Here is a 112624-nt window from a genome sequence, read left to right on the forward strand (position 1 = left end):
AAGCCATCCGCTGCCTCAAACGCTACGTCGCCCGCGAGCTCTACCCACTGCTGCACCAACCCCTCGACAATCCATAGGGGCATCCCCGGTATCCGGCCGTCCGGCCCACTTGCGAGACGAAACCTGGACTCCGTCTCGGCGACGCCATGACCGGCAGGACAGGCCCTACGCTGCATCTCGTGGACCTGACGACCGAAGAAGCCCTGGCCGTACGGATGCGCAGCCTGCTGCTGACCCCGGAGAAGCGGTGCGGCAGCGTCGCCGAGATCGTCGAGTGGTTCGGCGCGATGCAGGCCCAGGACATGGCCAGCGGCCTGTGGTCGCTGGGCGTACGCCTGCCGGGCTCGGCCCTCGGTGACGTCGAGGCGGCCCTCGAGCGCCGGGAGGCGATCCGCACCTGGCCGATGCGCGGCACGGTGCACCTGGTCCCGCCCGCCGACGCGCACTGGATGCTCGAGCTCATGGGTGTGCGCGCCCTCGCCGGCGCCGCGAAGCGCCGCGAGACCATCGGCCTGTCCGAGCAGACGGCGGACCGCGGGGTCGAGGTCCTCGCCGAGGCCCTCGCCGGCGGCAAGCGCCTGACCCGCGCCGAGTGCCTGGCCGCGCTCGCTGCCGGGGGAGTCGAGCTCAGCGGCCAGATGGGCTACCACCTCCTCTGGTACGCGAGCCAGCGCGGCGTCACGTGCATCGCCCCGCACCTGGGCAAGGAGCAGACGTTCGTGCTGCTCGACGAGTGGGTGCCGGAGCCGCGCCGCCCGTCGCGCGAGGAGGCGCTCGGCCTCATCGCGCTGCGCTACTTCCGCAGCCACGGCCCGGCCACCGCGCAGGATCTCGCCCGCTGGACCGGCCTCACCCTCACCGACACCAGGGCCGGCATCGCGGTGGCCGGCGAGGCGCTGACCACCGTGCGCGTCGACGGCACCGACATGCTGGTGGACCCGGCGGCCCTCGACCCGGCCCCGGCCATCCGCGACGACTGGGCCGCGTTGCCCGGTTTCGACGAGTACATGCTGGGCTACAAGGACCGCACGCTGATGGTCGACAAGGAGCACCTCGACGCGATCGTCCCCGGCGGCAACGGCGTCTTCCAGGCCACTCTGGTCGAACGAGGTCGCACCGTCGCGACGTGGAAGCGGACCCTCGGTAAGAAGGCGGTCAATGTGGACGTGTCTCCGCTGACGCCCCTGACCCGGGCCGCTCGATCCCGCGCGGAGGCGGCACTCGAGCCCTTCGCCTGGTTCGTGGGTCTTCCGCTGCGGGTGCGCTGGCCCTCAACGGCATGACCTGACCGATGCCGCCTTCAGCAGCCCTTGAAGCGCTTGTCGGCGGACCACCCGGTGTTCGCCCAGGCTTGGGGATCCGGGGGAGTGAAACCGGGGAACCGCTTGGCCAGCGCGTCCAGGAGCCACTTCGTGAAGCGAGCGGCCCCCTGCGGGCATGTGTGGACGCCATCGGAGCTGCGGTCGGCCTTGCCGTTGCGGTGCTGCTGGTAGCTGTCGCCCCATACCTCGCCGGCGTCGAGGAGGTGAGCCTTCCCTGAGGAGCCCTCTGCGACGGTCCGGGCGGCGGCGGGCGCACGGTCGAGGTCGCTCTTGTGGGGCTTGTAGAAGTCGTCGGGTTTGATGGGCGGCATGGTGACGAAGACCAGTTCCGCCCCGGCGCGGGTGACCGTGCTCAGCAACCTGCGGTAGGCGCTCTCCTGCTCATCCCGCGAGCCCCAGTCATAGGTGGTGATCTGGTAGACGACCAGCGACGGCTTGGCAGCGGTGATCTCCTTGGGCAGCGTCTTCCACTGCTCGTCGGAGAACGGTCCGACGACGTTACCGCCGCCGTCGGCGGCGAGGGACTGGAAAGGAACGTCGGCGGCTGCGAACGCGGCGCCGAGGGGTGGCGCTTCCCCCGCGGCCACCGAGTCGCCGAGGAGCAGCACCTTGGACATCCCCGGGCTTGCCGCTGCGGCGGCCGGCCGCGAGCCGGCGGGCGCGTCCGTGGACTGGCCGGAGCAGGCGGTGGTCAGCAGGAGCAGGCCGCAAAGGCCGAGGGCGAGACTCGATGTCTTGGTCATGGCGACAACGGTTGCGCCCCTGTGTCCCGGTATCTGCGCCGTTGTGTCGCAGCCGTGTCGCAGGATCACCCCGATCTTCGGGCGTGCCGGTCGGCGTTCTGCACACTGGTTCGGTGGTGAAGATCCTGCTCGTCGAAGACGATCCACTGGTCCGGCGTGGGCTCCAACTCGCGCTGTGCCGACACGGCCACGATGTGTGCACCGCCGAGACGGGGGAGGAGGGCCTACGGCATGTGCAGGCCTCCATGCCGGACCTGGTGGTGCTCGATCTGATGCTGCCGGACCTCGACGGTCTGCAGGTGTGCTCCCGCATCCGGTCGATCTGCGAGGTACCGGTGATCATGCTCACCGCCCGTGGCGACGACCTCGACGTCGTCAGCGGTCTGGCGGCCGGCGCCGACGACTACGTCATCAAGCCCGCGCAGCCCAGCGTGCTTGATGCCCGGATCCGCGCGGTACTGCGCCGCAGCACCAGCGCCCCTGACGGCGTGCGGGTACACGGTCATCTGCAGATCGACACCACGGCCCTGACGGTGTCGCGGCAGGGCGAGCCGGTGCCGCTGACCCCGACCGAGCTGCGGCTGCTGCTGACCCTGTCCCGTGCTCCCGGACGGGTGTTCAGCCGCCAGCAGTTGCTGGAAGAGGTGTGGGAGCACGATTACCTCGGGGATTCCCGGCTGGTCGACAACTGTGTGCAGCGCCTCCGGGCGAAAATCGAGACCAGTCCGGCGAACCCTGAGTACGTGCAGACGGTGCGCGGATTCGGCTATCGGTTCGGCCCGGTATGACCAGGGCGCTGGTGCCCCGTGGACTCCGCGCCCGGCTGCTCGTGGCGTTCGTGCTGGTGACCGTGCTCGGGGCAGCCGCAGCGGCCTGGTCGAGCGCCGAATCGGCGGGCCGCGCGCTGGTCACCACGACCCAGCGGCAGCTCACCGACACCGTCGCCGGCCAGATCAGTGCGATCACTCCCCAGCTGAGCTATCCACCCGACCAGCGAACACTCGATCGGCTGCGTACCGCCGTCGGCGCGGGCACCGAGGTCACCTACGGCACTCTCCGGTCCGGGGACGGCGCCGAGACCGGCCTGGTCACCGGCGCGCTGCGTGCTGCCGTACGGACCGGCCACCGGATCGTCGCGCAGCGGATCATCGCCCACGGCAGACCATGGCTGCTCATCGGCACACCCGTCATGATCACCGGGCCGGACGGCGGCCGCGTCGCATCCGGCATCGAGGTTTACGCCGTGCGCGATCTCACCGGTGTCGAGCAGCAGGTCGACGGGCTCACCCGGTCTGCGGTCCGCACGGCGGCGCTGGCCCTGCCGCTGGCGGTGCTGCTGGCGCTGTTGGCAGCGGGCAGTGTGCTGCGCCCCGTACGCACGCTCCGCGACACCGCACGCCGGCTGGCCGCCGGTGATCTCGACGCGAGATCGGCGCCCCGGGGAGCCGACGAACTGGCCGACCTGACCCGCACGATCAACCGGATGGCCGAGTCGATGCAGCGGATGCAGGCCGATGCGAAGAGGTTCGCCGGCGACGCCTCGCACGAGCTGCGCACCCCGTTGAGCACGCTGACGGCGGTGATGGAGGTGCTGGCGGCGGCGACCGGCGGCATGGACGCGGACGCGCGCGAGTCCGCGCAGCTGGCGATCACCGAGACCCATCGGCTGGTCCGGCTCGCGGAGGATCTGATGGAGGTGTCCCGGTTCGACGCCGGTACCGCCCAACTCCGGCTGGAGGACGCGGACCTGCGCTCCGCCGTGGGGGACTGCCTGCGGGCGCGGGGCTGGCTGGAGCGGGTCGAGCTGGTGGCACCGTACGAGATCCGGGTGCGGCTGGACCGGCGCAGGCTGGACGTCATCGTGGCCAATCTCGCCGGCAACGCCCTGCGGCACGGCGAACCTCCGGTACGCGTGGGCGTCTCAGCCGATCGGAAGCAGGTGTGGATCGAGGTGACCGACAGCGGGCCGGGCCTGCCCGAGCACCTGCTGCCCCGGGTCTTCGACCGCTTCTTCAAGTCGGACTCGGCCCGGACCCGCACCCCGGGCAGCGGACTCGGGCTGGCGATCGCGAGGGAGAACGCCCGCCTCCACGGCGGCGACCTCACCGCGGACAACGTCGTCGGCGGCGGAGCTCGCTTCGTGCTCCGGCTGCCGCGGAACCTGGAGGACGAATGAGACGAATCTGGTCGGCGGCGTTGCCGGCGTTGCTGGTGTTGCCGGCAGCGGGCTGCGGCGTCGAGCCGTCCGGCGTCACCGACATGCGTGACGCTCCCACGGGACTGGCGTCCGGGCCGACGTTGTACCTGGTCGACGACGACGGACGGCTTCGAGCCGAGCGGCGCACGGCCGACAGCCTGGGCACGATCCCCGAGGCGGTGTCATTGCTGTTGTCGCTGTCGAAGAAGCCCGGCGACCAGATCGCGATCCCGGACGACGGGCCCACCACCGTCTTCGTGAACGCCGCGCCCGACCTGATCCAGCTGAGGGTTCCCTTGGCCACCTACGAGGTGACCGCGCTCGGCATCGATCAGATCGTCTGCACGGCGCTGGGCGTGTGGGTGCAGAGCGGCGGCTCGAGGACCACTCAGGTCCAGCTGGAGTTCACCGTGGCCGACCCGGAGACGGAGTCGGACAAGCGCCGGACCTGCCCGCTGATCGGATGATCAGCCCAGCTGGGTGACGTCGATGGTGACCGGAGCCGGTTCGGGCGCGACCAGCCACAGCACCGCGATCGCGATGGTGACCGCCGTGAACGCCAGCAAGCCGCTGCGTCCCCGGGCCCAGGCGGCACGAAACCGGATCGGGTCCTCCACCAGGTATTTCGACAACGCGGCCAGACCGATCGACGCCGCCCACACGGTCAGGGTCCAGGCCACCCCGTGGAGTCCGGTCCGTTCCTGGGACAGCAGCACGATGACCGGCCAGTGCCACAGGTACAGGCTGTAGGAGATCACCCCCAGCCACCGCAGCGGCCGTGCGGCGAGCGCTCCGGCGATCCACGTGTGCGGCGCCTGCGTACACAGCCCCACCAGCAGCGCGGAGGCCGCGGAATGCAGGAAAAGGCCACCGGTGAACAGCCACGCCGACCGCTCTCCGTCGACGAGTATCCACGCCATGCCGAGCCCGGCCACCAATGACGCCAGCATGGCACCCGCGCACCGGCCGACCGCACGGTGCAACGCGTCGCGCACCGGCCGGGTGGCGACCAGAGCACCCAGCAACAGCGAGAACGCCCGGGTGTCGGTGCCGGTGTAGACCCGCGTCGGGTCCGCGGCGTCGACGAGCGCGATCATCACCATCAGGGAGACCGCCGAGGCCCCGAGCGCCCCCACGGCGACCCGGCGCTCGACCCGCTGCCCCCGCCAGGCGAGGACCGCCACCACCACCGGCCACACGAGGTAGAACTGCTCCTCGACGGCGATGCTCCACAAGTGCCCGAACACCCGGCCCGGACCGAACCGGTCCCAGTAGCCGGCCGACTCGGCGAGCAGATGCCAGTTGACGAGGTTGGCCTGAACCCACGGACCGTCGGACAGCGTCGTTCGTACGATGTCCGGCGGCCCCACCGCCAGAACCAGCAGCGACACGCCGACCACCATGACGGCGAGGGCCGGAAGCAGCCGCCGGATGCGCCTGCCCCAGAAGCCCGCCAGCGAGACGGAGCCTGTCGCTGCGACCTCCCGGAGCAGAAGATCGGTGATCAGGTAGCCGGACAGGGCGAGGAACAGGTCGACCCCGAGGAACCCGCCGGCCATCAGACCGGTATGGAACGACAGGACCCCGGCGATCGCTACCCCGCGCAACCCGTCCAGGGCCGCCACGTGGTGCCTCGGCCCTAAACCGTGTTCGACAGCGTTCATGCCGCTGACTCTGGCGAGCCCACGTCCGGATCCCGTCCCGGTGATGTCGCAGATCGGTCCCATGCCGCGCCCGCCTCGGCTTTTGTTAACAACCCTTGATAATTAAGTTCACGAACGTCAAGATGTGGTGAACCAGTCCTGGTCATCGATGTGTCAGGAGCCGCCATGAGAAAACGACGTACCGTGTTCGCGCTGGTCGCCGGCGCCGCGATGACCCTGACGACGGCGGTGGTGCTCGCTCCCGCCGGCATGGCCGCCGTCTCCGGCGGCCCGGTGCCGGCCGCGGCCGTCGCCTGCACCGCGCCGACCTGGGCCGAGGGCAACACCTACACCGCGGGCACGCAGGTGACCTACAACGGTCACCTCTACTCGGCGCTGGTCACCCACACCGCCTACCCGGGAGCCAACTGGAACCCCGCCGCGACGCCGTCGCTCTGGCGTGACCTGGGCGCGTGCACCGGCGGTCCGACCACGCCGCCGACCACCCCGCCCACGACGCCGCCGACCACCCCGCCGACCACGCCGCCCACCACGCCTCCGACGACGCCGCCCACGGGCACCACCTGTGCCGTGAAGTCGAAGCCGGCCGGCAAGGTCCTCGTCGGCTACTGGGAGAACTGGGACGGCGCGGCCAACGGCGTACACCCGGGCCTGGGCTGGGTCCCGATCACCGACAGCCGCCTCAAGCAGCACGGCTACAACGTCATCAACGCCGCGTTCCCGGTGATCCGCTCCGACGGCACGGTGCTGTGGGAGGACGGCATGGACGCGGGCGTCAAGGTGTCCACCCCCGCCGAGATGTGCCAGGCCAAGGCGGACGGTGCCACCCTGCTCATGTCCATCGGCGGCGCGGCGGCCGGCATCGACCTGAGCTCCAGCGCCGTGGCCGACCGGTTCGTGGCGACGATCGTGCCGATCCTCAAGCGGTACAACTTCGACGGCATCGACATCGACATCGAGACCGGCCTCACCGGCAGCGGCACCGTCAGCACCCTGTCGACGTCCCAGTCCAACCTCATCCGCATCATCGACGGCGTGCTCGCCCAGATGCCGTCCAACTTCGGCCTGACGATGGCCCCGGAGACCGCGTACGTCACCGGCGGCAGCGTCACGTACGGCTCGATCTGGGGCTCCTACCTGCCCATCATCAAGAAGTACGTCGACAACGGCCGCCTCTGGTGGCTGAACATGCAGTACTACAACGGCAGCATGTACGGCTGCTCCGGCGACTCCTACTCGGCGGGCACGGTCCAGGGCTTCGTCACCCAGACGCAGTGCCTCAACAACGGCCTCACGATCCAGGGCACGACGATCCGCGTGCCGTACGACAAGCAGGTGCCGGGCCTTCCCGCCCAGCCGGGAGCGGGCGGCGGCTACATGAGCCCGTCGCTGGTCTCCCAGGCCTGGAGCGGCCTCAACGGCAACCTGAAGGGCTTGATGACCTGGTCGGCCAACTGGGACGGCTCCCGGGGCTGGACCTTCGGCGACAACGTAAAGGCACTGGAAGGTCGCTGACACCCTGCTCCACCACGGCCCGCCGCACCTCGTGCGGCGGGCCGTGCTGTGATTCTCGCCCCGCTTCCGCTCGGTCCTTGACGGTGAAATAATTGCTTAGTCAACGATGTTGTGCGGGGCGGTCCGGGACCGATGGTCCCGACAGAGAAGCTCAGGAGCGGGTCATGCAGTTCGGGATCTTCACCGTCGGCGACGTCACGCCCGACCCCACGACCGGGCGGGTGCCGACCGAGCACGAGCGGATCACGGCGATGGTGACGATCGCCAAGAAGGCGGAGGAGGTGGGCCTCGACGTCTTCGCGACCGGCGAGCACCACAACGAGCCCTTCGTGCCGTCCTCGCCCACGACCATGCTCGGATTCATCGCCGCGCAGACCGAGAAGCTGCTGCTCAGCACGTCCACCACGCTGATCACGACCAACGACCCGGTCAAGATCGCCGAGGACTACGCGATGCTGCAGCATCTCTCCGGCGGGCGGGTGGACCTGATGATGGGGCGGGGCAACACCGGTCCCGTCTATCCGTGGTTCGGCAAGGACATCCGGGCCGGCATCCCGCTCGCGGTCGAGAACTACGCCCTGCTGCACCGGCTGTGGCGCGAGCACGTGGTCGACTGGAAGGGCAAGTACCGCACGCCGCTGCAGTCCTTCACCTCGACCCCGCGCCCGCTCGACGGCATCCCGCCGTTCGTCTGGCACGGATCGATCCGGAGCCCCGAGATCGCCGAGCAGGCAGCCTTCTACGGCGACGGATTCTTCGCCAACCACATCTTCTGGCCGGCCTCGCACACCCAGCGGATGGTCGGGCTGTACCGCGAGCGCTTCGCCCACTACGGCCACGGCGACCCCGACCAGGCCATCGTCGGCCTCGGCGGGCAGGTCTTCCTGCGCCGCAACAGCCAGGACGCGGTGCGGGAGTTCCGGCCGTACTTCGACAACGCCCCGGTCTACGGCCACGGCCCGTCGCTGGAGGACTTCAGCCGGGAGACGCCGCTCACGGTCGGCAGTCCCCAGCAGGTCATCGACCGTACGCTGGGCTTCCGCGACTACGTCGGCGACTACCAGCGGCAGCTCTTCCTAGTCGACCACGCCGGCCTGCCGCTGAAGACGGTGCTGGAGCAGCTGGACCTGCTCGGCGAGGAGGTCGTGCCGGTGCTGCGCAAGGAGTTCGCCGCGCTCAAGCCGGCGCACGTGCCCGAGGCCCCGACGCACGCGTCGCTGCTGGCCGCCCGTTCCGCCGCCGCCGAGGAGGCCCTCGCATGAAGCACCGCTCGCTCGTGGTCGTGACTGCCGGCCTGAGCCAACCGTCGTCCACCCGCCTGCTCGCGGACCGGCTGTCCGCGGCGGCGGAGGACCGGGCCGCGGGGCTCGGCGTCGCGCTGACCGTACGGGTCGTCGAGCTGCGCGACGTGGCGCACGACCTGATGAACCACATGCTCACCGGCTTCCCGCCCGCGGCGTTGCGTGAGGTGCTGGACGCCGTGGCGGCGGCGGACGGCCTGATCGCCGTGACACCCGTCTTCAACGCGTCGTACAGCGGGCTGTTCAAGTCGTTCTTCGATGTGGTCGACAAGGACGCGCTGGCCGGCAAGCCGGTGGTGGTCGCCGCCACGGGTGGCACGGCTCGGCACTCGCTGGTGCTGGAGCACGCGTTGCGGCCGCTGTTCGCGTACCTTCGGGCGGCCGTCATGCCGACGGCGGTCTTCGCGGCGTCGGAGGACTGGGGCGGCGACGAGGCGGAGGGCCAGTTGGGCGGCCGCATCGACCGGGCCGGGCGCGAGCTCGCCCGGGAGCTGGAGGCGCGCGAGCCCGCCGAGGTCGCGGACCCGTTCGCGCTGACCGCCTCGTTCGAGGAGCTCCTCGCCGGGTAGAAAGAACGAAACCGACAGGGGGCGTCATGGCGGAGATCGTGCTCATCCGGCACGGGCAGACCGAGTGGAGTGCGGCCGGCAAGCACACCTCGTACACGGATCTGGAGCTGACCGGGGCGGGCGAGCAGCAGGCCCGCGAGGCCGGGAAGCGCCTGCAGGGCCGGACCTTCGCGGCGGTGATCTCCAGTCCCCGGCGGCGGGCCCTGCGCACCGCGGAGCTCGCCGGGCTGAGCGTCACCGAGATCACCGAGGACCTCGCCGAATGGAACTACGGCGAGTACGAGGGCATCACGTCGGCGGTCATACGGGAGAGCCGGCCCTCCTGGTGGCTGTGGACGGACGGCTGCCCGGGCGGCGAGTCGCCGGAGCAGGTGGGGGAACGCCTCGACCGGGTGCTGGACCGGGCCCGCGCCCACCTCGACCAGGGTGATGTGGCCCTCATCGCCCACGGGCACAGCCTGCGGGTGGCCGGGGCCCGCTGGATCGGGCTGCCGACCAGCGGCGGCGGCCTGCTGAGGCTGGACACCGCGACGCTGTCGACGCTGGGCTTCGAGCACGGCCGGCCGGTCATCGACACCTGGAATGCCGCCGCCATAGAAGTGTGACGATCGGTACATGTGACGCGCACGTAACAGGTCGTCCTTTTTCGGCGACTAGCGTCCGGCGGCATGAATCTGCGGACCACCGCGATCGCGGCCCTGCTCGCCGTCGTCACGGGCATGGCCATCGGCTCTCCGGCGAATGCGGAACCGGCCCGTCCCGCGACGCCGGTTCCTGCCGCCGAGCCGGGGCAGCCGGCGCCGGGGTGGTCGGACGCCCGCCGCGGCGGCGAGCGGCTGCTGACCTGGCGCGCATCCGCCAAGCTGCCGATGGGCGACGCGACGGTCGAGTTCTACGCCGGTGACCGGCTCCTGGGCCGGCCGCGAGGCGCCGCCGACCTGCGGACGTTCACCCTCGAGGTGGGGGACACGCGAGCGGTCGACCTGTCCACACTGCAGGTGCGAGCAGGGGGCCGGCGACTCGACGGTGCCCCGGCCGCGCCACGCCCGGCCTTGAAGGTCACGCGTAAGGCCGCACCGGCGGCGCCGGTGTCCGAGGATCCCGGCGTCCCCGGCCCCTATCCGACCGTCACGGGCGAGTACACCCTCGAACCCGTGACCCTGCCCGGGTTTCCGCAGCCGGTGGAGATGCAGGGCGTCGTCGCCGGCCCCAAGGGCGCACCGGGCGAACGGCCTCTGGTGCTGCTTCTGCACGGCAGGCACTTCACCTGCTTCGCGGGCGCCGACGCCGGGAAGATCAGCGGGGAGTGGCCGTGCCCGGCCGGATCCGAGCCGGTGCCGAGTCACCGCGGCTTCCCCGAGCTGCAAAGGTTGCTCGCCTCCCAGGGCTACGTCACCGTCAGCATCTCCGCCAACGGGGTCAACGCCCAGGACGGCCTGGCCGACGACGGTGGCGCCCAGGCCCGCTCGTCCCTGATCCGGCTGCATCTGGCCCGCTGGGCGCAGTGGGCGGGTGCCCAGCGCTCCTCGGCCCCCGAGATCGTCCGCTCGGTCCCGCCGGCCGACCTGTCGCAGGTGCTGCTGGCCGGTCACTCCCGCGGCGCCGACGGCGTCAACCGGGCGGCGCTCGACAGCCTCAGCCCACCGCCGGCGGACCGGGACGGGTACCACGGCGCCGTGCGCTGGACCGTACGCGGGACGGTGCTCCTGGCGCCGACCCTGCGCGGCCACAACCCGGTGCCGGACCTGCCCTCGGTGACCGTGCTGCCCGGCTGTGACGGCGATGTGGCGGACCTGCAGGGTCAGATGGCGGTGGACGCCACCCGGGGCGTCAGCAGGGGCCGAGCGCTGCACTCGGCGCTGTACGTCGTCGGAGCGAACCACAACTTCTTCAACACCGAGTGGACGCCCGGCCAGGCCGAGGCCCCGGCCTTCGACGACGCCAGCTCGATGGATTCGGCCTGCCGGACCGGCTCGGCGCCCGGCCGGCTGACCGCCGCCACCCAGCAGCGGGTGGCCGCCACCTACCTGTCCGCGGCCGCTCGCTTGTTCATCACCGGGGACGACGCCGTGCGAGGCCTGCTCGACGGGTCGGGGCTGCGCGCCCCGTCGGCCGACCCGGCGCGGGTGCTGCACCACGCCCTGGGCGGGAACCGGACGCCGGTCCTGCTGCCGACCGCGACCACCCCGGTGAGCGGCGCCCGGCTGTGCGCCGAGGTCACCCCGGACCCGGCCGCCGTCTGCCTGCCGCCCGGCCGCTACAACCCGCCGTCGCCGCACTTCGTGCAGTTCGCCGGCGGCACCGATCCGGACCGCTACGCCGTCGCCCTGACCTGGTCGCGCGCCGGCGAGCCGGTCACGATGCGCCCGCCGGCCCCGGTCTCGGTCCGGGACGCCACGGACCTGGCGCTGCGGCTCATCGTCGCGCCGAACCTGGTGGGCGCCCGGATGGACGTCGCGGTCACCGACGCCGCCGGCCACCGGGCGAGCCTCGGCGAGGTCACCGCCGACGGCCTGCCCAGCTCCGGGCTCACCACCGCGCACTGGGCCCAGGAGGTCCGCGTACCGCTGAGCGCCGCGGCGCGCGCCGGCGTGGACCTGGACGCGATCGCCGAGCTGGAGCTGGTGCCGCGCAGCGCGTCCGGGCAAGCCTGGCTGATCGACGCGTGGGGCTGGCGGGCGGGGACGCCGCTGCCCGGGCCTGTCGCGCTGCCCCGGGTCGACGTCGGCCACGTCACCGTGGACGAGGGCGACGGCGGCGCGCGGACCGTGCGCATCCCGGTCACCGTGACCGGCGGCGGCGCGGGCGAGGTGACCGCGTTCCTCAGCGACTCCGGCACGTCCGCGACGACGGCCACCCGGATCGCCGTGGCCGCGGGCAGCACCACCGTCGACGTGCCGATCACGGTCGACGGCAATGCACGGTACGGGTACGACCACGGCTACGGCCTGCGCGTCCGGGCCCTGCGCGGAGTCGTCGTCGGCGCCTACGACGGCGGCCTGCTGGTCCGCGACGACGACCCGGTCCCCGCCGTCACGGCGTCGCCACCGGTCCGGGCTTCTGAGGGCGAGCCCCTGCGGTGGCGTCTCGCACTGTCGTCGCCGGCCGACTGTCCGATCAGCATCGGCTACTCCGCCGAGGCACCCGCCGGCGGCAGCGAGGTGTCCACCGCCGACGTGGAGCCCGGCTGGCTGTTCGACCTGACCGGGCAGCAACCGGCGCCGGCGCGGCCGCTGTCCGACACCGGCCTGCGCGCGTCACTGGTGGTGCCGGCCGGAGCCGACGGGGTGGACCTGGTGGTGCCCACGGTCGCGGACGACGCCGCCGAGCCCGAGCGGACCGTACGCTTCACGACGACCTACTCGGGGCTCGACGCGGCCGTCTACCTGCCCGGCCCGGAGGTGAGCGGCACCCTCACCGACCGGCCGTGACCCAGCGCTGGTTGGCGGTGCCGGCGCAGTCCCACAGCTGCAGGGCCGCGCCGTTGGCCCGGTTGGCGTCCGTGACGTCGACGCACCGGCCGGACGAGGCGTTCACGAGGGTGCCGGTGGGAGACAGGCCGAACCGCTGCACCGGGTTGCCGTTGCAGGTGACGAGCTGGATCGGCGTGCCGTTGCCGAGCGCACCGCCGGCGGGGTCCATGCACTTGCCCAGGGCGCGCAGCGTGCCGTCGGCGGTGAACGTCCACTTCTGAGGGCTCTGTCCGGTACAGGTCCAGAGCTGCAGCCGGGTGCCGTCGGCGGTGTTGCCGGCCGGGAGGTCGACGCAGCGCCGGCTGAGCGCCGACCGCAAGGAGACGGTGCCCGCCGGTGCGGACGCCGACGCCGGCGCGGATGCCGGGGCCGTCGCGGACGCCGATGCCGATGCCGAGGCCGAGGGCGCCGGCGCGGTGGTCGGTGCCGCCGTCGTCGCCGAAGGGGACGGGGTTGCCTCGCCGGTGTACTCGTACGCCCGCACGTAGTCGATCAACAGCTGCCGCGGGAAGGTCGTACTCGCGTCCGGGTCGCCGGGCCAGGAACCGCCGACCGCGAGGTTGAGCAGCAGCGAGAACGGGTGGTCGAAGACCCACGTGTTGGCGCCGATGGAGGCCGGCGTGGCGCGGTGGTACTCGACGCCGTCGACCTGCCAGACGATGAGGTTCGGAGTCCAGTCCACCGAGAACACGTGGAAGGCGTCGGAGACCGGCGCGCTCAGCACCTTGGACGACTGGATGCCGCCGGCCCCGGAGTAGCCCGGGCCGTGGATCGTGCCGTAGACCGTGTTCGGGGCCGGCGCGCCGACGTGCTCGAGGATGTCGATCTCTCCCGAGCCGGGCCAGCCCGCCGTGTCCAGGTTGTCGCCGAGCATCCAGAACGCCGGCCAGATGCCCTGCCCGCCGGGCACCTTGATGCGCGCCTCGAACCGGCCGTACGCCTGGGTGAACTTTCCGGCGGTGATCAGCCGGGCCGACGTGTACTGGCAGGTGCCGTACCAGCACTGGTACCCGCCGGGGTTCTCCTTGCGGGCGGTGATGACCATGTTGCCGGTGCCGTCATGGGCGGCGTTGCTGGTGCTGGTCGTGTACCACTGCCGCTCCTTGTTGGCCGCGCCCGGCTCGCCCGTCTCCATCGTCCACTTCGTCGCGTCGGCGGGGGTGCCGGCCGGCGCGTTGAACTCGTCCTGCCAGGTGAGCCGGGTGGTGGCCGCGCCGGCCGAGTCGTGGCGGGACGCGGCGTACAGGCTGCCGCCGAGGGCCGCCGCGACGGCGAGTGTCGCCACGAGGATCCGGGAGCTGCGCATGGGGATGCCTTTCCGGGGGGACGGAAAACTGGAAGCGCTTCCAGACATGACGGCCGATCTTGCGGGACTGCCCGGATCCCGTCAAGCCGGCGCCTTAACAGAACCTGTGGTGGTCCTGAAGTCCGACGGATCGCCTCAGGCGGACGCGCGCCCGGTGAGCTCCGGGTCGGTGCAGGACCTCAGGGGATCATCCAGCCCAGCACCGGAGTGCCCTGCAGAGTCACCAGGACGCACATGACCAGCAGCAACGCCAGGCTCCAGCCCACCACCCGGCGGAAGATGTCGCCCTCGCGGCCCGCCATGCCGACCGCGGACGCCGCGATCGCCAGGTTCTGCGGGCTGATCATCTTGCCGAGGACGCCGCCCGAGGAGTTCGCCGCCGCCAGCAGGAGGGGGTCGAGGCCGGCCCGCTCGGCGGTCTGCACCTGCAGCGCCCCGAACAGGGCGTTGGCCGAGGTGTCGGAGCCCGTCACCGCCACGCCGATCCAGCCCAGGATCGACGACAGCACCACGAAGAAGCCGCCGGCGGCGGCGAGGAACTCACCCAGGGTGTTGGTCTGGCCGGACTGGTTCAACACGTACGCGAGAGCCAGCACCGCCATCACCGTCACGATCGCGTGGCGCAGCTCGACGTATGTGGCGACGTAGGCGCGCAGGGCCCGCCCCGGCCGGATCCGCAGCACCAGTGCCGTCAGGATGCCCGCCAGGATCATCAGCGTCCCGGCCGCGGGCAGCCAGCCCAGGGTGAAGGTCGTCGACGCCAGCGGCTTGCCGTTCGCGGCGAACACGTGCAGGCCCGGCCATCCGAAGGCGACGGTCCACGGCTCCTTCGCCAGCGCCGCCTTGACCGGGCCGAGGTTCGCGACCGAGAAGATGACGATGATGATCAGGTACGGGGCGTACGCGCGTACCACCTCGGCCGTGGTGTCGCGCCGCTCGGCGGTGACGACGGAGGAGCCGCCGGAGGGGGCGGTTTCCCGGTCCGGTGCAGCGGAGGTGGTGTGCAGGTCCGGGGACTCCACCGGGCGCCAGAACCGCAGGAGCACCATCACCGCGGCCGCGGCGAGCAGTGCGGCGATGATGTCCGTGAGGGGGACCGAGACGTAGTTCGAGGCCAGGAACTGGCCCACCGCGAAGACCGCCCCCGCGACGAGCGCCGCCGGCCAGGTCTGCCGCACCCCGCGACGGCCGTCGATCACCGCGACGAGCACGAGCGGCACGACCACCGCCAGCAGGGGCGTCTGCCGGCCCACCATGGCGCCGAGGGTCTCGGTGGTCAGCCGCGGGTCGTCGCTGGCACCGGACGTCACCGTTCCCAGCGTGACGATCGGCGTGGCGAGCGCGCCGAACGCGACCGGCGCGGTGTTGGCGATCAGCGCCACCGAGGCCGCGCGCAAGGGCGGGAAGCCGAGCGCCATCAGCATCACCACGGTGACCGCGACCGGGGTGCCGAAGCCGGCCAGCGCCTCCAGCAGCGCCCCGAAGCAGAACGCCACGATGATCGCCTGGATGCGCATGTCCGGGCTGACCCGTTCCATCGAGCGGCGCAGCACGTCGAAGTGTCCGCTCACGACGGTGAGGTTGTAGACCCAGATGGCGTTGATGACGATCCAGAGGATGGGGAAGAACCCGAACGCCGCGCCCTCGGTCGCCGAGAGCAGGGCCTGACCGACGGGCATCGAGTAGATCGCGACCGCCACCACGAGCGCCACGGCGAGGGAGATCAGACCAGCGAGCCACGCCCGCATCCGGACCGCGCCGAGCAGGACGAAGAGGGTCAGCAGGGGCATCACCGCGAACAGCGCCGACAGTGCCACCGAGTCGCCGACCGGGTCCGTCACGATCGTGAACCGATCCGCCATGGCCGCCATCCAGGATCGTCGATTGTGTGACCCAAGTTACGGCGAAACGGTGACCTCCGCCAGCGCTGCGTGAAGGTCCCCGCCCCGGGCGAATGCGCGGCGCTGCCGGGCGGCGCCCGTACCCTCGGCGCGGACGCGGTCCAGCTGCTCGGCCACGATCCCGGTGTCGCCGAGGCGGTGCAGGGCCGGGGTCACCAGCTCGACCAGGTCGCCGACGAGCTCCCAGGCCGGCCACGCCACCCCCGTCCGCGCGTCCAGCAGGGTGCCGTCGAGGCCGGTGTGCGCGGCGTTCCAGTGCGCGGCCTCGAGAAGGTGGTCGGGGATGCGCGGCTCCGGCCCGTCCGCCTCCACGACGGTCACCACCAGGGCGCGGATCAGGCCGGCCAGCAGCACGGCGTCGTCGGCGGTGGGGCACACGTCGGCCACCCGGATCTCCACCGTCGGGTAGGTGGCCGACGGGCGGGCGTACCAGAGGATCATGCTCTCGTCGAGCATCGCGCCCGAGGAGACCAGGGCCGTCACGGTGCGGTCCCAGTCCTCCGCGGAGGCGAAGTGCGGGGTGGGCCCGAGGGCGGGCCAGCGCTTCAGCTGGATCGAGCGCCAGCTCGCGTGGCCGGTGTCGGCGCCCGCGTAGAACGGCGAGTTGACCGTGAGGGCCTGCAGCACCGGCAGCCACGGGCGCAGGCGGTTGCTCACCCGGACGGCGGTCTCCCGGTCCGGCACGCCGACGTGGACGTGGCACCCGCAGACCGCGGCGTCATACGCGATGGGCCCGTAGTGCCGGGCGATGGCGTGGAAGCGCGGGTTCTCGGTCGGGTCGCGGACCGGCTCGGCGACCGGGGTCGCGCCGATCGCGGCCAGCCGGGCGCCCGCCTCCTCCGCAGCCTCGGCCGCCGCCCGGCGCAGGCCGGTCAGCTGCCCGGCGAGCTCCGGCAGGCCGGTGCAGACGGGGCTGACCATCTCCAGCATGCTGTGCCGGAACTCCAGCCGGCTCTGGGCGCGTACCTCGTCCGGCAGCGCGGCGAGGACCTTCTCCACCACGGGCGCGTTGTGGCCCGTGCCGGGGTCGAGGAGCAGGAACTCCTCCTCGACCCCGAGGGTGAGCGCCGCGGTCATCCGCGGGTGGCGGTGAGGACCACGACGGCGATGCGCTCGGCGTGCGCGTACGCCTCGCCGTCGAGCTCCTCGCCGTACACGTCGGGGTCGACCTCACGATAGGTCCACGTCAGGTCGGTGTCCGCGAGGCGCTTCTCGGCGGCGGCGCGCAGCGGGTCGTGGCCGTCGACGATGCCCGTACCGCTGAACAGCACCAGCGAACCGCCCGGTGCGAGCCGCTCGGCCGCCGCGTCGAGGATGGCCAGGGACAGGCCGTGCCCCTCGGGGCCGCCGCCGTCGCGGTACGCCCGCCCGGCCGGGTCGATCATGAAGGGCGGGTTGGAGACGATCAGGTCGAAGTCGCCGTCCACGCCGGAGAGCAGGTCACTGTGGCAGGGTCGCACGCCGGTGGTGCCGGCCAGCGCGGTGTTGACCTCGGTGAAGCGCAGCGCGGCGTCGTTGATGTCCACCGCGAGCACCTCGGCGCCCGGGGCGCGCTTCGCCACGGTGATGGCGCCGGCGCCCGTGCCGCAGCCGATGTCGACCGCGCGGCGCACCGGCCGGTCGCGGCCCTCGACGTGCGCGGCCGCGGCGTCGGCCATCCGGTACGTGTCCGGGCCGAAGAACACGGAGTCCGCGGCCGTCGTCGGGAAGGCGGAGTGCACGAAGAGCTCGCCGTCGTACGTGGAGAACCGCACCCGGCTGCGCCAGTGGTCACCGCCGCGGTCCAGCATCCCGGCCTCGTCCAGAAGCTCGACGATGCGCGCAGGCAGCGTGCCCGGCTCGAACGGCCGGCTCCAGCCGAGGACGTCGCGCAGGCTGCGGGCCAGCGCGTTCTCCGGCCGGGCGTTGACCCGTGCGTGCGTGGCGGGGGTGACCGTGGTGAACGAGTACCCCAGGTCCTTGAGTGCCGTGCCCAGCTCGCGGAGCGCGGTCACGGCGGTCGTCCTCGTGATCATGCGCGGGTGGGTGCCCACGTGGGGGCGGGATAATCCCTCAGTCCAGCGGAAGGGAGGCGCGGATGTCGCCGAGGCCGCGGGCGATCAGGAGCTCGCCGTCGCGGGCATCGGTGGCCACCATGACGCGCGCCGACTCGCCGGGCGCCACCGTGACCGCGGCCCAGCCGGTCAGGCGAACCGGCTCGTCCCGGTCGGCGGGCTGGTGGTAGACCTGGACCACCTCGCGGCTCTCCCGGTCGCCGACGTTTGTCACCGTCACGCCCACGCCGGGGGAGTCGCCGCCGATCACGCGCGCGTCTGCGTACTCCCACCGGCCGTAGCCGAGGCCGTGACCCAGCCAGTAGGCCGGCTCGGGTTTCCGGCCGTCGAGGTGCGCGCGGGCGGCCGGGAACGGCCTCGGCGGGTGCCTGCCGTCGTCCGCCGGGAATGTCGTCGTCAGGCGCCCGGCCGGTTCGACGGTGCCGAGGAGCGCGGCAGCGACGTCGTGCCCGGCCCCGGGCCCCGGCGGGCCGGTCCAGAGGACCGCGTCGACCCGGTCGCGCCACGGCATGAACACCGGCGTGGCCGCGCGGACCACGACCACCGTGTGCCGCGCCGCCCCGGCCACCGCGTCGACGAGGGCGTTCTGAGTTCCGGGCAGGTGCAGCGCCCGCTCGTCGGCCGCCTCCTCCTCGGGCCCGACGAGGATGACCGTCACGTCCGCCAGGGCAGCGGCGCGCACGGCGTCGTCGATGGCCTCGACGGTCTCGCGGGACGCCTCGTGGCGGGCCGGCCCGAGGCCGTCGGCCAGGGTGAGCCGCTCGCCGAGGTGCGCCTGGACCGGGTCGCCTCCCATCGCGAAGGTCTCGACGGAGTGCCGGCCGATCAGCGCCACCGTGGCTGACGGGTCCAGGGGTAGCACGCCCCCCTCGTTGCGCAGCACCGTCATGTCGCAGGCCCAGGCGGCGGCGGGGGCCACGACCTGGTCGGAAGCTGTCGTCATCGGGCCTCCCGCCTCACTGACACGTGTAACTTGATCGTGTCAGTACCGTAGTCAGCGGCGAGCGCCCACGGCAAGACCGCCGGAAGAGGTCAGCGGCATGAACGACGCCACACCGCGCCGTGTCACCAGCGCCGACGTGGCCCGGGTCGCGGGCGTGTCCCGCGCGACGGTGAGCTACGTCCTCAACAACACCCCGCATCAGACCATCTCGGCGGGCACCCGCGCCCGCGTCCTGGACGCCGCGGCGGGGCTCGGCTACGCGCCCTCCGCCGCCGCTCGGACCCTGCGTACCGGCCGGTCCGACGTCGTGCTGTGCCTGCTGCCGGACTGGCCCATCGGCAGCGAGGTCGGCGCCCTGCTCGGGCACCTCTCCGCCGAGCTGGCCCGGGCCGGGCTGACGTTCCTGGCCCATCCCGGCACCCGGCCCGGGCACCCGGTCGGGCCGCTGTGGCGCGCCATCAGCCCCGCCGCGGTCCTGGCCTTCAGCGGCTTCCCGGCAGCCGAGCGGGACGCCATGCGCGCGGCCGGGGTTGCGCCCGTGGTCGCGCCGCTCAGCCGGCCGGGGCCGGGCACCGCGGGTCCCCAGCAGCGGGTCGGGGCCCTGCAGGTGGCCCATCTGGCGGCGGCGGGACACACCCGGGTCGGGTATGCGTACCCGGACGACGACCGTGTCCGCGTCTTCGCCGACCCGCGCCTGGAAGGGGTCCGCGTGCGGTGCGCCGAACTGGGCCTGGGGCTGCCGGAGGTCCGCACTGTGCCCCTGGAGCCGGAGCCGGCGGCCACGGCCGTCCGGGGATGGCGCGCCTCCGGCGTGACCGCGGTGTGCGCGTACAACGACGAGGTCGCACTGGCGGTGCTGGCCGGGCTGCGGCGGCTGAGCCCGGGGGCGCCGGGGCGGCTCGCGGTCATCGGAGTCGACGACATCCCGGTGGCCCGCCTGGCCGAGCCCGCCCTGACCACGGTGACCACCGACCAGGCGGCGCTGGCGGCCCACCTGGCGACGGCGGTCCTCGCCGCGGTCCACGGCGAGCCGGATCCGGAGCTGGACCTGGCCGCGGCGATCCACGTCGTGCCCCGCGACTCCGCCTGAGCGCCGGTCACTCCCGCCACGGCCAGCGCCCGGGGTCGCCGAGCCCGCCGGCCGCCGCGAACGCCCCCGCCACCTGGTCCCGGTCCGCGCCGGCCGCCAGCGTCGCCAGCAGCAGCATCCGGGCCTTCCACGGATCCAGCAGACCGGCCGGGACGAGCCCGCGGCCCAGCAGGTCGCGCTCGGAGCCGGGATAGGCGTACGTGGCGGACAGCACCGGCCCGGCGAGCGTGCGCGACGCCAGCACGATCGGGATGCGGGCGATCGCCTCGGCGAGCGGCTCGACCCACCATCGGGGCAGGTGGCCGGCCCCGAACGCGGCGACGACCAGCCCGTCCGCGTCGCCCGGGACCGCGGGTGCGTCCTCGCCGAACGTCGCGACGATCACCGGTACGCGCGGCACCCGCTTTCCGCGGGGCACCACGAACCGCCGGGACGGCGGCGAGACGAAGTGCGCGGTCCCCTCCACCAGGTAGCCGACCGGCCCGCCCGCCGCCGACTCGAAGGCCGCCACCCGGCCCGAGTGCGCCTTGCGGACGCGTGCCGCCGCGTGGACCTCGTCGGCGAAGGCCACGAGGACACCACGCCCGCGGGCGGCCGGACTGGCGGCGACGGTGAGCGCCGCCAGCAGGTTCGCCGGCCCGTCGGCGCCGGCCAGCGCCGGGTTGCGCATCGCGCCCGTGACGACCACCGGCTGCGGGCCGTCGTGCAGCAGGTCCAGCAGGTACGCGCATTCCTCCAAGGTGTCCGTGCCCTGCGTGACGACTATTCCGTCCGCGCCGGCCGCCAGCCGGTCGGCGATCGTGCGGGACAGCGCGACCACGTCCTCGAGGCGCAGCGACGAGCTGGGCTCGTTCTGGACGTCAACCAGGGCGAGGTCCAGCCCGAGCGCCGCCAGGCCCGGGACGGCGGCGGTGAGGTCCTCAGTGGTCAGCGCCGGCTCGACGCCTCCACCCGGAACCGGGGTCATCGCGATCGTGCCGCCCATCCCGCACACCATGATCCGCGTCATGACCGCGACTTTACGTGCGCGGGCGAGGGGAGATTGCCAACAGACGCACAGGTACGGCACAAGCCGGGCTCAGCCTCGGGGCGAAGAGTAGGCGACGAGGAGATCGACCGATGGGGGAGTCCGACATGCTTGTGCAGCTGAACCGCAGCGACCAGAACCGGGCGTTCGCCCCGAACTCGACCGCCGTGCCGGTGCCCGGGCTCGACCGGCAGCGCGCGGACCCGGTCGTCGTGGTGCTCGGCCATCCGGGACGTGTCGCCGCGCTGAGGTCGCATCTGCCCTCCGGCTGGTCGGTGCGGTTCGCCTCCGGGCCCAGTGACGTCCGCGCCGACGAGATCGTGCTGATCAGCGGCGCCCGGGTGGACGACGTCCGGGCCGTGCGGGCGGCGGTCGCGTCGCGGACCCGGGTGGTGGCCCTGGTCGACGAGGACACCCGGGCCGATCTCGTCGCGGGCGTGCTGACCGCGGGAGCGGACGTCTGCGTCCGTGGTGGCCAGCCGGCGATCCTCGCCAGTCACCTGGTCGCGTGCCGTCGGCGGCAGCTGGCCGACCGGTGGATGAACCTGGAGTCCGCGCTGCCGGCACCGTGACTGCTTAATGATTGACACATGCGCAGGCATTGATGCATTCCTGAGAACTTCCTTAGGCTGAGGCCCTCGATGGCTCTCACCGGGGGGAGACGGCCGTGGACTCCGGCGCGCGGCCCGCGGCGACCGCCCTGTTCGGCAGGGGGCCGCTGCTCGCCGCTGCCGAGGCGCGGCTCGCCGCCGGTGGTGGTGTGGCACTGCACGGGCCTGAGGGGATCGGCAAGACGGCGGTGCTCGACGCCCTGGCCGCCACGGCTGCCGCGCGGGGAGAGCTCGTCGTGCGCTTGCGGCCCGCGGCGGCAGAGCGCCTCCTCCCGTACGCGGGGATCGCCGACCTTGTGGCGCAGATGCCGCCGGACGCCCTCGCCGCCCTGCCTCCGGCGCACCGCGCGGCCCTGTCGGTGCTGCGCCGGGGTGCGGCACCGCGGGCGGGTGCACCTGCCCTGGCCCGCCGCCTGGTGCTGCCCGGCCTGCTGGCGCACTGCGTCCGGTCCCGGCCCGTGCTACTGGTCCTCGACGACGCGCAGTGGCTCGACGCGGAGTCCGCCGAGCTGATCAGCTTCGCCATGCGCCGCCGTCCCGGCCCGCGGGTACGGGTCGTGGCCGCGCAGCGCTTCCCCGGCGAGGGGAGCCGGCACCGGGCGACCCGGCTCTGTCCCGCCCCGGTGGCGGAGCTTGCGGTCCCGCCGCTCGCGGCCGGTGACCTGACCGCCCTGCTCGAGGCCCGCGGGCTGTCCTGCCGCGCGGCCGCCCGCCTGCACGAGGCCAGCGGCGGGAACCCGTTCCTCGCCCTCGCCCTCGGCGCCGTCGAGCCCGGTCCGGTGTGGCGGCCCGCCCCGCTGCCCGAACCGGTACGCGCCCTGCTGCGCCGCCGTCTCGCCGCCCTGCCACCCGCCGTCACCGCCACCCTGCTGGTCACGGCGCTGGCCACCGAGCCGACCGTGACGGTGCTGGTCCGGGCGGGGCACGAGGATGCCGATCGGGACCTGCGCGCCGCCGCCGAGGCCGGCCTCGTGGAGCTCGACGGCGAGGCCGTCCGGTTCACGCCGCCTGCGCTGGCCGCGGTGCTCGCCGAGGACGCCGGGGCGGCGCGGCGGGCCGGGGTGCACGACGCGCTCGCCAACGCGGCGCTGGACGAGACGGTGGCGGTCCGGCACCGGGCGCTGCGCAGCGGCCGTCCCGACGCCGACGTGGCCCGCGACCTGGTCGACGCCGCGGCTCAGGCGCACCGGCGCGGCGCCGGGCGGACCGCCGCCGAGCTGTACCTGCTCGCCGCCGACCGCTGCCCGCGCAGCCTGGCGGCGCGGCGCTTCGACTGGCTGGTCACCGCGGCCGGCACCGCCGCGACGGCCGGGGTGCCCGCGGTCGCCGGGCGCGCCGCCGAGGCCGTCCTGGCCGCCGCCGACGCCCCGCCGGCGCACCGGGTGCGGGCCCGGCTCGTGCTGCTGGACCTGGCCGGTCAGGGGCTGGCCGGGATGGGGGAGATGTTCGCCGGCGCGCTCAACGACGCCGGTGCCGACCCGGCCCTGCTCGCGCCGGTCCGGCTGCGGCAGACGTGGGCGGCGATGATCGGCGGGGACGCGGACGCCGCCGCGGCCTGCGCCGCCGAGTCGGCCGGGGCCGCGCGGACGGCCGGGGACCGGACCACCGAGGCGATGGCCCTGAGCGCGCTCGCCCAGGTGCAGCGGTTGCGCGGTGAGCCGCAGTGGGCCGGTACGTTGCGCCGGGCGCTCGCCCTGCCCGCGCCGCAGGTGCCCGGCTGGCTGCACCTGAGCCCGCGCTACCTGGCGGCGCGGTTCGCGATGATGGACGACCGGCTGGACGAGGCGCGCGCCGAGCTGCTGGTCCTGCTCGCCGTCGCCGAGCACGACCGCACCGGCGAGGCGCTGGTCGAGGTGCTGCGCAGCCTCTCCGAGGTGGCAACCCGTGCCGGCCGGTGCCGCGATGCCCTGCGCTACGCCCACCGCGCCGTGACCGCCGCCCGCGACGCCGGCCTGAGTCCCGGCCCGACCTGGTACACGGCGGCCGTGGCGGAGCTGGCCGGGGGCAGCCTCGACGCCGCCCGCGGGTACGCCGACCGCGGCGTCCGCGCCTCCGAGCAGGAGGGCGACAGCCTCTACCTGCGCCGCAGCCTGCACGCCCTCGGCCAGGCCCAGCTGCGCGCCGGCGAAACCCGCGCCGGGGTGGCGACCCTGCGCAGGCTGCGCGACCTCGAGGGCGGTGCGGCGGACCCGATGATCGTGCGCTGGCAGGGCGACCTGGCCGGCGGCCTGGCGGCGCTCGGCGAGCACGACGAGGCCGCCGCGGTGCTCGCGGAGGCGCGCTGCGGCGCCGAGCGGCTGGGCGTCACCCCGGGTCTCGACGGCTACCTCGACCGAGCCAGCGCGATCGTGCTGTCCGAGCAGGGGCGGGCCGACGCGGCGGTGGTGCTGTCCGCCACGTCCGCGCAGCACTTCGCCGAGCTGCACCAGCCGCTCGAACAGGCGCAGGCGCTTCTGGTGCAGGGCGGGGCGGAGCGGCGACGGCGCCGGTACGCGGCCGCCCGCGTCGCCCTCGGTGCGGCTCTGGCCCTGTTCGTCGCGGCGGACGCGAAGCCGTGGACCGAGCAGGCCGAGCGGGCGCTGGCGCGTACCGAAGGACCGGCCGCGCCCCCGTCCGACCTGGGCCTGACCTCCACCGAGGCGCGCATCGCCGCGCTCGTGCGCGACGGCGCCAGCAACCGGGAGATCGCCGGCCGGTTGTTCCTCAGCGTCAAGACCGTCGAGGCCACGCTGACGCGGGTCTACCGCAAGCTCGGGGTGCGGTCCCGCACCCAGCTCTCCCAGAAGCTGCCGACAAGGGTTTTCCCTGATTCGGTGACCGCCGTCGATGCATAGCGTCACTGCTCAACAGCCTGGTGCCCCCGACCCCCGGGACACCGTGCCCAGGCCTCGCCCTGACCGGGTCGAGAGAAGGAGTACGAGCGTGCGACGGAGAAAACTCATTCCGGCCGCGGCGGCCCTCGCCGCCGGGGCCGCGCTGACCCTGGCCGCGACGCCGGCCTCGGCGCAACCTCAGGCCCCCAGCCCCGCACCCGCCCCCGCCGCGCTGGCCGCCTCCGCGGCCGACCGGCTCGTCGGCAGCGCCGGCACCGCGTCGCTGCTGCGCCGCGCCGACGGCGACACGCTCAAGCGCACCGGCGTCGTGCAGGGCACGCGCGGGCTGCAGTACGTGACCTACGCCCGGATCTTCAAGGGCCTGCCCGTGGTCGGCGGCGACGTCGTGGTGACCACGGACGCGGGCGGCACGGTGAAGGACACCGCGGTCGCGCAGACCGCCCCGATCGCCGTCGGCACCACCGCCGGCGTCACCCCGGCGCAGGCCGCGGCCACCGCGCGTACCCGGCTGGCCAAGGTGGACTCCGCCGCCACGCCCGAGCTGAAGGTGCTCGCCTGGGGCACGCCGAAGCTGGCGTACGAGGCCGTGGTCGAGGGGCGTACGGCGCAGGGCCGGCCGAGCAACCTGCACGTGTTCGTCGACGCGCAGACCGGCAAGGTGATCGACCAGGTCGACTACGTCCGCGAGGGCACCGGCAACGGCTACTACTACGGCAACGTCACGATCAACACGTCCGGTTCCGGGTCGTCGTACTCGATGACCGACTCGACGCGTCCCGGGCTCAAGTGCGGCGGGCAGAACGGCTCGGCGTACACGGGCACCGACGACGTCTGGGGCAACGGCTCGGGGACGAACCTGGAGACCGCCTGCGTCGACGCGCTGTGGGGCGCCCAGCGCGAGATCGACATGCTGGGTGCCTGGTTCAACCGCAACGGCATCCAGGGCAACGGGAACAACCCGCCGATCCGGGTCGGCCTGAACGACGTGAACGCGTACTGGAACGGCTCGTACGTGAACTTCGGCCACAACCAGGCCAACACCCGCCAGGCCACGCCGATCGACGTGGTGGGGCACGAGCTCGGCCACGCCGTCTTCCAGTACACCCCGGGTGGCGCCGGTAGCGGCAACGAGAACGGCGGCATCAACGAGTCCACCGGCGACATCTTCGGTGCGCTGACCGAGGCGTACGCCAACAGCCCGCTCGACCCGCCGGACTACAGCGTCGGCGAGGAGGTGGACCTGGTCGGTGACGGCCCGATCCGCTACATGTACAACCCGTCGCTGGCCGGCGACCCGAACTGCTGGTCCACGTCCATCCCGTCGACCGAGGTGCACGCCGCGGCGGGTCCGCTGAACCACTGGTTCTACCTGGTCGCCGAGGGCTCGGCGCCGAGCAACGGCCAGCCCGCCAGCCCGACCTGCAACTCGTCGTCCGTGTCCGGCATCTCCATCCGCAAGGCCGGCGAGATCTACTACAACGCGCTCCAGGCCAAGACCTCGACCTGGCGGTACGCCAACATCCGTACGGCGACCCTGAACGCGGCGAAGAACCTGTACCCGACCAGCTGCACCGAGTTCAACACGGTGAAGGCGGCGTGGAACGCGATCAGCGTCCCGGCGCAGACCGGTGAGGCCACCTGCACGGGCAACCCGGGCAACGACTTCTCGATCTCCGCCTCGCCGGCCTCGGGCAGCGTCGCCGCGGGCTCGTCGGCCACCACCACGATCGCCACCGCCACCACGTCCGGTTCGGCGCAGACGGTCGCCCTCAGCGCCTCGGGCCTGCCCAGCGGCGCGACCGCGACCTTCAGCCCGGCGTCGGTGACCTCCGGGTCGTCGTCCACGTTGACGATCTCGACCAGCGCGTCGACGCCCTCGGGCACCTACACGGTGACCGTGACGGGCACCGGCTCGGCCACGCACACCGCCACCTACACGCTGACCGTGACCGGCGGCCCCGGCGGCAGCTGCACCGGCACCAACGGCACCGACGTGTCCATCCCCGACGCCGGCTCGGCGGTGACCAGCACGATCACCATCAGCGGCTGCGGTCGCAGCGCCTCGGCGACGTCCACGGTGGCCGTGAACATCGTCCACACGTACCGCGGTGACCTGGTCGTCGACCTCGTCGCACCGGACGGCTCGTCCTACCGGCTGAAGAACAGCAGCGCCACGGACAGCGCGGACAACGTCAACACCACCTACACCGTCAACCTCTCGAGCGAGGCGGGCGACGGTGCCTGGAAGCTGCAGGTCCGCGACGTGTACAGCGCGGACACCGGCTACATCAACACCTGGACGCTGACGCTCTGATTTTTTGCTCCGCTGTGGTGTAAAACACCGAGGGCGTCTGACCAGGCATTTGTCGACGGAGAGTGACCCGGGCTACAGCATTACGGTGGCCCGGGTCACTTCTTGATCGAATGTTTTACCTGGTGGATTTGTTGCAGTAGTCCGGAGCCAGCAACCTGGTAGGGGAGAGCGATCACGCTCTCGCCATCACTTTCCGTAAGGAGACGGACGATGCCCCTGAAGAACCGGGTCAAGGACGCCCGCGTCAACCTGACGAACCGCCGCATCCAGCGGCGCGCCCGCCGCCGGCTGAGCGCGGAGCTCGCGGCCTTCCAGACCCCGGCCGAGCGCGCCGAGCTCGACCTCATCCTCGGCCGGCACGACGAGGCCGAGACCGAGCAGATCCGCGAGATCCTCAACCAGCAGGACTACGAGCGGCAGCGCACGCGCATCGTCGTGGGCGGTTATCGCGCCTGACGGGTCCACCCTCAAACCGAACGGCCCCGGCAACGTCGCCGGGGCCGTTCTGTGTCCACGTGGTCAGTTCTCGGCGCGGTCCTCCAGTGGTGCGTGGGCGCGCAGGCTGCCGGCGTGAGCCTTGGCGGTCGGGTCGCGGCGGGTCTTCGCCAGGCTCGCCACGGTGGTGATCACCAGGATGACCAGGATGACGCCGAGCGAGACCGGCGTGCTGATCTGCGGCGCGTCGTGCCAGACGTCCTCGTGCAGCCAGTGCAGCACGAGCTTGGCGCCGATGAAGGCGAGGATCAGCGACAGCCCGGTGGACAGGTAGACGAGCCGGTCGAGCAGCCCCTTGACCAGGAAGAACAGCGCTCGCAGGCCCAGCAGGGCGAAGGCGTTGGCGACGAAGACGATGTACGCCTCCTCGGTGACGCCGAAGACCGCCGGGATGGAGTCGAGCGCGAAGAGCAGGTCGGTGCTGCCGATGGCGATCAGCGTGATGAACAGCGGGGTGGCCATTCGGCGGCCGCCGATGCGGGTGAAGAGCTTGCCGCCGGCGTACTCGTCGGTGACCGGGAACAGTCGCTTGCTGGCCTTGACCAGGGCGTTGTCGTCGACGCTGGGGTCCTCGTCGCGGTGCCGGAAGAGCTGCACCGCGGTGTAGATCAGCAGCAGGCCGAAGATCAGGAACATGAAGGAGAAGAGCGACAGCAGCGTCGCGCCGAGCGCGATGAAGATGACGCGCAGCACCAGCGCGATGATGATGCCGAAGGTCAGCACCTCCTGCTGGTACTTCTCCGGCACCGCGAAGGTGCTCATGATGATCACGAAGACGAAGAGGTTGTCGACGGACAGGCTCTTCTCGACGATGTATCCGGCGAAGTACTCGGTGCCGTAGTCCCAGCCGGCGACCTGGGCGAACACGACACCGAAGGCGAGCGCGACGGCTATGTAGAAGACCGACCAGGCGGTGGCTTCACGGAACCCGACGGCGTGCGGGCGCAGCACGCCGAGGGTCAGGTCGAGGGCGAGCAGGGCGACGATGACCGCGATGGTCAGCGTCCAGCCGAGCGCGGTGACCTCCAGCATCAGGGAGAAACCTCCGAGTGTCGTGGTGGGATGTCTCCAGAATCCCTGGTCACGCTGGGAGGATCCTGAAAACGCCCTGCTAGGCGACCTGGAAGGAGCGCTTCGCCAGCCCCATCCAGAAGCCGTCGATCGGCTGCTCGGGGCTCTGCTCCGGATCGCCGGACGCGCCCAGGGTCAGGAACATCGGGGCGAAGTGCTCGATCGTGGGGTGCGCGTACGGCATGCCGGGTGCCCGGGTGCGGAAGTCGGCCAGCTCGTCGACGGCGCCGCGGGCGAGCGTCTCGGCGGCCCAGGCGTCGAACTCGCGCGACCAGCCCGGGGCGGCCGCGTCGGTGCGGAAGTCGCGCAGGAACGGCAGTCCGTGGGTGGTGAAGCCGGAGCCGATGATCAGTACGCCTTCGTCGCGCAGCGGGGCCAGGCGCCGCCCCAGGTCCAGCAGCCGGTCGGGCTCGAGGGTCGGCAGCGACATCTGCAGCACCGGGATGTCGGCGTCCGGGTACATGACGGTCAGCGGGACGTACGCGCCGTGGTCGAGGCCGCGCCGGGTCCGGGCGACGTGCTCGGTGTCGGGCATGAGCTTCTCGATGCGGTCGGCGAGCCCGGGCGCGCCGGGTGCCCGGTACTGCACCTCGTAGTAGTGCCGGGCGAAGCCGCCGAAGTCGTAGACCAGCGGCACGGTCTCGGTGGCGCCGAGCATGAGCGGCGCCGACTCCCAGTGCGCCGAGGCGACCAGGATCGCCGTGGGCCGGGGCAGCCCGGCGGCGAGGTCCTTGAGCTGCGCCACCCAGGCCGGGTCGTCGACCAGGGGCGGGGCGCCGTGGCTGAGGAACAGCGCGGGCATGGTGCTCATGATGACCTCCGTTGACGCTTCAACTACCTGCCTCCACGGTACGGCCATTTTGTTGAGACGTCAACTAAATGTCAGCCGGCCCTCCCAGCCGCCGAGGATGGGTCCGGGGTCGGCGTCCAGCACGTCGGCGAGCAGCATGGCGTAGACGTCGCGGAAGTCGGTGGTGTGGCGCAGGTCGCCGTCGTCGAGGTCGGTGAGGCTCGGCGGTTCGGCGTACAGGCCGCCCGGGATGCCGTCGCCGAGCAGCAGGACCGAGGAGGCGGTGCCGTGGTCCGTGCCCTCCGAGGCGTTGGCCCGTACCCGGCGGCCGAACTCCGAGTAGACCGCGACCACCACGCCGTGGCCGGCCATCCGCTCGGCGAACGCGGCGAGCGGCTTGTCCAGGCTCGCCAGAATCGACTCCTGGGCGCTCTTCTCGTCGGCGTGGAAGTCGAAGCCGCCCAGGGACACCGAGTAGACCCGGGTCGCGGAGCCCGCCTCGATGCAGCGGGTGACCAGGGCGAGCTGCTGGTCCAGCGGCGGGGCCTGCCCGCCGGTCGCGGTCGCCGGCTCGTCGGCGTCGCCCTCGTCGTCCTCGACCGTCCCGGCCATCAGGTCCCGCACCTTGACCAGGTCGGCGAAGCAGGCGGCGGCCCGGGCCCGGCCGGTGGACTCGCCCGGCGCCGGGGTGCCGAAACCGGCCAGGACCGTGCCGTCCACGCCCTGCGGCAGCGTCAGCGCACCACCCGGCACGGTGGCTCCCGCGCTCGTGGCGCCCGCCAGCAGCGGCGGCAGGACCGGCTCGAACGAGACGGCGAGGCGGGGGTCGCCGCCGGCGGTGTCGAGCCAGCGCCCCAGCCAGCCGGTGTTCTCCGGACGGTCCGGGTTCGCCGTCTGCCAGATGTCCATCGAGCGGAAGTGGCTGCGATCCGGACGCGGATAGCCCACGCCCCGGACGATCGCCAGGCGGTCCTCGCCCCACAGCCGGTGCAGCCCGGCGAGGCCGGGATTGAGCCCGAACCCGTCCTCGAGGTCCAGGACCTGGTCGTGGCCGTACGCCATCGACGGACGGTTGGCGGCGTAGGCCGGGTCGGCGTACGGGATGACGGTGTTGAGCCCGTCGTTGCCGCCGTAGAGCGTGACCAGGACGAGGATCCGCCCGGTGGGCCCGTCACCGCGGAAGCCCAGGATGTCGCCGAGGCCGTAGGCGGTGCCGCCGGCCACGAGCGCGCCCGCCGCGACGACACCGCTGGCGGTCAGGAACCGGCGCCTGGTGATCGTGTCCATTCGCATCTCCTCAGTGGACGGTGTATTCGGGGCTGGCCAGCCCGAGGGCGAGCAGGCGGCGCGGCTCGCCGGTGGCGGCGCTCAGCACGGCCCGGGTCCGGTCGCTCCAGGCGTCCACGACCAGCAGGCGGGCGAGCGCCTCGGTCCGGTCGCCGCGTGCCGCCGCCGCCAACGTCTCGACGGCTTCCGGGGCGAGGACCGTCAGGGCCTGGCCGTACCGGAGCCGGGCCTGGGCCGACGAGGTGGTCAGCCAGGGCGTGCCGACGGGCCAGCCGCCCACGCTCGGTGGCCGGAACGGGACCTGTCCCAGCGCGCGCAGGCCACCCAGGATCGGCCCGCGCTTGTTCTGTGGCAGGGCCCCGAGGTCCACGCCCAGCTGCCGGACCGCACCGGTCATCCACTCCACCGGCTGCTTGACCAGCGCGCCGTTGGCCGCGGTGAACGCTTCCGCGGTGACCAGCGACCGCAGCATCCCTGTTGTGGTGCGTTCCGCGCTCAGCCGTGCGGTGGTGGCCGCGTCCGGGGTGGCCGGCGAGCCGTAGCGGTTCCACAGCCGCCGGGCCAGGAAGGGCAGGTGGGCGGGGTGCTGCACGAGCAGGTCGGCGTACGAGTCGATGTCGAACGCCCCGCTGCGTCCCAGCAGGGTGACCGGGGCGGGATCGTGGCGTGCGGCGACGAAGGTGGCGGTGGCGGTCGTCCGGTCGGCCCGCCAGCCGGTGAGGACCCGGGCCCCCGCCTTGACGTCGTCCTCGGTGTAGGCGCCCACCCCGAGGGTGAACAGCTCCATCACCTCGCGGGCGAGGTTCTCGTTCGGCGCCTTGCGGGTGTTGCGCTGCCCGTCGAGCCAGATGATCAGTGCGGGGTCGCGCAGCATGGCGCGGACGAGCGGCCCGGTGCCGCCTCCGCCGTACCGTCGCAGGGTCTGCTGCTGGCCGAGCATCAGCGCCGCCGAGCGCACCTTGCGGACCGATGTGGCCCAGTGCCCGTGCCAGAAGAAGGTGAGCTTCTCCGCCGCGCCCGGTTCCGAGGCCATCCGGGTGAGCCACCACCACGCCGCGTCGGTGGCCTGCCGGCGGGCCTCCTGGCGGCCCTCCTTGCCGGGCCGGAACGGGCCGGCCTCCGGCACGGTCGCCGGCCGCCCGATCGGTGCGAGCACCCGCTCGAGGGTCGCGCCGGCGCCCGCCGCCACGGCCGCGTCGACCTCCGCCGCGGTCGGGCCGAACGTCAGGCGGCGGAGCAGATGGGAAACCTCGCTGCGGTCCGTCATGCCGGGAACGCTAGACACGCCGTGTAAGCGATCAGTAAAGGTGCTATTCGATCCCCGTCAAGCTTGTCCCGCATGACGTCCTGGTTAATTCCGTCCACTGTGTTGTCCGCGTCGTGGCAGCTCACGGCGGGTGCCGTCAATGCATTCCGAATTTGCCCACTCTGGACATTGCGCCCGGATGGCGCGCGCTGGCAAGCTACGCGGTGTTGCGCGTACGCCGCTCACCGTAGTGGTCCGCGGATACTGCGCCCTGCTCCGACCCGTACCCCTCGACTGCCGGCGACCGCGACCGGCGGTCATGCCGTCATGCCCAAAGGATTGATTCCGTGTCGTCATCGCAGCTCCCGCTCGCCGATGACCTGTACCTCGCCGCGCACGACTCGCCCCGCGGCCGCTGCGTGCTGACCCCCGCCACGCTCGGCCTCGGGCTCGCCGCGGCCCTGCTCGCCGAGCTCGTCCTGTGGCGCCGCCTCGATCTGCGCGACGACCACGTCGTCGTGATCGACGACGAGCCGACCCCGGACCCGGCCACCGCCGCCGTCCTCGGTCAGCTGCTGCGCGAACCGCACCACCGGCGGATCCGCGACTGGATCTCGTTCCTCGCCACCGGCGTCGCCACCGACCTGGTCGAGCGCCGTCTCGCCCGGGCCGGCCTGGTGCACCGCAAGGAGAAGCGTGGCCTGCTCGGCGTCAAGGTGCGCTTCGTACCCGTCGACTCGTCCACGGCCGGCTGGCCGGGCACCCGGATCCGCATCTCCGCGACCCGGGGCGAGCTGCTGGACACCTCCGACCTGGTGCTGACCGGGCTGGTGCTCGCCACCGGCCTCGACCAGCACGTCCTCGTCACGCTCGAGGCCGCCGAGCGCGACCACCTGTTCGACCAGCTGCGCCGGCGGCTGCCGGCCATGCTCCAGCACCTCGTCGGCCACGCAGAGGCCGCCGTGGGCGACGCCGTGATGGCCCGCCGGGCCTGACCACCCCTCCCTCCCCGCTTGGAGACGCCCGTGTCCACAACCACCACCCCCGCCAGAACCAGCCAGCTCTCGACCGCCCTCGCCCGGGACCGCCTCGGCGTGGCCGCGGTCGTCTTCTTCGTCATGTCGGCCGCCGCCCCGCTCACCGTCGTCGCCGGCGTCGTCCCGACGGGCCTCGCCGTCACCGGCCTCACCGCCATCTCGATCGCCTTCCTGGCGGTCGCCGTCGTGCTCGCCGTCTTCGCCGTCGGCTACGTCGCCATGGCCCGGCACATCGCCAACGCCGGCGCGTTCTACGCGTACATCGCGCAGGGGCTCGGCCGGCCCCTCGGCGTCGGCGCGGCGTGGGTGGCGCTGCTGGCCTACAACAGCTTCCAGCTGGCCTCGTACGGAGGATTCGGCGCGATCGCCTCCCCGCTGTTCGCCGACTGGTTCGGCATCGACGTGCAGTGGTGGGTCATCGCCCTCGTCGCCTGGGCGCTGGTGGCGGTCCTGGGCGTCCGCGACGTCGCGGTCAACGGCAAGGTCCTCGCCACCCTGCTGGTCGCCGAGATCGTGCTCGTGGTCGTCTTCAGCTTCGCCGACCTGGCCGCACCCACCTTCGAGGCCTCGTCCGCGCCGCTCAACCCGGGCAGCCTGGCCGGGGCGGGCGCCGGAGCCCTGCTGGTCATGGCGATCACCGGTTTCGTCGGCTTCGAGCAGTCCGTGGTCTTCAGCGAGGAGTCGCGCGACCCGCGGCGGACCGTGCCCCGGGCCACCTACATCGCGGTCGCGCTGATCGCCGTCCTCTACGGGTTCTCCACCTGGGCGATGATCTCGGCGTCCGGCGGACAGGCGGTCGAGCGGGCCGGCGCCGAGGGGCCCGAACTGTTCTTCAACCTCGCCTCCGACCGGCTCGGGAGCACCGCGATCCACCTCGGGCACGCCCTGTTCCTGACGTCGCTGATCGCGGCCATGATCTCGTTCCACAACATCATCGCCCGCTACACGTTCTCCCTCGGGCGCGAGGGGGTGCTGCCGCGGGCGTTCGGGCGTACGGTGCCGGGCACGGGCGCACCCAAGAACGGCCCGCTCGCGCAGTCGGCGCTCGGCCTGGTCGCGATCCTCGGGTACGCGATCATGGGCTGGGACCCGCTGGTGCAGCTCTTCTTCTGGGGCGGCACGACGGGTGGCATCGGCGTCCTGCTGCTCATCACGGTCACGTCGGTGGCGGTCATCGGCTACTTCGCCCGGCACCCGCAGGGCGAGGACAGGTGGCACCGCTTCGGCGCCCCGGCGATCGGTACGGTGCTCCTGCTCGTGATGACGTACCTGGCCCTGACGAACATCGCGACCCTCTTCGGCGTCGAACCGGGCTCCGACCCGACGTGGGTGGTGCCGCTCGCGTACGCGCTGCTCGCCGTGGCCGGAGTGGCGTGGGCGCTGATCCTGCGCAGCATCCGGCCCGCGATCTACCAGGGCATCGGCCTCGGCGCCCGCAGCGCCGCCACCTTCTCGTTCGCGGAGGCCACCAAGTGACGCCGATCCGGTCCGCCACCGCCGCCGAGATCCCGGCCGTGGGCCGGCTGATCGCGTACTCGTTCGACCACCTCCCGCAGAACCACTCGCTCGTTCCGGACGAGGGCGAACGCCTGACGGTGATGAGCGACTTCTTCGCCTTCCTGTCCGAGGACGGCAAGGCCGACGTCATCGAGGGGCCGCACGGCGACCTGGTGGCCGCCGCGGTGTGGTTCGACCGGACGCGCGAACTGCCGGAGATCCCCGCGTACGAGGAGAGGATGGCCGCCCTCGCGGGCCGCTGGCTGCCGCACTTCCAGGCGCTCGACGAACTGTTCGAGAAGCACCACCCGCAGGAGCCGCACTGGCACCTGGCGTTCCTGGCGGTGCATCCGCAGCATCAGCGCGCCGGGCTCGGCAGCGCGCTGATGCAGCACACGCACGACCGGATCGACGTGCCGGCCTATCTCGAGGCGACGAACGAGGACAACATCCGCCTGTATGAGCGGCACGGCTACACGCGGATGTCACCGTTCGACATCCGGCTCCCCGACGACACGCCGTTCTTCCGGATGTGGCGTCCCTGACGGCTAGGACGGCGCCGTGCCGCAGAGGCGGCGGAGCATCGACTCCAGGGCCACCTTGTCGTCGTCATCGACCGGCACGGTCGTGACGAGCGGCTCGGCGCCGTCCAGCGCGACCCGCACCGGGAACTCGAACGGCTTCTTGACGTCGGCGAAGGCGTGCGCGTCGCAACGCTGCGGGTCGGCCAGGAAGGGAACTTCGGCGTGCGGCGTCACGGTGACGTCGGCGAGCGGTACGCCCTTCGCCATCGTGAACCGGTACAGGACGTTGCCCTCGAGCTCGGTCACCTGGATCGAGCCGGACGCCGCAGCGGTGCGGTCCACGACGAGGCTGCCGTGGATCCCGTCGCGGCCGAGCTGCCCCCAGGGGCCGAACCGCAGACTGACGCTCTGCCGGACGCGTTCCGTGGCGCAGTCGATGGCGAGCAGCTTGGCCAGCAGCGGGTTGGGGTAGGGCAGCGCCACGGTGATGCGCTGTGAGCGTGCGGAGCCCTCCGGGTGGGCGACGACGACCACCCGGGACGGCGCCGTGTCCTGCCGGCAGCCGCCGGTGCCGAACGGTACGGGGATGTCGACGCGAAGCCCACCGGCGGGCAGCAGCGTGTTGGTGTCGACGCCGGCCTCGCCCTCGAACGCGGGCAGGTCAGGTTCGACGCGGGACACCCAGACCGGCACCGGGCCGTCGTTGTGCAACGCGATGGCGAGCTCGCGCTTCACCTCGTTGTTGCGCCATTGCTCGGCGGTGGCGTGCAGGCGTACCGGTGGATCCTCGGGGCTCTCCGCGCCGCCACAGGCCTGGATCGTCCCGGCGAGCCCGGCGACGGCCAGGATCAGCGCCCATCTCCACCGTCGCATGCCAGGTCCTTACATCGATGTTCTTGACTGCCCTGGGTGCGTCACCCAGACTCGTGCCATGCGTAAGCCTATGGCCGCAGCGATGCTACTGGCTGTTCTGGCAGGTCCGCTCGCCTCGCCGGGCGCGGCGGACGCCGGGCGGCGGTACGAGTGCGACACCCCGTCGGTCTCCCGCCTCCAGCAATGGCTGGCGAGCGGCGAGGGCGCCACCGTCCCGGCGACCGGCAGCCTGCTCGTGCCCGTCGGCCGCCACCAGTACGCCGCCGAGGTGACATTCCTCGGCGCCGAATGGCACGTGGCCGTCGTCTGGCTCGCGAACGAGTTCGAGGCGCAGGTCGACCTCTCCCGGTCGCGCGGCTTCTGGCTCACCTACAGCGCGACCGAGGACCTGTACGTGCAGCTGCGCCCGGCGTCGCACTGGAGCGGCGGGGCGCAGTGGCTCACGCCGGTGCCCTCGACGCACGGCCGCATGGTCACCCGGTTCTTCAGCCTCCGGCCGGGCGCGTGGACGTCGCTGCCGGAGCTGGGCGCTCCGGCGCACCCCTTCGACGTCGCCGTCCAGGAGGCCCGCGGCCTGGTCTTCGTCGGCAAGACGGCGAACGAGCTCGACTTCCGCGGGCTGCGCATCCACGGCTACGTCCCGCCCTGCCTGTGACGAAGTGCGACGATGGGCTGATGCGGGACACCAGTGGGCCGAGGCGGGGTGTCGCCCTGCACGGGCTCGCCGCGGCCGTCTTCACCTTGTTGGCGCTCTCCGGCGTGGGGGAGCTGACCGGGCAGGCGCGCGGGCTGGCCGTGCCGTCGGTGATCACGGGTGCGGCCGGAGCGCTCGGTGCTCTCGCGCTGACCTGGCTCCTCCTGCGACAGCAGGCCGGCGTACGCGCGCAGCGGGCGGTCCGGTTGTCGATGGCTGTGGCCGCCGTCGCCGCGATGGGTGCCGGCGTGGTGTTCGCCCCGGACGGCCTGGACCGGGGCTTCGTCATCAGCGTCAGTGCGGTCCTGGCGGGGGCGCTGGCGTTGTTCGCCCTCCTCTGCGGGTCCCCTCAGCCCGCCGACAGGTTGAGCTCGAAGCTGTAGCGGCTCGCCCGGTAGACGTGCGAGCCGTACTCCAGTGCGCGGCCGCTGACGTCCCAGGCCGTACGCGTCATCGTCAGCAGCGACGCGCCCCGTTTCTCCTGGAGGATCCGGGCCTCGCCGGCCGCCGCGGAGCGGGCGCCGATGATCTGGGTCGCTATGCGGGGCTGGTAGCCCGCCCGGCGCAGCAGCTCGTAGAGGCCGTGGGCGGCGAGGTCGGCGGCCTCGAGGCGGATCAGGTCGAGCGGGATGGCGTTGTGCATGAGCGCGAGCGGCTCGCCGCCCGCGTACCGCAGGCGCTCGATCCAGGTGACCTCGGTGCCGGGCGGTAGCTCCAGCGCCTCGGCGACCTCCGCGGGGGCCGGGATGACCTTGAGGGCGAGAACCTCGGTCCGGGGCTTGCGGTCGGAGCTCACCAGGTCGTCGTAGAGGCTGGACAGCTCGACCGGGCGCCGGACCTTGGGGTGCACCACCTGGGTGCCCACACCGCGCTTGCGGACGAGCATGCCGCGCTCGACCAGATACTGGATCGCGCGGCGGGTCGTGGGGCGGGAGACGCCGAGGCGCTCGGCGAGGTCGACCTCGTTCTCGATGCGGGCGCCGACGCCGATCTCGCCGGCCTCGATGAGCTCCTGCAGGCGGCTCGCGACCTGGAAGTACAGGGGCACGGGGCTGGTCCGGTCCACCTCGACGGGGCGGACCGGGCTGCGTGGGGCGGAGAGATCGTTCGGCACGGGACCCCCGGAGTTTTTCAGTTTGTCAGGACAAAGTATTGACGTGGAAGCACTCACGTTATTACATCGAAACCAGTCGTGCTAGCCCGAGCGGCACGAAGATCCCCCGGCCAAGCACCCCGCCGCCACCCAGTTCAACGCGCCGTATCCCGCACGGCATCGCCGGCGCCACCATGCGCCCGCACGTCCGGCCGCACGCTCCGACTGCTCTTCGCAAGGGGGACGCATGCCCGCAGACGAGGTACTGACGATGGGACGTATCGGCGTCGACCTGTACCCACAACAGATCGGCGTCTCGCTGCGCGAGGTCCGTACGTTCGAGAAGTTCCTCGGTGGCAGCCCGACCAACGTCGCCGTCGCCGCGGCCCGATATGGACGCCGCAGCGCCGTCATCACGCGGACCGGGGAGGACCCGTTCGGGGAGTGGATCCACGACGCGCTGCGCGGGTTCGGAGTGGACGATCGCTACGTCAGCGTGGTCCCGGGCCCGCCCACACCCGTCACCTTCTGTGAGATCTTCCCGCCCGACGACTTCCCGCTCTACTTCTACCGCTACCCCAAGGCGCCGGACCTCGAGATCGCCGAGTCCGAGCTGGACCTCGACGCGGTGCGTACCGCGGAGATCTTCTGGGTGACCGGCACGGGCCTGTGCCAGGAGCCGTCGCGGACGGCGACGCTGACCGCGCTGCGCGAGCGCGGCAGGGCCGGCATCACGGTGCTCGACCTCGACTACCGGGCGATGTTCTGGGAGTCGCGCGAGGAGGCGCGGCGCTGGATCCAGGAAGCCCTTCCGTACGCGACAGTGGCGGTCGGCAACCTCGACGAGTGCTTCACCGCCGTGGGGGTGCGTGAACCGCGCAAGGCCGCCGCGGCGTTGCACGACATGGGTGTCGAGCTGGCCGTGGTCAAGCAGGGGCCGGAAGGGGTGCTGGCCTCGCGCGCGGGCGAGGAGGTGCAGGCCCCGCCGATACCCGTCGACGTGGTCAACGGGCTGGGCGCCGGGGACGCGTTCGGCGGCGCGCTCTGCCACGGGCTGCTCGCGGGCTGGGAGCTGGCCGAGATCATGCGCTTCTGCAACGCCGCGGGCGCGATCGTCGCGTCCCGGCTGGCCTGCGCCGACGCCATGCCGACCGAGGACGAGGTCCGCGAGCTGCTCGCCCTCCGGAGCCGGCCGTGACCGATCTGCACGACATCGTCGCGGCCCGCGTCGACCGCCCGTACGCGATCGCCTCGGCCGCCAAGCGCCGCCGCAAGCCGCCGTCCTGGCGCGGGGAGCACGGCCGCCTGATGGTCATCGCCGCCGACCACCCCGCCCGTGGCGCGCTGCGCGCCGGCGACGACCCGCTGGCCATGGGCAACCGTGCCGACCTGCTGCGGCGCATCTGCACCGCACTGGAACGCCCCGGCGTCAACGGCGTGCTCGGCACCCCGGACATCCTCGAGGACCTGCTGCTGCTCGGCGCGCTCGACGACAAGGTGGTCATCGGGTCGATGAACCGCGGTGGGCTCGCCGGGACCAGCTTCGAGATCGACGACCGGTTCACCGCGTACGACGCCGCGAGCATCGGGGCGGCCGGCTTCGACGGTGGCAAGATGCTGCTGCGCATCGACCCCGCCGACGCCGGCACGGTGAGCACCTTGGAGGGCTGCGCCCGGGCCGTGGGGGAGCTGGCCGGGCGCAAGCTGATGGCGATGGTCGAGCCGTTCATCTCGCACCGCGTCGACGGGCGGGTCCGCAACGAGCTCAGCGCCGAGGCGATGATCCGGGCGATGACGGTGGCCGCCGGGCTCGGCACCACGTCGGCGTACACGTGGCTCAAGGTCCCGGTCGTCGACGAGATGGAGCGGGTGATGGCGGCGACCACGCTGCCCGCCCTCATCCTCGGCGGCGAGGTGGCGTCCGACGCGGATGCCGCGTACCAGCAGTGGGGCAAGGCCCTCGCCCTGCCGACCGTGCAGGGCCTGGTGATCGGGCGCAGCCTGCTCTACCCGCCCGGCGGGGACGTGGCGGGCGCGGTCGACCGGGCGGTGAGCCTGCTGTGAACCGTCTGCTGCGCCGCGGCCAGACCGCGGTCACACCGTTCGAGCTCGTCGTCACGCCGCAGAACGCGGGCTGGGGCTACAGCGGCCTGCGCGTGCTCGACATGAGCATCGGCCAGCGGGTCAGCTTCGCCACCGGCGACCACGAGATGATCGTCCTGCCGCTCTCCGGCGGCTGCGACGTCACCTGCGACGACGAGCGGATCACGCTGACCGGGCGGCGGTCGGTGTTCTCCCGGGTCACCGACTTCGCGTACGTGCCGGCCGGGTCCTCCGTCACCATCCGCGCGGGTAACGGGGGCCGGTTCGCCCTGCCGTCCGCGCGGACGACCCGGCGGCTGCCGTTCCGCTACGGCCCGGCCGAGTCCGTGCCGGTGGAGCTGCGCGGCGCCGGGCAGGCCAGCCGCCAGGTGAACAACTTCTGCACCCCGGAGTCGTTCGAGGCGGACCGGATCATCGCCGTCGAGGTGCTGACCCCGGGCGGCAACTGGTCGTCGTACCCGCCGCACAAGCACGACGAGGCGGGCGCGGAGGAGACCGCCCTCGAGGAGATCTACTACTTCGAGGTCGCCGGTTCGCCGACGGGTGCGCCGGGGGCCGGCTATCAGCGGGTGTACGGCCACCCGGGGCACGACATCGACGTGTGTGCCGAGGTGCGCAGCGGCGACGTCGTGCTGATCCCGTACGGCTGGCACGGCCCTTCCATGGCCGCCCCCGGCTACGACCTCTACTACCTCAACGTCATGGCCGGGGCGGGGGAGCGCAAGTGGCTCTTCTCCGACGACCCGGCGCACGCCTGGGTCCGCGGCTCGTGGAGCCACCAGCAGATGGATCCCCGGCTCCCGCTGACCTCCACCACGGAGAGGAGACGACCGTGAGGCTCACCGTCGCCCAGGCCGTCGTGCGGTTCCTGGCCAGCCAGTGGACCGAGCGCGACGGCGTCGAGCAGCGCGCGATCGCGGGCACGTTCGGCATCTTCGGGCACGGCAACGTCGCCGGGGTCGGGCAGGCGCTGCTGCAGGCCCAGCGTACGGGTGAGGCCGACATGCCGTACCACCTCGCCCGCAACGAGCAGGCCATGGTGCACGCCGCGGCCGGCTACGCGAAGATGAAGAACCGCCTCTCCGCGATGGCCTGCACCGCCTCCATCGGCCCCGGCTCGACCAACATGCTCACCGGCGCCGCGCTGGCCACGGTGAACCGCCTCCCGGTCCTGCTGCTGCCCAGCGACGTCTTCGCCACCCGGGCGGCCGCGCCGGTGCTGCAGGAGCTGGAGGACCCGCGGTCCTACGACGTATCGGTCAACGACGCGTTCCGTCCGCTGTCGCGCTTCTTCGACCGGGTGTGGCGGCCCGAGCAGCTGCCGGGTGCCCTGCTGGCCGCCATGCGGGTGCTGTTCGACCCGGCCGAGACCGGCGCGGTCACCCTGTGCCTGCCGCAGGACGTGCAGGCCGAGGCCCACGACTTCCCGGACGCCCTGTTCGCCAGGCGCGTCTGGCACGTCGCCCGCCCGGTGCCGGAGCCCGCCGCTCTGGCCCGGGCGGCCGAGGTGATCCGCAGCGCCGAGCGTCCATTGATCATCGCGGGCGGCGGCGTGGTGTACGCGGAGGCCTCGGCCGAGCTGGACGCGCTCGCGCGGGCCACCGGCATCCCGGTCGCCGACACCCACGCCGGGAAGGGGGCGCTGAGCTGGGACCACCCGAACTCCGTCGGCGGCGTCGGGTCGACCGGCACCCCGGTCGCCAACCGGCTCGCCCGCGAGGCCGACGTGGTGATCGGCGTGGGCACCCGCTACAGCGACTTCACCACCGCCTCCCGGACGGCGTTCGCCAACCCGGACGTGCGGTTCGTGAACCTCAACGTCGCCGCCTTCGACGCCCACAAGGAGTCCGCCACCGCCGTCGTGGCCGACGCCCGGGAAGGGCTGGGCGCCCTGGCCGCGGTGCTGCGGGGCAAGCGCTTCGAGCTCGGGTACGCCGAGGACGTGGCGGCGTGGCAGGCGCGGGTGGACGAGGCGTACCACCTCGGGCACGGGCCGCTGCCCGCCCAGAGCGAGGTCATCGGCGCGGTCAACGACGCCTGCGGTGAGCGCGACGTGGTCGTGCAGGCCGCCGGGAGCATGCCCGGGGACCTGCAGCTGCTCTGGCGGGCCCGCGACCCGAAGCAGTACCACGTCGAGTACGGCTACTCGTGCATGGGCTTCGAGATCGCCGGCGCCCTCGGCATCAAGATGGCCGACCCGAGCCGCGAGGTGTACGCGCTGGTCGGCGACGGCTCGTACCTGATGATGGCGCAGGAGATCGTCACCGCCGTCGCCGACGGCATCAAGCTGGTCATCGTCCTCGTGCAGAACCACGGCTTCGCCTCGATCGGCGCGCTGTCGGAGTCGCTCGGCTCGCAGCGCTTCGGGACGAGCTACCGCTACCGGGGCGCGGACGACGACTACGACGGCGGCCATCTGCCCGTCGACCTCGCGGCCAACGCCGAGAGCCTGGGCGCGGCGGTCATCCGCTGCCGCACGGTGGCCGACCTGACCGAAGCACTCAAGCAGGCCCGCGACGCCGACCGGCTCACCGTGGTGCACATCGAGACCGACCCGCTCTCGCCGGTCCCGTCGTCCGAGTCGTGGTGGGACGTGCCCGTCTCCGAGGTGTCCACCCTCGACAGCACCCGCGCCGCCCGCGCCGACTACGAGGCCGCCAAGCGCGGCCAGCGCCTGTACCTCTAGAAGGGACCACCGAGTTGTCAACCATCGAACACTGGATCGGCGGCCGCCTCACGACGGGCACCGCCACCCGCCGTGGCGCGGTGTTCAACCCCGCGACCGGCCGGCAGCAGCACGAGGTGGTGCTGGCCGAGCCCGCCGACGTCGATGCGGCGGTGGCGGCGGCGACCAGCGCGTTCGCCTCCTGGAGCCAGGCGTCGCTCAGCGCCCGTACCAAAATCATGTTCAACTTCCGGGAGCTGGTGAACGCGCACGTCAAGGAGCTCGCCGAGATCGTCTCGGACGAGCACGGCAAGGTGCTCAGCGACGCGGCCGGCGAGGTGCAGCGCGGCCTCGAGGTCGTCGAGTTCGCGTGCGGCATCCCGCAGCTGCTCAAAGGCGAGTACTCGGACCAGGCCTCCACCGGCGTGGACGTGTTCAGCTTCCGCGAGCCGCTCGGCGTCTGCGCCGGCATCACCCCGTTCAACTTCCCGGTGATGGTGCCGATGTGGATGTACCCGGTGGCCATCGCCTGCGGCAACACCTTCGTGCTCAAGCCCAGCGAGCGGGACCCGTCCGCATCGAACTTCATCGCCGACCTGTGGCGCCGGGCCGGGCTGCCCGAAGGCGTCTTCAACGTCGTGCACGGTGACAAGGTGGCCGTCGACGCGCTGCTCGAGCACCCGGACGTCGCCGCGGTGTCCTTTGTGGGCTCCACGCCGATCGCCCGCTACATCCACCAGAAGGCGTCGGCGACCGGCAAGCGGGTGCAGGCCCTCGGTGGCGCCAAGAACCACGCCATCATCCTGCCCGACGCCGACCTCGAGTACGCCGCCAACCACCTCGCCGCGGCCGCGTTCGGCTCGGCCGGCGAGCGCTGCATGGCCATCTCGGCCGCGGTGGCGGTCGGCGGTGCCGGCGACGCGCTGCGCGACATCATGGCCCGCAAGGCCGGCGAGGTCGTGGTCGGCCCGGGTCGGGACCCGAAGAGCGACATGGGCCCGGTCGTCACGGCGGCGGCCAAGGAACGCATCGAGACTCTGATCGGTACGGGCGAACAGCAGGGCGCGGACCTGCTCGTCGACGGCCGCGGGCTGAAGGTCCCGGGCTACGAGGACGGCTTCTTCGTCGGCCCGACCGTCATCGACCGCGTCGAGACCGGCATGGACGTCTACACCGAGGAGATCTTCGGCCCGGTGCTGTCCGTGGTGCGCTCGGACAGCATCGACGCCGCGATCGACCTGATCAACGCCAACCCCTACGGCAACGGTACGGCCATCTTCACGGCGAGCGGCGAGGCGGCCCGGCGGTTCCAGCGCGGGGTGAACGTCGGGATGATCGGCATCAACGTGCCCATCCCCGTACCGATGGCCTACTACTCCTTCGGCGGCTGGAAGGACTCGCTCTTCGGCGACAAGCACATCCACGGCCCCGAGGGCGTCTCGTTCTACACCCGCGGCAAGGTCGTCACCTCCCGGTGGCCGCACGTCGAGGCCGCGCACGGCGCCTCCATGCACTTCCCCACGGCGAGCTGAGGAGACCCGATGGCATCCGCGATCCGGCAGCTGCGGCTCGGCAGCTGCCCCGACTCCTGGGGCGTCTGGTTCGCCGACGACCCGAAGCAGACCCCGTGGGACCGGTTCCTCGACGAGCTCTCCGGGGCCGGGTACCGGTGGCTCGAGCTGGGGCCGTACGGATATCTGCCGACCGACCCGGCGCAGCTGCGTGACGAGCTCGCCAAGCGGGACCTGACCTGTGCCGGCGGCACCGTGGCCGGCGTCGGCGGCCCGCACAAGGACTTCGAGGCCGTGGTGGCGGAGACGCGCAAGGTCGCCGGGCTGACCCGGGCGCTCGGCGCGGAGAACCTCATCTTCGTGCCGGTGCCCGGCTACCGCGACGACGTCACCGGCGCCTACCACGAGCCCGCCGAGCTGAGCCCGGAGCGCTGGCAGGAGCTGGTCGCCAACAGCAACACCCTCGGCCGGATCCTCGCCGAGGAGTACGGGCTCAGGATGCGGTTCCACCCGCACGCCGACTACCACGTCGAGACGCAGGCGCAGACCGAGCGCTTCCTGGCCGACACCGACCCGCGGTACGTCTCGCTCTGCCTCGACACCGGCCACCTCGCCTACCGCGGTGCCGACGTCCCGGCGATCATCCGCAAGTTCCCGGACCGGATCGGCTACGTGCACATCAAGCAGATGGACCCTGCCGTCGCCGCCCGGGCCGTGGCCGACGACCTGCCGTTCGGCCAGGCCGTCGCGCAGGGGGCCAGCGTCGAGCCGCCGGCCGGGGAACCGGACGTCCCATCGGTCGTCGAGGCGCTCCAGGAGCTGGACGCCGACCTCTTCGTCGTCGTCGAGCAGGACATGTACCCGGTCGACTTCGACGTACCGCTGCCCATCGCCACGCGGACGCGGACCTACCTGAATTCCGTTCTCACGATCCCGCAAGGAGAAGCCTCATGACGACGACTCGATCCCGCGGCGCACGGCTCGTCGCACTCGCCGCGGCAGTGGCCCTGAGCGCCACCGCGTGCAGCGGCGGCGGCCGGGAGCAGACCGACGACACCACGAGCGGCGGTGGCAACGCGGCGGGCAGCTCCGGCTACACGATCGCGTTCATCACGCACGAGACGCCGGGCGACACCTTCTGGGACAAGATCAAGGCGGGGGCCCAGCAGGCCGCCAAGGACGAGGGGGTCACCCTCAAGTACTCCAACGACCCGGACGCCTCGAAGCAGGCCGTGCTGATCCAGAACGCGGTCGACTCGAAGGTCAGCGGCATCGCCACCACCCTCGTCACGCCCAACGCCCTGGCCGGTGCGGTGAAGTCCGCCACCGACGCGAAGATCCCGGTGGTCGGCTTCAACTCCGGCATCGACCAGTACAAGCAGCTGGGCGCGCTGATGTACTTCGGCTCGGACGAGAACCTCGCCGGGCAGACGGCCGGGCAGCGCATCGCCCAGGCCGGCGGGAAGCACCCGCTCTGCGTGATCCAGCAGGCCGGTTCCGTCGCGCTCGAGGCGCGCTGCGCCGGCGTGAAGAGCGCCGTGCCCGGCACCGAGAACATCCAGGTCAACGGCGCCGACGACGCCGCGGTCACCTCCACCCTGCAGGCCAAGCTGTCGCAGGACAAGTCGATCGACTACATCGTGACGCTCGGCGCGCCGCAGGCCATCGACTCGATCAAGGCGATCGACGCCTCGGGCAGCAAGGCGAAGCTGGCCACCTTCGACCTCAACCAGGAGGCGGCCCAGGACATCCAGGACGGCAAGATCGAGTTCTCCATCGACCAGCAGCCGTACGTCCAGGGCTACATGGCCGTCACGTCGCTCTACCTCTACCTGAAGAACGGCAACGACATCGGTGGCGGCAAGGCCGTGCTCACCGGCCCGTCCTTCGTGGACAAGAACAACATCGCCACGATCCTGCCCTATACCAAGAACAACACACGGTGAGGAGCAGTCATGAGCCACAGCGTGCAGGCCGCGCCCGCCCGCAAGGCGCCGTCTGAACCCTCCAACCGGGTCACCCTCGGCCTGTCCAACCGTCTCCTGGCGCGTCCCGAGGTGGGCGCCCTGGTCGCGGCGATCATCATCTTCATCTTCTTCCTCGCCGTGGCACCGGCCTTCCGGTCCGCCGAGTCGTTCTTCACCGTGCTCTACCAGTCGTCCACCATCGGCATCGTCGCCGTCGGCGTCGGCATGCTGATGATCGGCGGCGAGTTCGACCTGTCCGCGGGCGTCATCACCACGACCGCCGGCCTGGTCAACTCCATGTTCTGCTGGTACTTCGGAATCAACCTGTGGATCGGCGCGATCCTGTCGCTCGCGTTCTGCCTCGGCATCGGCTTCGTCAACGGCTACCTGGTGATGAAGACCGGCATCCCGAGCTTCCTCATCACCCTGGGCACCTTCTTCGTTCTGCAGGGCGCCAACCTCGGCGTGACCAAGCTCGTCACCGGTTCGGTCTCCAGCTCGGACATCAGCCAGATCGACGGCTTCGACTCGCTCGGCAAGATCTTCGCCTCCAGCTTCAAGATCGGTTCGGTGACCGTGTGGATCACCGTGGTGTGGTGGATCCTCTTCGTGGCCCTGGCCGCCTGGATCCTGCAGCGGACCCGGACCGGGAACTGGATCTTCGCCGTCGGCGGCGCCCCCGACAGCGCGCGCGCCGTCGGTGTGCCGGTGGTCAAGACGAAGATCGGCCTGTTCATGACCGTGTCGTTCCTCGGCTGGTTCGTCGGCATGCACACCCTCTACCGCTTCAACACGCTGCAGGCCGGCAACGGCGTCGGCAACGAGTTCCTCTACATCATCGCCGCGGTCGTCGGCGGCACCCTGCTCACCGGCGGCTTCGGCAACGCGATCGGCGTCGCCATCGGCGCCTTCATCTTCGGCATGACGAGCCTCGGCATCGTCTACGCCGGCTGGGACCCCAACTGGTTCCGGGCCTTCCTCGGCGTCATGCTCCTGCTCGCCGTGCTGGTCAACCTCTACATCAAGCGGATGTCGACCGCCCGGAAGGTGGGCTGAACCATGACCGACACCCTCGCGACCCACGCCGACAGCCGGCTGCAGAAGGGCGAGCCGCTCATCGAGATGGCCGGCGTCGGCAAGTCCTACGGCGCCATCCGCGCCCTGCGCGACATCGGCCTGCGCGTCAACGCCGGCGAGGTCACCTGCGTGCTCGGCGACAACGGCGCCGGCAAGTCCACCCTGATCAAGATCATGTCCGGGCTGCACCCGCACAACGAGGGCACGCTCAAGGTCGACGGCAAGGAGCTGACCTTCTCGTCCCCCCGCGAGGCCCTGGACCACGGCATCGCGACCGTGTACCAGGACCTGGCGGTGGTGCCGCTCATGGAGGTCTGGCGCAACTTCTTCCTCGGCTCCGAGCTCACCGCGAGCCGGGTCCCGCTGTCCGGCCTGAAGATCAAGGACATGAAGCGGATCGCCGACGAGGAACTGCGCAAGATGGGCATCGTCGTCAAGAACATCAACCAGCCCATCGGCACCCTCTCCGGCGGCCAGCGGCAGTGCGTCGCCATCGCCCGCGCCGTCTACTTCGGCGCCCGCGTCCTCATCCTCGACGAGCCGACCGCCGCGCTGGGCGTCAAGCAGTCCGGCGTGGTCCTCAAGTACGTCGCCGCCGCCCGCGACGCCGGGCTGGGCGTCGTCTTCATCACCCACAACCCGCACCACGCGTACCTGGTCGGCGACCACTTCGTCATCCTCAAGCTCGGCGGCACCGTGCTCGACAAGACCCGCAAGGAGGTCTCGCTCGACGAGCTGACCGCGCAGATGGCCGGCGGCGACGAGCTGGCCGAGCTCTCCCACGAACTGGGGCGATGATGCTGAAGGTAGGAGTCGTCGGCACAGGCATGATCGGGCAGGACCACATCCGGAGGATGACCACGGTGCTGGCCGGCGTGGAGGTCACCGCCGTCACGGACGTGGACGTGGACACCGCCAAGAGGGTGGCCGAGGGGCTGCCCGGCGCTGTGGTGCACGGCAGCGGCGAGGACCTCATCGCCGACCCGGGCGTCGAAGCGGTCGTCGTCTGCTCGTGGGGACCCACCCACGAGCAGTACGTCCTCGCCTCGATCGCCGCCGGCAAGCAGGTCTTCTGCGAGAAGCCGCTGGCCACCACCGAGGAGGCCTGCCGGCGCATCGTCGAGGCCGAAGCCGCCGCCGGCAGGCGGCTGGTCCAGGTCGGCTACATGCGACGGTACGACGAGGCGTACCGCGCGCTGAAGGCGGTGGTCGACAGCGGCCGGATCGGGACGCCGCTGATGATGCACTGCGCCCACCGCAACGCGTCGGTGCCCCCGCACTACGCGGCGGACATGGCGATCACCGACACCGCCGTCCACGAGATCGACATGGTGCGCTGGATGTTCGGCGAGGAGATCGCGGCGGCCCGGGTGCTCGTACCCCGCAAGAGCCGCAACGGCGGCGACCTGCAGGACCCGCTGCTGTTGATCCTGGAGACGGCGGGCGGCGCGATCGTCGACGTGGAGCTCTCGGTGAACATCCGCTACGGCTACGACATCCGCGGCGAGGTGGTGGGCGAGGACGGCACCGCGGCCCTCGGCGAGCTGAGCCCGGTCGCCGTCCGAGCCGCCCAGCAGCTCACCACGCCGGTACCCGCGGACTGGCGGGAACGGTTCATCCGGGCCTACGACATCGAGATCCAGGAGTGGATCGACTCCATCGCCGGCGGCGGCAGCCCGGTCGGACCCAGCGCCTGGGACGGCTACGCGGCCGCGGTGGTGTCCGACGCGGGCGTGGCGGCCCTGCGCGACGGCACCCGGGTCGAGGTGGCGCTCATGGACCGCCCCGCCCTCTACGAGGTGACCCGATGAAGATCGCGCTGGACCCGTACATGCTCCGCAAGGTCCCGCTGCTGGAGCTGCCCCGCCGCGTCGCCGAGCTGGGCTACCACCACATCGAGCTGTCACCCCGGGACGACTTCCTGCCGTTCTTCCTCCACCCACGGGTCGACGACGCGACCGTGGCGGCGTTCAAGCGCTCGCTGGCCGAGGCGGAGGTCGAGGTCGCGTCGGTGCTGCCGCTCTACAAGTGGTCCGGCCCCGACGAGGACGAACGCCAGGCGGCCGTCCGCTACTGGAAACGCGCCATCCAGGTCACGGTCGACCTCGGCGTCACCGTGATGAACTCCGAGTTCAACGGCCGGCCCGAGGCGGCGCCCGCCAGCGAGGCCCAGTTCTGGCGCTCCCTCGAGGAGCTCCTGCCCATCTTCGAACGGGAAGGGGTGCGGCTCGTCCTCGAACCCCACCCGGACGACTTCGTCGAGGACGGCATCGAGGGCGTCAACCTGGTCCGCGGCATCAACTCGGACCTGGTGTCGTTCCTCTACTGCGCCCCGCACACCTTCCACCAGGGCGGCGACCTGGCGGCCGTGATGCGCCACGCGGGGCCGCTGCTGACCCAGGTGCACATCGCGGACTCCTTCGACCACCGCGGGTCGTCGGGCCTGCGCTACATCGTCAACCCACCGGGGTCGGCGGCGCGGGTGCACCAGCACCTCGACATCGGGCAGGGGGAGGTCGACTGGGACCTGTTCTTCCGTACGTTGCACGAGGTCTCGTTCGACGGGATCGCCACGGTGTGCGTCTTCGCGTGGGAGGAGCGGGCGGAGGACAGCTGCCGTCACAACCTGACGCAGGTCCAGCAGTACGTGGAGAAGTACTTCCGCTGAGGAGTGCTTCCGCTGAGGAGCCGGGAGCCCGGGCGTCAACGATGCCGCCCGGCTCTCTCCCGCGCCCGGCGCCGGACTCCTCCGGCCGACCGTGGCTCCACCGATCATCTGATTGATGACCATGAGTGTGATGACAGGCTGGGAGTGAAGCCTAACCTCGCAGGTCATCGGGAGTTCCCATGAACGTCCGTACTCACTCCCGCCGGTCGTGGGTCGCCGGCACAGGCACGGCCCTGCTCCTCGCCGCTCTGCTCAGCGTCACCTCGGCCCCGGCCGCCTATGCCGACGGCGTCGTCGTACCGGGCAACAACAGCTGCGCCGACCTCGTCAGCGGCGCTCGCGAGTTCAAGATCGAAGATCCCGCCTCCGGCAATTACACCGACGGCACGCTGACCGTCGCGTTGACCGTGCACCCCCTCGCTGCCGACGTACCGGACCACCCCGGCAACCAGACGGGTAACGAGGTGTTCGACTTCGCCGCCACCGGCGCCGTCGTGGTCGCCGTAGCGGTCAAGGGCGGACCCAACACCAACTTCTACGACTACCGCCCCGCAGGCACGGCCGCCGACGACCTCCTGCACGCGCCCCTCAACCCCGCCAACAACAAGTTCCCGGACCTCAGCCACATCTCCTTCTGCTACGTCCCCAAGGCCAAGCCGAAGATCAGCACCACGGTGTCCAACCCTGAGATCACCATCGGCGGGTCCGTCACCGACACGGCGCAGCTCACCGCCGGCAACACCCCGACCGGCACCATCACCTTCCGGGTGTACGGCCCCGACGACGCCACCTGCTCGGGCACCCCGGCGGCCGGCTACTCCGTCGCCGTCAACGGCAACGGGGCGTACCCGTCGCCGGCGTTCACGCCCGGCGCGGTGGGCACGTACCGCTGGATCGCGACGTACAGCGGGGACTGGCGCAACGAAGCGGTGTCCGGCGCCTGCAACGACCCCGGTGAACAGGCCGTGGTCAAGAAGGCGAAACCCCGGCTCACCACCGTTCCGGACGTGCTCCCCAACGACACCGCCACCATCGCGGGCCTCGTCGGCCCGGCCGGCGGCACCGTCACGTTCGCGCTGTACGGCAACGCGACCTGCACCGGATCGCCGATCTATGTGCAGCCGGCCCAGCCCGTGAACGCCAACGGCTCGTACCACACGACCAACACCACGGTTCGCGTCAGCAGCGACACGACCATCGGATGGATCGTGCAGTACAGCGGCGACGCCAGGAACGAGGCGGCGGCGAGTGCCTGCTCCGACGAGCAGGTGAAACTGGACTTCACCCCGATCGCCACGCCCTGAAAGAGTTCACCGCCCGGCGGGGTGGGCAACTTCAGGCTGCCGCTCCCGCCGGACGGTTCCCACGGTCAGCCGAGCAACTCCGGCCGGTGCCACTGCTCGCCCCGCACATGGTGTGCCAGGAAAGCGAGCACCGTCGCGTACCAGATTCTGGCGTTTCCGGGTTTGAGGATCCAATGATTCTCGTCGGGGAAGTACAGGAACTTGTGACGGCTCGACCCGTCCTCCTCCTTCGACCGTGACAGCAGGTCCCACCAGAGCCGCAGCGCCTCACCGATCGGCACCCGATAGTCCTTGTCGCCGTGGATCACGAGCATCGGCGTGCTGACGGCATCGGCGGCCCGATGCGGCGAATACGACTCGAGCCGCTCCCGCGTCATCTCCCGCGCCCAGAAGAAGGGCGCGTCGGTGGTGGCCATCATCTGGTCCAGCGCCCACAACGACGCATGCGTGACGATCGCAGCGAACCGATCGGTGCGCCCGGCGATCCAGTTGGCCATGTACCCGCCGAACGAACCACCCATCGCAGCGGTCCGCTCGCCGTCGACATCGGAACGTGTGATGGCGGCGTCCGTGATCGCCATCAGGTCGGTGTAGGGGGCGTCACCCCACGCTCCCCAGCCGCGGCGGAGGAAGTCGTGACCGTAGCCGGTGGAGAGGGCGGGGTCGGGGAGCAGCACCGCGTACCCGTGGGCGACGGCGATCCAGGGGTTCCAGCGCCAGGACCAGGCGTTCCAGGAGGCCACCGGGCCTCCGTGGATCCACAGCAGCAGGGGCGCGGGTGCGTCGGCGTCGGCGCTGTGCGGCAACGCGAGCCAGGCGCGAAGGGCGGTGCCGTCGGCGGCGGTCGCGGTCACTTCCTCGAGCCTGCCTGGTACGCGGATCGCCTCGGCTGGACCGCGCAGGGGCTCGAGAGTGCCCTCGGCGTTCTCGTCGGCACTCTTGTTGGCGTTCCCGTCGGCGAGAAGCGGTGTCGCGGTGGCGTGGCCGATGGGGTGGAGGCGCACCCGGACCGGCGCCGGGGGACTGTCGACGGTGCTGCGTAGCGCGTAAGCCCACTGCCCGTCCGGCGAGACCCGCACGTCGGTGTAGGCGCCGTCGTCCGCGGTCAGCCTGGTGACATCGCCGGTGCCCGCGTCCACCCGCCACAGCGGCGCCCGGCCGTTGTCGTCGGCCGTCACGATCAGCGCGGCACCGTCCGGGGTCCATCTGGCCCGGTAAGGCAGCCGATCCCACTCGGCGGTCAACGCCTGCACGGGCCCACCGGCGAGCGGCACCAAGGCCAGCCAGGCATCACCCGGGTCCTCCGGCGTCGAGCGCCGGCGGACGACGACCGCCACCCGGCTGCCGTCCGGGGAGATCTCCGGTGACCCGTAGTCGTGCTCGACGTCGTCGGCAAGCACGCGCCGCTCGCCGGAAGCCACATCGATCGCCACGATCGTGTCGCGCTGCGACCCGGCGCGTTCCGCCACGGTCCAGGTGGCCACGACCGTCCGTCCGTCGGCGGCGATGTCCCAGGCGCCGTCATGACTCAGCGCCCGTCCGGCATGCCCGGTCAGGTCCCGCAGCTCCAGCTCGCCGTCCCCGAGGGCGACGGCGTCGGTGAGCTCGGCGGCCAGCAGCCGGGGCCGGTCCGGCCCGAGGTCGTGGTCCCAGAACCGAACCGGATACTCCTCGTGGAGGATCGCCGAGACCCCGGCCTCCTTCCGCTGCTTACGGACATCCCCGTCGGACTCCGCGTCGCCGGCCGACGGCATCATCGCGGAACCGGCCACCACCGTGCCGGACGCGCTGACGAGCACGCCGTGCACGCCCCCCGCCGGCTTCGCAATGACCCGGGCGTCGCCGCCTCCGGCCGGTAGCAGCCACAGCGCAGGCCGCGCGTCGGCGTCGTCCGAGGCGCCCGGCCCTTGCCGGGACGACGTGAACAGCACATCGCCGGAGGGCGTGAAAGCAGCTGCCGCCTCGCCCTTGTCACTGCGGGTGAGGCGCCGAGCCGGCCGCTTCCCGTCCGGGTCGACCTCCCACAAGGCGGTGCTGTATCGGCTGTTCTCCCGGTCCGGCGTGGACACCCCGACGACGAGCCGGCGGCCGTCCGGCGATAACCACAGTCCGCCCAGCCGGGGCAGACGGACGTAGCCGTCGAGGTCGAGGAAGGGGTCGGTGGGTCGCTCGTCCGAGCCGGCATCGACGATCACCAAGCCTTTCTATCACCGCCGCGTGCCCCGATGTGCCCCGCGAGCTCACACGGTGGATCTTGCCGACGACACCTCGCCGTACGAGCCGGCCGGATGGGGAAGACTTGCGGGCATGGCTGACCTTGGCGACCCGAAGGCCGCACTGCACCACTACCTGCAGGCAACCCGGGATGACCTCATCTGGAAGCTCGACGGTCTGAGCGAACGCGAGGCGCGACTGCCCCGTACGCCGACCGGCAACAATCTGCTGGGAGCACTCAAGCACTGCCTCAACATCGAAGCCGGCTACTTCGGAACCACCTTCGGACGTGAGTTCCCGTCGTCCGAGGAACTGGTGCCGCAGGAGGCGTACGAGGAGGACCCGCAGGCCGACTGGTACGCGCGAGAGGACGAGACCAAGGACGGGCTGATCGACCTGTACCGCCGCGTCGCGACCTTCGCAGACCAGACGATCGAACAGCTGCCCCTCGACGCGCCGGGACGAGTGCCATGGTGGCGACCCGGCGCGCAGGACGTGACACTGCAGAGGATCATCATCCACGTGACGTGCGACGTGGCCCGTCACGCCGGCCACGCCGACATCATGCGCGAACAGCACGACAACGCGATCGGGTTGCGACGGGAGAACACCAACGTCCCCGACGATGTCGACTGGCCGGCGTACGTCGCCAAGCTGACCAAGCTCGCCGACCGGTTCGAATGACCTCCTGGTTCCGTGGTCGGCGGGTAGCTGGCGTCGCCCGTGGCCGGGTGTTCCGCCCTGGCCACGAGGCCGTGGTGGCTGGCCGCGCCCGGTGACGGCGGTAAGCGGTTTGTCGCGTGGTCGCGGTGGTTTCGGTAGCGCGGTGACTCGCGCTGGCTGGCCCGCCCGAGGACCCGCGCTGACCGGGGACGGCTGGTTCGCCCGCTGACCCGCGCTGACCCGCTGGCCGGCCCGCCCGAGGACCCGCGGTGACCCGGGCTGGTTGGCCGAGTGACCGCGTTGGGCAGCCTCATCGCGCGTCCCCGATGGGCCGGGCCCGCCCGCGAACCGGAGCGGTGTGCGGGGTCCGGCTCAGTTGTCACCTCCCAGGCCGGCCGTGCGCGCCGCGGTGAGGAGGTTCTCGGCCGCCAGGCGCAAGCCTTCGATCTGGTCGAATGCCTGGTCCTCGTGCTCGATGTTCACCGCGATCTCCGGGTCGACAGCGTGCAGGGCCCGTAGGAACGGCACCCAGAACTCCTCCACGCCGTGTCCGCGGCCGACCGCCACGAACTCCCAGGACGGGTTGGCCGGCCATTGGTTGAGGGTGTTGCGGCCGCCGAGGTTGACGGGGTTGCGGTCTGCGGGCGTACGGGTGAAGCGGTCGTCGAGGACCCCGTAGACCCGCGCGTTGGCGGGGTTGATGCGGGTGTCCTTGGCGGCCGCGTGGAAGACGAGGTCGCCGAGGTGTTCCACGCAGGCGACCGGGTCCATGCCTTGCCAGAAGAGGTGGCTGGGGTCCATCTCGGCGCCGACGTGGGTGGCGTTGGTCTGTTCGACGAGGCGTTGGAGGGTCGGGGGGTTGAAGACGAGGTTGTGCGGATGCATCTCGATGCAGATCTTGACGTCGGCGGCGGCCGCGCGGGCGTTGATGTCGCGCCAGAACGGGATGGCGACGTCGTTCCACTGGTAGTCGAGGATGTCGAGGTACTGACTGTCCCAGGGGTTGACCACCCAGTTGGCCGTCGTGTCTCCGGGGCTGCCGTGGGGCAGTCCGGACATCGTCACGACTCGCTTCACGCCGAGGGCGGCGGCCACGTCGATGGCGCGGTGGAGGTCGTTGGCGTGCCTTGGGCCCACCTGCGGATCCGGGTTGAGGGGGTTGCCGTTGACGTTGAGGCCGGTCAGGGCGATGCCGGCCTGAGCGAACCGGCCGAGGTAGTCCTCACGGGCGCCGGCGCTGGCGAGCAGGTCGTCGATGGGCAGGTGCGGCGCGGGGACGAACCCGCCGGCGTTGATCTCCGCGCTGGTGAGGCCCAGTTCGCCGAGGATCTTGAGGGTTTCGTCGAGGGGACGGTCGTGCAGGCAGGCGGTGTATGCGCCGAGCTTCATGAGTGGGCCTCCCGGGGCGATCCGGAGCGGGACGGGGCCGGTGAACGGCCGGTCACAGGTGGACGGGCTTGTCGGTGGCGGCGACCACGGCGTCGAGCACGCGCAGGTTGTGCAGGCCGTGGGCCATGTCGGGGCACGGTGGCAGCTTGTTCTCGCCGATGATCTGGCCCAGGAACGCGCGGGCCTGGTAGACGAAGAAGTCGTTCTGCCCGTGCCCGACGGTCGGGAAGTCCATGGGCAGGCCGCGGGCGACGTACGGGTGCCAGGGGCCGATGAACACCTGCCGGGCCCCGTTGACGGCCTCGCCGGGCGTGCCGTCGACGATGCTGAACTCGGCGGGGCGCGTCATGTCGAACGAGGCGGTGCCGTTCTCGCAGAACAGGTCGAGCCGCAGCGTGTTGGCGTGCCCATAGGCCACCCGGGACAGCGAGAACGTGCCGAGGGTTCCACCGTCGTAGGCGGCTGTGAACGTACAGATGTCCTCGTTGCCGACCGGGACCCGCTCGTCGCTGAGCTGGACCCCGCCGGCGTGCCCCACCGCGACGCCGAGGGGTTTGGGCCGCGAGGTGATGAGGGTGGTCATAGACGTGCCCTGCACGCCCGTGGTGGGGCCGCAGAAGAACTCGGCGAGGTCCACCAGGTGACTGCCGATGTCGGCGAGCACACCGGACCCGGGGCCGCCCTGGTAGCGCCAGCTCATCGGGCGTTGCGGGTCGAAACCATAGTCGGTCCAGTAGTTGCCGACGATGTGGCGCACGCGTCCGAGTCGTCCGCTGGCCACCTCGTCGCGGATGGCGTTGATGGCGGGGGAGCGGCGGAAGGTGAAGCCGACGGCGTTGACGCGGTCGGTGGCTGCGGCCGCGTCCACCATGGCCTGCGCGTCGCTGATGCTCGGTGCGAGCGGTTTCTCGCAGAGCACATGCTTGCCGGCGGCGAGGGCCGCCTCGGTGATCTCACGGTGGAGCTCGTTGGCGACGGCGACACTGACCGCCTGGACGTCGGGCGCGTCGACCACGGCTCGCCAGTCGGTCTCGGCGCGTTCATAGCCGTATCGGCGGGCGGCGTCGACGGCGAAGGGCTGATGGACGTCGGCGATGGCGACCAGGCGCACGGGTGGCAGGCCGGTGTCGAAGACGGTGGCGGCGTTGCGGTAGGCGTTGGCGTGGGCGCGGCCGACCATGCCGGCGCCGATCACGGCCACGCCGATGGACGGATCAGTCATGCGAGGACCTCCGGGGAGGGAGCCCGGGCGCCTTTTAAAGCGCTTTAATTGCCAGTACTATCCAAGTCGATCTCGATGTCTGTCAAGGGGTGGTGCCAGTGGATCAACGACCGCGGCTGGACGACGTCGCCGCGCGTGTCGGCGTCTCCACGGCGTCGGTGTCCCTGGTGCTGCGCGGGGCGCCGGGACCGAGTGCGGAAACCCGTCGCCGGGTGCTCGAAGCGGCCGCTGAGCTGGGCTATCGCGCCGACCGCACCGCGAGCATGCTGGCCCGGCGGCGGCGCCACCTGCTCGGTGTGATGCTCGACATCCGCAATCCGTTCCACGCCGAGCTGGTCGAGGAGATCCAGGCCGAGGCCGACCGGGTGGGCTATGAGGTGGTGCTGTCCACGTTGACCCGCCATCGCGACGAGGAGCGGGCGGTGGAGACGCTGCTGGACTTCCGGTGCGAGGCGGTTCTGCTCCTGGGGCCCGACTTCACCGACAAGCGGCTCGGCGCGCTGGCCGGTCAGGTGCCGGTGGTCACCATCGGCCGCCGGGTGGCGGACCGCGACGTCGACGTGGTGCGCTCGGCGGATCATCTCGGCGTCGCGGAGTCACTCGCGCATCTGATTGGTCTCGGACATCGGCGCATCGCCTTCGTCGACGGCGGGCGCGGTGCGGTGGCTGCCGCACGCCGTCGCGGCTATCGCGACGCCATGCGCCGGGCCGGGCTGCAGGACGAGATCAGGATCATCCCGGGCGACCACACGGAGGAGGGCGGCATCCGCGCCGGGCGGCTCCTGGCCGTCGCCGACGACCGCCCGACGGCGGTCGTGGCCAGCAACGACCGCCTCGCCGTCGGTCTCATGGATGCTTTCCTCCGCGCCGGCTTGGAGGTTCCCCATCAGGTGTCGATCGTCGGGTACGACGACAGCACCCTGGCCCGCCTCGCGCACATCGACCTGACGACGATCAACCAGGACGCCCCGGCGCAGGCGAAGTTCGCGGTGAGCGCCGCGGTCCAGCGGCTCGACGAGGGCAGGCGGGAACGGGTGGAAACGGTCCTCAACCCGCACCTGGTGATCCGGGGCAGCACCGCGCCGCCGCCCTGACGTCAGTCCTTCGGGCGCTCGTCCACTATCCGCCGCATCTTGCCCATGGAACGTTCCACCCCGTCCGGCTCGAGCACCTCGACGCCCACGCTGACACCGATCGTGTTCTTCACCAGCGTGGCGAGCTCGCGTCCCGCCGCTTCGGCCGCCTCCTGCCGTGCCTCGTGACGCCGCTCCACCCTCACCGTCAGGGCGTCGAGGCGGCCGGTGCGGCTCAACACGCATTGGAAGTGCGGCGCGAGCTCGGGCGTACGCAAGATGAGCTCTTCGATCTGGGTGGGGAACAGGTTGACGCCGCGCAGGATGATCATGTCGTCGGTGCGGCCGGTGATCTTCTCGATCCGGCGCATCGGTCGGGCCGTGCCGGGCAGCAGCCGGGTCAGGTCCCGGGTGCGGTAGCGGACGACGGGCATCGCCTCCTTGGTCAGCGACGTGAACACCAGCTCTCCGACCTCGCCGTCCGGCAGGACCTCGCCGGTCGTCGGATCGATGATCTCCGGGTAGAAGTGGTCCTCCCAGACGTGCAGGCCGTCCTTCGTCTCCACGCACTCGGTGGCCACGCCCGGACCCATCACCTCGGACAGGCCGTAGATGTCGAGCGCGTGGATGTCCAGTTTCTCTTCGATCTCCGTGCGCAGATCCTGGGTCCACGGCTCGGCACCGAAGATGCCGACCGCGAGCGATGTGCCGCGCGGGTCGATGCCCTGGCGGTGCATCTCGTCCACGATGGCGAGCATGTAGCTGGGCGTGACCATGATGATGTCCGGCTTGAAGTCGTTGATCAGCATGACCTGCCGCTCGGTCATGCCGCCCGACACGGGGATCACCGTGCAGCCCAGCTCCTCCGCACCGTAGTGGGCGCCGAGGCCGCCGGTGAACAGCCCATATCCGTACGCGACGTGCACGCGGTCGCCCGGCCGGCCGCCGGACGCCCGGATGGAGCGGGCCATCAGCCTCGCCCAGGTCCGGATGTCGTCGCGGGTGTAGCCGACTACCGTCGGCCGGCCGGTCGTGCCGGACGACGCGTGCAGCCGGGCGATGCGCTCGCGCGGCACAGCGAACATGTCGTAGGGGTAGTTGGCCCGCAGGACGGCCTTGTCGGTGAACGGGAACTTCGCCAGGTCGGCCAGCTCCCGCAGGTCGTCGGGGTGCACTCCGCGCTCGTCGAACATCTTCCGGTACTGCGGGACGTTCTCATACGCGTGCCGCACCGACCACTGCAGTCGCTGCAGTTGCAGGGCGCGGAGCTCGTCGATGGAGGCGCGTTCGACGGGTTCGAGGTCGTCGGGACTGGGGGAGCGGTCCTGCATCGCTGTTCTCCTAACGGGACCTCACTGCCTCGTGCGCAGGCCGTCGAAGGCCAGCGCGGTGACGGTGACGGCCAGCTCGTGGGCGCCGCCGCGCTCCGGGCTGTACCACTCGATGAGTGAGTTGACCATGCCGAACACCAGGCGCGCGGCGGTCGGCGGATCCACGTCGGCGCGGATCGCCCCCTCGGACTGCGCCTGCCGGACCAGGGCGGTCACCTGCTGGTCGAAGTGCCGGCGGCGGAACAGGGCCTCGGTCTCCACCGTGGTGTTGCCGCGCACGCGCAGCAGCAGCGTCACGTAGGGCAGGCGCTCGGCCAGCACCATGACGCTCGACTCGATCAGCGTCCGTAGGCGCTCCACGGCGCTGGCCTCGGTCATGTCCTGAACCTGCGCCATGGCCTCGTCGAGGCCGTCGAGGGCGTGGTTGACCGCGAGCCGCAGCAGCTCCTGCTTGCTGCGGACGTGGTGGTAGATGCTCGACTTCGTGATCTTGAGGCGCTTGGCCAGGTCGTCCATGCTGGTGGCGTCGTAGCCGCGCTCGTTGAACAGCTGCACGGCGGCCGTCAGCACCGCGTCCAGGTCGTGGCCCGGCCGGCCGCGGCGGGCCCGGACGGCCTGCTCGATCAGCAGGCCGAAGGACTCCTCCCTGCTCATGCGGGCCGCCCGGGGCTGATCATGCGGCTGCGCCCGCGGAACTCGGCGATCACGTCGCCGTCCCGGGTCACCGTGACGTCATAGATCCCGCTGCGGCCGCTGGTGGCCCGCTCCTGTGCCCGCGCCTCCAGCCGGTCACCCTCGGCGGTCGGCCGCAGGAAGGTGACGTCGGCGCCGGCCGCCACGGTGACCGGTCCATGGCTGTTGCACGCACACGCGAAGGCTGTGTCGGCCAGCGCGAAGATGAAACCCCCGTGGGTCATCCCGTGTCCGTTGATCATCGAGGCCGTGATGATCATCCGTACGACGGCAGCCCCGTCACCTGCGGAAACCAGCTCCATCCCGAGCTCCCGGGAGGCCGAGTCCCGAGCAAACATCTCATGCGCCGCCGTCTGTGCCATCACACTCCGATCTTGGCCCGGGCCTTGATAACCGACCGAATGGACGGTAAATATTATGCACACCCAACCGCAAAGGAGCGCCGGTGACAACCCCCGCCGAGTTCTACGAGACGCACCGTGAGCTGCTCGACAAGGCGATCGAGGCCGCCGGTGCGCGTGATCACTGGTCCGCCTACCCCGAATCGCCGAGCAAGTCCGTCTACGGCGAGGACGCCGCCGCCGCGGGTGAGCAGGCGTTCCGGGCGCTGCTCGGCAAGGACTTCCCGATCGAGGTGCCCGGCGCCACCACCGCGATCTCGACCGAGCGCTCGCCGTACGGGATCGAGCTGGGCATCCGCTATCCCAAGGCCGACCCCGGCGACCTGATCGCCGCCGCGCGCGCCGCCGTCCCGGGCTGGCGGGCCGTCGGGCCGCAGGGCCGCGCCGGCATCGCCGCCGAGATCCTCAAGCGCGTCAACGCGCGCATCTTCGAGATGGCGCACGCGGTGCAGCACACGACGGGCCAGGCCTTCGTCATGGCCTTCCAGGCCGGCGGCGCCCACGCGCAGGACCGGGGGCTCGAGGCGGTTGCGGTCGCCCTCACCGAGTCGACCCGGATTCCCGCCACCGCCACCTGGAGCAAGCCCCAGCGCGGCGGCGACCCGCTACGTCTGGAGAAGACCAGCACCGTCGTCGGACGAGGCGTCGCCCTCGTCATCGGCTGCAACACCTTCCCCACCTGGAACGGCTATCCGGGTCTTTTCGCCAGCCTCGTCACCGGTAACCCCGTTATCGTGAAGCCGCACCCGGGCGCCGTGCTGCCGCTCGCCATCACCGTGCAGATCGCCCGCGAGGTGCTCGCCGAGGCCGGGCAGGACCCGAATGTGGTCTCCCTCGCCGTCGAGGAGCGCGGCGACGGCATCGCCGCGACCCTGGCCACCCACCCCGACGTGCGGATCGTCGACTTCACCGGTTCCAGCGAGTTCGGCAACTGGCTGGAGGCCAATGCACGCCAGGCGGCCGTCTACACCGAGAAGGCCGGCCTGAACACGGTCGTCGTCGACTCCACCGACGACTACAAGGGCATGCTGCGCAATCTCGCCTTCTCGCTGTCGCTCTACAGCGGCCAGATGTGCACCACCCCGCAGAACCTGCTCGTGCCTGCGGGCGGCATCGAGACCGACGCCGGTCACCGGACACCGGACGAGTTCGCCGCCGACCTCGGTGCCGCGGTCGACAAGCTGCTCGGGGATCCCAAGCGCGCGGCCGGCACGCTCGGCGCCATCGTCAACGACGGCGTCCTCGCCCGCCTCGCCGAGGCGAGCTCGCTGCCGAGCGTCGTGCACGCCTCCGCCGAGGTGGCCGATGAGCAGTTCCCCGACGCGACGATGCGCACGCCGGTGATCGCCCGCCTGGATGCGGCCGACGAGAAGGCGTACACCCGGGAGTGGTTCGGGCCGATCTCCTTCGTGATCACGACCGAGTCCACCGAGCACAGCCTGCGGCTGTTCACCGAGACCGTGCGCCACCACGGCGCCCTCACCGCCTCGGTGTACTCGACCTCCGGCGATGTCCTCGCCGCCGCCCGGGAGGCCGCCCTCGACGCCGGGGTCCACCTGTCGCAGAACCTCACCGGCGGTGTCTTCGTCAACCAGACCGCCGCGTTCAGCGACCTGCACGGCACCGCAGCGAACCCGGCGGCTACCGCGTCGCTCAGCGACGCCGCGTTCGTGACCGGGCGCTTCTTCACCCTGCAGTCGCGCCACCACGTCAGCGAGGCGAGCAATGCCTGAGGCCTTCCTGGTCGGCGGCGTCCGCACTCCTCAGGGCAAGTACGGGGGCGCGCTGGCCGGCGTGCGCCCGGACGACCTGGCGGCGCTCGTCGTCGGCGAGGCCGTCCGCCGCGCCGGTGTGGACGCGGCGGCGATCGACGAGGTGATCCTCGGCGCCGCCAACCAGGCAGGTGAGGACAACCGCAACGTCGCCCGGATGGCCGCGCTGCTCGCGGGACTACCCGAGACGGTGCCCGGCTACACGGTCAACCGGCTCTGCGCCAGCGGTCTCACCGCGATCGTCTCCGCCTCGCGCGCCATTCGCAGCGGGGAGGCCGACGTCGTCGTCGCCGGTGGCGTCGAGTCGATGACGCGGGCACCGTGGATCATGGCGAAGCCCGGCACCCCCTGGGCCCGGCCCGGCGAGGTCGTCGACAGTTCGCTCGGCTGGCGCTTCACCAACCCGAGGTTCGACGCGCGGCAGACGCTGTCGATGGGCGAGACCGCGGAAGAGGTTGCCGCCCTCGACGGCATCACCCGCGAGGACAGCGATGCCTTCGCGCTGCGCAGCCACGAGCGGGCGATCGCCGCGATCGACGCGGGCCGCTTCGACGCCGAGATCGTGCCCGTGGCGGTCAAGGACGGCGAGGTCACCCGCGACGAGGGCCCGCGCCGCGGCAGCACGCTGGAGCGCCTCGGCGCGCTCAAGCCGGTCTTCCGCAAGGACGGTCTGGTGACCGCCGGCTCGTCCTCGCCGCTGTCCGACGGCGCCGCTGCGATCGTCGTCGCCAGCGGGGAGGCCGTCGAACGGTACGGCCTGACGCCGCGCGCCCGCATCGTCGTCTCGGCCAGCGCGGGCGTCGCCCCGCACATCATGGGCGTCGGACCGGTCCCCGCCACCGAGAAGGCGCTGGCCCGCGCCGGGTGGAGCGCCGGCGACCTGGACGCGGTCGAGCTCAACGAGGCCTTCGCCGCGCAGTCGCTCGCGGTCATCCGCCGGCTCAAGCTCGACGAGGAGCGGGTCAACGCCGACGGTGGCGCGATCGCCCTGGGACACCCGCTCGGCTGCTCGGGTGCACGGCTGACCGTGACGCTGCTCGGCCGCATGGAGCGCGAGGACGCCCGGCGCGGTCTCGCCACCCTCTGTGTCGGCGTCGGGCAGGGCGTGTCCATGCTGGTGGAGCGCGTCTGATGGCCGGCACGCTGCACGTGGAGGAGCTCGACGACCGGGTCGTCGTGACGCTGCGCCGACCGGAGTTCCGCAACGCGATCAACGCGCCCATGGTTCGAGAGCTGCACGAGGTGTGCGGCATGCTCGAGGCGCAGCCGCGGCTTCTGCTGCTGACCGGCGACGGTGGCACCTTCGCCGCCGGCGCGGACATCGCCGAGCTGCGCGAACGCGGCCGCGACCAGGCGCTGCAGGGGATCAACAGCCGGCTCTTCGACCGGATCGCCCGCCTGCCGCTGCCCACCGTCGCGGCGGTCGACGGGTACGCCCTGGGCGGCGGCGCCGAGCTCGCGTACGCCTGCGACCTGCGGATCGCGTCGCCGACCGCGGTGTTCGGCAACCCGGAACCAGGGCTCGGCATTCTCGCCGCCGCCGGAGCCTGTTGGCGGCTGCGCGACCTGGTGGGCGCGTCCGTGGCCAAGCAGGTGCTGCTCGCCGGGCGCCGCCTCGGCGCCGACGACGCCTGTCGGCTGGGCCTGGTCGCCGAGGTGGTTCCCGCCGGTGAGCTGCTCAAGCGGGCGCACGCCCTGCTCGACCGGATGGCCCGTTCCGGCGCGCTCGCGCTGCGGCTCACGAAGCTGGTCGCCGACGCGCCGGGCGGTCACCCCGTCACCGACGACCTGGCGCAGGCGATTCTCTTCGAGGCCGACGACAAACGGTCCCGGATGGACGCCTTCCTGGCGGGAGAACGCCGATGAGCGGCGTGCCGAAGCGGGTCGGCGTCATCGGCGGCGGCCGCATGGGAGCCGGCATCGCGCAGGTCTTCGCCGCGGCCGGTGCCGTCGTGACCGTGGTCGAGCAGGACCAGGCCGCCGCGGCAGCCGCGCGCGAACGGATCACCACCGGACTGCAGCGCGCTGCCGAGCGCGGCAAGCTCGCGGAAGACCCCACGGCGGTCCTGGACCGCGTCGAACTGTCCGGGGAGCTCCAGGTCGACGCCGGGCTCGTCGTCGAGGCAGTACCCGAGGATGCGCCGCTCAAGATGCGGGTGCTGGCGGCGGCCGAGAACGCTGTCGGCGACGGGACGGTTCTCGCCACCAATACCAGCTCGCTGTCGATCGCCGGGCTCGCCGAAGGTTTGCGTCGGCCCGAGCGGTTCGTCGGCATGCATTTCTTCAACCCGGTGCCGGCCAGCAGCCTCGTCGAGATCGTCGTGGGCCCGCAGACCGCCGATGCCGTACGCGACGCCGCGGCCTCGTGGGCCGCCGACCTCGGCAAGACCGCCGTGGTCGTCCGCGACTCGCCCGGTTTCGCCACCAGCCGCCTGGGCGTGCTGCTCGGCCTGGAGGCGATCCGCATGCTCGAGGAGGGGGTGGCCGACGCGGCGTCGATCGACCGCGCGATGGAGCTCGGCTACCGCCATCCGATGGGCCCGCTGCGCTCCACCGACCTGGTCGGCCTCGACGTGCGCCTCGCCATCGCCGAGCACCTGCACCGGGAGCTCGGCGAACGGTTCGCGCCGCCGCGGCTGCTGCGGGAGAAGGTCGCCCGTGGCGAGCTGGGCCGCAAGAGCGGGCAGGGTTTCTACACCTGGGAGGCGTCATGAGCGGCGAACAGGCCTTCGCCGAGACCATCGAGAAGGACCAGCGGGTCGAGCCGCGCGACTGGATGCCGGACGGTTACCGCAAGACGATGATCCGGCAGATCGCCCAGCACGCGCACTCCGAGATCATCGGCATGCAGCCCGAGGGCGAGTGGATCACCCGGGCGCCGTCGCTGCGCCGCAAGGCGATCCTGCTGGCCAAGGTCCAGGACGAGGCGGGGCACGGGCTGTACCTCTACTCGGCCGCCGAGACGCTCGGCGCCGACCGGGGTGACCTCACCCGCCGGCTCATCGAGGGCCGGCAGAAATACTCGTCCATCTTCAACTATCCGACGCTGTCCTTCGCGGACGTCGGCGTCATCGGGTGGCTCGTCGACGGCGCGGCGATCTGCAACCAGGTCCCGCTGTGCCGCAGCTCGTACGGGCCGTACGGCCGGGCCATGATCCGTATCTGCAAGGAGGAGTCCTTCCACCAGCGGCAGGGCTACGAGCTGCTGATGACGATGATGCGCGGCACGCCGGCTCAGCAGGAGATGGTGCAGGACGCGGTGAACCGATGGTGGTGGCCGTCCCTGATGATGTTCGGGCCGCCCGACGACCAGTCGCCCAACTCGGCGCAGTCGATGGCCTGGAAGATCAAACGGCACAGCAACGACGAGCTGCGGCAGCGCTTCGTCGACATGACAGTGCCCCAGGCCGAGGCGCTCGGCGTCACGCTTCCCGACCCGGAGCTCGCCTGGAACGCCGAACGCGGTCACTACGACTTCGGCACCCCCGACTGGAGCGAGCTCAAGCGGGTGATCTCCGGGGACGGGCCCTGCAACGCCCAGCGGATCGCCCACCGGCGCAAGGCCGACGAGGACGGCGCCTGGGTGCGGGAGGCGGCCGCGGCGCACGCGGCGAAGAGAGCGGGAGTGCAGGCATGAGCGACGAGATCAAGCACGAGTGGCCGTTGTTCGAGGTGTTCGTCCGGGCCAAGCGCGGGCTCAACCACGTCCACGTCGGCTCGCTGCGCGCCGCGGACCACCAGATGGCCCTGCACCACGCGCGTGACCTCTACACCCGGCGCAATGAGGGCGTGAGCATCTGGGTGGTGCGCTCCGACGACGTCGTGGCCTCCAGCCCCGGCGACAAGGAGGCGTTCTTCGCGCCGAGCGGCGACAAGATGTACCGCCACCCGACGTACTACGCGATCCCCGACTCCGTACCGCACATCTGAGGGGATCCGTATGTCCTTCGACGCCGCCTACGAGGCACTGACCGATCACGACGACGATGCGCGGTGGGCGTACGGCACCGGGTTCACGGACCCGCTCGCCGGGGTAGACACGGCCGTGCCCTCGGATGTGGACCGCGACGACCTGGCCGACTACTGCCTGATGCTCGGCGACGACGCCCTCGTCATGTCCCACCGGCTGCAGCAGTGGATCACGCGCTCGCCGGAGCTGGAGGACGAGCTGGCGATCGCCAACATAGGCCTTGACCTGCTCGGCCAGGCCCGGCTCCTGCTCAGCCGCGCCGCCGAGGTCCGCGGCGCCGGCGACGAGGACACGCTGGCCTACCTGCGCGACGAACAGAGCTTCCGCAACGTCCAGCTGACCGAGCGCGCGGACACCGACTTCGCCCACCTGGTCGCCCGCCTCCTCGTCTTCGCGACGTGGCGCCTCGCGCTGCTCGACCGCCTCACCGGATCGGCGGACCCGGTCCTCGCGGCGATCGCGGCGAAGGGCGTCAAGGAGGTGACCTACCACCGCGACTACGCGGCCCAATGGGTCGTCCGCCTCGGTGACGGCACCGACCACTCCCACGAACGCATGCAGGCGGCGATGGACGCGCTGCTGCCGCTGCTCGACGAACTCTTCGCGGCCCACGCGACGGAAACGCGACTGGCCGAGGCCGGGATCGCGGTCGATCCGTCGAGCCTCCGTGAGGAGTTCGACGCCGTGTGGGCGCAGGTGATCGAGGCCGCGACACTACGACCCGGCCCCCTTTGCGCGCCGCGCGGCCCAGAGCCGGAGGCTGCGTCGGGCGAGAATCAGGCGGCAGGCGGGACGGGCGCGGCATCGGCGGAACCGGCAGCGGGCGGGCGTCACGGGGTGCATACCCCGGCGATGGGGGAGATTCTGGCTGAGCTGCAGGGGGTCGCTCGCTCGGTTCCCGGAGGTGTCTGGTGACCCGCACCCTCGCCGCCATGACCTCGGCCGCTGACTCCGGCGCGTCCGCAAGCGCTCGCGGCACTGGCGGGGTGGCCGGCGCTCGCGGTGCCGGCGCGGTGGTCTGCGCTCGTGACGTCGCGGCTCGCGTCACCGATCCTGAGCTGCCGCTGCTCACCGTGGCGGACCTCGGCATCCTGCGGCACGTCGACGAGACCGAGCAGGGCGTCATCGTCACGATCACCCCGACCTATTCCGGATGCCCTGCCATGCAGACCATCCGGGACGACATCACCGCCGCGCTGCACGAGGCCGGGTATGCGCGCGTCGACGTGCGTACCGTGTTGACCCCCGCCTGGACCACCGACTGGATCACCGACGCCGGCCGGGAGAAGCTAGCCGCCGCCGGCATCTCACCGCCGGGGCCGGCGCCGCGTCGGGCCGCGGGACCGGTGCCATTGACGCTCGGGGCGGCGCGGCGGTCGGTGCCTTGTCCGCGGTGCGGGCACCCCGGCACCGAGGAGATCGCCGCCTTCAGCGCCACCGCCTGCCGTGCCCTGCGGCGGTGCCCCGCCTGCCGGGAGCCGTTCGAGCACGTGAAGGAGATCTGACCGTGGTGGTGCGGGAGTTCCATCCGCTGCGGGTCGCGGCCGTCGAGCGGCTGTGCGAGGACGCGGTCGCCGTCACCTTCGACGTGCCCGCGGAACTCGCCGATCGATACGCCTTCCGGCCGGGACAGTCGCTGACGGTACGGCGTACGGCCGAGGGCGTGGACGAGCGCCGCACCTATTCGATCTGCGCGCCCGTCGGCGGTCGGCCGCGGATCGGGGTGCGTGAGGTCCCCGGCGGCGCGGTGTCCTCCTGGCTCGTGCGCGAGGTGCGCGCCGGTGACGAGGTCGAGGTGGCGCCGCCGACAGGAACGTTCACGCCCGATCTCGAGGCGGGCGGGCGGCACGTGCTGATCGCCGCCGGCTCGGGGATCACGCCGGTGCTGTCCATCGCTGCGTCGCTACTGCAGCGGCCCGGGGCCGAGATCAGCATCCTGTACGGCAATCGCCGGGCGGAGACCGTCATGTTCGCCGAGGAGCTCGCGGACCTCAAGGACACGTACCCCTCCAGGCTCGAACTGGTGCACCTGCTCTCCCGCGAAGCCCGCGAGGTCGAGCTGCTGACCGGGCGGCTCGACGCCGGCAAGCTCCGCGAACTGCTTCCCCTGCTGATCGACGTGCCGGCCGTGGACCACTGGTGGCTGTGCGGGCCGTTCGGCATGGTCACCGATGCGACCGAGGTGCTGGGCGAGTACGGAATCGCGCCCGAGCGGATCCATCGCGAGTTGTTCTGGGTGGACGAGGCCCCACCGGAGCCGCTGCGCGAGGAGCGCGAACCGTCCGGCCCGAGCAGCGACGTCACCGTGGTCCTCGACGGCCGGTCGACGACCGCGGCGGTGCTCGAGGAGCAGACCATCCTCGAGGGGGCACAACGCTCCCGCCCCGACCTGCCGTTCGCCTGCAAGGGCGGCGTGTGCGGCACTTGCCGGGCAAGGGTGGTCGAGGGAGAGGTGCGGATGCGGCGAAACTTCGCGCTGGAGCCGGCAGAGGTCGCGGCGGGCTTCGTGCTGACGTGCCAGTCGGTCCCGGTGTCGCCCAAGGTGATCGTCGACTTCGACGACTGAGCCGTCCCGCCGAACGCAGCCTCCGACTGGCAGGTCAGGGCGTCCGCGGTGGGCCGGGTCGGGCCGTGCCCGGCGCGGCGAGTCGTGGCGCGTGCGGTGGCGTGGCTCGTCGTGCGTGCAGCCCGGCGTTGTGCTGCCGCGACTGCGCCCCCGGGGGCAGCGGCGCCTGCAGCCGTGCTGCCCGGCGATGGGGCTTGCGGTGGTGGGGCTTGCGGTGGTGAGGCTTGCGGTGGTGGGGCTTGCGGTGGTGGGGCTCGCGGCGGTGGCGCTCGCGGCGATGGCACTCGGGGTGATGGCGCTCGCGGCCATGCCCATACTTCAACCGCCCAGCTCAGGCCGCGCCCCCGAGCTGGTCGCCGAGATCCGTCCGGAGGTAGCGCAGCCGTCGCCCCACCCGCTCTCCCGCGATCAGCCCCGCATCCCGCAGCGTCGTCAGGTGATGGGATGCCGTGGCCGGGGACACGCCCAGCGCATCGGCCACCTCGCCCGTGCTGTGCGGCAGGGCGAGCAGCGTCAGCACCGCCGCCCGTGTCGGCCCCAGCAACGCGGACAACGGCGACGGTGCGGGCGGGACCGTCGGGGAGGACTCGGCTGGGTGCCACCGGTCGGGCACCGCCGGGGTGGCCTGCGGAAACGCCCACAACGCCCCGTAGCCGCGTGGGGGGTACCACAGCGCTCGGCCTTGGGCGGAGTCGGTCAGCGTGAAGACCTTCGGGCCTGCGAATCCGGCCGGCATGAGGGCCAGCGTGTGGCCGTCGAGGGTGTACTCGTCGTGCTTTGCTCGGCCCGAGTGGATGGTCAGCTGGGTCTCGTCCCAGGTCAGGCTCGGATGAAGCGTCTCCACGAGGGAGCGGGGGCCGCGTTCTGCCGCTTCCCGGGCGCGGTGGGCGATCTCCGCCTCGGCCGCCGCTCGCAGGCGTGACCAGTAGGGGGCCACGGCGAGCTCGAAGTAGTGGCGGATCTCCCGGACGAGTACGGCCAGTGCTCCGGCCGGGTCCTTGGCGAAGCGGTCGATCTCCGGCGGTGGCGACGTCCCCTCCCACGTGTGACGGACTTCCGCCGCCACCCGGTCCAGCGGTGTGTCGGCCACGACCGCGAGCTCGTCGCGCAGGCGGGGCCGCGTCACCGGGAGGACCGGCGTCAGGAAGTCGGGCACGTAGCTGTGCGGGCGTCGCACCACCAGGTACATGAAGGTGGTGAGGCTGCTGCGGGCGAGCGCCGGCTGGATCTGGCGGCGCCAGGGCTCGTACATCCAGAACTTGTCGGGCCGGCCGAGGGCGGCGCCGCTGGCCACGACCTCGGCCATCGGCGAGTGCGCGAACCGGACGCCCGCCAGGTCCGCCGGGCCGAACTCGAGCCGGATCATGGGGACCATTCGACCACGGTCGAACGGTTTCCAGCCATCACGAATCCGACGGTACGGTCAAAGCACCGCACGGGCCGGCCAGGGGACGCAGGCGCAACGGGGGTACGCCTGCGGCCCGGCCGGCCCGTTCCCGGACTTTCCCCGAGCTCTCCGCAGCTGCCGCCGATCAGCGTGGTCGCGGCCGGGGCGCAACCTGGGTGATGGGACTGCGCCGGGAGTGAACAACCGTTCGGGAACCGAAGCGGCCGGCTGCCCGGCGCGACCAGCGACGACGTGAACACCCGCCCATGCCCGGCGTGCCGAAACTCTCACAACCGGGCCGCAACCGCCGATGGTGACCGGCGTGCAACCGGTCGACATCGACGACCACACCGCGGACTACTGGGCGCGCCAGATACGCATCGGGGCGTTCATTGCCGCAGGTGTGACGCTGCTGGGCAGCATCCGCGTGGCGGTCTTTTGGCCGGCGCAGGCGCGGTGGTTCATGCTGCCGTTGCTCGTCGCCACCGTCGTGCAGGCCGCGGCCCTTGTGCTGCCTTGGCGGCGTTACGTGTGCAGCGCCCGGACGCGACGGTGGCTGGTGCTGTGGTGGGTGGCCGAGCTGCCCGTGGTGTGGTTGTTCGGGGTCATCGACCATGAGGGGCCGATGGCCTATCTGCCGTGCGTCGCGCTGGTGCTGGTGACCGCCGCGGAGCTGTACGGGCCTCGAGTGGTCGTGGGGCTGGGTGCTGCCTCGACCGCTGGGTATCTGGTGCTGCTTCCCCTGCGTACCGAAGTCAATGTTTTCGCGATGGCGTTCTTCACCGCGATCATGGCCAGCGTGGCCGCCGTCTGCGCGGTCAACGCGCAGAGCCGGCGGCGGCTCGATGCGCGGCGGCGTTCGTCCGAGCGGCGCACCGAGTTGCTGCTGGAGGCTTCGTCGGACGCTGTGTTCGCCATCGACGTGCACAACACCGTCCGGTACGCGAGCAGCTCCGTGCGCTCGATTCTCGGGCTGGCGCCGGGTGAGCTCACCGGGCCGATGCTCGGCGAGCTCATCCATCCGGACGAGATCCCGGGCGCCGAGGCGTGGCTGCACGCGCTTTTCGCCGCGCCCGCCGGGCACACGTCGCGCACCGAGGTGCGGATGCGGGCTGCTGACGGGTCGTGGGTCTATCTCGATGTCATCGGGACGAACCGGGTTGACGATCCGGACCTGCGCTCGGCGGTCATCAGCCTGCGTGACATCGGTACGCGGCGTGCCCTCGAGGAGCAGCTGACCCGCCAGGCGTTCACCGACTCCCTCACCGGGCTGCCGAACCGGGCGCTGTTCCGCGACCGGCTCGAGCAGGCGGTGGCGCACCGCCGCGGCACCGACGTCGCCGTCCTGCTGCTCGACCTCGACGACTTCAAGCTGGTGAACGACGACCTGGGGCACAATCTCGGCGACGAGCTGCTGGTCGCGCTGGCCGCCCGGCTGCGCCGCGAGATGCGGCCCGGGGACACTCTCGCGCGGCTCGGCGGCGACGAGTTCGCGGTGCTGCTCGAGGACATCGACGAGGCGTCCGCGGTCGGGCTCGCCGAGCGGCTGCTGCGGGCCGGACGGGAGCCGATCCGGCTCGGCAGCCGGGAGGTCACCTGCTCGCTGAGCATCGGCATCGCGCGCGGCGACCGCCCTGGCCAGCAGCTGCTGCGCGACGCCGACCTGGCCATGTACGCGGCCAAGCGCGCCGGCCGCAACGCGTACGCGCTGTTCGACCCGTCGATGTCGCGGTCGGTGCTGGAGGAGGCGCAGCAGCGCGTCGACATGGAACGGGGGCTGGCCGAGAACCAGTTCCTCGTGCTCTACCAGCCCGTCGTCGACATGCACACCCAGCAGCTCACCGGGGTCGAGGCGCTGGTGCGGTGGCAGCACCCGGAGCGGGGTCTGCTGGGGCCGTACCAGTTCATCGCGAACGCCGAGAAGAACGGCCTGATCGTGCCGCTCGGCCGGTGGGTTCTGCGGCAGGCGTGCGCGCAGCTGGCGCGCTGGCGCCGCGAGACGCCGGCGGCGGCCGACCTCAAGATGAACGTCAACCTTTCGGCCCGGCAGTTCCAGTACGAGGGCCTGGTGGACGACGTGGCCGCCGCCCTGGCCGACGCGGGGATCCCGGCGGGTTCGCTCACCCTCGAGATCACCGAGTCGATGCTGATGGAGGACGTGGGCGCGGCCATCGAGACCCTCGGCGCGCTGCGGCGCCTCGGCGTGCGTCTCGCCATCGACGACTTCGGTACGGGTTACAGCTCGCTCAACTATCTCAAGCAGCTGCCCGTCGACATCATCAAGATCGACCGTACGTTCGTGGAGCAGGTCGACACCGACGCGGACGACGTGGCGCTGGTGGACGCCGTGGTCGGCCTCGGGCAGGCGCTGCGGTTGCAGACGGTGGCCGAGGGGATCGAGACGGACGGGCAGTGGGAGATGCTCCGGCGGATCGGCTGTGACCAGGGGCAGGGCTATCTGTTCGGGCGGCCGGGCGATCCGGCGTCGGTGAGTGCGATGCTCGCCCGGCAGACGGCGGTGGCGGCGGTCCGCTGAACCGCGAACGGTCCGGGCGCCCATCGGCGACCCGGACCGTTTCGTCCATGCGGTGGTTCAGTCCTCTGAGCGGCGCTTGCGTGTCGCGCTGAGGGCGAGCAGGCCGGCGAGGATCAGTACCGCGCCGCCGAGGCCGACCGTCATCACGTTCGCCCCGGTGAGGGCGAGCTTGTTCGAGCCGGACGCCTCGACCTCGGTGGTTCCGGTCGTGTCCGCCGCCGCAGGCTGGTCCGGTTCGCCGGTGTCGTCGTCGCTCTTCGCCGCCGCCTGCGAGGACTTGCTCGGCTTCGGAGCGTTGTTCTTGACGTTCTGCGCCGGACGGTTGTCCGAGTCGGATTCGTCGTCGTCGGCCGGAGCCGTCGTCGTCTTCGCCGGCTTCGGGGCCTTGGTGGGCTCGTCCTCGTCGTCCTTCGGCGGGATGGTGACGGTCGGGGCCTTCGGCGGGGTGGTGCCCGTCTCGGTCTTGGGCGTGGTCGGAGCGCCGGGCGTGGCGCCGCCGTTGTCGCCGCCGTTGTCGTTGTCGCCGTTGTTGTCGCCGTTGTTGTTGTCGCCGTTGTCGGCCGGGGGAGGCGTGGGCTGGTCCTGACCGTCGCCCTGGCCGCCGCCGTTGTTGTCGCCGTTGTTGTCGCCGTTGTTGTCGCCACCGTTGTCGGCAGGAGGAGGCGTGGGCTGGTCCTGGCCGCCGCCGTTGTTGTCGCCGCCGCCGTTGTCGCCGCCCTGGTCGCCGCCGCCCTCCACGATGACGCGGACCGCGTCGATGGCCGGGGTCTGGTTGGCGCGCTGCATCATCGGGACCCGGTGCGAACCGTCACCGGCCCACGACGCGCACTGGGCGATGCCCGCCTGCGGCATCCCCGGCACCTGGATCGTCACGGTGTCCGGCTGTGCGCCGCCCTTCTTGTCCTCGGTGGCCACGAAGAACGCCGGCACCGGCGCCGGGTCGACCGCCTCCGAGGTGCTCTGCAGCATCCGGCAGGCGGTGTGGAAGTGGCCGCGTACCAGGCCTTCTGAGGTGAGGACCGAGCTCTCCACGTAGTAGCCGCCCTGGCCGGCCGCCAGGAAACGGTCGCGGACCAGGTTGCGGGTGCTGACCTTGAGCGTGAAGGGTTCGCCGACGCGGACCTGGCGGGGCGACTCGGTGATGAGCAGCGTCGGGTTCTTCGACGCCTCGCCGACCTCGCCGAACTCGGTCGAGACGCAGCGGTTGCCGTTCTGGAAGCCGTCGTGCGGGGTGAGCCTGCTGTCCTCGCAGGTGTCGGTGGTGATCTCGAGGTTGTTGACGGTCTTCTTGACGGTGTTGCCGTCCTTGCACTCGCCGGCCGGCTCGGGCGCGCCGGCTCGCTCACCCTTGGCGAGCTGGCCGTCGCCCTTGTGCTGCAGGTCGCCGTCCTTGTCGGTGTAGGTGCCGACCCTGGGGTCGGTCGCCCCCTTGGATCCTGCCGGCGCCGTGGCTCCGGCGGCGGGCGCACAGGCCGCGACCTTGTTCTCGTCGGCGTTCGAGATCTGGGTGATGCCGATGACACCACCGAACGCGACGAGGACTGCCACCGCGGCGATGACACGACGGTCGGGGCCCCGGCGGGTAGCGGCCCGGCGGTAAGACGACCTCCGCATAGGTGATACCTCTTCTGTAGTCTCGCGCTCATCGTCAGCAACCATTCGCATGTCTGCCGACGCCGTTTCCGGCCCCCTTCTGAGCTGGCCCCCAGACGCTAAGGTCGCGGGCATCGGAAAGCCAATTGCCGCCATATTTTTCAGGCATTCTTAGGGACGAATTAAAGAAGAAATATGTGGGCGTCCCAGAACCGGAGACATCGGCCGAACGGATGATGCCGGAGGGTTCAATCTCCGGCCGGATTTTTTACGAGAAGGCGAGATGGCGGTCGCTGTGCGGGTCCGAGAGCGCCGCCAGGCCGGCGAGCAGGAAGACCTCCGCCGCCACCAGGACGGCTGCCAGCGCGATGCCGATCGCCAGCTGGGGGACGGGCGGCAGGACGGCCGCAGCGACCTGGGCCTCGGAAGCGACGAGCCCGACTCCGCCTGCGAGGACCACCAGCAGCGCGACGAGCTGCAGGAAGAACAGCGGCCCCGCACTGAAGAAGCGGGCGACCGTGGCTCCGCGCGCCCGGCCCGCCAGGGCGCGGGTCGCGCCGGCGCGGGCAAGGATCAGGGGTCCGACGATGAGGAGGAGCGCCGCGCCTGCCGTGATGGCCAGCGTCGCCCCGAGGAGCGGGTCGTCGCCCAGCGCCGACAGCGGCAGGAAGCCGATCGATCCGGCGGTGCCGATCACGCTCAGCAGCACGGCGGTCGAATACCGCCGGCGAGCCCTCAGCAGCGGCTCCGGCACCCCGGGGCCGGCCTCGGCCGGTCCGGCGGACAGGATGCGGTGGGCCAGCCATCTGCGACCCGGGCGGATGCCGAGCAGTACGGCTCCGGTCACGAGAAGCGGCGCGAGGACCACGGCGCTGCCGAAGCCGAGCAATGCCGGTTTGCGCGCCGCTTCGTCGAACTCGTCGAAGAAGGAGACCACTGCGAAGAAGAACCCCGTGAACAGCACCCAGGGCACCAGGACCCCGGCCATCCAGGCGCCTGCGGACCGGCCCCGGTCGAGCCCCCTGGCCAACGGGGCCACCGCGACGAGGAGGGCCGCGAAGCCGAGCAGGCTGACCACGGTGAGCAGGGCGGGCATCATCGCGCGGCCGTGCGGGTCGGTGGTGTGCCCGGTCCAGGTGATCACACAGACCAGCGCGGCGGCCGTCGCGGTCAGCAGCAGTCCGAGGCCGCCGGTGACCACGGCCGCCACTCCGATGAGAAAGGGCCAGGGCGAGAACGGCGACGGATGCACGGCGGCACCCTACTGGGGCAGCGCCTCTCGTTGCTGCCCCGGCGACGGCCGGACGTGTTCATGATCACGACCCGGGGCGCAGGGGCGGGCGGGCCACCAGAAGCGGTCGCCGAGCAGGGTCGCCAGTGCCGGCACCAGGACGGTACGCACGAGCAGCGTGTCGAGCAGGACGCCGAGCCCCACGATGACGCCGATCTGGGTGAGCGTGATGATCGGCAGGACCCCGAGCACCGCGAACACCGCCGCGAGCAGAATGCCCGCACTGGTGATCACGGCGCCCGTCGCCGCCAGGGCGTGGATCATGCCGTCGCGAGTGCCGCGGTGGGCGGCTTCCTCGCGGGCGCGGGTGACCAGGAAGATGTTGTAGTCCACGCCGAGTGCGACCAGGAACAGGAAGGCGAACAGCGGCACCTGGTTGTCGAGGCCGTCGGGAAAGAAGAGGGAGCCCGCGCCGAGCGCCGCCGCGAAGCTCGCGATGACCGTGGCGATCAGGATCAAGCCCGCGACCAGGGCGCGCAGCAGCACGACGAGCACGACCAGCACCACCAGCAGGATCACCGGGACGATGACCGTGAGGTCGCGGCGGGACGCGTCGCGGCCGTCGAGGTCGATCGCGACGGTGCCGCCGACGAGGGCGTCGGGAATGCTGCGCAGCGTACGGATGGACTCGTAGCTTTCGGGTGTCCCCGGCGCGGCCGTGAGCAGTGCGTCGATCCGGACCACCGCCGGGGTCCGCTCGGCGATGCGGGACTGGGCCACCCCCGGGGTGGCGCCGACGGCCGCCAGAACGTCCTGCTCGCGGCCGGGGCCGGTGAGGACGACGACCGGGTCCGCCGCGCCGGCGGGGAACGAGCGGCTGAGCGTCTCCAGGCCGTCCACGGACTCGGCCTCGACCCGGAACTGCTCGGTCTGGGACAGGCCCAGGCTGGTGCCGGCGATGCCGGCCGACAGGGCGCCGAGGACCACGATGGACAGCACGGTGACCAGGCCCGGGCGCCGGGCGACCGCGGTGCCGACGCGGGACCAGAGGCCGTGGGACATGGTGGTGCCGACGCGGGGGATGAACGGCCAGAAGAGTCCGCGACCGCACACCACGAGCGCCGGCGGCAGCACCACCAGAGCGAACAGTGCGGCCACGCCGATGCCCAGCGCCGCGGTGACGCCGAGCGCCACGGTGTCTCGCAGGCTGGCAAGTGTCAGGGTGAGCAGGCTGAGGATCACCGTCACCGCGCTCGCCGCGATGGCCGGTCCGGCGCCGCGTAGCGACCGCCGCATCGCCTCCCGGCGGTCCTCGTGCCGGTGCAGCTCCTCCCGGTAGCGCGAGATGAGCAGCAGCGCGTAGTCGGTGCCGGCGCCGAACACCAGGACGGTCACGATGCCCACGGTGGAGTCGCCGATCGTCAGCCCGGTGTGCCGCGACAGGACTGCGAGGAGCCCGCCGGCGACCTGGTCGGCCAGCCCGACGACGGCCAGCGGCACGAGCCACAGCACCGGGCTGCGGTAGGTGACGAGCAGCAGGACGGCGACCACCACCACCGTCACGAGCAGCAGGTTGGTGTTGGCGCCGGTGAAGCTGTCGGCGATGTCGGCGGCGAATCCGGCCCCGCCGGTCACCTGCGCGGTGAGACCGCCGGGCAGGCCGGCCGCGGCCGTCTGCCGCAGGCCGTCGACCCGGGCGATCAGGTCGTCGGCGGGCAGGTCGGCCGGCAACGGTACGGCGATCAGCGCCGCGTCCCGCTTCTGGGAGAACACCGGTGGCGACGAGGCCTGCAACGAACCGGCATCCGCGGTGATCTTCCGGGTGTCGGCGTCCGTCAGGGGCGCGCCACCGCGGCTGTACACGACGAGGGCCGGGTTGCTCTGCCCGGACGGCAGCTCGCGTTGCAGGGCGGCCACCCGGGTCGACTCGGCGCCGCCGGGCAGCGTGGCGGTCGGGTCGTTGGACGTGCGGACGTCTCCGGCGCCACCGATCACCGCCGCGGCGGCCAGCACGGCGACCAGCAGGACGAGCCAGGCGGTGAGCCGCCCGGTGAGTGTGCGCAGCACGACGAACCCCTCTACCGCAAAGTATCTCGACCATCGAGATTCTCCGTCACCGTACGGGGATCTGCAACACTGGGCGCGTGCACCGGGATCAGCTCCGACAGGAGATCGTCACTCTGCTGCGGTCGTACAGCGTGGAGGCGCAGCACGTGGGACACGCGTTCGCGCAGCGGCACGGGCTGCATCCCACCGACCTGCAGGCCCTCATCGCCGTGATGCACGCGGAGGGGCGCGGCGACCCGCTGACGCCCGGACGGCTGGGCGAGGAGATCGGACTCTCCTCCGGCGCCACCACGGCCGCCATCGACCGGCTGGAACGCGCCGGGCATCTGCGGCGCAGCCGCGAGAGCGCGGACCGGCGGGTGGTTCACCTGCGCTACGGCGAGCCCGGCATGGCGCTCGCGATGGCGTTCTTCGGCCCGCTCGGGCAGCGTACGGACGAGGTCATGGCCGGGTTCGGCGACGCCGAGCTGGCGACCGTGCACCGCTTCCTGGCCGGCATGAACGAGGCCCTGTCCGCCCACCACCGCGAGGTGGTGGGCGGCTAGCCCTCCCCGATGACGTCGTCGAGCGGTCGCCGGGGCGTGACCCGCCCCGCCTGACCGAAGCCGACCCGCAGCGCGATCTGCGGCACCCCCGTGCGGCGCAGGGACCGGCGCAGCTGCTCGCGGGCGGCGGGCACCTCGATGGGCTGGGAGATCATCGACGTCGCCAGGCCGGCATCGGTGGCGGTCAGCAGCACCCGCTGCAGCGCCTGCCCCGCCGCGACCTGGTCCACCGGCCGGTCGGTGGCGGTGCCCAGGACCGCCAGCAACGGCTCGGGCTCGTAGTCGCGGCCCGCGGCGCGACGGCGCTCGGAGTACGGCCGCTGCGGCAGCAGATCCTGCGGCTCCGGGGCCGGCGCGCCGGCGGTCACCGGTACGCCGTCCCGCGCGGCGTCGGCGTGCGCCCACGCGAAGAACTCCGCCTGGTACAGCGGGTCCCGGCGCAGCACCCGGTCGGCGCTCCGCGCCAGCTCACCGAACGCTGTCAGCGCCGTGCCGCCCACGAGCAGGTCGAGCCACGCCGCCTCGGCCTGCGCCGCCTCGATCAGCCGTACGCGCAGCTCCGAGGGCACCGCGTCCGGCCAGAACGGGCGCCGGTTGCTGAAGCGGTGGGGGATGGCCGCCGCCAGGTCGGCCTCGGCGTACGTCGCGGGCCGCGGCGTGGCCGGGGTGAGCCGGGCGACCAGGTCGCCGTGCGGGCGCAGCAGCACCTCCGCCGGCCGCCCGGCCACCGCCAGGGCCAGCCGGGCGTTGAACGTCGCGGCACCGCAGGCGATGCGCACCGCCCAGCCGGTCGAGTCGGCGACGGTGAGCTGCCGGGAACGGTCCGCGAGCACCTCGATCGCGCCGTCGTTCAGCCGGAAGCGCCACGGCTGGGAGTTGTGCAGGGAGGGCGCGCGTACGGCGGCCGCCGCCGCGGTGCGCAGGTCGTCGCCGGTGTAGCCGTTCATGGCCGGACTATCTCGATGACGTCGGACGGCCGGCGCCGGGGTGCGGCGGGCAGCGGCGTCGCGGTCTCCGGGTGGCCGAGCCGGACGGCCAGGTAGGGCTCGCCGATGCCGGCGAGCAGCCCGCGCAGCAGGTGCCGGGGCCACTCGACCTCCACCGCGTCACTCAGCGGCGACGTCGCCAGGCCGTCCGCGGTCGCGGCCAGCAGCAGCGCCGACATCGCCTCGCCGCCGCGCAGAACGTCGGCGGGCCGGTCGGTGAGGCCGAAGACGATCACGTACGCGGCACCGGCGTCGTAGCCGCTGCCGGCCGCGAGTCCCGCCTCGCCGTCGGGCATGTAGTCCCGTACGGGGACCCGGCGCGGCGCCGGCCGTACCGCGGTCCCGGGGGGAACGCCGTCGCCGGAACCCTCCGGCCGGTTGGTCCAGCGCTGCAGCTCCTGGCGGTACGCCGGGTCGAGCCGCTCGGCGTCACCGGCCAGTTCGGCCGAGATCGCCAGCATGGGCATCTGGTCGCGGCGCACGACGTGCAGGTATGCGTCCTCGGCTTCGACGAGCCGGCGGAACGCGGTGAGCTGCGCGTCGGTGACGGGCTCGTCGCCGTACGCGCGCCGGTCGGTGCGACGCCGGGTGATGGCGGCCGCGAGCCGGGCCGCCGCCGGGTCGACGGGCTGCTCACCGGTGAGGGTGATCCGGGCGAGCAGCTCGGGGTCACCGGGGTCGCAGAAACGCTCGACCGTCGCCGCGTGCCCCGCCGCGGCGAGGGACACCCGGGCGTGGTGCAGCGCGCCGCCGCAGCTGAGCAGCAGCAGGCGGCCGTCCGGGTCCGTCGCCGTGAGGGCGCGGGAGCGGTCGGCGTGCAAGGTCATCGTGTCGCCGTTGATCCGCCACCGCCACGGCTGGGTGTTGAACACCGAGGGGGCGTGCAGCGACGCGCGGGCGGCCGCTTCGAGAACTGCGGACGGGGTGGTCACGGTGGGAACCTCCAGGTCGGTCACCCCACCACGGTCCCGCCTGCGGCCCCGGGCCGGTCAGGGCCTAAGGTCCCGACCTCAGGTCCCCAACGGCACGCGCCAGGTCACCACCGTGCCGCCGCCGGCGCCCGGGCCTACCTCGAAGTTCCCGCCCAGGTCACGTGCCCTCTCGCCCATGTTGACCAGGCCGCCGCGGGCCGCGGCCGGGTCGGTGCCGACACCGTCGTCCTCGACGCGGATCACCACCTCGCCGTCGGCGGCGCGCACGGAGACGCGTACGGCGGAAGCGCGGGCGTGCCGCGCGACGTTGGACAGCGCCTCGCGCAGCACGGCCAGCAGCTCCGGCACCACGTCGTCGGGCACCGCGCTGTCGACCGGGCCGGACACGTCCAGCGAAGGCCGGAACCCGAGCGCGTCCGACGCCGCCTCGACCGCGTCCCGCAGCTCGGCCCGCAGCGACGGCCCGACCGGCGCCCGCAGCTCGAAGATCGACCGGCGGATGTCGCGGATGGTGGCGTCGAGGTCGTCGACCGCGGCGTTGATCCGCTTGGCGGCCTCCGGGCGCAGGGCGTGCGGCGCCACGCCCTGCAGCTGCATGCCGGTGGCGAAGAGCCGCTGGATCACGACGTCGTGCAGGTCGCGGGCGATGCGCTCGCGGTCCTCGAGCACCACCAGCTGCTCGCGCTCCTCCTGCGCGCGGGCGCGCTCGAGGGCCAGCGTGGCCTGCCCGGAGAAGCTCGACAGCAGCGCCGCGTCGTCGTCACCGCCGACCGCGGCCCCGGCGACGATCAGGACGCCCTGCGGCAGGTCGGTGCCGGCCAGCGGCGCGGCCATAGCCGGGCCGTCCGGCACCGGGCCGGGCCAGTCGGCCACGTCCCCGAGCACGGCCCCGTCCGTGAGCGCGTCGACGTCGACGGCGAGCACCTTGCCGACCATCGCGTCCGCCCCGTCGGCGACCTCGATGGTGTAGCGGGCGCCGTCCGGCTCGCCGAGCAGCACCAGCACCAGGTCCGCCTCGGCGATCTCCCGGGCGCGGCGGGCGATGAGCTGCAGCGCCTCCTGCCGGCGTACGGTCCCGAGCAGCACGGACGTGATCTCGGCGGCGGCGGAGAGCCAGCGTTCGCGGCGCTGCGCGAGCGCGAAGAGGCGGGCGTTGTCGATGGCCACGCCGGCGGCCGCGGCGAGCGCGACCACGATCTCCTCGTCGTCGTCGGTGAACTCGGCGGCGCCCTGCTTCTCGGCCAGGTACAGGTTGCCGAAGATCTGGTCCCGGGTGCGCACCGGCACGCCGAGGAAGCTGTGCATCGGCGGGTGGTGCGGCGGGAACCCGTACGAGCGGGGGTGCCGGGTGATGTCGGGCAGGCGTACCGGATGGGGGTCGGTGATGAGCAGCCCGAGGACGCCCCGGCCGTGCGGCAGGTCGCCGATCCGGGCGTGGGCGGCGGGGTCGATGCCGTGCGTGATGAAGTCGGACAGCTGCCGGCGGTCGGGCCCGAGCACGCCGAGAGCGCCGTAGCGGGCGCCCACGAGGGCGCACGCCGCTTCGACGATGCGTTGCAGCGTGCTGCGCAGGTCGAGGTCGGTGCTGATGCCGACGACCGCGTCGAGCAGGGCGCGCAGCCGTTCCCGGCTGGTGACGACCTCGCCGACCCGGTCGAGCATCTCCTGCAGCAGCTCGTCGAGGCGGACGCGCGACAGGGGGGTCAACCCGAGCGAGGGCGGCTCGTTCATGGCCCGATCGTATCGAGCGGGACACGGGACCTTGGACCCTTTGTGGGCGGGCCGTCGCCGGGTAGGAAGGAGACATGATCCGTGTCTTCCTGCTCGACGACCACGAGGTGGTCCGCCGGGGCCTCGCCGACCTGCTGCACGCCGCCGGGGACATCGAGGTGGTGGGTGACTCGGGTTCGGCGCAGGAGGCGGCGCGGCGGATCCCCGCGCTGCGGCCCGACGTGGCGGTGCTCGACGCACGGCTGCCCGACGGCAACGGCATCGACGTGTGCCGGGACGTGCGTGCCGTCGACTCGTCGATCAAGGGGCTGATCCTCACCTCGTACGAGGACGACGAGGCGCTGTTCGCGGCGATCATGGCCGGCGCCTCCGGCTACGTGCTTAAGCAGATCCGCGGCACCGACCTGGTGGACGCCGTGCGCCGGGTGGCGGCCGGGCAGTCGCTGCTGGACCCGGCCGTGACGCAGCGCGTGCTGGAGCGGATCCGGCACGGGGTGGAGCAGCCCCGCGAGCTGGCGTCGCTGACCGACCAGGAGCGGCGGATCCTGGAGTTCGTGGCGGAGGGGCTGACCAACCGCGAGATCGCGGGGCGCATGTTCCTGGCGGAGAAGACGGTGAAGAACTACGTGTCGAGCCTGCTGGCCAAGCTGGGGCTGGAGCGCCGTACGCAGGCGGCCGTGCTCGCCACCAAGCTGCTCGGCGACCACCCCCGCTGACGGGGCGTCAGGCTCCCGCGAGGATCAGCCTGCGCAGGACGGGCGCGGCCGGTTCGGTGAGCGACAGGACGACCCGGGTCCGCTGCTGCGCCGCCGGGTCCTCGGTCACCTGGCCGCGCAGGGCGCTCGCGTCGACGCGCAGGCCCAGCATCGGGGCGTCGGCGGGGGTCACCGCACCAACCAGCACCGCCGCGGCCAGCGGGTCGTGCAGCGGCACCCGCCGTTCGCCCAGCACCCGCTCGTAGTGGTCGAAGTAGGCGGTCAGCATCTCCGCCAGGGCGGTCCCGAGCGGCGTGCCGTGCGCCCGCAACGCCTCCTGGTCCGCGAGGGCGAAGCGGTGCTGCATCGTGACGTCGAGCGGCACCAGCGTCACCGGCCAGCCCGCCGCCAGGACCTCCGCCGCGGCCTCCGGGTCGCCGGCGATGTTCGCCTCGCCGTGGCCGGTCACGTTGCCCGGCACCCGGACCGCCCCGCCCATGACCGTCACGTCGCGGATCAGCTGCGGCAGGCGCGGCTCGCGGCGCAGTGCGACGGCCAGGTTGGTCAGCGGCCCGGTGGCGAGCACCCGCAGCGTGCCCGGGCGTGCGCGGGCGAGGGTGATCAGCAGATCCGCGGCGGTGACCGGGACCGGGTCGGTCCCGGCGCGCGGCAGGACGACACCGCCGATGCCGTTGCCGCCGTGCACCCGCTCCGCGCCGCCGGCGAAGATTCCGTCGATCGGGTGCCGGGCCCCTTCCGCGACGGGTACGTCCCCGCGCCCGGCCAGGGCCAGCAGGTCCAGGGTGTTGCGGGCGGCCTGGCCGGCGCCGATGTTGCCGCTGACCGTGCCGACCCCGAGAAGGTCGACGGTGCGGAGCAGCAGGGGGAGCGCCAGGGCGTCGTCGACGCCGGTGTCGCAGTCGAGGTAGACGGGGTCGGTCATGGGGGCAACGTTAGGGCAGGGGGCCTGCGGGGGTAGGTACCCGCCCATGACGGACTACGGCATCCACTGTTCCCACGAGCAGATCCCGCCCGCCGGCCTGCTCGAAGCTGTCGTCGCCGCGGAGCGGGCCGGCTTCGACGCCGCCATGTGCTCCGACCACTTCTCGCCGTGGAGTGAACGCCAGGGGCAGTCCGCCTTCGCCTGGTCGTGGCTCGGCGCCGCGCTGCAGGCGACGAACCTCTCCTTCGGCGTGGTCAACGCGCCCGGCCAGCGGTACCACCCGGCGATCATCGCCCAGGCGGTCGCGACGCTGGGCTCGATGTTCCCGGGCCGGTTCTGGGCCGCGCTGGGCACCGGCGAGTACAGCAACGAGCACATCACCGGCGATCCCTGGCCTCGCAAGGAGGTGCGCAACGCCCGGCTGCGGGAGTGCGTCGACGTCATCCGCGACCTGCTGGCCGGCGAGGAGGTGAGCCGCGACGGGCTGGTCACGGTGGACCGGGCCCGGTTGTGGACCCGGCCCGAGACGCCCCCGCCGCTGATCGGTGCCGCCGTCAGCACCGAGACCGCCGCGTGGTGCGCGGGCTGGGCCGACGGGCTGGTCACCGTCAACGCGCCCGAGGAGCACCTGCGCGCGATGATCCGCGCGTACCGGGACGCCGGCGGGCGCGGGCCGGTCTGCCTGCAGGTCCATCTCAGCTGGGCGGCGACCGAGAAGGAGGCCGAGGAGATCGCGTACGACCAGTGGCGCAGCAACGTCTTCGCGCCGCCGGTCTGCTGGGACCTGGAGCTCGCGGAGCACTTCGACGTGGTGTCCGAGCACGTCACTCTCGACCAGGTGCGCAAGGTGGTGAACGTCTCCGCCGACCTGGACCGCCACATCGAGTGGCTGCGCGGCTATGCGGCGCTCGGCTTCGACCGGATCTACCTGCACCATGTCGGCCAGGACCTGCTGCCGTTCGTGGAGACGTTCGGCGCGAAGGTGCTGCCCGCGCTGCGTCAGGGCGTACCGGAGAGCTCGTTGTAGGCCTGCGCCCGCTCCTGGCCGGACAGCGCGGCGATGGCATCCATGATCTGGTCGGTCGCCTCCCGGCGGGCCCGCGCCGCGCTGCCGGCCGGCGGGCCGAAGCGCAGCGGCTCGCCGAACCGGACGGTCACCCTGCCGGGCCGCGGCAGCCGCTTGCCGACCGGCTGCACCCGGTCGGTGCCGATCACGGCCACCGGGACCACCGGCGCGCCCGATGCCAGGGCCAGCCACGCCACCCCGGTCCGTCCGCGGTAGAGCCGGCCGTCACGCGACCGGCTGCCCTCCGGATGGATGCCGAACGCGCGGCCGTCCTTGAGGACGGTCAGGGCAGTCTCCAGCGACTCCTGCGCCGCCCGGTGGGTGCCGCGTGGCACGGGGATGGCGTCCACGGCGGTGAGGATGGTGCGGCTCAGCCGGCCTCGCAGGCCCGTACCGGTGAAGTACTCGGCCTTGGCCAGGAACGCGACCGGGCGCGGCGTCATCAGCGGGATGAGGAAGCTGTCCAGGAAGGACAGGTGGTTCGCGGCGAGGATCACCGCGCCTTCGCGGGGGAGGTGGTCGAGGCCCTCGACCACCGGACGGAACATGACCCGCGACAGCGGCACGAGGACGGCGCGGGCGAGGCGGGGCATCAGCATCAGGACTCCAGGTACGCGTCGACGGCCGTGCGCAGCAGGGCGTCGGCATCGTCGGTCCCGACCACCTCCAGGCTGCCCCAGAGGGAGAGCTGCGCGATGCCGTGCAGGTTGGCCCAGAAGGCGCCGGCCGTGGCGAGCGCACCGGGGCGGTCGGCGCCGAAGAGGCCGGCGAGCACCGAGAAGAGCGGCTTGCTCGCCTCGCGCAGTCCCTCCCGGTTGCCGCTGAGCAGCTCGTGGCGGAACATCAGCTCGAACATGCCGCGTTCCGTACGCGCGAAGTGCAGGTAGAGCCGGCCGAGGACGAGCAGGCCGTCGCGCGGTTCCCCGCTGAGGTCCAGCGCCGCGACCTGCGCGGAGAACCGCTCGTAGCCCACGCGCGCGACGGCGGCGAGCAGGTCTCGATGGGTGGGGAACCAACGCCGCGGTGCGCCGTGCGACACACCGGCGCGGCGGGCGATCTCCCGCAGCGTCAGGGCGCCGGTGCCACGCTCGGCGACCAGTTCCACTCCTGCGGCGACCAGGCGGACACGCAGATCCTCGGACATAGACAGTGTCTACCCGACTTGGTAGACACTGTCTACCCCCCTCGCCGGTCGAGCAGTTGGGCCAGGTGCACCGCAGGCCGGCCGCGCAGGTCGGCGACCTGCGTACGGCAGGAGAACCCGTCGGCCAGCACGACCGCGTCCGGGGCGGCGTCCAGGGCGGGAAGCAGGTTCTGCTCGGCCACCGCCACGGACACCTCGTAGTGCCCGATCTCGACGCCGAAGTTGCCGGCCAGGCCACAGCATCCGGCCAGCCTCCGCACCCGGGCGCCCGCGGCGGCGAGCAGGTCGGCATCGGTCTTCCAGCCGAGGACGGCGTGCTGGTGGCAGTGCGGCTGGGCGACGACGTCCACGCCGGACAGGTCGGGCGGGGACCAGCCGGGGGTCTGCGACAGCAGCTCGGCGAGGGTGCGGACGGACCCGGCGACGGCGGCGGCATCCGAGGAGCCCGGAAGCAGCTCGTGGATGTCGGAGCGCAGCACGGCCGTACAGGAGGGCTCGATGCCGACGATGGGGATTCCGGCCCGGGCGTCCGGGGCCAGGGCTGCGACCGTACGCGAAAGGATGCTCTTCGCCGAGTCGAGCTGGCCCGTGGTGATCCAGGTCAGGCCGCAGCACACCGATCCGGACGGCAGCCTCGGCTCGTATCCGGCGGCGCGCAGCACGCGTACCGTCGCCTCGGCGACCTCGGGCGAGAAGGCGTCGGAGAAGGAGTCCGCGAAGAGGACGACCGGTTTGCCACCGGCAGCGGGTGCGAAGGTACGCCGGAACGGGCGCCGGGCGAACGCCGGGACCGAGCGCCGCCGGTCGACCCCGGCCAGCCACAGCAGGAACCCGCCGAGCACGGGCAGCCGGACGCCGAGGTTCGCCAGCCGCGGCGTGCGCCCGGCCAGCCGCGCCCAGAACGGGAGCCGGCCCAGCGTGTAGTGCGAGCGCGGCCGCCGCCGCCCGCGGTAGGTCTGGTGCAGCACTTCGGACTTGTAGGTGGCCATGTCGATGCCGGTCGGGCAGTCCGACGCGCAGCCCTTGCAGGACAGGCAGAGGTCCAGGGCGTCGTGCACCGACGGGTCCGACCAGGCCAGCTCGCCGCGCACGACCTCCTGCAGCACCCGCGCGCGTCCGCGGGTGGAGTCCTTCTCCTCACGGGTGGCCAGGTACGACGGGCACATCACGCCACCGGCGGCGGAGTTGTCGGCACGGCACTTGCCGACGCCGGTGCAGCGGTGCACGGCCTGACCCAGGTCGCCGCCGTCGTGCGGGTACGCCAGCGCGAGCCCCTGCAACGGGAAGCGCCCGGCGGGCCGCACGTCGGCATCCACAGGGTCCGGGTCGACCAGCACGCCCGGGTTGAGCAGGTTGCCCGGGTCGAAGGCGTGCTTGATGCCGGCGAACAGCGCGATCGCCTCGGCGGAGTACATGTGCGGCAGCAGTTCCGAGCGGGCCCGGCCGTCACCGTGCTCGCCGGAGAGGGAGCCGCCGAACTCGCCGACGAGCCGCGCGGCATCGGTGAGGAAGTCGCGCATGACCTTCGTGCCGCCGGGCTGGTCCAGCGGGAAGTCCAGGCGTACGTGCATGCAGCCGTCGCCGAAGTGGCCGAACGGCGCGGACGTCATCCCGTAACCGGCGACCAGCTCGTCGAAGCGGGCCAGGTACGCGCCCAGCCGCTCGGGCGGGACCGCGGCGTCCTCCCACCCGGGCCAGGCCGGCCGGTCCGACGGGGCGCGCCCCGCCAGCCCCGCCCCGTCCTCGCGGATCCGCCACAGCCGGGCCTGGGTGGCGGGATCGGTGACGACCAGCGCGTCCGTGCCGATGCCGTCGGCGGCGAGGCGCCGGGCCCGGGACTCGACCTCGCCGGGGTCGTCGCCGGCCAGCTCGACGAAGAGCCAGGCGCCGCCGCGCGGCAGCGGCGGGACGGCGTCGGCGCCGCGCCGGGCGCGCAGCACGTCGAGCAGCCGGGAGTCGAGCCCCTCGCAGGAGGTGGGGCCGTGCGCGACCACGGCGGGGGAGGCCTCGCCGGCGGCCACGATGTCGGGGAAGCCGAGGACCACGACGACCCGCACGGGGGAGTCGACGACCAGCTTCACGGTCGCCCGCGTGATGACCGCGAGCGTGCCTTCCGAGCCGACGAGCGCCTGCGTGAGGTCGAACCGCTCTGGCAGGAGGTGCTGCACCGCGTACCCGGAGACCTGGCGGCCGAAGCGGTCGAACTCGGTGCGGGCCGTGGCCAGGTGCCTGCCGATCACCGTGCGGACGGCGTCGATCACCGGCTCGGCGCCGTGCACGCCGTCCGGCCCCGTGGTGAGCCTCTCGCCGGCGGCGGTCAGCAGCTCCAGTCCCGCCACGTTGTCGGAGGTGCGCCCGTACGCCAGCGAGCGGGAGCCGCAGGCGTTGTTGCCGATCATCCCGCCGATCGTGCACCGCGGATGCGTCGACGGGTCCGGTCCGAAGCGCACACCGTGCGGTGTGACGGCCTTCTGCAGGACGGCGTGCACGGTTCCCGGCTCCACGACCGCGGTCCGGCTCTCCGGGTCCACCTCGAGGACCCGGTTGAGGTGGCGGGAGAAGTCCAGCACGATGCCGCGGCCGACCGCGTTGCCCGCCACCGAGGTGCCGGCGCCGCGGGAGGTGATCGGCACCCCGGTCTCCCGGGCGACGGCGAGGGCGGCGGCCACCTCGTCGACGTGTCGCGGTCGCACCACGGCGAGCGGGGGGATGCGGTACAGGGAGGCGTCGGAGGCGTACATGCCCAGGGTGCCGGCGTCGGCGCGCACCTCGAGCCCGGCCTGCTCCAGTGCCGTCACCACGTGATCCATAAGTAACATGTTACTCATGCCCGCACTCCGCCTCCCGCCGCAGGCTCCGTCCCTCGCCGAGGCCGTCGCCGAGGCGGTCCGCGACGGCATCGCCGCCGGCGAGCTGGTGCCGGAGACGACCTACTCCGTCTACCAGCTGGCCGACCTGCTCGGCGTCTCCCGCAGCCCGGTCCGGGAAGGGATGCTGCGCCTGGCCGAGGCGGGTCTCGTCGAGATCCGGCGCAACCGCGGCTTCCGCGTCCTGCGGCCGCGGGCGCACGACGTCGAGGAGATCATCGAGATCCGCCTCGCCCTCGAACCGCCCGCCGCCCGCAAAGCAGCCCTGATCGGTACGGACGAGCAGCACGCCGCCATCCGCTCGGCGCTGGCCACGATGGCGGACGCGGCCGCCCGGGGCGACGACGCGTCCTTCTGGCCGGCCGACCGTACGCTGCACGACCTGCTGCTGCGCGCCTCCGGCAACGCCCGCGCCGCCGCCGTCGTTGCTCAGCTGCGCTCCACCACGGCCCTGCTCGGCCCGCCCACCACCGCCAGCGGCCGGACCCTGAAGCAGATCCACGCGGAGCACGAGCCGGTGGTCACCGCCGTGCTCGCCCGCGACGGCGCCGCGGCCGAGACCGCGATGCGAGCCCACCTGGAGGCGACCGGCGCCGCGCTGCTCGCCTCCTACTCGGCCAGGTCGAGCTGATAGAGCACCGACTGGTGGGTGGGGGCGTAGCCGAGGACGTCGTTGAGCCGCCGCATCGCCACGTTGCTGTCGGCGAAATCCGTGAGCAGGCCGGCCACCTGCGGGTGCGCGTCGTGGATGTGCACGATCGCGGCCGCCTTCATCCAGCGGGCGAGGCCGCGCCGGCGGTGCTCGGGCAGCACACCGGTGCCGTAGTGCTGGGCGTCCCCGCCCTTCTCGCCCGGCACCACCAGCTCGGTGAAGCCCGCGATGGCGCCGTCCTGCTCGGTGACCGCGGCGACCGTACACAGGATGTCGCCGCGCTTGTCGACCGCCGCCGCGATCGCACGGACCCGGTCCACGTCCCAGGACTCCGCCGCGACGCCGGCCTCGTCCATCGGCATGTCGTCCATCGCCCGCCGCGAGGCGGCGAAGGCGGGCGCGAGGTCGCCGGCGACCGTGCCCTCCCAGCTGATCAGCCGATATCCCGGATGCGGCTCCCCGGCGAGGGCGGTCAGTCGCCCGATGTCCGCCTCGGCCATCGCCAGCCGCGCGAACGTCAGGTCCAGCACCGGGCGCAGCCCGCGAGCCACCAGGAAGGGTGACCCGCCGGCGACCGGCCCGGCCATCACCGACCTGCGCCCCAGCTCCCGGGCCGCGGCCGTCGCCGTCTCGAACAGCGCCGTGCCGACGCCCCGCCGCCGTTCCGCCGGATGCACCCGCACGTCCGCCTCGGCCCGGTCGGTGGCGCCTGGGGCGGTGAAGACCCGCAGGTACGCGACGCCGAGCGGATCCCCGTCACCACCCGTGGCGACCCAGGCCAGCCGGTACGACGACGATCCGGGCTCGGGCTCCCGCCACGGCGTGATCTGCACCGCCTCATTATCCGACGGGCGGTGCCCACCCCGGGCGGGGGATTAAGCAGAAAGGGTGACCGGCGGGGTCGGCGAAGACGTCGCCCGCCAGCCGGGTGGCACCCAGGGCGAGCACCGCCTCGGCCGCGGTCTCCAGGTCGTCCACCATCACATCGAAGTGGATCTGCTGCGGCGTCGCGGGGTCGGGCCAGGTGGACCCGCGGTGGCCGGGAGCGCGCTGGAACGCGATGCCCGAGGTGCGGTCGTCGGTGGAGACCACCACGAAGTCCTCGTCACGATAGGTGACGGGCCGGTCGAGCAGCCGGCTGTAGAACGCCGCCAGCAGCTCCGGCTCGGGGCAGTCGAGGATCACGTGGTGCAGGCGACCGATGGCCATGGTCAGTGATTATGCCTTCTCCGGGGCGGCCGCTCCGGCTGTCGTGAGGCCGATCGCGGTGGCGGCCAGCATGCGGGTGAGCGTGGGCCGGAACGGCGGGAAGACGCGAGCGATCTCGGGCTCCTGCGCGTACAGCTCTCGCAACGCCTCGGGCGGCCGGGTCAGGGGGAACAGCTTGGCGACGAACGCGCCGGCCGCCATGACCATCGCGGCGCCGTCCGCCGGGGCCAGGGGCGGGCAGGCCGCGGCTATGTGCCGGCCGACCTCCATGTACGTGTCGATGGCCCACCTCTTGTGGACGCGCAGGGCCGCCACGGTCACGTTGTGCTCGAACAAGGTCTCCACGTGCGTGGTGAGGTCGCAGTAGAGCGGGCGGTCGGCGAACGCGTCCGCGAGCGCCGACGCCACCGCGGGGGCACCGCCGGCACCGGGGAGGGCGGATGTGACGGCGGCCGCCCACTGCGTTCCCTCCTCCCTGGTGAGGCACAGATAGATCTCCTCGCGGGTTCCGAAGTAGCGCAGCACATTGGACTTCGCGAGCCCGACGGCCGTGGCGATGTCACCCAGGCTGACCCAGGCGACCCCCGACTCGAGGGCCAGCCGGCGGGCGGCGTCGAGGATCGCCTCGCGGCGCTGCTCCTTCTGGTCGGGACGCCGGGCCCGCTGGAACCGATCCTGCATGCCCCTGAATCTAGCGAAGGGATACCGGAACGGCGTTCTCTTGTTAAAGAAACGGCGTTCTGCTAACTTTCGGTGCCATGACATCAACCTCCGCCGATCTCGGCGAGACCATCGACGCGTTCGTCGCCGCCTTCAACGAGCCGGCACCCGACCTCGACCGGGTCATGGCGTTCTTCGCCGAGGACGCCCGGTACCTTCCGGGCAGGAAGCCCGAGCTGCGCGGGCGCGCCGCCATCCGGGCGGCGTTCGCGCCCCAGTTCACCGGCCGCTTCGGAAGATCGACCTTCGACGTCTACGACCGCGTCATCGACGAGTCCCGGCGCCGGGCGACGATCCGGTGGGCGTGCCGGCTCGACCTCACCGGCGACCGCGGCCGGCGGGCGACGCCACTGCTGCGGTGGTTCGCGCGGGCCCGCTACGGTGGACGGCTGCAGTGGCATGGCCTGGACGTCTTCCACTTCGACGCAGAGGGCCGGATCACGGGCAAGTTCACGTACGCGATGTTTCGTCTGCCTCTCTGGGAAAGGGCGGTGCCGGTTTGACCGCGGACGCGGACGACCTCACCCGGCTTGCGGCCGACATCCGGGAACGCGAGCTGCTCAGGTCCCGCAAGGCCGGGATCCTCGCCGCCGTCGCCGAGCTGACCCGGCACCTGGACGAGCTGCGCCGCAGGCACGCCGTCGAGCAGCGGGACGTCGACCGGCTGGAGAGCCTCTCGCTGACCCGGCTCCTGGCGAGCATCGGCGGCTCCCGGGAACAGGCGCTCGACCGGGAGCGGGCCGAGGCCGAGGCGGCGCGCTACCGGGTGGCCCAGGCGCAGGACCGGCTGGACGCGCTTCGCGCCCAGCTCACGGAGGTCGAGGCACGCCTGGCCGCGACGTCGACCGCGCCGGCCACGTACCAGGCGCTGCTCGCGGAGAAGGAACGGCAGCTGCGCGCGAGCGGCACCGGCCCGGGCGCCCGGCTGACGGAGCTCGCCGAGCAGCGCGGCCGCCTCACCGCCGAGCTCAAGGAGCTGACCGAGGCGGACACCGCCGCCCGGGCCGCCGCGCACGCCCTCGCCGAGGCGAACGAGCAGCTCGAATCGGCCGACGGCTGGTCCACCGCCGACACCTTCCTGGGCGGCGGCGGGCTGAGCAGCATGATCAAGCACAACCGGCTCGACGACGCGGCCGCCCGCGCCGCCGAGGCCGACCGCCGCCTGGCGGTGCTCCGCGCGGAGCTGCGCGACGTGGACCTGGCACTGCCGGAGCTGGCCGGACAGCTCGAGCTGGACGGCTTCACCCGGTTCGCGGACGTCTGGCTGGACAACATCTTCACCGACCTGTCCGTCCGCGGGCAGATCAAGGACGGCCTCGGGCAGCTGGGCCACGCCGCCCGGCAGGTCGGCCGGATCCGCGCCGCGCTGGCCGCCCGGATCAGGGCGAGCCGCGACGGGCTGGAGCTGCTCGACCGGGAACGGGCGGCCCTGCTGCAGCCCTGACCACGGGTGCGGTCAGCCGAGAACGAGAAGCGCAGCGTTTCGCCGGCCATGAGATCGTGGTGAAGTCGCCGGATCCGGATCCGGGTGCGGGCTGTCGGGGCAGACCTCGCCCCAGCCGAGCGCGTCGGTCCAGCCCGAATGGGTGGCGTAGGGACGCTCCAGCCGCAACGTCGAACGATCACCCGACGCGGCCAGGACGCCGTCCCAGCCCTCCTCCGGCTCATTGCGGATCTGCTGCACGATCATCGGCTCGCGGCCCCGGACGATCACGACACCCGCGCCCGTCAGGACATCGGCCACCCGGTCCTGCGGGGCGTCGACCCGCAGCTCGACCGAGAGATGCCAGGGCGCGTCCACCGCGTCCGCGAACCGGCACGTGCGGACGACGGACGCCGTGATGCCGGCGTCGCCGAGGGGATCAAGGTACTTCCCCGCGAGAACCGCCTCCAGATCGTGGACGTCACTGCCCGAGCCGCAGCCGGCCGCCAGCCCCACGACCACCGACACGGCCACGAGCCGCATCCCACCTCGCATCATCGACCCCCGTCACATCGACCCCCGCCACACCGAGCGACACCCTAGCCGGTTCCTTCGCGCCATGATCTTCGGTTCAGTACAGTGCGGACATGGCGAACCCGCGGCAGCACATCATCGCCGAGCTCGGCGTCAAGCCGGTGATCGAGCCCAAGGTGGAGATCCGGCAGCGGGTCGACTTCCTCAAGGACTACTTGCGGTCGACCCCGGCCGAGGGCTACGTGCTGGGCGTCAGCGGCGGTCAGGACAGCACGCTGACCGGCCGGCTGTGCCAGCTGGCCGCCGAGGAGCTGCGCGCCGAGGGCCGGGCGGCGACCTTCGTCGCGGTGCGGCTGCCGTACGGGGTGCAGGCCGACGAGCACGATGCGCAGATCGCCCTGGAGTTCATCCGCCCCGACCGCTCGGTCGCGGTGAACGTGCAGCCCGGCGCGGACGCGGTCGCCGCCGAGACCGCCGCCGGCGTGCAGGAGACCCGCTTGCGGGACTTCGTGCGCGGCAACATCAAGGCCCGCGAACGCATGGTGATCCAGTACGCGATCGCCGGCCAGCTGAACCTGCTCGTCGTGGGCACCGACCACGCCGCCGAGGCCGTCACGGGCTTCTTCACCAAGTACGGCGACGGCGGTGTCGACGTCACCCCGCTGACCGGCCTGACCAAGCGCCAGGGCGCCGCCCTGCTGCAGGAGCTCGGCGCCCCGGCGAGCGCCTGGCAGAAGGTGCCGACCGCCGACCTCGAGGACGACCGCCCCGCGCTGCCCGACGAGGTGGCGCTGGGCGTCACCTACCAGCAGATCGACGACTACCTCGAAGGCGCCGACGTCCCGCCGGAGGCGGTGGCGCGGATCGAGTCGGCCTATCGCGCGACCCGGCACAAGCGCGCCCTGCCGGTGACGCCCCTCGACGAGTGGTGGCGGCGCGACGCCTGACCGGTCAGGATCGGAGAAGCGCCACGAGCCCGGGCGGTCCTAGTCTTCCCTCAACCGGCCCGGCGCCACGCCGAGCCCCGAACTGCAGGGGTGACGAGCGATGCCCACCAACACCACGAAGACCGCCGACGGCTTCACCGCCGAGGAGCGCGCCGCGATGAAGGAGCGCGCCGCCGAGCTGCGCGCCGAGGGCAGGAAGGGCGCCAAGCGAGCCGACGGCCTGCAGGCGGTCCTGGACCGGATCGCGGAGATGGCACCCGAGGACCGCGCGCTCGCCGAGCGCGTCCACGTGACGGTCACGGCGGCCGCCCCGGACCTTGCCCCGAAGACCTGGTACGGAATGCCGGCCTACGCCAACGCCGACGGCAAGATCGTCGTCTTCTTCCAGGACTCGGGCAAGTTCGGCTACCGCTACTCCACCCTCGGCTTCCAGGACCCCGCCCACCTCGACGACGGTGACCTGTGGCCGGTGGCCTACGCCCTGCGGCAGTGGACCCCCACAGTCGAGAAGAAGGTCGCCGAGCTGGTGAAGACCGCCGTCTCCTGAACGCATGGACCGTGCCGGACCGCGTGGGGATTCCGCAGCGGCCGGTTCACATCGAGCGGGCCATGACGGCGGCCTCGTGCAGCTGGGCCGAGCCCTCCCGCTCCCGGCCGTGGTGAGCCATCCACAACGCGAGCTCGACCTTGCGGGCCACGCACCACGCCGCGATCCGGCCGGGCTCGAGGTCGAGGTCCTCGGCCAGCAGGGCGATGCGCGCGCGCAGCACCTCTCCCGGGTCCGGGCAGGCGTACGGGTCGTCGATCTGTTCCAGCAGCGGCCACACGTCGTAGGCCGGGTCGCCGATCATGGGCTTCGGGTCGATCGCCAGCCAGGTGTCCGCGCTGGACAGGATGTTGCCCGGGTTGAAGTCGCCATGGAGCAGGACCTCGTGCGGGGCCGAGGCAGGGAGGTCGCGGAGCAGGCGGGCTCCCTCCGCGACCAGTCCGGGGTCGTACGCCGGGCGCAGGCGGGACATGCGCTCCTCGACGAGGTCCGCCCAGTCGGCTGTCACGTCCACGAGGGACTCGATCGGGTCGGCGGGGGTCGCCTCCGGCAGGCCCGCCGCCCAGAGGGTGCGCAGGACCGTGGCGCCGATGTGCAGCCGGTCGCGGGGCGGTGCGTCGTGGGCCGCGAGCTGGTCGCCCGGGTCGCAGCGGTGCAGGATCAAGGCGTGCCGGGCGGGGTCGTGGCCGAGGAGGCGGACCGCGCCCCGGCCTGCCCACAGGCGCAGGGCGGCCGGTTCGCCGTACATCTCGCGGTGCGGCCAGCCGATCTTCACGATGACGGGGGTGCCGTCGGGGAGGGTTGCGGGTGCGACCCAGCTGCAGCTGCCGCCGTGCAGCGGGGCGGCGAGGGTGAGGCCGAAAGTGTCGCGTACCTCGTCGATGAGCCGCGGCAGGTTCTCCAGCCAGCGGCGGGCCTCCGGGTTGCGGGACAGCTCCCGGACCACCGGCAGGTCCGCCGGGACGGTCACCACGGGATGGGCCCGTAGTCCTTGAGGAAGCAGCCGTAAAGGTCCTCGCCGCGCTCGCCGCGGACGATCGGGTCGTAGACCCGGGCCGCGCCGTCGACCAGGTCGAGGGGGGCGTGGAAGCCCTCGTCGGCGAGGCGCATCTTGGTCGGATGGGGGCGCTCGTCGGTGATCCAGCCGGTGTCCACGCTGGTCATCAGGATGCCGTCGGCGAACAGGTCCTCGGCGCTGGTGCGGGTCAGCATGTTCAGCGACGCCTTGGCCATGTTGGTGTGCGGGTGCCCGGCGCCCTTGTAGCCGCGGCTGAACACGCCTTCCATCGCCGACACGTTGACGATGTAGCGGCGCCCGAACGGCGAGCGGGTCATGGCCTGGCGCAGGCGGCTCACCAGGATGAACGGGGCGGTGACGTTGCAGAGCTGCACCTCGAGCAGCTCGAGCGGGTCGACCTCGTGGACGCGGTCGCTCCAGCTGTTCGTGGGTGCGAGGTCCGGCACGAGACCGCCCGCGTCCACGGCGGTCGAGGCGGCGATGCGCTCCGGGCTGGCCGAGCCGCCGGTCAGGGCCAGCGCCGTCAACGCGTGCGGGCTGAAGGTGGCGGGTCCGGTGAGCGCCTTGGGGTGCAGCGCCGGGTCGTGGCCGCCGAGGTACTCCAGCTCCGGCAGGGGGCCGTCGGGCAGGGGCGCCGACTCGGCTGCCACCAGGGCGCCGTACGAGCCGGGGGAGCGCCGTACCGTCTGGGCCGCGTTGTTGATCAGGATGTCCAGCGGCCCGCGGGCCGCGACCGAGTCGGCCAGGGTGACCACCTGGGCGGGGTCGCGCAGGTCGATGCCGACCACCCGGAGCCGGTGCAGCCAGTCCGCGCTGTCCGGCATGGCCGCGAACCGGCGGACCGCGTCGTTCGGGAACCGGGTGGTGATCGTCGTGTGCGCGCCGTCGCGCAGCAGCCGCAGCGCGATGTACATGCCGATCTTGGCCCGGCCGCCGGTGAGCAGGGCCCGCCGGCCGGTCAGGTCGGTGCGGGCGTCGCGGCGCTCGTGGTTGCGGGCCGCGCAGGCCGGGCAGAGCTGGTGGTAGAACGCGTCGACCTGGGTGTAGCGCTGCTTGCAGATGTAGCAGCCGCGCGGCTGCTTGAGGATCCCGGCGACCTGGCCGGTGGTCCCGGTCGTGAGCGCCAGCCCGGCCGTCTCGTCGTCGATCCGGGTCGGTGCGCCGGTCGCGGTGGCGGCGGTGACGGCCCGGTCGTTCGCGAGTACGGCGTCCCGGCGGTCCCTGCGCCGCCGCAGCTTCACCGTCTTGAACAGTCCGGCGGTGGCCCGGCGCACGGCGACCGCGTCCGGGTGCTCGGGGTCGAGGGCCTCCGCCTCGGCGATGACGGCCAGGCAGAGCGCGAGGCGCTCCGGGTCGATGCCCGCGTGCGGCGGCGCGGCGTCGGCGCGGCCGCACGCGGTGGCGGTCTCGTCAGCTGTCGCGGTCATGCTCATCCCGTCCGGTAGAACCCTGGTACTCCGCAGGGCACTGTACTGACCGCGCCGCCCGGGCCGCTCCCCGGCGGGTCAGGCGGAGGGCTCGCGGTGGTCGCCGAGGTCGGCCGTCGGGCCGAGGTCGCCGAGGTTCCGGGGCCGCCGCGGAGCGTCCAGGGTGAAGCCCGGTGGTGGCGGTGGCACCGAGGCAGTCGCCCGGACGGGTGCCGACGGCGGGGCGGCCGGGGGCCACGCCGGGATCTGCTCCTCGACGGTGATCCGGGCCGGCGCCGGTCCCGGGGCGGACCCGGCCACCGGCAACCCCGCCACGGGCAGGCCCACGACGGCCGCCCACGGCTCGGGCTCGGGGGCACGATCCGCCGGAGCCGGAGCCGGAGCCGGAGCCGGAGCCGGAGCCGGAGCCGGAGCCGGAGCCGGAGCCGGAGCCGGAGCCGCAGCCGCAGCCGGCGGTGCTGGGGCGGGCGGGACACCGGCCTCTTCCCGGGCCGCGTGCCGGCCCACCGACACCGTCGGGAAGAGCTCCTCGTCCTCGTACTCCGCCAGTCCCGCCCGTTGCTGCAGCCTGCGCAGCGGCCCCGGGGCCCACCAGGCCGCGTCGCCCATCAGGCGCAGGACGGCCGGCACCAGCAGCATCCGGACGACCGTCGCGTCGAGGAACAGGGCGAGGATCATGCCGACGCCCACGAACCGCATGGTCGACACCGAGGAGAGGGCGAACGCCCCCGTCACCACGATGAGCAGCACGGCAGCCGCGCTGATCACGCGGCCGGTGCGGGCCAGGCCGGTCGTCACCGCCTCCGCCGTCGACGCGCCGCGGGTGCGTGCCTCCACCATGCGGGAGAGCAGGAAGACCTCGTAGTCGGTGGACAGGCCGAAGACCACGGCGGCCATGAGGACCACGATGCCGACCTCGAGCGGGGCGGGGGTGACGCGCAGCAGGTCCGCGCCGTGGCCGTCCTGGAAGACCCAGACGAGGATGCCGAAGGTCGCGCTGAGGCTGAGCGCGCTCATCAGCACCGCCTTGACGGGCAGCAGGATCGAGCCGAACGCCAGGAACATCAGCAGCAGCGTGGCGCCGACCAGCAGGCCGACCATGAGCGGGAGGCGGTCGGCGGTGGCGCTGAGGCTGTCGACGTTGCGGGCCGTGGTGCCGCCCACCAGGACCTGGGCGCCGTCCGGCGGGGGCAGGTCGCGGATGCGGTCGACCGCCGTCCGCGCCGCGGCGCTGAACGGGTCCTTGTCGGCGAGCGTCGCCGTGTACGTGACGACGTCGCCGCCCTTGCCCGCCGGCGTGATGTCGGCGATGCCCGGCAGTTTGCGTACCGTCGCCGCGAAGTCGTCGGCGCCCGCCGGGCTGCCACCGGAGCCCCGGAGGACCACCTGGATGCCCGCGCTGCTCAGCGCCGGGAAGTCGCGCTTGAGGGTCTCGACCGCCTGGCGGGCCGGTTCGGTGGCGGGTAGCACGCGCTCGTCGTTCTCGCCGAACTGCACGCCGCGGATCGGGGCGGCCAGCACCAGCAAACCGGCGAGGATCGGCAGCGTCACCAGCACCGGGCGGCGCAGCACCTTGTCGGCGAGGGCGGCCCAGCCCGAACCCGCGGGACGGCGGTCGCGGCGGCGCGGCAGGCGTACCGGAAGCTTGTCGACGCGGTGACCCAGCACGGCCAGCAGCGCCGGCAGCAGGGTGAGCGACAGCAGCGCGGCGAGGGCCACGGCGGCCAGGCCGCCGTAGGCCAGCGACTTGAGGAAGCCCTGGGGGAAGAGGAGCAGGCCGGCCAGGGCGGTCATCAGCAGCGTCGCGGAGAAGACCACGGTGCGCCCGGCGGTGGCGACGGTACGGCTGACCGCCTGCGCCGGCGTACGCCCGGACCCCTGCTCCTCCCGGAACCGCCCGACCATGAACAACCCGTAGTCGATCGCCATGCCGAGCCCGAGCAGGCTGGCCACGTTGACGGCGAACGAGTTGACGTCGTGGCTGCCCGCGATCGCGTTGAGCACGCCCAGCGAGCCGAGCACCGCGCAGCCACCGACCAGCACCGGCAGGGACGCGGCGATCAGGGATCCGAAGATGAACAGCAGCAGGATCAGCACGACCGGCAGCGAGATCGCCTCGGCGAACGCGAGGTCCTCGGTCGAGCGGGCGGCGGACGCGTCGCCGAGCGGCGCCCCACCGGCGAGCTGCACGGAGGCGCCGCCGACCGCGAGCTTGTCGCCGATCTCGCGGAACGCCTCGAGCTTCTCACCGTCGTCGTCGCCCGCCAGCGTCAGGACGGCTACCGCGCTCTTCTTGTCGGCCGCCGCGTACTGGGCGACGTTGCCGGGCCAGTAGCCGGTGACGCCGACCACCGCTGACTTGGGCAGCGCCGTGAGCCTGGCCTCGATGCTCCGGCCCAGCGCGGCGTCGTCGATCGAGCCGTGGGCGGGCCGGTAGATCACCACGACGTCGCCGTCGCGGGCGCCGAGCTGCTCGCGGACGACGGCGGCGGCACGGCTCGACTCGCTGCCCGGGTCGGTGTAGCCGCCCTCGGAGAGCCGGCCGAACACCCCCATGCCCCAGACCCCGGCCGCCGCGACCGCGATGACCGCGAACGCGAGCACCGCCCAGCGGAACCGGGCCACGAACGATCCCCACCCGGCGAACACCGATTCCCCCTTCACTGCGGCTCGCGCACCCCTTGCGGGGGGATCAGCGCAGGGTCGCCGCCTCGAGCGAGACGCCGCCGCAATCCGAACTGAACGAGTCCTCGGTGACCCAGCTCAGGTTGAGCTTGCCGTTCTGCGGCGCCCGGTACGTCACGACGAACGCGACCGTGTCCAGGTTGTTGCCGCGCTGCTCGAAGCTGCTGCTGGCGCTCGGCCCGCCGGTGGACAGCTTGGCGGTGAGCCGGCCGCGCCCGGCGAGGGCGCCGACGTAGAGCTTGAGGGTGCGCGTCGACGTGGCGGCCGGTGCGGAGATGGTGAAGCCGTTGCCCTTGCCGCAGGTGCGGATGCCGGTCGGGGTGCCGTCGGAGTTCTTCACCGGGTTGCCGTCGCCCCACTCGTAGCGCTGCGGGCTGAAGCCGTGCCGGAACCGCGGTGCGGTCGGTGCCCCCTCGAGGATGGCGAAGTCGCCGGCGGCCTTGCGCTCGAGCGAGAACGTGCTCTGCTGGCCCCAGTGCACCCAGTCGCGGCGGCCCTCGCCGGAGAGGTCGACCACGTCCGGGATGCCGGTGCGGGAGATGGAGACCGTCCCGTTGAACGCCGGTGAGGGGCTCTCCTTGCGGTCCGGCGGCTTGGTCGTGGTCCCGCTGGGCGACGGCGACGGGCTGTCGGAGGCGCTGGGCAGCGGGATCGGGTACTGGTCCGGCGGGTTGAGCGGGATGTCGCCGAGCGCCGGCGGCTGCACCGGGAGGGAGACGGGCTTGTCGTCGTCGCGCACGGCCCGGGCGATGACGAAGCCGAAGGCCACCACGATGAGCACGCCGGCCAGGATCACCGAGGCGGGCATGAGGAACTCGCTCAGTCGGCGCGGCCGGTCCTGCAGCAGCTCGGGCGGCACGGCCGCGCCCCTGCGCCCCGCGGTGCGGTAGCCGTAGCCGCTGCGCGGCGGGACAGGCGGGTAGGGCCTGCGGTGGCCCGCGTCGGTCGGGCGCTCCCCGGGCTGTGGCTGGCGACCAGTCGTACGGTCGTCGTCCGGCAACCGAACCTCCCGGTCGTTCTTGCTGGTCCTGGCGCTGTTCCCTCGCTGCGCGCGGCGGGGGAGGTACACCGTCTCACCTTGTGTGAGTGACTGAGAAGAGCGAAATGAGTAACGAGCCGTTTAGTTGATCACCCGGCTCGGCGGTTCGGCGGAGGTCCGGGCGAAGCAATGTCCGCCGAGGAAGTACGGTGTCCGAAGTTTCCCGCGTGTCCTACGACAGGAGAAGTCAGTACAGATGAGTGTCCAGGACAAGACCGCAGGCCAGCGTCGCGGCCAGGCGCTCACGGGCGCGCTCGCCGGGGTGGCGGTGATCGCCGTGCTGGTCGCGGTCTTCGTCGGCATCAAGGTGGCGGACGACGACGACGCCAAGCAGCCCGCGGCGGCACCCGCGGCCACCGAGCCGGCCCAGGCCCCCAGCCAGCCCGCCCCCGCCGCCGAGCCCAGCGCGCCGGCCGCGCAGACCCAGCTGGACCCGGCTCTGAAGGAGAAGCCGGTCGTCAAGGCGGGCAAGGGTGACGTCACCAAGCTCGTCGTGAAGCAGCTCGTCGCCGGCAAGGGCCCGGCCCTGACCGCCGGGCAGACCATCCAGGCCAACTACGTCGGCGTGACGTACAAGGACGGCAAGCAGTTCGACTCCTCCTGGGACCGCGGTCAGCCCGCCGAGTTCCCGGTCGGCGTCGGCCAGCTCATCAAGGGCTGGGACGAGGGCCTGGTCGGGGTCAAGGTGGGCAGCCGGGTGCAGCTCGACATCCCCGCCGAGCTCGCGTACGGGGAGAAGGCCACCGGCGGCCGTCCCGCCGGCGACCTGCGCTTCGTGGTCGACGTGCTGGCCGCGCAGTAACGCCTCAGAGCTCCCGCACGATGACGTCCGCCTGACGGGGGCGGCCCGCAGCGACGGGCCGCTCCTCGACGGTGTACTTCAGGTCGCGCAGCGCGGTCAGCAGCTCGTCCACCGAGCCCGGCGCCGCGCCCTCCTCCGCGAGCGCGCGCACGAGCCGGCCCTTGGTGGCCTTGTTGAAGTGGCTGACCACCGAGCGGCGCGGCTCACCGTCGACGACCCGCTCGTGCAGCACCCGCAGCGCCACGGCCTGCGGGCCGGGCGCCCACATCGCCGCGTAGGCCCCGGAGCGCAGGTCCAGCACCGGGCCCGCAGCGCTCAGGTGCCGGGTCAGGGCGGTCTTCCAGTACGGCGTGAGCCCGCCGATCCCGGGCAGCGTGACCCCGGCCGAGCACCGGTACGCGGGGATCCGGTCGGTCAGCCGCACCACGCCCCACAACCCGGAGAAAACGACGGCCCGCCCGTCCAGCCACGCCCGTGCCGGGGGCGCGAGGGCCGCCACGTCCAGCGCCTCGTAGAGCACCCCGGTGTAGACCTCGGCCGCCGGCGCCGCGGGTGCGGTGGCCAGCTCGGCGTTGCGCTCGAGCTCGCCGCGCTGCCCGGCGCTGAGCCCGAGCACCTCCAGCGACTCGGCGACCGCCCGGGCACTGCGCCGGCGGCTCATCGCCGCGAGCCTGCCCAGCACCCGCTTGCGCGCGGTGGCGAGCTTCGGGAGCCAGAGAGCGGCGGGGTCGACGGGCTCGCCGGAGGCCGGTGCGGTCTTGCCCTCGGACGGCGGCAGCAGGATGAGCACGCCGCGAGGTTACAAGCCGGCCCGCCGCTCAGTCGCGCGGCGTCCCGGCCAGCGCGTCGGCCACCGTCTCGTAGACGTCCAGGGTGGGGATCAGCCCGACCGTGCGCAGCAGGCCGTGCAGCCACTCGCCCGGGGCGGCCAGGCGCACCCAGCCGCCGGCCGCAGCGGCCCGCCGGTGCCCGACCACGAAGGCGCTCAGCCCGGTCGAGTCGCAGAACTCGACGCCGGACAGGTCGACGACGATGCGCGGCTGCGGGCGGTCGACGACCTGGTCCATGGTGGTACGCAGAACCGGAGCGGTGTCGAGGTCGAGGGTGCCGCGCACGGTCACGACCACGGATTCGTCCGGATTGCCGATGACGGACACGTGCACGATCGGTCTCCTCGCATCTACGGAGACTTCACTCTGCCCACTCAGGGCCGCCGCGGAACCTGCGGGACCGTGATCGTCGTCCGGACGGTGGCCTGGTCGATGTCCGTGGTGCGGACCGTGAACGTGACGTCGTAGGTGCCGGGCAGCGGGAACGTCAGCGCGCCCATGGCGTCGTTGCGCGGGTTCAGGGGCAGCATCGGCTGGGTGATGGGCTCCAGGTCCTGCCCCTGCAGCCGGGTCGTGACGGTCCACTCCTGCGCCGCCAGGGGCTTGCCCTCAGGCGTGTACGTGAAGCCGTGCACCGTGTTGTTCTCGCCGATCTCCACGGGATAGACGGAGTACTGGAGGGTGAACAGGTCCGAGGTGAGCGTCTGCGACACGCCCTGCTCGGCGGGGGCCCGGCGCTCGGCCGTCGCGGTGCGGCCGGGGGTCGTCTGCACCAGCACCGCGCTGAGGCCCAGCACCACGACGGTCCCGGCGAGCTCGATGCCCACGGTGCGGCGCAGCGGCCCCGGCCCGGCGGTGAGCACGCCGGCCCGCTGGACGAAGCGCCGGGCCACCGCCGCCACGGCGAGGACGCCCGCCAGCAGCGCGATCTTGCCGAGCAGCAGCCGCCCGTACGCGGTGCTGTACAGCGCGCCGACGGACCCGAGCTGCACCACGGCCTGGACCACGCCCGCGCCGGCCAGCCAGACGACGGCCAGCGCGGCCCAGCGCGACCAGACCGGCAGGATCCGGCCCAGCACCCGCGGGTGCGCCCGGCGCAGCAGGAAGACCGCCAGCGTGACCAGCCCGCCGAGCCATCCCGCCATCGCGGCCAGGTGGACCACGTCCGCGGCGACGATCGCGCCCCGCAGCGGCGACTCGGCGGCGTGCCCGGTCAGCGGCCAGGTCGTCAGCCCGCCCAGCCCGAGCAGGACCAGCGCCGCCCCGCGGGCGCGCCCGCCGGTGCCGCGCAGCACGGGTGGCAGCAGCCCCGCGGCGACGGCCAGCACCGCGAGCCGGGCCAGCAGCGCCAGGCCGTACGGGGTGGCCAGCACGTCCGCCAGCTCGGTCACCGAGACGTCCCACCAGGGCGCGCCGCTGCTGGCCGGAGCCTGGGTCCACAGCGAGCCCAGGGTCGCCGCGGCGGTGCCGACCAGTCCCGCGCGGACCAGCAGGACGGGCCCGCGCCGGGACAGCCGCCGGGGCCACAGCAACGCCAGCAGCAGCGCCGGGCCCACGATCAGCGTCAGGCCGGCGTACCCGGCGATCTTGAACAGGGGACCCGCGACCGTGACCGACGGATGGACGCCGGTGGGGTCGCTCTCGGCGGGCCGCGCCGAGGGCGCGCCGACCGAGAACGTCATGGCGCCGCCGACCGGGTGACTGTCGGCCGAGATGACCCGGTAGCTGACGACGTAGGTGCCCAGCGGCTGGCCGGCACGGCGGATCTGGATTTTCAGCAGCGGCCCGGCGGCGGTGACCGTGCCGGTGATCCGCTTGCCGTCCGGCGCGAGCACCTGCGTACGCCCGGGAACAGGGGTGACGGCCTCGCTGAAGCGCACCACGATCTCCGCCGGGGGAGCGTTCACCACGCTGCCCGGCTCGGGCGTCGCCGCGACCAGAGCGGCATGCGCGCTCGCCGGCGCGGCCGGACCCACGACGGCGAGACCCATCAGGAGCATGATGAGTACGCGTAGAGCCCGCGGCCCCCCAGCCGCCTCAAGCCGTGTCACGTGAGGTAGTTCGGATCCTCACCGGGAAAGGTTCAATCCGAACAGCGACGATACGATCCGGGCAGATCCACGTCCTCAAGGAGGCCCCTCGATGTCCGTGCACCCCCGCGCCGGCACACCCGCCGACTCCCGCGACACCATCGACGTCCCAAGGGTGGTCCTCAGCTACTACACCGAGCATCCCGATCCGCAGGTGGCCGAGCAGAAGGTCGCCTTCGGCACCTCCGGGCACCGGGGCTCCAGCCTGCGGACCGCGTTCAACGAGGACCACATCGTGGCCACCAGCCAGGCCATCGTCGAGTACCGCCGGGACCAGGGCACCGACGGCCCGCTGTTCCTCGGCCGGGACACCCACGCGCTGTCCGAGCCGGCCATGGTGTCGGCGCTGGAGGTGTTCGCCGCCAACGACGTCAAGGTGCTGATCGACAGCCGGGACGGCTACACGCCGACGCCTGCGCTGTCGCACGCGATCCTCACGTACAACCGCGGCCGTTCCGGCGGGCTGGCGGACGGAGTCGTCGTCACGCCCTCGCACAACCCGCCGGACGACGGCGGCTTCAAGTACAACCCGCCCAACGGGGGCCCGGCCGACACCGACGCCACCAAGTGGATCCAGGACCGCGCCAACGCGCTCATCGCGGGCGGGCTCAAGGACGTCCGCCGCGTCGGCGCGGCCCGGGCCCGGGCCTCCGAGCTGGTGTCCGGCTACGACTATCTCTCCAGCTACGTCGACGACCTCGGCGCGGTCATCGACATGGACGCGATCCGTACCGCGGGCGTGCGCATCGGCGCCGACCCGCTGGGCGGTGCGTCGGTGGCGTACTGGGGTGAGATCGGCGAGCGCTACGGGCTGGACCTGACCGTGGTGAACCCCGACGTCGACCCGACCTTCCGGTTCATGACGCTGGACTGGGACGGCAAGATCCGGATGGACTGCTCGTCGCCGTACGCGATGGCCTCCCTCATCGCCCAGAAGGACCGGTTCCAGCTGGCGACCGGCAACGACGCCGACGCCGACCGGCACGGCATCGTCACCCCCGACGGCGGGCTGATGAACCCCAACCACTACCTCGCGGTGGCGATCTCCTACCTGTTCCGGGTCCGCACCGACTGGCCCGCCGGGGCGGCGATCGGCAAGACGCTCGTGTCGTCGTCGATGATCGACCGGGTCGCCGCGGACCTGGGCCGCAAGCTCGTCGAGGTGCCGGTCGGCTTCAAGTGGTTCGTGCCCGGGCTGCTGGACGGCTCGGTGGGCTTCGGCGGCGAGGAGAGCGCCGGCGCGTCGTTCCTGCGCCGCGACGGCGGCCCGTGGAGCACCGACAAGGACGGCATCCTGCTCGACCTGCTCGCGTCCGAGATCCTCGCGACCACCGGGCGGACCCCCAGCCAGCACTACGCCGACCTGACGGCGAAGTTCGGCTCGCCCGCGTACGCCCGCATCGACGCCCCGGCGACCCGCGACGAGAAGGCGATCCTCGGCAAGCTGTCGCCGTCGCAGGTGTCCGCCAAGGAGCTCGACGGCGAGCCGATCACGGCCGTGCTGACCAGCGCGCCCGGCAACGACGCCCCGATCGGCGGGCTCAAGGTGGCCACCGAGTCCGGGTGGTTCGCCGCGCGCCCGTCCGGCACCGAGGACGTCTACAAGATCTACGCCGAGTCGTTCAAGGGCCCGGAGGCCCTCGCCCGCATCCAGGAGGAGGCCCGCGCGGTCGTGTCCGCCGCCCTCAAGGGGTAGGTCTCACCAGGCCGAGGTTGTAGGCGACGATCGTCGCCTGCACCCGGTCGCGGACGCCGAGCTTGGCGAGCAGGGCGTTGACGTGCGCCTTCACGGTGCCGGTCGTGATGCCCAGCGCCGCGCCGATCTCGGCGTTCGACAGGCCGCCGGCGATGCTGACCAGCACCTCGCGCTCGCGCGGGGTCAGCCCGGCCAGGCGAGGGTCGTCGCCCGCGACGGCGACCACCCCGCCGCCGGCGAACGCGTCGATCAGGCGGCGGGTGACGGCGGGGCTGAGCATCGCCTCGCCGTCCGCCACGACCCGGATGGCGGCGAGCAGGTCGGCGGGCTCGGTGTCCTTGAGCACGAAGCCGGACGCGCCCGCCTTGAGCGCCTCGTAGACGTACGCGTCCTGGTGGAAGGTGGTCAGCACCAGCACCTTCGGCGGCTGCGGCCCGGCGGTCAGGTGGGCCGTGGCGGTCAGCCCGTCCATCCCGGGCATCCGGATGTCCATGAGCACGACGTCGGGCCGGACGCGGGCGGCCACCTCCAGCGCCGCGGCGCCGTCGCCGGCCTCGCCCACGATCGCCAGGTCCTCCTCGGCATCCACGATGGCCGCTATCCCGGCCCGCACCATCAGCTGGTCGTCCACGACCATCACGCGGGTTGCGATGACGTCACCTCCCCGTTCGGCAATGTGATCTCGGGCCGGGCGCCGGTGGTCAGCGCGCCGCCGACCGCGGCCAGCCGGGCGCGCAGGCTCGCGGCCACCTCGCCGCCGGGGTCGGCCGGCATCGGTGTCACGCTGATCCGCAGCGGGTCGCCCGACAGGTCCACCCGGACTTTCACCGGCCCGGTGTCGCCGGCCAGCAGCAGCTCGACCACCCGGTACGCGGACAGGTCCACGTCCGGGCCGAGCGCCCGGGCCGCCCCGGTCACCTCGAGGGTCACCGACCGGCCGTTGGCGCGCCACCGCTCGGCGAGCTGCGGCAACGCGGCCAGGGTGGGCTGCGGCGTACGGCCACCGTCGGCCGGCGTCTCCCGCAGGTCGTTGAGCAGTCCCCGCATGCCGTCCAGGGCGGTGCGGGCGGACTGCAGCACCTGATCGAGGTCCCCGCGGTCGGCGGCCTCCGCCACCCTGGCGGTGTCGCGCAGCACCGCGGCGCGCAGCCCGGCGGCCACCCGGGCCCGCTCGGCGCCCGCCTCGGCGGCGGCCGCGCCGATCGCGTACTCCAGCCTCAGCCGCTCGGCGTCGCGGCGCCGGCGCACCAGGAACCCGGTCAGCCAGGCGCCGAACACGGGCCACGCCAGCGGGACACCCACGATCACGGTCATGAGGAACAACAGCAGCGCGGGCGGGTCACCGGCGTCCTCGGGCGGTGGGTCGAGCACGAACATCAGCGTGAACGCCGGGATCGTCGTGATCATCACCGCGAGCATCGACAGCCAGGACAGCACCGGATCCCGGCCGTAGCGGGCGACGGCGTGCACCGCCAGCACCTCCACGCTCAGGCCCGCGGCGGCGATCCAGCCGTGGCTGAGGGAGGCCAGACCCACGGCCAGCAGCGCGGGCCACAGCCACATCGTCGCCACAGCGGCCGCCAGGACGATCCACGGCCGGTTGCGACGCCAGATCAGGGGTGCGGCATGCGCGATGATCACCAGCGCCGCCAGCGGGGCCCGGCCGGGTGTCACGGACCGTTCGCCGACCAGCACCAGCAGGGCGAACGCGGGCGGCACCAGTGCCAGCAGCGGCACCGCGGCGTCGATGACCCGATCGGTGTCCGGACGCCGGACCCGCGCCACGGCGGGGAGGGGGCCGTCCGGGAGAACCGCCCGCACCTGCCATCCGCCTCCGTCGCGCGGGCCGGCCTCGAGGGTCCCACCGACTGCCTCCGCGCGCTCGCGCATGCCGGTGAGACCGCGCCCGGAGCCCAGCCGGCCGGCGGCGGCGCCGTCCGGTGCTGCGGGCCCGTCGTCGGCCACGGTCAGCTCCACACCGGCGGGTACGGTTTCTAGCCGGAGATCGACGGCGGAGCCGGGGGCGTAGCGCAGGGTGTTCGTGAGCGCCTCGCGCGCGATCCCGTACGCGGCGTCCGCGACGGCCGGCACCGGTGCCGCCGAAGCCGTGACCGTCACCCGCTGGCCCAGCCGGCGGAAGCCCTCGGCCAGCTCCTCGAGCGGGGTCCCCCCGCCGCCGGGCCGCTCGTCCGGCCACTGCAGGAGGGCGACCAGCCGGTGCAGGGCGGCGAGCGTCTCGCGGCCGGTCCGGGCGGCGAAGTCGCGGGCCTCGGTCACCAGCTCCGGCCGGGACGCCCCGATCCGCTGGGCGGCGGAGGCGATCACGACGATCGACGTCAGGTGGTGCGCGGTCACGTCGTGCAGCTCGCGGGCGAGCCGGTGACGCTCGTTGTCCGCGGCCCGCGACCGGCGGTCCTCCGCCTCGGCCAGCTCGGCGGCCGCCCGGGCCCGGTCGGCGTGCCAGCGATGCCGGGCACGGCCCAGCGCCACGACGGTCACGTAGAGGGCCACGAGGAAGCCGACACCGGCCGGATAGTCGGCGCCCATCTCGCCGTTGGCCGCCATCACCGCGCTCTGCCACCCGATGAGGCCCGAGGCGGTCAGGACCGCGGCGCGCTGGCTGCGGAGCACCGCCACGCCGTAGAGCGCGACGATGTCGGCGGCCGAGATCGCCGACAGGCTGTCGGGCGGCAGGCCCCATTCCCCGACGCTCAGCGCGCCGACCACCACGCCGGTCACCACCAGCGGCGCCGTACGCCGCCACAACAGCGCCACCGCCGTCGCCACCGTGACCGCCACGGCCGTCGCGACGGCCACCGCGGACACCCGCTGCCGCTCGAGCAGGGGCAGGCCGGGCCACGCCGTGAGCTGCAGCAGAGCGAGCACGACGGGCAGCACCCAGACCGGAATCCGTTTCATGACGAGAGCGACCCTAGGCGCCACGCGCACGCGCGCACATCGGTCTTCGGTTCAACCCGATCTCTATCGCAGGTTAGGGACGGGAATCCGGCGCCGGCCGGATCCGCCGTCCACGCTGTGCCGGAAGACTCCTCGGCATGGATCTCTACCACCGGCTGGACCGCACGCCGCAGCACCGCTGGTGGCGGGCACCGGCGGCGGCCGCCCTCGTCGTCGTGCTGGCGCTCGCCCTGCAACTCGTGCTCTTCCTCGGCTTCGCGGCCGCGGGGGCGATCGCCGGTCGCCCGGACGGGCCGGAGGGCGTACCGAGCCTGGGGCCGCTCGCCGACCTCGCCCTGACGTTCCTGTCCGTCGCGGTGCTGCTGCCGGCCGTGTGGCTCGCGGTGCTGTGCCTGCAGCACCGGCGGCCCGGGACGCTGTCGTCGGTCGCCGGCCGGCTCCGCGGCCGTCTCCTCGCCCGAGCCCTGCCGCTCGCCGGGGCGTCGGCCGTGCTCAGCCTGGTCGCCGGCGTCGGGCTGAGTGTGGCCACCGGAGCGCCGAGCGGCGTCGAGGGCACCTTCGCCGGCTGGTGGGACTCGGCGCGTGGCGTCGTCGTGGTCCTGCTGGTCGTGCCGGTCCAGGCCGCCGCGGAGGAGTATGCGTTCCGCGGCTGGCTGCTGCAGGCGCTCGGTGCGTACGCCCGCCGCCCCTGGCTGCCCATCGCGGTGCAGGCCCTGCTCTTCGCCGCCCTCCACGGCTGGGGGACACCGTGGGGCTTCGCGGACCTCGTGGTGTTCGGTGTGCTGACGGGATGGCTGACGGTCCGTACCGGCGGGCTCGAGGCGGCGATCGCCCTGCACGTCGCGAACAACGTCCTCGCCGGGCTGCTCGCCGTCGGCACCGGGCAGCTGACCGTCGATGGGACCGCCGCCGACGCGCCCTGGCAGGTCGTCGTGGTCGATGTGCTGGTGGTGGCGGTCTACACGCTGGTGGTGGCGCGGCTGAGCCCCCCGGGAGCTCCGGCGGCGGTGCCTTCCGTCACGCTCGCGCCGGTGGCGGCCGGAATGCGGTAATTCTCAGCTTCCCTGCGTGATCGCCGACTGGAATTCCGCCAGGACCGGACAGCGACAGGGAGCAGGTCGCAGAATGACCACGCCACCAGCAGCCACGCGGGTGGGCCGCCGGCGCGCGCAGAAACAGGCTCAGCCTGGTCTGCTGCCGCTGGTGATCGCCTGCTGCGCGTTGGTGTGGGTGCTGGTGTGGCTCGTGACCAGGGACGAGCTCAGCTCGATGCGCGGCGGGTACATCGCCGGCCCGATCGCCATGATGGCCGCGTTCCTGGCCTGCCGGCGGATCGGCGCCATGATCGTCGTGGCCCGCCCGATCCGCGGCTTCTGGCGGCACTTCTCGCACGCCGCGATCTGCGTCGGCATCGGGACCACCGTGAGCGTCGCGCTCAACAACAACACGGCTGGGATCTCGCCGTTGGTGGCGGCACCGGTGCTCGTGGGCGTGACCTTCCTCATGCTGGCGTTCCTGCAGCTGCCGCGCGAGGTCAGATCGGTGCAACGCTGGGCGCAGGTCCTGCTGGACGGCGCGACGGTCGCCGTCGCGGGTGCCCTGATCTTCTGGTACGTGATCTTCGAGCTGGCCCCGCCCGGCGCGGACCGCATCACCCAGCACGGTGCCGCCCTGGTCGGCGTCGGCGGCCTCATCGCGCTCGTGGTCATCGGCCGGGCCGCACTGAGCCCGGCCAGCCTGGTCGACCCGGTGGCGTTGCGGATCGTCGCGGTGGGCCCCCTCACCGGTGTCGTGGCGGCGGTCCTGCTGATCGCCGGCGGGGACACCGGGCGGCTCTGGTCGTCGATGCTGGCCGGGCCGATCGTGGGCGGGGCCATGACCCTCGCCGCGCACCGCCAGCAGCTCGTCCTGAGCCGGCCCGGCGTGCCGAGGGCGCCCGGCGGGCGCAGCATCTACAACGCGCTCCCGCTGGCCGCGGTCATCGCGACCGCGGCCCTCGTCATCACGGTCTCGGCCCGGCAGCTCGACACCGACCAGCGGGTCGTCATCATCGGCGCGGTGCTGATCGCCGCGTTCGTCGTCGCGCGCCAGCTCCTCGGGCTGCGCGCCAACGAGAAGATGCTGGTCGGCATCCGGCGCCAGCAGGCCGAGCTCGAGCACCTGGCGATGCACGACCCGCTCACCGGGCTGGCGAACCGCGCCCGCTTCGGCGCGGTGCTCGGCGAGCGCCTGGACGCCCACCTCCCCGCCAGCGTGCTGCTCGTCGACATCGACGACTTCAAGATGGTCAACGACACCATGGGTCACGCCGTCGGCGACCAGCTGCTGCACGAGGTGGCGCAGCGGCTACGCCACCACAGCGCCGTCACCCACCTGCCCGCGCGGCTCGGCGGCGACGAGTTCGCCGTCCTGCTGGACACCGAGGAGCCGGTGCAGGCCGAGGCCGCCGCGGCGCGCATCCTGGCCGCTCTCGCCGTGCCCTTCAAGGTGGGGGAGCACCAGCTGCTCGCGCACGCCAGCATCGGCGTGGCGCTGGCCGGCCCGGGCGACAGCGCCGACGAGGTGCTGCGCAACGCCGACATCGCCATGTACGCCGCCAAGGGTGCCGGCAAGGCCTCCTGGGCCCGTTTCGAGCCGCGGATGCGCCACGAGGTGGTCAACCACGCCCGCGTCGGCAGCGAGCTGCACAACGCGATCATCCGGCACGAGCTCTACCTGATGTACCAGCCGGTCTTCGACATCACCACCGGACGGATGTCCGGCGCGGAGGCGCTGGTCCGCTGGCACCACCCGGTGCGCGGCAACGTGTCGCCGGGCGACTTCATCCCGGTGGCCGAGCGGTCCGGGCTGATCGTGCCGCTGGGTGCCTGGGTGCTGCGGGAGGCCTGCGAGCAGCTCGCCCGCTGGCACGCCGAGTACGGTCCCGCCGCCATCCGGTCGATCAACGTGAACGTGGCGGCCCGGCAGCTGCGCGAGACCGGCTTCGTGGACCAGGTCGCGGCGGTGCTCAGCGACACCGGGCTGGTCCCGGCCAACCTGGTCCTCGAGGTGACCGAGTCGTCGGTGGTCGAGGGCCGGCAGGTCCGCGACACCCTGCAGGCCCTGCACGAGCTGGGCGTCCGCCTGGCCCTGGACGACTTCGGGACCGGCCAGTCCAGCCTGAGCCTGCTGCGCGCCTTCCCGGTGGACGTCCTGAAGCTCGACAAGTCGTTCGTCGACGGCATCAGCGACGGCGAGGACCGCGGCCGCCTCGCGGTGGCCGCGGCGGTCGCTCAGCTGGCGGAGTACCTGAACCTGTACGCCGTGGCCGAGGGCATCGAGAACGCCGCGCAGCTGGAGCGGCTACGCCAGATGGGCTACCGGCTCGGCCAGGGCTACTTCATGGCCAAGCCGCTGCCGCCGGCGGAGATGGCGGCCCTGATGATCCGGACCACCGCCCCCGCCGTCACGGTCGCGACCTAGGCGGAGACCTCGTTGCGCTCCGCACCCCACATGGTGTGGAACGCGCCCTCCTTGTCGACGCGGTGGTACGTGTGCGCGCCGAAGAAGTCGCGCTGGCCCTGGATCAGCGCGGCCGGCAGGCGCTCGGCGCGCAGGCCGTCGTAGTAGGCCAGCGCGGACGCGAAACCGGGCGCCGGGATGCCCTGCTGGGCCGCCAGTGCCACGACCCGGCGCCACGCCTCCTGCGCGCCGCTGACCGCGTCGAGGAAGTAGTCGTCGACGAGCAGCGTCTGCAGGTTCGCGTCCTTGTCGTACGCCTGCTTGATGAAGTCCAGGAACTTGGCCCGGATGATGCAGCCGGCCCGCCAGATCTTGGCCATCGCGCCCGGGTCGATCTCCCAGCCGTACTCGGCGCTCGCCGCCTGGATCTGCTGGAAGCCCTGGGCGTACGCGACGATCTTGGAGGCGAACAGCGCCTGCTCGACGTCCGCCTGCAGGTCGGCACCGCCGGCGCCGGTCTGCGCCGACGGCCCGGGCAGCCGGCCGGCCGCCGCCTTGCGCACGTCGGCGCCGCCGGACAGGGCCCGCGCGAAGACCGCCTCGGCGATGCCGCTCACCGGTACGCCCAGGTCCAGCGCCGACTGCACGGTCCAGCGGCCGGTGCCCTTCTGCTCCGCCTGGTCCACCACCACGTCGACGAACGGCTTGCCGGTCTCCGCGTCGACCTGCTTGAGCACCTCGGCGGTGATCTCGATCAGGTACGAGCCCAGCCGCCCCTCGTTCCAGCCCCGGAACACGTCGGCGATCTCCGCGGGCGAGTGGCCGCCGGCCTGCCGGAGCAGGTCGTACGCCTCCGCGATGA

Annotated in this window: 100 protein-coding genes (1 of these 100 cut by a window edge); 55 read left to right on the forward strand and 45 right to left on the reverse strand. The window is 72.6% G+C overall.

The genetic code is table 11. The features are described from left to right. The first annotated feature begins 179 nt into the window (after window positions 1-179). Window positions 180-1283 carry a winged helix DNA-binding domain-containing protein gene (locus tag AB0J80_RS31205; protein WP_364712066.1) on the forward strand — a complete coding sequence of 368 codons (1104 nt, stop codon included), beginning with the start codon at window positions 180-182 and terminating at the stop codon, window positions 1281-1283. A 17-nt stretch (window positions 1284-1300) separates the two neighbouring features. Here the strand turns inward: AB0J80_RS31205 and AB0J80_RS31210 are convergent, their stop codons facing one another. After that, a complete protein-coding gene (locus tag AB0J80_RS31210) occupies window positions 1301-2065 on the reverse strand; it encodes an SGNH/GDSL hydrolase family protein (protein ID WP_364712069.1) in 765 nt (254 codons plus the stop codon). 113 nt (window positions 2066-2178) lie between these two features. Here AB0J80_RS31210 and AB0J80_RS31215 point away from each other — a divergent pair, with 113 nt between their 5' ends. The 3 genes from AB0J80_RS31215 to AB0J80_RS31225 are packed head-to-tail and all read left to right on the forward strand — an operon-like array spanning window position 2179 to window position 4729. Continuing rightward, a complete protein-coding gene (locus tag AB0J80_RS31215) occupies window positions 2179-2853 on the forward strand; it encodes a response regulator transcription factor (RefSeq protein ID WP_364712072.1) in 675 nt (224 codons plus the stop codon). An 11-nt stretch (window positions 2854-2864) separates the two neighbouring features. Next, window positions 2865-4241 carry a HAMP domain-containing sensor histidine kinase gene (locus AB0J80_RS31220; RefSeq protein WP_364712075.1) on the forward strand — a complete coding sequence of 459 codons (1377 nt, stop codon included), beginning with the start codon at window positions 2865-2867 and terminating at the stop codon, window positions 4239-4241. Then, window positions 4238-4729, forward strand: a complete 492-nt coding sequence (locus tag AB0J80_RS31225; RefSeq protein ID WP_364712077.1) for a hypothetical protein — start codon at window positions 4238-4240, stop codon at window positions 4727-4729. Before AB0J80_RS31220 ends, AB0J80_RS31225 begins: the two co-directional genes overlap by 4 nt. Here AB0J80_RS31225 and AB0J80_RS31230 read toward each other — a convergent pair whose 3' ends face one another. Further along, window positions 4730-5926, reverse strand: coding sequence for an acyltransferase (locus AB0J80_RS31230; protein ID WP_364712080.1), 1197 nt, complete (start codon window positions 5924-5926; stop codon window positions 4730-4732). It abuts the gene before it with no gap. A 165-nt stretch (window positions 5927-6091) separates the two neighbouring features. Between AB0J80_RS31230 and AB0J80_RS31235 the strand changes: the two genes are divergently transcribed. The 5 genes from AB0J80_RS31235 (at window position 6092) to AB0J80_RS31255 (ending at window position 12742) form a co-directional block, all read left to right on the forward strand. Next, window positions 6092-7441 (forward strand): glycosyl hydrolase family 18 protein, encoded by a 1350-nt coding sequence (locus AB0J80_RS31235; RefSeq protein WP_364712083.1) that lies wholly within the window; start codon window positions 6092-6094, stop codon window positions 7439-7441. 164 nt (window positions 7442-7605) lie between these two features. Continuing rightward, window positions 7606-8703 (forward strand): LLM class flavin-dependent oxidoreductase, encoded by a 1098-nt coding sequence (locus AB0J80_RS31240; RefSeq protein ID WP_364712086.1) that lies wholly within the window; start codon window positions 7606-7608, stop codon window positions 8701-8703. Next, window positions 8700-9311 carry an FMN reductase gene (locus AB0J80_RS31245; protein ID WP_364712089.1) on the forward strand — a complete coding sequence of 204 codons (612 nt, stop codon included), beginning with the start codon at window positions 8700-8702 and terminating at the stop codon, window positions 9309-9311. The genes AB0J80_RS31240 and AB0J80_RS31245 overlap by 4 nt, the downstream gene beginning before the upstream one ends. A 26-nt stretch (window positions 9312-9337) precedes the next feature. After that, window positions 9338-9916: a histidine phosphatase family protein gene (locus tag AB0J80_RS31250; RefSeq protein WP_364712092.1), complete on the forward strand. Its 579-nt coding sequence runs from the start codon at window positions 9338-9340 to the stop codon at window positions 9914-9916. 63 nt (window positions 9917-9979) lie between these two features. Next, window positions 9980-12742: a hypothetical protein gene (locus AB0J80_RS31255; RefSeq protein ID WP_364712095.1), complete on the forward strand. Its 2763-nt coding sequence runs from the start codon at window positions 9980-9982 to the stop codon at window positions 12740-12742. Here the strand turns inward: AB0J80_RS31255 and AB0J80_RS31260 are convergent. The 5 genes from AB0J80_RS31260 to AB0J80_RS31280 form a co-directional block, all read right to left on the reverse strand. After that, the gene (locus tag AB0J80_RS31260) at window positions 12726-14090 is read right to left on the reverse strand and encodes a family 16 glycosylhydrolase (RefSeq protein WP_364712097.1); all 1365 of its coding nucleotides are present in this window, start codon (window positions 14088-14090) and stop codon (window positions 12726-12728) included. The two genes, AB0J80_RS31255 and AB0J80_RS31260, sit on opposite strands and share 17 nt — an antisense overlap. A 179-nt stretch (window positions 14091-14269) precedes the next feature. After that, entirely contained in the window at window positions 14270-15961 is a 1692-nt protein-coding gene (locus tag AB0J80_RS31265; RefSeq protein ID WP_364712100.1) for an L-lactate permease, read from the reverse strand. Window positions 15962-15988: 27 nt separating this feature from the next. Beyond that, window positions 15989-17068 carry a glutamate--cysteine ligase gene (locus tag AB0J80_RS31270; protein WP_364712102.1) on the reverse strand — a complete coding sequence of 360 codons (1080 nt, stop codon included), beginning with the start codon at window positions 17066-17068 and terminating at the stop codon, window positions 15989-15991. After that, entirely contained in the window at window positions 17065-18006 is a 942-nt protein-coding gene (locus AB0J80_RS31275; RefSeq protein ID WP_364712104.1) for a class I SAM-dependent methyltransferase, read from the reverse strand. The genes AB0J80_RS31270 and AB0J80_RS31275 overlap by 4 nt, the downstream gene beginning before the upstream one ends. Window positions 18007-18043: 37 nt before the next feature. Then, window positions 18044-18988, reverse strand: coding sequence for a glycoside hydrolase family 3 C-terminal domain-containing protein (locus tag AB0J80_RS31280; protein ID WP_364712106.1), 945 nt, complete (start codon window positions 18986-18988; stop codon window positions 18044-18046). Between the two features lie 97 nt (window positions 18989-19085). On the opposite strand from AB0J80_RS31280, the gene AB0J80_RS31285 reads away from it, so the two are divergent. Next, on the forward strand, window positions 19086-20078 hold the full coding sequence (locus tag AB0J80_RS31285) for a LacI family DNA-binding transcriptional regulator (RefSeq protein ID WP_364712108.1): 993 nt from the start codon (window positions 19086-19088) through the stop codon (window positions 20076-20078). 7 nt (window positions 20079-20085) lie between these two features. Here AB0J80_RS31285 and AB0J80_RS31290 read toward each other — a convergent pair whose 3' ends face one another. Next, window positions 20086-21087: an asparaginase gene (locus AB0J80_RS31290; protein WP_364712110.1), complete on the reverse strand. Its 1002-nt coding sequence runs from the start codon at window positions 21085-21087 to the stop codon at window positions 20086-20088. A gap of 125 nt (window positions 21088-21212) precedes the next feature. On the opposite strand from AB0J80_RS31290, the gene AB0J80_RS31295 reads away from it, so the two are divergent. From AB0J80_RS31295 to AB0J80_RS31310, 4 genes are all read left to right on the forward strand, one after another. Further along, the gene (locus AB0J80_RS31295; RefSeq protein ID WP_364712113.1) at window positions 21213-21677 is read left to right on the forward strand and encodes a hypothetical protein; all 465 of its coding nucleotides are present in this window, start codon (window positions 21213-21215) and stop codon (window positions 21675-21677) included. Between the two features lie 95 nt (window positions 21678-21772). Beyond that, the gene (locus tag AB0J80_RS31300; protein WP_364712116.1) at window positions 21773-24550 is read left to right on the forward strand and encodes an AAA family ATPase; all 2778 of its coding nucleotides are present in this window, start codon (window positions 21773-21775) and stop codon (window positions 24548-24550) included. An 88-nt stretch (window positions 24551-24638) separates the two neighbouring features. Further along, window positions 24639-26864 (forward strand): M4 family metallopeptidase, encoded by a 2226-nt coding sequence (locus AB0J80_RS31305; protein WP_364712118.1) that lies wholly within the window; start codon window positions 24639-24641, stop codon window positions 26862-26864. Window positions 26865-27074: 210 nt separating this feature from the next. Then, on the forward strand, window positions 27075-27320 hold the full coding sequence (locus AB0J80_RS31310) for a hypothetical protein (RefSeq protein WP_364712121.1): 246 nt from the start codon (window positions 27075-27077) through the stop codon (window positions 27318-27320). 63 nt (window positions 27321-27383) lie between these two features. Here AB0J80_RS31310 and AB0J80_RS31315 read toward each other — a convergent pair whose 3' ends face one another. From AB0J80_RS31315 to AB0J80_RS31330, 4 genes are all read right to left on the reverse strand, one after another. Next, window positions 27384-28391, reverse strand: a complete 1008-nt coding sequence (locus AB0J80_RS31315) for a TerC family protein (protein WP_364712124.1) — start codon at window positions 28389-28391, stop codon at window positions 27384-27386. A 79-nt stretch (window positions 28392-28470) separates the two neighbouring features. Beyond that, entirely contained in the window at window positions 28471-29241 is a 771-nt protein-coding gene (locus AB0J80_RS31320; protein WP_364712127.1) for a class III extradiol ring-cleavage dioxygenase, read from the reverse strand. 60 nt (window positions 29242-29301) lie between these two features. Beyond that, window positions 29302-30507, reverse strand: coding sequence for a DUF1501 domain-containing protein (locus tag AB0J80_RS31325; protein WP_364712129.1), 1206 nt, complete (start codon window positions 30505-30507; stop codon window positions 29302-29304). A 10-nt stretch (window positions 30508-30517) separates the two neighbouring features. Continuing rightward, on the reverse strand, window positions 30518-31774 hold the full coding sequence (locus AB0J80_RS31330; RefSeq protein WP_364712132.1) for a DUF1800 domain-containing protein: 1257 nt from the start codon (window positions 31772-31774) through the stop codon (window positions 30518-30520). A 326-nt stretch (window positions 31775-32100) separates the two neighbouring features. On the opposite strand from AB0J80_RS31330, the gene AB0J80_RS31335 reads away from it, so the two are divergent. The 3 genes from AB0J80_RS31335 to AB0J80_RS31345 are packed head-to-tail and all read left to right on the forward strand — an operon-like array spanning window position 32101 to window position 34832. After that, window positions 32101-32748, forward strand: coding sequence for a GPP34 family phosphoprotein (locus AB0J80_RS31335; RefSeq protein WP_364712135.1), 648 nt, complete (start codon window positions 32101-32103; stop codon window positions 32746-32748). A 30-nt stretch (window positions 32749-32778) separates the two neighbouring features. Next, entirely contained in the window at window positions 32779-34266 is a 1488-nt protein-coding gene (locus tag AB0J80_RS31340; RefSeq protein ID WP_364712138.1) for an APC family permease, read from the forward strand. Further along, window positions 34263-34832, forward strand: a complete 570-nt coding sequence (locus AB0J80_RS31345) for a GNAT family N-acetyltransferase (protein WP_364712140.1) — start codon at window positions 34263-34265, stop codon at window positions 34830-34832. Before AB0J80_RS31340 ends, AB0J80_RS31345 begins: the two co-directional genes overlap by 4 nt. 3 nt (window positions 34833-34835) lie before the next feature. On the opposite strand, the gene AB0J80_RS31350 is transcribed toward AB0J80_RS31345, so the two are convergent. Next, window positions 34836-35684: a hypothetical protein gene (locus AB0J80_RS31350; protein WP_364712142.1), complete on the reverse strand. Its 849-nt coding sequence runs from the start codon at window positions 35682-35684 to the stop codon at window positions 34836-34838. 58 nt (window positions 35685-35742) lie between these two features. On the opposite strand from AB0J80_RS31350, the gene AB0J80_RS31355 reads away from it, so the two are divergent. Together AB0J80_RS31355 and AB0J80_RS31360 are read left to right on the forward strand one after the other, a co-directional pair. Further along, complete coding sequence (locus AB0J80_RS31355; RefSeq protein WP_364712145.1) at window positions 35743-36339, forward strand: hypothetical protein; 597 nt, start codon at window positions 35743-35745, stop codon at window positions 36337-36339. Between the two features lie 20 nt (window positions 36340-36359). After that, window positions 36360-36761 carry a hypothetical protein gene (locus AB0J80_RS31360; protein ID WP_364712146.1) on the forward strand — a complete coding sequence of 134 codons (402 nt, stop codon included), beginning with the start codon at window positions 36360-36362 and terminating at the stop codon, window positions 36759-36761. Here the strand turns inward: AB0J80_RS31360 and AB0J80_RS31365 are convergent. Continuing rightward, entirely contained in the window at window positions 36728-37492 is a 765-nt protein-coding gene (locus tag AB0J80_RS31365) for a GntR family transcriptional regulator (protein ID WP_364712149.1), read from the reverse strand. The genes AB0J80_RS31360 and AB0J80_RS31365 overlap by 34 nt on opposite strands. 226 nt (window positions 37493-37718) lie before the next feature. Here AB0J80_RS31365 and iolC point away from each other — a divergent pair, with 226 nt between their 5' ends. From iolC to AB0J80_RS31425, 12 genes are all read left to right on the forward strand, one after another. Next, complete coding sequence (gene iolC / locus AB0J80_RS31370; RefSeq protein ID WP_364712151.1) at window positions 37719-38669, forward strand: 5-dehydro-2-deoxygluconokinase; 951 nt, start codon at window positions 37719-37721, stop codon at window positions 38667-38669. Further along, entirely contained in the window at window positions 38666-39535 is an 870-nt protein-coding gene (locus tag AB0J80_RS31375; RefSeq protein ID WP_364712153.1) for an aldolase, read from the forward strand. The genes iolC and AB0J80_RS31375 overlap by 4 nt, the downstream gene beginning before the upstream one ends. Next, window positions 39532-40410, forward strand: coding sequence for a 5-deoxy-glucuronate isomerase (iolB, locus tag AB0J80_RS31380; protein ID WP_364712156.1), 879 nt, complete (start codon window positions 39532-39534; stop codon window positions 40408-40410). The genes AB0J80_RS31375 and iolB overlap by 4 nt, the downstream gene beginning before the upstream one ends. Beyond that, window positions 40407-42260, forward strand: coding sequence for a 3D-(3,5/4)-trihydroxycyclohexane-1,2-dione acylhydrolase (decyclizing) (iolD, locus tag AB0J80_RS31385; protein WP_364712159.1), 1854 nt, complete (start codon window positions 40407-40409; stop codon window positions 42258-42260). The genes iolB and iolD overlap by 4 nt, the downstream gene beginning before the upstream one ends. A 14-nt stretch (window positions 42261-42274) precedes the next feature. After that, the gene (locus AB0J80_RS31390; RefSeq protein ID WP_364712162.1) at window positions 42275-43771 is read left to right on the forward strand and encodes a CoA-acylating methylmalonate-semialdehyde dehydrogenase; all 1497 of its coding nucleotides are present in this window, start codon (window positions 42275-42277) and stop codon (window positions 43769-43771) included. Window positions 43772-43780: 9 nt separating this feature from the next. Continuing rightward, window positions 43781-44704 (forward strand): TIM barrel protein, encoded by a 924-nt coding sequence (locus AB0J80_RS31395; protein WP_364712163.1) that lies wholly within the window; start codon window positions 43781-43783, stop codon window positions 44702-44704. Beyond that, on the forward strand, window positions 44701-45696 hold the full coding sequence (locus tag AB0J80_RS31400) for a sugar ABC transporter substrate-binding protein (protein WP_364712165.1): 996 nt from the start codon (window positions 44701-44703) through the stop codon (window positions 45694-45696). Before AB0J80_RS31395 ends, AB0J80_RS31400 begins: the two co-directional genes overlap by 4 nt. Window positions 45697-45705: 9 nt before the next feature. Continuing rightward, window positions 45706-46773 carry an ABC transporter permease gene (locus tag AB0J80_RS31405; protein WP_364712166.1) on the forward strand — a complete coding sequence of 356 codons (1068 nt, stop codon included), beginning with the start codon at window positions 45706-45708 and terminating at the stop codon, window positions 46771-46773. 3 nt (window positions 46774-46776) lie between these two features. Beyond that, on the forward strand, window positions 46777-47592 hold the full coding sequence (locus AB0J80_RS31410) for an ATP-binding cassette domain-containing protein (protein WP_364712168.1): 816 nt from the start codon (window positions 46777-46779) through the stop codon (window positions 47590-47592). Next, entirely contained in the window at window positions 47589-48605 is a 1017-nt protein-coding gene (locus tag AB0J80_RS31415) for a Gfo/Idh/MocA family oxidoreductase (protein WP_364712170.1), read from the forward strand. The genes AB0J80_RS31410 and AB0J80_RS31415 overlap by 4 nt, the downstream gene beginning before the upstream one ends. Then, complete coding sequence (locus tag AB0J80_RS31420) at window positions 48602-49462, forward strand: sugar phosphate isomerase/epimerase (RefSeq protein WP_364712173.1); 861 nt, start codon at window positions 48602-48604, stop codon at window positions 49460-49462. The genes AB0J80_RS31415 and AB0J80_RS31420 overlap by 4 nt, the downstream gene beginning before the upstream one ends. Window positions 49463-49641: 179 nt before the next feature. Continuing rightward, window positions 49642-50766 carry a hypothetical protein gene (locus AB0J80_RS31425; RefSeq protein ID WP_364712176.1) on the forward strand — a complete coding sequence of 375 codons (1125 nt, stop codon included), beginning with the start codon at window positions 49642-49644 and terminating at the stop codon, window positions 50764-50766. 65 nt (window positions 50767-50831) lie between these two features. Here the strand turns inward: AB0J80_RS31425 and AB0J80_RS31430 are convergent, their stop codons facing one another. Continuing rightward, complete coding sequence (locus tag AB0J80_RS31430) at window positions 50832-52961, reverse strand: prolyl oligopeptidase family serine peptidase (protein ID WP_364712178.1); 2130 nt, start codon at window positions 52959-52961, stop codon at window positions 50832-50834. A 112-nt stretch (window positions 52962-53073) separates the two neighbouring features. On the opposite strand from AB0J80_RS31430, the gene AB0J80_RS31435 reads away from it, so the two are divergent. Further along, window positions 53074-53664: a DinB family protein gene (locus AB0J80_RS31435; RefSeq protein ID WP_364712181.1), complete on the forward strand. Its 591-nt coding sequence runs from the start codon at window positions 53074-53076 to the stop codon at window positions 53662-53664. Between the two features lie 351 nt (window positions 53665-54015). Here AB0J80_RS31435 and AB0J80_RS31440 read toward each other — a convergent pair whose 3' ends face one another. Beyond that, entirely contained in the window at window positions 54016-55032 is a 1017-nt protein-coding gene (locus AB0J80_RS31440; protein WP_364712184.1) for a sugar phosphate isomerase/epimerase, read from the reverse strand. A 52-nt stretch (window positions 55033-55084) separates the two neighbouring features. Beyond that, complete coding sequence (locus tag AB0J80_RS31445; protein ID WP_364712187.1) at window positions 55085-56254, reverse strand: Gfo/Idh/MocA family oxidoreductase; 1170 nt, start codon at window positions 56252-56254, stop codon at window positions 55085-55087. Window positions 56255-56352: 98 nt separating this feature from the next. Between AB0J80_RS31445 and AB0J80_RS31450 the strand changes: the two genes are divergently transcribed. Next, window positions 56353-57348, forward strand: a complete 996-nt coding sequence (locus tag AB0J80_RS31450; protein WP_364712189.1) for a LacI family DNA-binding transcriptional regulator — start codon at window positions 56353-56355, stop codon at window positions 57346-57348. Window positions 57349-57350: 2 nt separating this feature from the next. Here AB0J80_RS31450 and paaK read toward each other — a convergent pair whose 3' ends face one another. From paaK to paaI, 3 genes are read right to left on the reverse strand one after another with little or no spacing between them, the layout of a single operon-like run. Next, the gene (gene paaK, locus AB0J80_RS31455) at window positions 57351-58658 is read right to left on the reverse strand and encodes a phenylacetate--CoA ligase PaaK (RefSeq protein WP_364712192.1); all 1308 of its coding nucleotides are present in this window, start codon (window positions 58656-58658) and stop codon (window positions 57351-57353) included. A gap of 21 nt (window positions 58659-58679) precedes the next feature. Next, window positions 58680-59312, reverse strand: a complete 633-nt coding sequence (locus tag AB0J80_RS31460) for a TetR/AcrR family transcriptional regulator (protein ID WP_364712194.1) — start codon at window positions 59310-59312, stop codon at window positions 58680-58682. Next, a complete protein-coding gene (gene paaI, locus AB0J80_RS31465; RefSeq protein ID WP_364712341.1) occupies window positions 59309-59713 on the reverse strand; it encodes a hydroxyphenylacetyl-CoA thioesterase PaaI in 405 nt (134 codons plus the stop codon). The genes AB0J80_RS31460 and paaI overlap by 4 nt, the downstream gene beginning before the upstream one ends. An 83-nt stretch (window positions 59714-59796) precedes the next feature. On the opposite strand from paaI, the gene paaN reads away from it, so the two are divergent. From paaN to paaE, 9 genes are all read left to right on the forward strand, one after another. After that, window positions 59797-61485 carry a phenylacetic acid degradation protein PaaN gene (gene paaN / locus AB0J80_RS31470; protein ID WP_364712197.1) on the forward strand — a complete coding sequence of 563 codons (1689 nt, stop codon included), beginning with the start codon at window positions 59797-59799 and terminating at the stop codon, window positions 61483-61485. Continuing rightward, window positions 61478-62656 carry a thiolase family protein gene (locus AB0J80_RS31475; RefSeq protein WP_364712199.1) on the forward strand — a complete coding sequence of 393 codons (1179 nt, stop codon included), beginning with the start codon at window positions 61478-61480 and terminating at the stop codon, window positions 62654-62656. The genes paaN and AB0J80_RS31475 overlap by 8 nt, the downstream gene beginning before the upstream one ends. Beyond that, window positions 62656-63390 carry an enoyl-CoA hydratase/isomerase family protein gene (locus tag AB0J80_RS31480; RefSeq protein ID WP_364712200.1) on the forward strand — a complete coding sequence of 245 codons (735 nt, stop codon included), beginning with the start codon at window positions 62656-62658 and terminating at the stop codon, window positions 63388-63390. The genes AB0J80_RS31475 and AB0J80_RS31480 overlap by 1 nt, the downstream gene beginning before the upstream one ends. Further along, a complete protein-coding gene (locus AB0J80_RS31485) occupies window positions 63387-64238 on the forward strand; it encodes a 3-hydroxyacyl-CoA dehydrogenase family protein (protein ID WP_364712203.1) in 852 nt (283 codons plus the stop codon). Before AB0J80_RS31480 ends, AB0J80_RS31485 begins: the two co-directional genes overlap by 4 nt. Continuing rightward, window positions 64235-65161, forward strand: a complete 927-nt coding sequence (paaA, locus tag AB0J80_RS31490; RefSeq protein WP_364712206.1) for a 1,2-phenylacetyl-CoA epoxidase subunit PaaA — start codon at window positions 64235-64237, stop codon at window positions 65159-65161. Before AB0J80_RS31485 ends, paaA begins: the two co-directional genes overlap by 4 nt. Next, complete coding sequence (gene paaB / locus AB0J80_RS31495; protein WP_364712209.1) at window positions 65158-65454, forward strand: 1,2-phenylacetyl-CoA epoxidase subunit PaaB; 297 nt, start codon at window positions 65158-65160, stop codon at window positions 65452-65454. The genes paaA and paaB overlap by 4 nt, the downstream gene beginning before the upstream one ends. A 10-nt stretch (window positions 65455-65464) precedes the next feature. Further along, window positions 65465-66409: a 1,2-phenylacetyl-CoA epoxidase subunit PaaC gene (gene paaC, locus AB0J80_RS31500; RefSeq protein WP_364712212.1), complete on the forward strand. Its 945-nt coding sequence runs from the start codon at window positions 65465-65467 to the stop codon at window positions 66407-66409. A gap of 98 nt (window positions 66410-66507) precedes the next feature. Further along, window positions 66508-66999, forward strand: a complete 492-nt coding sequence (paaD, locus tag AB0J80_RS31505) for a 1,2-phenylacetyl-CoA epoxidase subunit PaaD (protein ID WP_364712343.1) — start codon at window positions 66508-66510, stop codon at window positions 66997-66999. 2 nt (window positions 67000-67001) lie between these two features. Beyond that, window positions 67002-68060 carry a 1,2-phenylacetyl-CoA epoxidase subunit PaaE gene (gene paaE, locus AB0J80_RS31510; protein ID WP_364712215.1) on the forward strand — a complete coding sequence of 353 codons (1059 nt, stop codon included), beginning with the start codon at window positions 67002-67004 and terminating at the stop codon, window positions 68058-68060. A gap of 331 nt (window positions 68061-68391) precedes the next feature. On the opposite strand, the gene AB0J80_RS31515 is transcribed toward paaE, so the two are convergent. Beyond that, on the reverse strand, window positions 68392-69426 hold the full coding sequence (locus tag AB0J80_RS31515; RefSeq protein WP_364712218.1) for a winged helix-turn-helix domain-containing protein: 1035 nt from the start codon (window positions 69424-69426) through the stop codon (window positions 68392-68394). Window positions 69427-69769: 343 nt separating this feature from the next. On the opposite strand from AB0J80_RS31515, the gene AB0J80_RS31520 reads away from it, so the two are divergent. Next, the gene (locus AB0J80_RS31520; RefSeq protein WP_364712221.1) at window positions 69770-71983 is read left to right on the forward strand and encodes an EAL domain-containing protein; all 2214 of its coding nucleotides are present in this window, start codon (window positions 69770-69772) and stop codon (window positions 71981-71983) included. A gap of 57 nt (window positions 71984-72040) precedes the next feature. Here the strand turns inward: AB0J80_RS31520 and AB0J80_RS31525 are convergent, their stop codons facing one another. From AB0J80_RS31525 to AB0J80_RS31535, 3 genes are all read right to left on the reverse strand, one after another. After that, a complete protein-coding gene (locus AB0J80_RS31525) occupies window positions 72041-73531 on the reverse strand; it encodes a hypothetical protein (RefSeq protein ID WP_364712222.1) in 1491 nt (496 codons plus the stop codon). Between the two features lie 313 nt (window positions 73532-73844). After that, window positions 73845-74828, reverse strand: a complete 984-nt coding sequence (locus AB0J80_RS31530) for a hypothetical protein (RefSeq protein WP_364712225.1) — start codon at window positions 74826-74828, stop codon at window positions 73845-73847. Between the two features lie 9 nt (window positions 74829-74837). Further along, window positions 74838-76874 (reverse strand): MMPL family transporter, encoded by a 2037-nt coding sequence (locus tag AB0J80_RS31535; protein ID WP_364712228.1) that lies wholly within the window; start codon window positions 76872-76874, stop codon window positions 74838-74840. 59 nt (window positions 76875-76933) lie between these two features. Between AB0J80_RS31535 and AB0J80_RS31540 the strand changes: the two genes are divergently transcribed. Continuing rightward, entirely contained in the window at window positions 76934-77419 is a 486-nt protein-coding gene (locus AB0J80_RS31540) for a MarR family transcriptional regulator (RefSeq protein ID WP_364712346.1), read from the forward strand. Here the strand turns inward: AB0J80_RS31540 and AB0J80_RS31545 are convergent. From AB0J80_RS31545 to AB0J80_RS31555, 3 genes are read right to left on the reverse strand one after another with little or no spacing between them, the layout of a single operon-like run. Continuing rightward, the gene (locus tag AB0J80_RS31545; RefSeq protein WP_364712231.1) at window positions 77416-78366 is read right to left on the reverse strand and encodes a nitroreductase; all 951 of its coding nucleotides are present in this window, start codon (window positions 78364-78366) and stop codon (window positions 77416-77418) included. The genes AB0J80_RS31540 and AB0J80_RS31545 overlap by 4 nt on opposite strands. Then, window positions 78363-79361, reverse strand: coding sequence for a nitroreductase (locus tag AB0J80_RS31550; protein ID WP_364712234.1), 999 nt, complete (start codon window positions 79359-79361; stop codon window positions 78363-78365). Before AB0J80_RS31550 ends, AB0J80_RS31545 begins: the two co-directional genes overlap by 4 nt. 54 nt (window positions 79362-79415) lie before the next feature. Then, window positions 79416-81068: a GAF domain-containing sensor histidine kinase gene (locus tag AB0J80_RS31555; protein WP_364712235.1), complete on the reverse strand. Its 1653-nt coding sequence runs from the start codon at window positions 81066-81068 to the stop codon at window positions 79416-79418. Between the two features lie 74 nt (window positions 81069-81142). Between AB0J80_RS31555 and AB0J80_RS31560 the strand changes: the two genes are divergently transcribed. Next, complete coding sequence (locus AB0J80_RS31560) at window positions 81143-81784, forward strand: response regulator transcription factor (RefSeq protein ID WP_364712238.1); 642 nt, start codon at window positions 81143-81145, stop codon at window positions 81782-81784. A 7-nt stretch (window positions 81785-81791) separates the two neighbouring features. On the opposite strand, the gene AB0J80_RS31565 is transcribed toward AB0J80_RS31560, so the two are convergent. Then, window positions 81792-82706: a nucleoside hydrolase gene (locus AB0J80_RS31565; RefSeq protein ID WP_364712240.1), complete on the reverse strand. Its 915-nt coding sequence runs from the start codon at window positions 82704-82706 to the stop codon at window positions 81792-81794. A gap of 46 nt (window positions 82707-82752) precedes the next feature. On the opposite strand from AB0J80_RS31565, the gene AB0J80_RS31570 reads away from it, so the two are divergent. After that, window positions 82753-83733, forward strand: a complete 981-nt coding sequence (locus tag AB0J80_RS31570; RefSeq protein WP_364712242.1) for a TIGR03885 family FMN-dependent LLM class oxidoreductase — start codon at window positions 82753-82755, stop codon at window positions 83731-83733. On the opposite strand, the gene AB0J80_RS31575 is transcribed toward AB0J80_RS31570, so the two are convergent. Genes AB0J80_RS31575 through AB0J80_RS31585 form a run of 3 tightly spaced genes read right to left on the reverse strand, consistent with a single transcriptional unit; the run spans window position 83706 to window position 87726 of the window. Further along, complete coding sequence (locus tag AB0J80_RS31575; protein WP_364712244.1) at window positions 83706-84371, reverse strand: lysophospholipid acyltransferase family protein; 666 nt, start codon at window positions 84369-84371, stop codon at window positions 83706-83708. The genes AB0J80_RS31570 and AB0J80_RS31575 overlap by 28 nt on opposite strands. Then, the gene (locus AB0J80_RS31580; protein ID WP_364712246.1) at window positions 84371-84916 is read right to left on the reverse strand and encodes a TetR/AcrR family transcriptional regulator; all 546 of its coding nucleotides are present in this window, start codon (window positions 84914-84916) and stop codon (window positions 84371-84373) included. The genes AB0J80_RS31575 and AB0J80_RS31580 overlap by 1 nt, the downstream gene beginning before the upstream one ends. A gap of 32 nt (window positions 84917-84948) precedes the next feature. Then, entirely contained in the window at window positions 84949-87726 is a 2778-nt protein-coding gene (locus AB0J80_RS31585) for an FAD-binding and (Fe-S)-binding domain-containing protein (RefSeq protein WP_364712247.1), read from the reverse strand. 16 nt (window positions 87727-87742) lie between these two features. Here AB0J80_RS31585 and AB0J80_RS31590 point away from each other — a divergent pair, with 16 nt between their 5' ends. Continuing rightward, on the forward strand, window positions 87743-88414 hold the full coding sequence (locus AB0J80_RS31590; RefSeq protein WP_364712250.1) for a GntR family transcriptional regulator: 672 nt from the start codon (window positions 87743-87745) through the stop codon (window positions 88412-88414). On the opposite strand, the gene AB0J80_RS31595 is transcribed toward AB0J80_RS31590, so the two are convergent. The 3 genes from AB0J80_RS31595 to AB0J80_RS31605 are packed head-to-tail and all read right to left on the reverse strand — an operon-like array spanning window position 88393 to window position 90325. Next, window positions 88393-89268 carry a GNAT family N-acetyltransferase gene (locus AB0J80_RS31595; protein WP_364712253.1) on the reverse strand — a complete coding sequence of 292 codons (876 nt, stop codon included), beginning with the start codon at window positions 89266-89268 and terminating at the stop codon, window positions 88393-88395. The genes AB0J80_RS31590 and AB0J80_RS31595 overlap by 22 nt on opposite strands. Before the next feature lie 7 nt (window positions 89269-89275). After that, window positions 89276-89644: a VOC family protein gene (locus AB0J80_RS31600; RefSeq protein ID WP_364712255.1), complete on the reverse strand. Its 369-nt coding sequence runs from the start codon at window positions 89642-89644 to the stop codon at window positions 89276-89278. A gap of 9 nt (window positions 89645-89653) precedes the next feature. Beyond that, complete coding sequence (locus tag AB0J80_RS31605; protein WP_364712257.1) at window positions 89654-90325, reverse strand: TetR/AcrR family transcriptional regulator; 672 nt, start codon at window positions 90323-90325, stop codon at window positions 89654-89656. A 77-nt stretch (window positions 90326-90402) separates the two neighbouring features. On the opposite strand from AB0J80_RS31605, the gene AB0J80_RS31610 reads away from it, so the two are divergent. Together AB0J80_RS31610 and AB0J80_RS31615 are read left to right on the forward strand one after the other, a co-directional pair. Continuing rightward, a complete protein-coding gene (locus tag AB0J80_RS31610; protein WP_364712259.1) occupies window positions 90403-90867 on the forward strand; it encodes a nuclear transport factor 2 family protein in 465 nt (154 codons plus the stop codon). After that, window positions 90864-91808 (forward strand): hypothetical protein, encoded by a 945-nt coding sequence (locus AB0J80_RS31615; protein ID WP_364712262.1) that lies wholly within the window; start codon window positions 90864-90866, stop codon window positions 91806-91808. Before AB0J80_RS31610 ends, AB0J80_RS31615 begins: the two co-directional genes overlap by 4 nt. Window positions 91809-91820: 12 nt before the next feature. On the opposite strand, the gene AB0J80_RS31620 is transcribed toward AB0J80_RS31615, so the two are convergent. Beyond that, the gene (locus AB0J80_RS31620; protein WP_364712264.1) at window positions 91821-92330 is read right to left on the reverse strand and encodes a hypothetical protein; all 510 of its coding nucleotides are present in this window, start codon (window positions 92328-92330) and stop codon (window positions 91821-91823) included. Between the two features lie 104 nt (window positions 92331-92434). Here AB0J80_RS31620 and nadE point away from each other — a divergent pair, with 104 nt between their 5' ends. Next, window positions 92435-93268, forward strand: a complete 834-nt coding sequence (gene nadE / locus AB0J80_RS31625) for an ammonia-dependent NAD(+) synthetase (RefSeq protein WP_364712266.1) — start codon at window positions 92435-92437, stop codon at window positions 93266-93268. Between the two features lie 100 nt (window positions 93269-93368). After that, window positions 93369-93815: a hypothetical protein gene (locus AB0J80_RS31630; RefSeq protein ID WP_364712268.1), complete on the forward strand. Its 447-nt coding sequence runs from the start codon at window positions 93369-93371 to the stop codon at window positions 93813-93815. Window positions 93816-93861: 46 nt separating this feature from the next. On the opposite strand, the gene AB0J80_RS31635 is transcribed toward AB0J80_RS31630, so the two are convergent. From AB0J80_RS31635 to AB0J80_RS31650, 4 genes are all read right to left on the reverse strand, one after another. After that, on the reverse strand, window positions 93862-94788 hold the full coding sequence (locus AB0J80_RS31635) for an aminoglycoside phosphotransferase family protein (protein WP_364712270.1): 927 nt from the start codon (window positions 94786-94788) through the stop codon (window positions 93862-93864). Further along, window positions 94782-96260, reverse strand: a complete 1479-nt coding sequence (locus AB0J80_RS31640; RefSeq protein ID WP_364712273.1) for an SDR family NAD(P)-dependent oxidoreductase — start codon at window positions 96258-96260, stop codon at window positions 94782-94784. The genes AB0J80_RS31635 and AB0J80_RS31640 overlap by 7 nt, the downstream gene beginning before the upstream one ends. Before the next feature lie 78 nt (window positions 96261-96338). Further along, a complete protein-coding gene (locus tag AB0J80_RS31645; protein WP_364712274.1) occupies window positions 96339-98909 on the reverse strand; it encodes an MMPL family transporter in 2571 nt (856 codons plus the stop codon). A 43-nt stretch (window positions 98910-98952) separates the two neighbouring features. Next, window positions 98953-100014 carry a hypothetical protein gene (locus AB0J80_RS31650; protein WP_364712277.1) on the reverse strand — a complete coding sequence of 354 codons (1062 nt, stop codon included), beginning with the start codon at window positions 100012-100014 and terminating at the stop codon, window positions 98953-98955. A gap of 166 nt (window positions 100015-100180) precedes the next feature. Between AB0J80_RS31650 and AB0J80_RS31655 the strand changes: the two genes are divergently transcribed. Further along, on the forward strand, window positions 100181-100786 hold the full coding sequence (locus AB0J80_RS31655; RefSeq protein WP_364712280.1) for an FKBP-type peptidyl-prolyl cis-trans isomerase: 606 nt from the start codon (window positions 100181-100183) through the stop codon (window positions 100784-100786). Window positions 100787-100790: 4 nt separating this feature from the next. Here AB0J80_RS31655 and yaaA read toward each other — a convergent pair whose 3' ends face one another. From yaaA to AB0J80_RS31670, 3 genes are read right to left on the reverse strand one after another with little or no spacing between them, the layout of a single operon-like run. Beyond that, window positions 100791-101576: a peroxide stress protein YaaA gene (gene yaaA, locus AB0J80_RS31660; RefSeq protein ID WP_364712281.1), complete on the reverse strand. Its 786-nt coding sequence runs from the start codon at window positions 101574-101576 to the stop codon at window positions 100791-100793. A gap of 28 nt (window positions 101577-101604) precedes the next feature. After that, complete coding sequence (locus AB0J80_RS31665; protein WP_364712283.1) at window positions 101605-101949, reverse strand: STAS domain-containing protein; 345 nt, start codon at window positions 101947-101949, stop codon at window positions 101605-101607. Between the two features lie 41 nt (window positions 101950-101990). Then, entirely contained in the window at window positions 101991-103607 is a 1617-nt protein-coding gene (locus AB0J80_RS31670) for a copper resistance protein CopC (protein WP_364712284.1), read from the reverse strand. A 151-nt stretch (window positions 103608-103758) separates the two neighbouring features. Between AB0J80_RS31670 and pgm the strand changes: the two genes are divergently transcribed. Then, window positions 103759-105402, forward strand: a complete 1644-nt coding sequence (gene pgm / locus AB0J80_RS31675; protein ID WP_364712286.1) for a phosphoglucomutase (alpha-D-glucose-1,6-bisphosphate-dependent) — start codon at window positions 103759-103761, stop codon at window positions 105400-105402. Here the strand turns inward: pgm and AB0J80_RS31680 are convergent. After that, the gene (locus AB0J80_RS31680) at window positions 105392-106054 is read right to left on the reverse strand and encodes a response regulator transcription factor (RefSeq protein ID WP_364712349.1); all 663 of its coding nucleotides are present in this window, start codon (window positions 106052-106054) and stop codon (window positions 105392-105394) included. The two genes, pgm and AB0J80_RS31680, sit on opposite strands and share 11 nt — an antisense overlap. Then, window positions 106039-108321 carry a histidine kinase gene (locus AB0J80_RS31685; protein ID WP_364712288.1) on the reverse strand — a complete coding sequence of 761 codons (2283 nt, stop codon included), beginning with the start codon at window positions 108319-108321 and terminating at the stop codon, window positions 106039-106041. Before AB0J80_RS31685 ends, AB0J80_RS31680 begins: the two co-directional genes overlap by 16 nt. A gap of 137 nt (window positions 108322-108458) precedes the next feature. Between AB0J80_RS31685 and AB0J80_RS31690 the strand changes: the two genes are divergently transcribed. Both AB0J80_RS31690 and AB0J80_RS31695 read left to right on the forward strand, forming a co-directional pair. Continuing rightward, a complete protein-coding gene (locus AB0J80_RS31690; RefSeq protein WP_364712291.1) occupies window positions 108459-109373 on the forward strand; it encodes a type II CAAX endopeptidase family protein in 915 nt (304 codons plus the stop codon). 73 nt (window positions 109374-109446) lie between these two features. After that, the gene (locus AB0J80_RS31695) at window positions 109447-111783 is read left to right on the forward strand and encodes a bifunctional diguanylate cyclase/phosphodiesterase (RefSeq protein WP_364712294.1); all 2337 of its coding nucleotides are present in this window, start codon (window positions 109447-109449) and stop codon (window positions 111781-111783) included. On the opposite strand, the gene gndA is transcribed toward AB0J80_RS31695, so the two are convergent. Next, window positions 111780-112624, reverse strand: partial view of an NADP-dependent phosphogluconate dehydrogenase gene (gene gndA / locus AB0J80_RS31700; RefSeq protein ID WP_364712295.1) — the 3' portion only. Its footprint extends 589 nt past the window's final position; 845 of the gene's 1434 nt are visible here — the last part of the coding sequence; its start codon lies beyond the right edge, outside the window — the gene reads right to left on this strand; it ends in the stop codon at window positions 111780-111782. The genes AB0J80_RS31695 and gndA overlap by 4 nt on opposite strands.

Origin of the sequence: Actinoplanes sp. NPDC049548 (assembly GCF_040676695.1) — a bacterium.
In the GTDB taxonomy this organism is placed as follows: domain Bacteria; phylum Actinomycetota; class Actinomycetes; order Mycobacteriales; family Micromonosporaceae; genus Actinoplanes.

Bases quoted from the DNA above. Each gene is read 5' to 3' on its own strand.
- AB0J80_RS31210 (WP_364712069.1), bottom strand. From the start codon at position 2,065: ATGACCAAGACATCGAGTCTCGCCCTCGGCCTTTGCGGCCTGCTCCTG.
- AB0J80_RS31225 (WP_364712077.1), top strand. From the start codon at position 4,238: ATGAGACGAATCTGGTCGGCGGCGTTGCCGGCGTTGCTGGTGTTGCCG.
- AB0J80_RS31230 (WP_364712080.1), bottom strand. From the start codon at position 5,926: ATGAACGCTGTCGAACACGGTTTAGGGCCGAGGCACCACGTGGCGGCC.
- AB0J80_RS31235 (WP_364712083.1), top strand. From the start codon at position 6,092: ATGAGAAAACGACGTACCGTGTTCGCGCTGGTCGCCGGCGCCGCGATG.
- AB0J80_RS31240 (WP_364712086.1), top strand. From the start codon at position 7,606: ATGCAGTTCGGGATCTTCACCGTCGGCGACGTCACGCCCGACCCCACG.
- AB0J80_RS31245 (WP_364712089.1), top strand. From the start codon at position 8,700: ATGAAGCACCGCTCGCTCGTGGTCGTGACTGCCGGCCTGAGCCAACCG.
- AB0J80_RS31250 (WP_364712092.1), top strand. From the start codon at position 9,338: ATGGCGGAGATCGTGCTCATCCGGCACGGGCAGACCGAGTGGAGTGCG.
- AB0J80_RS31255 (WP_364712095.1), top strand. From the start codon at position 9,980: ATGAATCTGCGGACCACCGCGATCGCGGCCCTGCTCGCCGTCGTCACG.
- AB0J80_RS31260 (WP_364712097.1), bottom strand. From the start codon at position 14,090: ATGCGCAGCTCCCGGATCCTCGTGGCGACACTCGCCGTCGCGGCGGCC.
- AB0J80_RS31265 (WP_364712100.1), bottom strand. From the start codon at position 15,961: ATGGCGGCCATGGCGGATCGGTTCACGATCGTGACGGACCCGGTCGGC.
- AB0J80_RS31270 (WP_364712102.1), bottom strand. From the start codon at position 17,068: ATGACCGCGGCGCTCACCCTCGGGGTCGAGGAGGAGTTCCTGCTCCTC.
- AB0J80_RS31275 (WP_364712104.1), bottom strand. From the start codon at position 18,006: ATGATCACGAGGACGACCGCCGTGACCGCGCTCCGCGAGCTGGGCACG.
- AB0J80_RS31280 (WP_364712106.1), bottom strand. From the start codon at position 18,988: ATGACGACAGCTTCCGACCAGGTCGTGGCCCCCGCCGCCGCCTGGGCC.
- AB0J80_RS31285 (WP_364712108.1), top strand. From the start codon at position 19,086: ATGAACGACGCCACACCGCGCCGTGTCACCAGCGCCGACGTGGCCCGG.
- AB0J80_RS31290 (WP_364712110.1), bottom strand. From the start codon at position 21,087: ATGACGCGGATCATGGTGTGCGGGATGGGCGGCACGATCGCGATGACC.
- AB0J80_RS31295 (WP_364712113.1), top strand. From the start codon at position 21,213: ATGCTTGTGCAGCTGAACCGCAGCGACCAGAACCGGGCGTTCGCCCCG.
- AB0J80_RS31310 (WP_364712121.1), top strand. From the start codon at position 27,075: ATGCCCCTGAAGAACCGGGTCAAGGACGCCCGCGTCAACCTGACGAAC.
- AB0J80_RS31315 (WP_364712124.1), bottom strand. From the start codon at position 28,391: ATGCTGGAGGTCACCGCGCTCGGCTGGACGCTGACCATCGCGGTCATC.
- AB0J80_RS31320 (WP_364712127.1), bottom strand. From the start codon at position 29,241: ATGAGCACCATGCCCGCGCTGTTCCTCAGCCACGGCGCCCCGCCCCTG.
- AB0J80_RS31325 (WP_364712129.1), bottom strand. From the start codon at position 30,507: ATGGACACGATCACCAGGCGCCGGTTCCTGACCGCCAGCGGTGTCGTC.
- AB0J80_RS31330 (WP_364712132.1), bottom strand. From the start codon at position 31,774: ATGACGGACCGCAGCGAGGTTTCCCATCTGCTCCGCCGCCTGACGTTC.
- AB0J80_RS31350 (WP_364712142.1), bottom strand. From the start codon at position 35,684: ATGCGACGGTGGAGATGGGCGCTGATCCTGGCCGTCGCCGGGCTCGCC.
- AB0J80_RS31355 (WP_364712145.1), top strand. From the start codon at position 35,743: ATGCGTAAGCCTATGGCCGCAGCGATGCTACTGGCTGTTCTGGCAGGT.
- AB0J80_RS31360 (WP_364712146.1), top strand. From the start codon at position 36,360: ATGCGGGACACCAGTGGGCCGAGGCGGGGTGTCGCCCTGCACGGGCTC.
- iolC (WP_364712151.1), top strand. From the start codon at position 37,719: ATGCCCGCAGACGAGGTACTGACGATGGGACGTATCGGCGTCGACCTG.
- AB0J80_RS31395 (WP_364712163.1), top strand. From the start codon at position 43,781: ATGGCATCCGCGATCCGGCAGCTGCGGCTCGGCAGCTGCCCCGACTCC.
- AB0J80_RS31400 (WP_364712165.1), top strand. From the start codon at position 44,701: ATGACGACGACTCGATCCCGCGGCGCACGGCTCGTCGCACTCGCCGCG.
- AB0J80_RS31405 (WP_364712166.1), top strand. From the start codon at position 45,706: ATGAGCCACAGCGTGCAGGCCGCGCCCGCCCGCAAGGCGCCGTCTGAA.
- AB0J80_RS31410 (WP_364712168.1), top strand. From the start codon at position 46,777: ATGACCGACACCCTCGCGACCCACGCCGACAGCCGGCTGCAGAAGGGC.
- AB0J80_RS31415 (WP_364712170.1), top strand. From the start codon at position 47,589: ATGATGCTGAAGGTAGGAGTCGTCGGCACAGGCATGATCGGGCAGGAC.
- AB0J80_RS31420 (WP_364712173.1), top strand. From the start codon at position 48,602: ATGAAGATCGCGCTGGACCCGTACATGCTCCGCAAGGTCCCGCTGCTG.
- AB0J80_RS31425 (WP_364712176.1), top strand. From the start codon at position 49,642: ATGAACGTCCGTACTCACTCCCGCCGGTCGTGGGTCGCCGGCACAGGC.
- AB0J80_RS31435 (WP_364712181.1), top strand. From the start codon at position 53,074: ATGGCTGACCTTGGCGACCCGAAGGCCGCACTGCACCACTACCTGCAG.
- AB0J80_RS31440 (WP_364712184.1), bottom strand. From the start codon at position 55,032: ATGAAGCTCGGCGCATACACCGCCTGCCTGCACGACCGTCCCCTCGAC.
- AB0J80_RS31445 (WP_364712187.1), bottom strand. From the start codon at position 56,254: ATGACTGATCCGTCCATCGGCGTGGCCGTGATCGGCGCCGGCATGGTC.
- paaK (WP_364712192.1), bottom strand. From the start codon at position 58,658: ATGCAGGACCGCTCCCCCAGTCCCGACGACCTCGAACCCGTCGAACGC.
- AB0J80_RS31460 (WP_364712194.1), bottom strand. From the start codon at position 59,312: ATGAGCAGGGAGGAGTCCTTCGGCCTGCTGATCGAGCAGGCCGTCCGG.
- paaI (WP_364712341.1), bottom strand. From the start codon at position 59,713: ATGGCACAGACGGCGGCGCATGAGATGTTTGCTCGGGACTCGGCCTCC.
- AB0J80_RS31475 (WP_364712199.1), top strand. From the start codon at position 61,478: ATGCCTGAGGCCTTCCTGGTCGGCGGCGTCCGCACTCCTCAGGGCAAG.
- AB0J80_RS31480 (WP_364712200.1), top strand. From the start codon at position 62,656: ATGGCCGGCACGCTGCACGTGGAGGAGCTCGACGACCGGGTCGTCGTG.
- AB0J80_RS31485 (WP_364712203.1), top strand. From the start codon at position 63,387: ATGAGCGGCGTGCCGAAGCGGGTCGGCGTCATCGGCGGCGGCCGCATG.
- paaA (WP_364712206.1), top strand. From the start codon at position 64,235: ATGAGCGGCGAACAGGCCTTCGCCGAGACCATCGAGAAGGACCAGCGG.
- paaB (WP_364712209.1), top strand. From the start codon at position 65,158: ATGAGCGACGAGATCAAGCACGAGTGGCCGTTGTTCGAGGTGTTCGTC.
- paaC (WP_364712212.1), top strand. From the start codon at position 65,465: ATGTCCTTCGACGCCGCCTACGAGGCACTGACCGATCACGACGACGAT.
- AB0J80_RS31515 (WP_364712218.1), bottom strand. From the start codon at position 69,426: ATGATCCGGCTCGAGTTCGGCCCGGCGGACCTGGCGGGCGTCCGGTTC.
- AB0J80_RS31545 (WP_364712231.1), bottom strand. From the start codon at position 78,366: ATGAACGGCTACACCGGCGACGACCTGCGCACCGCGGCGGCGGCCGCC.
- AB0J80_RS31555 (WP_364712235.1), bottom strand. From the start codon at position 81,068: ATGAACGAGCCGCCCTCGCTCGGGTTGACCCCCCTGTCGCGCGTCCGC.
- AB0J80_RS31560 (WP_364712238.1), top strand. From the start codon at position 81,143: ATGATCCGTGTCTTCCTGCTCGACGACCACGAGGTGGTCCGCCGGGGC.
- AB0J80_RS31565 (WP_364712240.1), bottom strand. From the start codon at position 82,706: ATGACCGACCCCGTCTACCTCGACTGCGACACCGGCGTCGACGACGCC.
- AB0J80_RS31570 (WP_364712242.1), top strand. From the start codon at position 82,753: ATGACGGACTACGGCATCCACTGTTCCCACGAGCAGATCCCGCCCGCC.
- AB0J80_RS31575 (WP_364712244.1), bottom strand. From the start codon at position 84,371: ATGCTGATGCCCCGCCTCGCCCGCGCCGTCCTCGTGCCGCTGTCGCGG.
- AB0J80_RS31580 (WP_364712246.1), bottom strand. From the start codon at position 84,916: ATGTCCGAGGATCTGCGTGTCCGCCTGGTCGCCGCAGGAGTGGAACTG.
- AB0J80_RS31585 (WP_364712247.1), bottom strand. From the start codon at position 87,726: ATGGATCACGTGGTGACGGCACTGGAGCAGGCCGGGCTCGAGGTGCGC.
- AB0J80_RS31590 (WP_364712250.1), top strand. From the start codon at position 87,743: ATGCCCGCACTCCGCCTCCCGCCGCAGGCTCCGTCCCTCGCCGAGGCC.
- AB0J80_RS31600 (WP_364712255.1), bottom strand. From the start codon at position 89,644: ATGGCCATCGGTCGCCTGCACCACGTGATCCTCGACTGCCCCGAGCCG.
- AB0J80_RS31605 (WP_364712257.1), bottom strand. From the start codon at position 90,325: ATGCAGGATCGGTTCCAGCGGGCCCGGCGTCCCGACCAGAAGGAGCAG.
- AB0J80_RS31610 (WP_364712259.1), top strand. From the start codon at position 90,403: ATGACATCAACCTCCGCCGATCTCGGCGAGACCATCGACGCGTTCGTC.
- AB0J80_RS31620 (WP_364712264.1), bottom strand. From the start codon at position 92,330: ATGCGGCTCGTGGCCGTGTCGGTGGTCGTGGGGCTGGCGGCCGGCTGC.
- nadE (WP_364712266.1), top strand. From the start codon at position 92,435: ATGGCGAACCCGCGGCAGCACATCATCGCCGAGCTCGGCGTCAAGCCG.
- AB0J80_RS31630 (WP_364712268.1), top strand. From the start codon at position 93,369: ATGCCCACCAACACCACGAAGACCGCCGACGGCTTCACCGCCGAGGAG.
- AB0J80_RS31640 (WP_364712273.1), bottom strand. From the start codon at position 96,260: ATGACCGCGACAGCTGACGAGACCGCCACCGCGTGCGGCCGCGCCGAC.
- AB0J80_RS31655 (WP_364712280.1), top strand. From the start codon at position 100,181: ATGAGTGTCCAGGACAAGACCGCAGGCCAGCGTCGCGGCCAGGCGCTC.
- AB0J80_RS31670 (WP_364712284.1), bottom strand. From the start codon at position 103,607: ATGGGTCTCGCCGTCGTGGGTCCGGCCGCGCCGGCGAGCGCGCATGCC.
- pgm (WP_364712286.1), top strand. From the start codon at position 103,759: ATGTCCGTGCACCCCCGCGCCGGCACACCCGCCGACTCCCGCGACACC.
- AB0J80_RS31685 (WP_364712288.1), bottom strand. From the start codon at position 108,321: ATGAAACGGATTCCGGTCTGGGTGCTGCCCGTCGTGCTCGCTCTGCTG.
- AB0J80_RS31690 (WP_364712291.1), top strand. From the start codon at position 108,459: ATGGATCTCTACCACCGGCTGGACCGCACGCCGCAGCACCGCTGGTGG.
- AB0J80_RS31695 (WP_364712294.1), top strand. From the start codon at position 109,447: ATGACCACGCCACCAGCAGCCACGCGGGTGGGCCGCCGGCGCGCGCAG.